This window comes from Pseudarthrobacter sp. NPDC092439 (assembly GCF_044754945.1).
Lineage (GTDB): Bacteria > Actinomycetota > Actinomycetes > Actinomycetales > Micrococcaceae > Arthrobacter.
The window spans coordinates 166,033-275,814 of sequence record NZ_JBIVQB010000002.1 but is presented as its reverse complement, the minus strand read 5'-3'; the positions used below and the strand labels follow the sequence as shown (position 1 = coordinate 275,814).

Genomic DNA, 109,782 nt, shown 5'->3' with positions numbered 1-109,782 from the left:
CATGTCCGGTTTGAGTTGTTCACCTCCGGCAAGCCGGACCGCCCGGAGGGGCATGCCGGCCGTCCCGTGCTGGTGGACGAGTCCAAGGAGACGTACAAGATCACGTTCAAGCTGGACGGCCTGCAGGGCGAGGTGGCCAGCCCCACCCACGCCCGCGAGTCGATCCTGAACGCCGCGCTCCGGGTCCGGCCGGACGTGCCGTTCGCGTGCGCCGGCGGGGTGTGCGGCACGTGCCGGGCAAAGGTGGTCACCGGCAGCGTCACCATGGACGAAAACTATGCGCTGGAGCAGGATGAGCTGGACAAGGGCTACGTGCTCACGTGCCAAAGCCACCCCACCAGCAAGGAAGTCACGGTCGACTTCGACGTCTAGCCTGTATCCGACCACCTGAGGAGCTCCATGATTTCGCTGTCCATCAACAACGGTGTTGCCGAGGTGGTGCTTGACGCGCCGCACAAGCTCAATTCGCTCGACGGGCAGGCACTGAAGGATTTAACCCAGGCGTACGACGACGCCGCTGCCGCCGCCTCCCGCGGTGAGGTGCGGGCGCTGCTCCTGCGCGGAGAGGGCCGCGCCTTCTGCGCGGGCCGGGACATCGCCGGAGTCACCCCGGAGAGCGACGACGCCGCCGCGTACCTGGGCGGGCTTGTGGAGCCACTGCTTAAGAAGATGGCAGCGTTCCCCGCTCCGACGTTCGCAGCCGCCCAGGGGGCGTGCCTGGGCGTGGGGCTGGGGCTGCTGCTGGCTACGGACGTGGTGTACGTGGCGGAGAACGCCAAGTTCGGCTCGCCGTTCGCCAAGCTGGGCGCCACGCTGGATTCGGGCGGGCACTGGTACTTCACGGAGCGGCTTGGCATGCACCGGACGCTGGACCTGATCTATACGGCGGACCTGATCTCCGGCGCAGAGGCGGTGGCGCAAGGGTTGTTCAGCCGGGCGATGCCGGCCGGCTCGCTGCTGGAGACGACGCGGGGGATCGTGGGCCGGGTGGCTGCCGGGCCGACGGGCGCTTTTGTTGCGTCCAAGGAGCTGGTGGCGCACATTCGGGACCAGCGGCTGGGACTGTGGGCCTCAATGCAGGAAGAGAACGCGGAGCAGGCCCGGCTGTGCACCACGGAAGACTATGCCGAGGGTTTCCGGGCGTTCCAGGAGAAGCGGGAGCCGCAGTTCAAGGATTAGCCTGACGATTCCGGGGACCTGTTTTCCGCCGTTGGCACCGGTTTCCATTGTGCCCAATCGCCGGGCCGGGTGGACGGGCGCCCCAACAGGTATCCCTGCCCTCCGGCCATGCCAATGGTGGTGACAGCGGCGAGTTCCCTCTCCGTTTCGATCCCTTCGGCCACGACGACGGCCCCAACGTGCGCAGCGAATTCGGTCATGGCGGCGCCTAGGGCGTACTGACCTTTGCTCTTGTCTATCCCGGCGATGATTTCGCGGTCGATTTTGATGATGTCCGGGGCCAGTTGCAGGATGTGGCGCATGGAGGCGAAGCCGGCCCCGGCATCGTCCACGGCCAGCAGGATCCCATCGCGGCGAAGAACGGCGAGTGCTTCCCTCAGAGTCCGGTAGTCGGCGACGGCTGTCCTCTCGGTCAGTTCCAGGACTATGGGGCGCGCCGCGGGCTGTGACCGGCGGATCACTTCAGCCAGACGGGGATTGAGGCAGGTTTCAGGGGAAAGGTTCACCGAGACGTAGATGTCAGCAGGCAGGCCTGTGGCGGCGGCAAGCGCAGCCTGCATGGAAGCCAGTTCGAGTTCTGCGCCGAGGCCAACGGAGGTGGCCTGGCTGAACCAGATATCGGGGGTTACATCCCCAGCATCCCGAAACCTGGCGAGGGCCTCTGCGCCGGTGACGCGGCCGCTGGACAGGTCGTAGATCGGCTGGAAGGCGATGCTGAAGGACAGCCCTTCCAGGACTGCCTCGACCGGCCCCGCATCTGTTTGGCGGAGATGGTCTGCGCAGTCTCGGACCCCAAAGGTCTGCTGGTGCCCTCGAAGCCGTTCATGACGCCGGAGCCGTCATAGCGGGCGCGTCCGGACGCCTCCACCCAGACGGTGCTTCCGTTACGGTGCCGGCAGGGCACGATCAGACCGGTGAAGGAGCCCTTGCGGGCCGGATCGGCAATTATTTTCTGTGCCGCGGCGAGGTCCGATTCGCCCACCACAAGTCCGCAATGCCGGCCGATGAGTTCGCCGGGTGCATAGCCCAATATCGTGGCGGAGGCAGGACTGGAAAAGGTGAACCGCCAGTCGGCGTCCACTTCCCAGAGCCATTCGCGGCTCGTGGACAGGACGGTACTCATAAGTTCGGCCGTTCGGGATGCCTTTCGGCTCTCATGCCGTTGCTCCCGTACCAAGAGGCAGGTGGCTGTCACGCTTACCGGCACCAGGACGACCGCTGCCGTGGCCAGGAACTCCACTGCTCCGGGAGCGGACAGCCAGTGCTCGCGGGACAACAACCCCAGGAGGATGGCGAGGGCGATTGCGCTTTGCAGCCCGACAACGGCAAGGAACAGGCGCCCGGCCGCGGATGACAGCATGTCCCGGCTGCCTCGTGCCCCGCCGGCCCGGCCCGGGCCGGCATGGTCAACGCCCGAGGCGGCTTCAGTGCTTTGGGAGGCTGGCGGGCGTGGATCGGCAGAAAGCCCCACTGTTGGCCCCCTTTTCCCCAGTGAATTTATGCTACCTGAACGCGTCAGAGCTGTCTTTCTTTCCGGCCAGTTCCCAACAATGGCGCGGCCGGTGGTTACCGTCTGCGGCACGCTGCCGATAGTTAAGCCGTGCCTTTGAGGGAGAGCAGGGCGGCAGGAGCCCGGCAGCAGCATGCTCCGCAGCGTCGCGGGCACCTCACGAACACGGGCCCCGAGGTTCCCAAACAGCCTGTGTCGGTTCTGTTGGCCCTGACGGGAGCAGGATCCCTGCTGGTTTTGCTCGCTGCCCAGGGCATAGTGGGTTCGCAGCCGTCTGCGGGACATGGGACAGCGGGCCAGGCAGCAAAGCCGGACGGGGTCCCAACCTACGAGGGCCCTGCCATGACTCCAGGACCCTCAGCCGCGGCTACAGACCCGTGGCGACTTCCGCTCCTGGTGACCAAGGAACGCCCTCTTCAGCCGCTCACCTACGTTCCGGATGACCTCGTATCCATCGCAGGCACGAGGCTCGTTGAGGCTGCGGCCCGGGACCTCGAAGCCATGTTGGAGGCCGCCGCGGGCGACGGCTCGCCCGTCCTCGTCGCCAGCGGGTACCGCTCCTACCAGGAACAAGAGGCCCTGCACGCAGGATTCGTGGCTACGTTAGGCGCCGGGCGGGCTGCGGACCTGTCCGCGCAACCGGGTCACAGCGAACACCAGACCGGCCTCGCCGTGGACATCGCCGATCCCTCCGGCGAATGCGCCTTGATGCCATGCTTCGCGCAGACTCCCGCCGGTGCCTGGGCTGCAGCGAACGCCTGGCGTTACGGGTTCATCGTCCGGTATCCGGCAGGCGCGCAGGCAGTCACCGGCTACACGTACGAACCATGGCACCTGCGGCATGTCGGCATCGCGACGGCGGCTGCCATGCACCGCGGCCCGGCGGATACGCTCGAGGCCTACGTCGCGGACCAGGAACATCCGACGGCGGGCTGAAGCGGCTGTCATTGGGGGTCTGCCGGCAGGGCGCCCGGCCTGGGCCTGCCGCTTACCCTGCCAAAGGGAGTTGGGCCCGCACTGGCCAGCTGCTGCCTTCAAGGACCACCTGTGCACACATCCCGCTGACCGGGTTGACCACGATGGGTGCCATCAGGTTCACAGTGGTTCCGTCTTCGGCCGGGTTAGCCACCAGCAGGATCCTTACACCGGTTTCTCCGGGCGCCAACTGTTCCAGCTGCGCTGGGGACATGTGGGGCTGGTAACCCGGAGCGTAGACCGCAGGGTCCACCAGGAAGAGTCGAAGTGCTGATTCGTCTGCCGACCGCAGCGAATAAAGCCCCTCGGCGCCGTCCACCGCATCGAGGCTGAAGTCAACAAAGGGCGCCAGCCCGGGCAAAGGCGAGGTGAACGTCACCGCGCTCATCGCAGGAAGTCCATAAGGGTAGGCTGCAGGACCTTGGCAGTCACGGCCAGGGCCGTCCGGTAGTTGACCTCCTGGAGGTTCATGTCCAGGATCGCCTGAGCGGTGTCCACGTCTTCGACGCCGGAACGCTGGGCCTCCAACAGGCCGGAAAGGTCCATGTTTATCTCTTCCGCACGCAGGAGCTGCGCATGGCGGGTGCCGATGTCAGCATATTGTCCAATAAACACCTCATGCCGGGCATCAATGGCGGCAAGGTGTCGGCTGACATTCACACCGGAGCGCAGATCGGCCACGATGCTGTCCACCAGGCTAAAAACTGAGTCAGTGCCGGTGCCGAAGACTGCCGCGCCGTCGGTGCAGACACGGACGGTGGTGCCGGGAGCTATCCGCCGTTCCACCGCAGCACCGGGCACGCCGGTAAAGACAGGGGGATTGTCAACGGTGAAGGCGCCCGCGGCATCCGATGTACCGGCGAACACGCTGCGCCCTAGGTACTGGGTGTTGGCCTGACTGAGCAGGTCGGCCCGCAGGCCTTCAAGCTCGACGGCGATCGCCTGGCGGGCCGCCGGCGGTACCGAGTCGTTGGCGCCCTGGATGGTCAGGTCCCGAACGCGGTTCAGGATGCCCGTCGCAGTGCTCATGGCGGTATCAAGAGTGGTCAGCCAGCCGTTGCCGTTGGCGATGTTACGGCCGTACTGGTCGGCCGCGGCCTGCTCCGCGCGCACCTTCAGGGAGGCAGCAGTGCCGGACGGATCGTCGGAGGGGCGGGTAATCTTTTGCTGCGAGGCGACCTTTTCCTGCAAGGCCGCCATCCGGGTCATGTTGGACTGCAGGGTGCGCTGCGCGGCGATGCTCAGGGTTTGGTTCGTTGAGCGCGTGATCATGGGTTACCTTCCCACCAGCCCGGTTCGATTGATGAGGACATCCAGCATTTCATCGATGGCTGTCATCACCCGCGCGGCGGCCTGGTACGCGTGCTGGTTACTCAGGAGACTGACGTTTTCCTCGTCCAGGCTCACTGCCGCCTGGGACAGCTGCATGTCTTTGGCGGTGTTTGCCGCTGCCTCCGCCAGCACGCCGCGCTGAAGTTCAGCGCGGGCGGCGGAGCCCAGCTGGATCACGAAGGTATTCCAGGCATCGTCCGGAGAATCGGCGCCTGCATTGATTTGCGAGATTGCGTCGGCGTTGCCGCCGTCGAACGGTCCAGCTCCCGCCCTGCCCGTGGCGAGGCCGGAGGCATCCGTAGGCACCACGCCCAAGCCGGCCGCTGGAGCCAGTCCGGGGGAAAACTTGAAAAAGTCCAGGCCGGTGCTGCCATTCACGCTGCTGCCACCGCGGTGCAGGGTGTTCACAGTGCTGGACAACTTTTCCGCGAAGGCGTTGTAAGAGGCCGCCGCTTCTGCGATCGCGCCCCCGGAGCCGCCGCTGGCCGGGGCCAGCAGCGAGAGAGATCCGGCCATTTCACCGCTTTCCAGTCCGACGGCGGAGCCCGGGCGGTGCGTCCATTCCAGCTGGACCCGGGCGGTGGAAGCCCCCTCCATCCGGTTGGATCCTGCAACCTGGACGGTGCGGTACCTATCTGCCGACACAAGGGTGTTGCCGCCTATGAAGACGTCCACGGTTCCATCCGCGTTGTCCCGGACCGTGCCACCGGCCATGGAGGCGATGTCTGCGGTGATGAGGCTTCGCTGGTCGATGAGTTCATTAACCGAGCCCCCGGCGGAGAGTGTGGTGCGGATGCGGATATTCAGGTCTGCCACCTGCGCTGCCGCAGCGTTGAGTTGGTCCGCCATACCGGATACGCCGGAGCGTGTGCGGCTCCAGAGTGCATCGATGTCCCCGTATCCACGGCCGAGCTGCGCTGCAAGGGCGCCGGCTTCCTGGAGCACGGCCTTGGTGGGAGCGGCTTCGCCGGCCTGGTTGGCCAGGTCCTGCCAAGCTCCCCAAAAACGCTGGAGCTGGGCGCTGAGGCCGTTCTCCCCGGGCTCATTCAGTACATCTTCGAGGGAGATGAGGACTTCGGCGCGGACCGCGGTATAGCCGGCGCTTGCGGCGCCCGACCGGGCGCGTGCGTCGAGGTAGGCATTACCGAGGCGGGCGATGCCATCAACCGATACTCCCTGTCCGGCGGAGGGTGCGCCCGCGAAAAGGCCCGTGCGGCCCGCCGGACCGGCGGCGGAAGTCTCCAACCGCTGCCGGGTGTATCCCTCAGTGCCCGCATTGGCCACGTTCTGGCTCGCGACGTTGAGTGCCTGCCGGGCGGCCGACAGGCCCGTGTACGCGGTGTTAAGGCCGCTGAATGTGCTCACGCTTTTCCTTTAGAGTTGCCGGTCCAGAGTGGACGTTCCAGAGGTGGGGGAAGGGGCGCCCAGGGAGTCGTAAGTCCCGGCGTCGGCGCGGAGGCCAGCAAGCGTTTCCTGCGTGGACTTCATGGCCGCGCGCAGGAACACCTCGTTGGCGTCACGGAGTTCCTTGATCCGTGCGGTCAGGGCGAGCAGTTCCTTCAAATGGCCTTCAAAGATCTCCGCCCAGGGGCCGGACGGGGCGTTCGACACAATGTCCCGCAGGGTGGGCTGTTCGCCGAGGTTCCACTCGGCCGCCAGTGCCGCCACGGCCACCTCGCGCGAGAGCGCCTCGGAGCGCAGGCGCTCCACCACCTGTTCCACCTCGCGGGTGGCGTGGTGAAGCCATTTGGTGTTGCCCGTGGTTAAGAGCAGCTGTTCTTCTTCCAGCTTGAAGGTAAGGAGTCCCAGGAGCTCCCGTTCGCGCCAGAGCAGTGCCGACAGTTCATTGGCCGCCACACGCATATTCAACTCCCTTGAATGCCAGTGCAGTGATGCCTGCCGCACTTCCTACGCCTTTCACCATCGTCCTGTATTCACCAGCCGTTAGGAACCCGGCCACCGGGAACACTCGAGCAAACCGGTTAAAGAAAGGAACCCGGCCACCGGGAACACTCGAGCAAACCGGTTAAAGAAAATGTGGCACGCCTACTAACGGAACGGTGCGTGCGGGCGATAGTCCACAGCGCCGCCCCATGGACGGAGCGGCTCAAGTTCACCCACATCACGGAGGAATTCACCATGGGTATGCAGATCAACACCAACATCGCGGCACTTAACTCGTACCGCAACCTGTCCAGCACGCAGAACGACCTGTCCAAGTCGCTGGAGAAGCTTTCCAGCGGCCTGCGTATCAACCGCGCCGCGGACGATGCCGCCGGCCTCTCCATCTCCGAGGGCCTGCGCTCGCAGATCAACGGCCTGGGCGTCGCTTCCCGCAACGCACAGGATGGCATCAGCGTCATCCAGACAGCTGAAGGCGCACTGACCGAGGTCCACAGCATCCTGCAGCGCATGCGTGACCTCGCTGTGCAGGGTGCTAACGACTCGAACAATGCCGACTCCCGCGCCGCAATCAAGAACGAAGCCGACCAGCTGGGCGCAGAGCTTTCCCGCATTACTGAGTCCACCAACTTCAACGGCATCAACCTGTTCCAGGCAAGCGCCACCACCGGACCTGCAAGCCTGAGCTTCCAGGTCGGTGCTGAAGGGGACGCGGCGTCCACCATCTCCGTGGACATGCTGGATCTGGCCACGGCTGTCAACGGCGTCACCGGTGGCACTGCTGGAACCCTTGGCACCGATGCGGCTAACTTCGATGTGACCGACGCAGCGACGGCACAGGCCACTGTTGAGCTCATCGATACTGCCATCAAGAACGTTTCGGTGGGCCGCTCGGAACTGGGTGCAAACCAGAACCGCATGGAGTCGGCCATCAACAGCCTCGCCGTGTCCAAGGAAAACCTGACCGCTGCCGAGTCCCGTATCCGCGACACGGACATGGCTGCCGAGATGGTGAACTACACCCGCTCGAACATCCTGTCCCAGGCCGGAACCGCCATGCTCGCGCAGGCAAACCAGTCCAACCAGGGCGTCCTGCAGCTGCTGGGCTAATACCGCTAGCCCGGTATAACCGGACGCCGCCAACGGTGGCCAGGGGCGAGCTGTGGATCCTCCTGGCCACTGCAGGCGGCGCCGGTTTCAGTACCAGCGCCGCTTTCAGTACCAGCGCCGCTACCTAGTACTTCAAGGGACTTCTTATGGGCATCGCACTACCCGGCCTCGCCACGGGCATGGACACCACCGGCCTGATCAGCTCGTTAATGCGGATCGAGGCGATTCCGCAGACGCTGCTCAAAAATAAGGTCTCCGCTTCACAGAGCATGGTGACGTCCCTGCAGACGCTAAATGCGAAGATTGCGTCCTTGGCCGAGTTGAGCAAGGCCACCGCGAAGACCGGAGCGCTGGACCTCTTCGTTGCAACATCCAGCAGCGAGGGCGTGACCGCCAAAGCCGGCGCCGGCGCCACCGCGGGCTCTGTGGACTTCACGGTAGACCGCCTGGCCCAGGCCCATGCGGGTGTCACAGCCAGCATGACTGTCTGGCCAAACGATCCGCCGGTGCTGACGTTCGTTGGGGCCGACGGCACCCGCACCGAGGTCGCCGCAGCATCCACCAGTCTCGACGACGTTGTCTCCGCCGTGAACGCCTCAGCGACGGCGGGTGTGACCGCCATGAAGGTCTCCACCGGCAACGGGGAATACCGGCTGCAGCTGACCTCCAAAACTTCCGGGGCGGCGGGGTCCTTTACCGCCTACCGCGGCAACACCGCCGACCTCGACGCCGGCACCGCCACCGATCTCTTCGCCGAGCCCGGCGCGGCCGTCATCAAGACGGGCCAGGACGCCCAGGTCACCCTGTGGGCCGGAACCGGCGCGGCGCAGGCCATCACGTCGTCGTCCAACACCTTCACGGGTTTGCTGCCGGGGGTGGACGTTACGCTCGCCTCCGTGCCAACCGCGCCTGTAACCGTCACCGTAGCCGGAGACAACGAGCAGATTACAAAGAAGGCCGAGGACCTGGTCAGCGCCCTCAACGGAATCTTCGCGTACATCAAGTCCAACAGCGCCGTCACCCCGGCGACCGGATCGGCCGGCACCAAGGCAGGGAACTTTACTGGCGACAGCACCGTCCGTGACGCCAACCAACGGCTGCTGGCTGCCGCCTCCCAGCCGGTTGGCGGAAGATCGCCCGCGGAGATCGGCATCGCGATCACCAAGGACGGAAACTTCACCTTCGACGCGGCAAAGTTCTCCGCGGCGCTCGCAGCGGATCCCGCGCTCGTGGAGTCCACGCTCCAAACCATCGCCGGTCGGGTGGAAACCGCTGCCACTGTCACTTCAGACAGATACACGGGGCTGATCACAGCCAGCATCAATGGGCGCCAGTCTGTCGTAAAGAACCTGCAGGACCAGATCCTGAAATGGGACGACCGGCTCGCTGCCCGCGAGGAGACGCTCAAGCGCATCTACTCGGGACTGGAAGTGCAGATCAGCCGCATGAACTCGCAGTCGGCCTGGCTCGCCTCACAGATTGCCACCCTTCCCCAAGGAGACCAAGGATCATGACAACGGCCGCAATGTTCAACCGGCAGCGTGAGCAGCTCCGCCGTGAGGCCATCCTCTCGGCAACGCCGGCGCAGCTTGTCACCATGCTCTATGACCGGCTGCTGCTGGACCTTGGCCGGGCGGAAACCGCGCAGGAAGGCGCCAACTGGGCCGTTGCATCCGAGAATCTGTTGCACGCGCAGGCCATCATCGCCGAACTCAGCGCGTCCCTGGACACCACTGCGTGGGACGGCGCCGACAACCTGCTGGGCATCTACAACTACGTATCCTCAGCCCTGGTCTCCGCCAACCTCCACCGGAACGCGGACCGCACCCGCGAGGCCATCCGCCTGTTGCAGCCGCTGCAGCAGGCCTGGCGCGAAGCCGCAGCTCAGCTGCCCGCCGGCACTCCAATGATGGCGTCCGGCGGGAGCCTGGGCATTGCCTGAAGCGCCAGCCCCAAAGACCGGGATGGGTGCCGGCTGGGATTCCTTGCTGGCAGACTTCGAAGCGGACGTGCAGGCCGCGCAAAATGCGGGTGCTGCCGGCGAGGCTGCGGAAGCCATGGAGCCGTGGACAGCGCCGCAGGACCTGGGCCCGCTACCTGCCCGCCTGGCAGAGCGGGCCGCCCGGATCCTCAGCGCCCAGCGGCACGCCCTCAGGGCGTTGGAACACGCTAAAGAAGACGCCGCAAAACACCTGGCCGCACTGGACGCCATACCCTCCGTCCGTGCGCCGCTGCAGTCGGTCTACCTGGACGTCGAAGGCTAGACCCAACCGACGGGTAACAAATCACTGGATGCGGCTTACGTGCCCGGACGCTGTGCCGATAGAACTAGGTGAGCAAGGATGCCTCACCTCCCGGGCCATGGATCGGCCGCCTGTAACTTCTGCACAAGTAGGGCTTCTGTGTTTAATTCGGTATCGGCCGTGGCGCTGGAAAGCGCGCTGGACGGGCTGGCGTTACGCCAGCGCACCATTGCGAACAACATCGCCAACGTCAACACACCGAACTTCAAGGCCAAGCGTGTTGCGTTCGAGGCAGCCTTGGCAGGTTCCGTCAAAGCCGGTGACGGTCACGTCCAGGCCAGCGTTGAGGGTTCCCTGGAACCCACCCGGCTGGACGGGAACAACGTCAACCTGGAGACAGAAACGCTCTCCAACATCGACACCGTCCTGCGCTACCAATTCGCCGCCCAAGCCGCCGAAGGAACCTTTTCCGCAGTGCGCTCAGCGATGAGGACCAACTGATGACCTTCGACGCCATCGGCATCGCCGGCACCGGCATGACCGTTCACCGCAAATGGCTCGACGCCGTCTCGGACAACCTCGCCAACATCAACAACGCTTCTTCCACCGACGGAGCAGCCTTCCAGGCCAGGTACGTCCTTGCCCAGGCCGGGCAGGGCAATGCCGGTGTCTATGTCACCGGCGCCGAATGGGGCGACGCCGAGGGCCGCATGGTGCACCAGCCGGACCACCCGCTCGCCGATAAGGACGGCTACGTTCGTTACCCGGACATCGACATGGCCGAACAGATGGGCTCGCTCATCATGGCCCAGCGCGGTTACCAGGCGAACGCGGCAGTAGTTGACCGGGCCAAAGAGACCTACCAGGCCGCACTCCAGATCGGAAAATCCTGATGCCCATCAGCCCTATTGGCGCCGTCGAGCCTGTCGCGCCCACCGGTTATCTCACGCCTGCCGCCCCGGTCGGTTCCGGAGGGGACGAAGGGTTCGCTTCCTCGCTGACGGGCGCCATCGACAACCTTCAGCAACTGCAGTCCACGTCCAAAGACCTCGCCATCAAGGCCGTGACCGGAGACCTTGACGACATCCACTCCGCCACCCTCGCTTCCACCCGTGCGCAGGTGACGCTGGAGCTTGTCGCCGCCGTGCGGAACAAGGGCGTTGACGCCTTCAACGAGATCATGAGGATGCAGGCCTGATGCCACCAAAGATTAACGGCCTGCTCCAGCGGGCAGGCGGCGTAGTCCAAGGCTTCAGCGTAGCCCAGCGGACCCTAGTGATTCTCGGCGTCGCCCTCCTTGCCCTTGGCGGATTTGCCCTGGCCGCGATGCTGACCAAGCCTTCATACACGCCGCTTTTTTCCGGCCTTCAGGCATCCGATGCCAGCACCATCGTCGAGCAGCTGAGGGCCGACGGCGTTCCGTACGAACTCAGCGCCGGCGGCAGCACCATCCTGGTCCCCGAGGAAAAAGTGTACGACCAGCGCCTCAAGGCCGCCTCCGCCGGCCTGCCCTCCGCGGCAGCCACCGGCTATGCGTTGCTTGACGACATGGGCGTCACGTCCTCCGAGTTCCAGCAGTCCGTCACCTACAAGCGCGCCCTCGAGGGCGAACTGGCCGCCACTGTGACTGCCCTGGACGGCGTGAAGAAGGCATCCGTGCGGCTCGCCATCCCGGAAGAGACTGTTTTCGTCTCCAAAAAGGCCGACCCCACCGCGTCCGTCTTCGTGGAAACCCGCAACGGAGTCACGCTGAGCACGGACCAGATCGAGGCGATCGTGCACCTCACCTCTGCCTCGATCGAGGGCATGAAGCCTGAGAGCGTGGCCGTGATCGATTCGAAGGGCACCGTCCTTTCGGCCGTGGGTGCCGGGGCCACAGGCTCAGCGGATAAGCAGGCGGCCAATTACGAGGAAAATGTCCGGAATTCGGTGCAGACCATGCTGGACCGCGTGGTGGGCCCCGGCAACGCCACTGTCGCCGTGGCCGCTGACATCAGCCGCGAATCCGCTGAACGGGTTGAAGAGGCCTTCACCTCGCCGCAGGAAGACCTGGCCCTGAACGAGTCCACCAGGACCGAAACCTACGAGGGCACCGGCGGCCCCGCGGCCGGGGTCCTGGGCCCGGACAACATTGCCGTCCCTGGCGGTAACGGTGACGGCGGGACATTCAACTCAGAAGAGAGCACCCGCAACAACGCCGTCAACAAGGTCACCGAATCACGGAAAATCCCCGCCGGTACCTTGAACCGCCAAACCGTCTCCGTGGCGGTCAATGACGCCGCGGCCGCCGGAATCGATGTCGGCCGCATCACCGACCTGGTCCGGGCGGCCGCCGGCATCAACGCGGACCGCGGCGACGAGGTCACGGTGCAGGTCGTTCCCTTCAATACCGCGGGGGCAGATGCCGCAGCGGAGGCATTGGCAGCAGCCGACGCAGCAGCCGACGCAGAAAGGATTGCCGGACTCATCCGCACCGCCATCATCGTGGCCGGCGTCCTCCTCTTCATGCTCCTGGCCGCCATCCTCTATGCCCGGCGCTCCCGGCACCAGCTCAGGGAACCGGTGGACCTGGGCGAACGCTACGACGCCCAGCCGGAACTCGTGACAGTCCCCGCCCCAATTGCCCTCGATCCGCCCACTGCGGCCATCGATATCCAGGCACTGCCGGTGCCCCCGGCCGAAACAGCCGACATTGAACTCAAACGCGCCCAGATCGACGCTCTGGCCGGCAGCGACCCGGAACGGACCGCGGAATACCTTCGCAGCCTTATCGATGACAGGCAACCGGTATGAGTACTGCCCAAAAAGAGCTGACCGGGATCCAAAAGGTCGCGGTCGTGCTGATGCAGATGAACCAGGACAAAGCCGTGCTGGTCATGCAGCAGTTCTCTGAGAGCGAGGCGCAGGAGATCGCCGCGGAGATCGTCAAGCTGCGGCGGGTCGATGCCGGCATCGCCGAAAGCGTCATCACCGAATTCCATGAACTGACCGTCAGCGGCCGCCGGCACGCCCACGGAGGCAAGGGATTCGCCGTCGGCCTCCTGGAAGCCTCCTTCGGTGCGGAGCGCGCCGCCGGCGTGATGGACCGATTGACGTCCTCAATGGCGGGCAAGTCGTTCGAGTTCCTGGACAACGCGGAGCCGGGCCAGGTCATTGCAATGCTCGATGGCGAGCTGCCGCAGACCATCGCGCTGGTCCTCGCCCACCTCCCGCCCCACGCCGCGTCCGCCGTCATGTCCGGGCTGGCGGACGGTGTCCGGACTGAAGTGGCGCATTGCATCGCCACCATGGGCACCGCCACTCCGGAAGCCGTGGCGGCGGTAGCTGAGACACTCAAGGCACGCGCCCGGGCCGTCGTCGCACCGGAACACGTCGACGCCGTGGGCGGCATCCAGCCGCTGGTGGAAATCATCAACCGCGCCGACGTCCTCACCGAAAGGTCTGTCCTGGACGGCCTGCAGGACCTTGATCCGGAGCTTGCCGAGGAGATCCGTTCCCGCATGCTGACCTTCGCCGACATCGTCAAACTGGAGCGCCGCGACATCCAGCGCATCCTGCGGGGCGTCAATGTCTCCGTGCTGGCGCTGGCCATGAAGGGCGCCAGCCCGGCCGTCCTCGAGGCCATCCACACGAACGTATCCGAACGCAACCTGGAAATCCTGGAATCCGAGATCAGTTCCATGGGCCCGGTCCGGGCATCCCAGGTCGAGGAAGCCCGCTCCGAGATCGTCCGGTCCATCCGCGAGCTCGAAGCCGAAGGTTCCATCACCGTGCGCAGGGGCGACGAAGATGCCTTTGTCTACTGAGGACGGATTCACCCAGATGGCCTTTCCGCAGCTGCGCCGGCCGGAGCCGGAAAGCCGCGACGACGGGTATGTCTACGGGCACGCCGCCGGCTACGCCGCCGGACTCCGTGCCGCCGAAACCGAGCGCCTGCGCCGGCTGGAGGAACTGGAAGCCGACTTCGCTGTCCGACGCGACCAGCAGCAGCGGGAGGCCCGGCAGCTGGCCGGGCTCCTGCAGTCCGCGGCCGCGGCGCTTGATGCACGTATCCTTCCCACGGTCTCGGCTGCGGAGGAAACCCTGGTGGCTGCCGCTGTCGAACTCGCCGAAGCCGTCCTGGGCTATGAGCTGGCCGACCGCTCCAAGGCGGCCCGGGCAGCGCTGGACCGTGCACTCTCCGGCAGCAAGGGGCTTGATCCGGTCAGCATCCGGATGAACCCGCAGGACCTCGCGGTCCTGGAGCGTGCGGCGGCCACCGGCGTGGACCTGGGCAACGAACCGGGCCGGACCGCCGTCGTACTCATCCCCGACCCCGCACTCAGCCCCGGCGATGCCATAGCGGAACTTCCCCACGGTTTCCTGGACGCCAAGATCGGCACCGCCCTGGCCCGGGCCAAGACTTCGCTGGCGGTGGGTGCGCCGTGACAGCCCTTGACTGGCGGCCCCGGGGCGCCAACTTTACTGCTGCGCTCGGCGCGGCCCGGCCCCAACGGGTTGGCATCGTTTCCTCGGTCCTCGGGCTCGGGCTCGAAGCAGCCGGCCTTGACGCCGCAATCGGTGACCTGGTGACCGTGGGTGACGGCGAAGGCGTCGACGCCGAAGTGGTCGCCGTATCGGCAGCTGGCCTGCGGTGCATGCCGCTCGGGAACATCTCCGGCATCAGCGCCGGGGATCCTGTCCGGACCAAGGGCGTGGCGCTGCTGGTACCCACCGGCCGGGGGCTGTTGGGCCGGGTGATCGACGGCCTCGGCCGGCCTATTGACGGCAAGGGCCCGCTGCGCGCCGACGCGCTTGTTCCGCTGGACCACCCCACGCCATCCGCGATGCACCGCGCCCGGATCAGCACCCCGCTGCAGACCGGCGTCCGGGTCCTCGACACGCTCACCACCCTGGGCCGGGGCCAGCGGCTTGGCCTCTTCGCCGGCTCCGGCGTTGGCAAGTCCTCGCTGCTGTCCATGATTGCCCGCGGCACGGACGCCGAGGTGTCGGTGATCGCCCTGGTGGGGGAGCGCGGCCGTGAGGTGCGCGAATTCCTCGAGGACGATCTCGGAGCCGAAGGCCTGGCCCGGTCCATCGTCGTGGTCTCCACCTCCGACGAACCCGCCCAGATGCGCCTGCGGGCAGCCTTCACAGCCACCCGCATCGCCGAGGCGTTCCGGGAAGGGGGCTCCGACGTCGTCCTGATGATGGACTCCCTGACCCGCGTGGCGATGGCCCAGCGTGAGATCGGCCTGTCCGTCGGCGAGCCGCCGGCCACCCGCGGGTACCCGCCGTCGACCTTTTCGGTGCTGGCAAAACTGCTGGAACGCGCCGGAACAGACCGGGAGGGCTCCATCACCGGCGTCTACACGGTGCTGGTGGACGGCGATGACCACAACGAACCGATCGCGGACGCGGCCCGCTCCATCCTGGACGGGCACGTGGTCCTGGACCGCCGCCTGGCAGTAGCAGGGCACTTCCCGTCCGTGGACGCGCTGGCTTCAATCTCGCGGCTGGCGGCCAAGGTCAACCCGCGTGACTATTCGGCCGCTGCGGCGAAACTGCGGAAGGTCATGGCGGCGCGGACCGCGGCGCAGGACCTGATCGACGTCGGCGCCTACGCCCGCGGCAGCAACCCGCTGGTTGACGCTGCCCTGGACCATGAGGAAGCCATCGCGGCGTTCCTCCAGCAACCCATGAACGAAAGCACCCCGGCAGACCAAGCCTGGGCGCAGCTGATCAACCTCACCACCACCCTCGGAGATTCCTGATGGCACGATCCTTCCCCCTTGCGGGCCTGATGCGGCTGCGCCGGCTCCAGGAAGATGCAGCCGCCGGCACGCTGGCGGCAGCGAACCAGGCTGCCGGGCTGCACGCGGACCGGCAGCGGGCCGCCCGCCACGAACTGGACTCGACCAGCAGCGAAGCCAGTGGCACGCCTGCCCTGCTGGCTGTTGCGGCGGCCCGGGCCTCGGCCCGCAGCATGCTCGCCACCCTGGACGCGCTCGCCGTCGAACACCAGGCTGCCGCCGCCGAAGCCCAGGAAAATTACCTGCAGGCGCGTCTGGAAGCGGCCGGCATTGAAAAGCTGGAGGCCCGGCACCAGGCTGCCGCCCGCGGCGAAGCGTTGCGCGCTGAACAAATAGGCCTGGATGAGCTCGCGCTCCGCGGGCGGAAGATCGGCGGGCAGCACTGATGCCAATGGTCGAAGCCCTGGGACGAATGCAGGAAATCCGTACGGCGCTGACGCGGATGTCGGAGCTGACTCCTCCGGTGCAGCAGCTTCCGGCCAGCGCCGGAACCGCCCCTGGCCGACCCGCCGACCCCGCTAAGTTCGGGCAGGCGCTCGAAGCCCTGACCGCGTCCATGCCGGGCATTGTGGCACCGGGCGCGCCCGGCCTGGGCCCAGCGCCGGCGGCCCCGGCACCCGGAGCGGGCAAAATCGGCGAGACGGCCGCCAAATACGCCGGCCTGCCCTACATCTGGGGAGGCAACGACCCCGCCGTCGGCCTGGACTGCTCATCCTTCGTGCAGAACGTTTACCGCGACCTTGGTTACGAACTGCCGCGTGTCACCTGGGACCAAATGAAGGAAGGCACCGCCGTTCCTTCCATGGCCCAGGCAAAGCCCGGCGACCTGCTCTTCAGCTTCAACGGCGGCCATGTTGCCCTTTACCTGGGGAACGGCAAAGCCATCGATGCCCCGCAGCCGGGGAAGACCATCCAGGTCCGCGACGCCTGGGAAAACGACGCCAATGTTACGGCCATCCGCCGCATCCTGCCGGCCGGCGACGCCGGAGCCCGGTCACCCCTCATGGCCGGTGCACTCCGATGATGACCATTGACCTGTCCCGACCGGGGACACCAGGACCGATGCCCCGCAAGGACAAACCAGCGGGCACGGGGGACGCCGGTTTCGGCGTCCAAATGCAGAAGGCTCTAGCAGCAGGGCCTTCTGAGCACCAGGGGAGCGGGGACCGCTCCCCGGACACCGTACGGAACCGCGGGATGGAGGGCGCCGGACTTGAGCCCGGCGCATCCGCACCCTCCGTGCAGGCGTCCGAATCAGGTGAGGCCGTGCCGGCCGAGGCTGCTGCCACAACAGCGCAGGCCGGCACGGTCTCCAGTGCAGGCCCGGCAGCGGTTACGCACCTCGCGGATCCACCAGCTGCCGGGCTTTGGGCGGCCACAGCCCCGGAACCGTCGGCGCCCGGGCCTCCGGCGGGCTGCGCCGGCGCGTCTCACGCTCAGGAAGTGCCGAACGCCGTGGAGGCATCGGGCACGACGGCGGCCAGGCAACCAGCGGCGAACGGCGCCGGCGCCGCCGCCGGCACAGCGGCAGCAGCACTGTCGTTCGGCGTTGGAAGGGCGTCCGATGTCCCGGCTGGGTCTGTCGTTCCAGTCGGCCCGACGGGTCCCGCTTTTCCCGCCGGCACGAGGCGGGCCGCCGAAGCGCCGGCCGAGGCCGCAACGGCCCTGGACACAGTTCCGCCGGGGCTTTCGAACCCTCCTGTTACGCCACAAACTGCCGCCTCACCGGGCGGTGGGGCGGGTGCAGCCGGTGCTGCCGTGCCTGGAACCACTCCCAGCGGCGCACCTGCTTCCGGGCCTGTCCTGGGAGGCGCCGTGGCGGCAAACCCAACGGCCCCCGGAGGCGAGCTGCAGGCTCGCCCGGCCCAACCCGCCGTCGTACCCGATTCCGGGGTACCTGCGCAGGTACCCGGACCTGTACCCGGTCCGGCGCTCCCGCCGGCGCCCGCTCCGGCCCCTACGGCGGGCGCATGGCCGGTGCAGGCGGCCCACCCGACGCTAACGGGACAACTGGCCGGCCCGGTGTTTTCTTTGGCCGCGGGGAAGCCCGGTCAGTACACCATGACGCTGAGCGTCACGCCGGAGAACCTGGGCCCGGTGACCGTCCGGGCGCATATTGGCGCGGAACTCGTTCGGGTGGAACTGTTCGCCCCGAACGACGCCGGCCGCGAAGCCCTCAGGTCCATCTTGCAGGACCTGAAGCGGGACCTCGCCGCGGCAGGCCTGGGCACCACCCTGGACCTCTCGGCCCGGAGCGGCCCGGACGACGGCGGGCAGAGCGGGCCACGCGACCGGCCCGGCGAACGGGCGGGCAACAGTACGGGGCGATTCCAAGCCGTTACTGCCGCCGCCCGCCCAGACCAGGACCCCCACCCCCACCTCCGGCATGCCGGAACAAGCGGCCTCGACGTACTGGCCTGAAGTAAGGAGAACCAAGCATGCCAATCGAAGCTGTCACGGGCGCCCGGGACGCGGGCCTCTACACAGGGGCCCCGGCAAGGGCCCCCAAGCAGGCCATGGACGGAGAGGTCTTCATGCAGCTGCTGGTCACGCAGCTGCAGAACCAGGACCCCGGTTCACCCATGGACACCAACGAAATGATCGCGCAGACCACCCAGCTGGCAATGATGGAAAAGCTGAACGAGCTCTCAAACAACGCCAAAGAGAACTTCTCCCTGCAGATGCGCTCCGCAGCGGCGGCCCTGATCGGGCAACAAGTCAGCTACACCGGTGCCGACGGCCGGCCCGCCACCGGCGTGGCAACCTCCGTCTCCTACGCAGGCAAGGTACCCACGGTCACCGTTGACGGCCAGGCCGTCGCCCTCGACGCTGTGACCGGCATCGCCGCCGGCGCTTCCTAACTTCACGAATCCCCTTTCGAAAGGCACACCATGCTCCGCTCCCTGTATTCCGGCATTTCCGGACTCCGCTCGCACCAGACCATGCTGGACGTCACCGGTAACAACATCGCCAACGTGAACACCACCGGCTTCAAGGCCTCGGCCACCCAGTTCCAGGACACCCTGTCCCAGATGACGCAGGGTGCAGGTTCCGGCAGCCCCACGGTGGGCGGAACCAATCCGGCGCAGGTGGGACTGGGCGTCCAGGTGGCGGGCATCTCCACCAACTTCTCACAGGGTTCTGCCCAGTCCACCGGCCGCTCCACGGACATGATGATTTCCGGTGACGGCTTCTTCGTGACCCGCAAGGGCGGCGAGCAGTTCTACACCCGCGCCGGTGCCTTGGACCTCGACGCGCAGGGCCGCTTCGTCACCCCGGACGGCGCCCTGCTGCAGGGCTGGAAAGCCGTCAACGGCAAGGTTCCCACCGGCGGCGCCCTCGGCAATTTGACCGCTGACCCGCGGGAGACGGCGCCTGCCACGGCAACCACAGCGGCGGGTATGGGCGGAAACCTGCCTTCCGAAAGCGCCGTCGGCACACAGCTGGTGCGGGACATTGACGTTTTTGACGGTACGGGCAGGGTCCGCACCATGGCGCTCACCTTCAGCCGCACGGCCGGCGGCTGGGCAGTAACGGGCGACGACGGAGCGGGCGCCACCGGGGCAACGAACCTTGCGTTTGCCAACGGCAAGCAGACCGGCGGGGGAACCATGACGGTCGGCGGCATCACGGTGGACCTGACGGCCGTCACCGGCTACGCGGGCCTGAACACCCTGGTCAGCACCGGCCAGAACGGGCGCGCCGCCGGCACGCTGCAGTCCTTCACCCTGTCGCCGGACGGCACCATCGTAGGCTCGTTCAGCAACGGCGCCCGGGAAGCGGTCGGAAAGGTGGCGCTGGCCACCTTCACCAACCCGGGCGGGCTGGAAAAGGCCGGTGACTCCGGTTACCGCTCCACACCGAACTCCGGCGGCGCCGTAATCGGCAGCGCCGGGGACCCCGGCGTGGGGACCCTCGCCGGCGGATACCTGGAGATGTCCAACGTGGACCTGTCGCAGGAATTCACCAACCTCATCGTGGCCCAGCGCGGCTTCCAGGCGAACTCGCGCATCATCACCACCTCCGACGAGGTGCTCCAGGAACTGACCAACCTGAAGCGGTAACGCTTGGGGTTCGTGTCCACGTAGAAGCGTTAAGGCGGCCGCGCAAGGCCCCGAAGTGGACAAGACCCCGATGCTAACGGTTGGTCCTTGGCTGCCGAGAGTTTAGTGGGACAGCCCGCCGGGCTCGGAATGCAGGAGTGGGCCCCGTGATAGTTGTAACCCGTCTGAACAGTGCACAGTTTGCCGTCAACCCGGACCTGATCGAACGCATGTATGCCAGTCCGGACACCACGCTGGTGATGGTGGACGGGGCCAAGTACATCGTCACGGAGCCGCTGGACGCCGTCATCGACCTGATCGCCGGCTGGCGTGCGCGGGTCCTGGCGGCAGCCCGTGACCTTCCGGTGCGCGCCCCGGAGCCAGGGGCGCGGCCACTGAGCATCGTCCCGCCGGCCCCCGCGGCTGAGCAGCCGCCCACACACTGAGAGTAGTTATGGATCCCGCAACAATAATCGGCCTGCTGCTGGCGTTCGGCTCGCTCTACGCCATGATCACGCTCGAAGGCTCCAGCGTGACCTCGATCCTGCTCCCTGCACCCATGATCATGGTCATCGGCGGTACCTTGGCGGTGGGCCTGGCGGGAACCACCATGCGTGAGGCGCTCCGGGCCTTCAACTCCCTGCCCAAGGCGTTCATGGGGCGCACCACCAAACCCCAGGACAGCATCGACCAGATTGTGGTCCTCGCGGAGAAAGCGCGCAGCGAGGGGTTGCTGGCACTCGAGGAGGAAGCCGGCAAGCAGGAGGACCCGTTCCTGCGCGGCGCCCTGCAGAACGTTGCGGACGGCACGGATGGCGAAGACCTGCGCATCATGCTCGAGGACGAAATCGCCACCAAGGCGAAGTCTGACCACGCCTGCTCCAAGTTCTTCATGGGCATGGGCGGCTACGCGCCAACCATCGGCATCATTGGGACCGTGGTATCCCTGACGCACGTCCTGGAGAACCTCTCCAACCCGGACGAACTGGGCCACATGATCGCAGCCGCCTTCGTGGCTACGCTTTGGGGCCTGCTGTCGGCCAACTTCATCTGGCTTCCGCTCGGCAGCCGTCTGGCCAAGGTCAACGAGCTGGAACTGGCCCGGATGCAGCTGCTGATGGAGGGGGTCCTGGCGATCCAGGCCGGCAGCCAGCCGCTTCTGCTGCAGGAACGGCTGCGGGCCATGGTTCCGGCCCACGCCCTGCCCAAGGAAGGAACCGGTAAGAAGTCCTTGGCAAAGGACGGCGCGCCGCCACTTGAGGATGCCGCCTGATGTCCCGCCGGCGTGGACGGCAGGCCTACGTCCCACCGGAAGAGCATCCTGACGAACGCTGGATGGCCTCCTATACGGACATGGTCACCGTCCTGATGTGCCTGTTCATCGTGCTGTTCGCCATGTCCTCGGTGGACGCCCAAAAATTCGAGAAGTTGAAGAATTCCCTGGCCAGCGGTTTCGGGGTGGTCAATGAGGGCAAGGTGGACACCGCAGAGGGCGTGGTGGTGACCCCCGAGAAAGTCAACGCCGAACTCGAGGGCATGACAGACCTCGAACTGGCCATGGCCGAAACGGACGAACTGCTGGCCATCAAGGCCCGTATCAGCAAGGACCTTGCCCGGGAGGGCCTGTTGGATGCGGTCAGGTTTGCCATCGATGAGCGCGGACTGAGCATCCGCCTGGTCGGTGCCGAGGCGTTCTTCCGCCCGGATTCCGCGGAACTGACGGACCAGACCGTTCAGGTGCTGGATACCATCCGTCCTGTTGTGTCGCCGACCGGGCGGGAGGTGGCGGTCGAAGGTCACACGGCCAGGGTGGACGCGCCGAATCCCCGCTACTGGGAACTGTCCTCCGAACGCGCCACCAACGTGGTGCGAAACCTGATCGGGCCGGGTGGTGTGAGGCCGGAACGCATCCGCGCCGTGGGGTTCGGCTCCGCGCGTCCGCTAACGCCCGGCAAAACGGCGGACGAACTGAGGCTCAACCGGCGCACCGACGTCGTGGTCCTCTCGGATGAAAGCGAAACGGTCCGTGCGCTGATTCCCGGAATCCTCAAATCGCGCGCCACCTGACCGCCTTACGCCAAGACTGCCGCGGCCGATAGTAGCAGCCGTGAGTCCAGAGGAAATGCAGCACATGAACCCGCGGGGAAGGGCGCCGCGGACGGTGGAAGTCTATGACTTCCGGCGTCCCACCACCCTTGCCCGCGAGCACAGCCGGATCCTGGAACTGGCCTTTGAGACTTTTGCCCGCCAGTGGGGCACCCAGCTGACCGCCAAGGTCCGGGTGAAGTCCCAGGTGACCTTCGGCAACGTCCTGATGCAGACCTACGACTCCTATGCTGCATCGCTGCCGTCCACCACGGCCATGGTCCTTTGCCGGCTCGAGGGCCTGGACTCCAAAGCCGTTATCCAATTCCCCACCGCCGCAGGCCTGGCCTGGGTGGGCCGAATGCTGGGCGGCAACGGGAGCCGGACGGCGCCGGAACGCAAATTCACGCAGATCGAGCATTCGCTGGTGCGGCGCCTCATGGAGGATGCCCTCGAGGACCTCCGCTACTCTCTGGGCACCCTGATGGAACCGGCCATCAGCCTCGAAAGCATCCAGCACAACTCCCAGTTCGCCCAGGCGGCCGCCACCACGGACCTGATGATTGTGGCCGCCTTCAGCATCCGGGTGGGCGAAGACGCAGCAGATGCAACCATTGCCATGCCCGCCGAGGTGCTGCTGTCAGGCCTCGGCGCGGCAAACCCCACCGTTTCGGCGGAAAACTCGAAGGAAATGCTGCTGGAGCAGCTGGGCTACGTGCCTGTGGATGTTTCGCTGAGCCTGACCCCGGCCAGCGTCCGCCCCAGCACAGTCCTGAACCTGGCAGTGGGGGACTTGGTGCCCTTGCCTCATCCCACCCACCGGCCGCTGGACATCACCGTGGAAGGACGGGCGCTGGCGCAGGCTGCGCCAGGAGCAAACGGTGCACGGCTGGCCGCAGTTATCGTCAATACCCAGGAGACCCGCCGATGAGCGCAAACCGCACCCTGCAAACCTCAGCCGCAGCCGCCCTGGTTGAGCTGCTGCCCACCCCTGTTCCGCTCACGGCCGTGCCTGTCACGGCCGCCCTTCCCCCCGGCGCCGCCGGCTCCGCCGTCAGCGCCAACTTCGTCGGCTCTGTATCCGCGGACATCGCCATTGCGCTGGTGGACGCCGACTCCGTCCTGCCCGCGGGAGGAGGGACAGGTCTGGTCACCGCCGCCAGCGTGCTCCGCCCGGCGCTGGAGAACGCCAGCTCCGCGCTGGGTACGGGGGTCCTGGGAGACTGCCGGAACGAGGACGCCACGGCACTGTTCACGGATCCCGGGACGGTGGTGTTCGAACTTCGGGACATGCAAAACACGGCCGGGTGGTTCGGCATCCGTGTCCGGGAAAATGGAGTGCTCGGCGGTTCCGCGGTCCCGGCGGCAGACCCGCACCAGCACGGCAGCATGGCCGGAAAGCTCGGCCGGATCAACAACGTGGAGATGGCGCTGACTGTCGAAATCGGGCGGACCCGGATGTCGGTCCGTGACGTCCTGAACCTGGAGCCGGGCGGCGTTGTTGAGCTGGACCGTTCCGCCGGCGCTCCTGCGGATGTCCTGCTCAACGGCCGGGTCATCGCACACGGCGAAGTAGTGGTGGTTGACCAGGACTACGCCGTGCGGATCACCCGTATCCTCGACATCGCCGACGGCGTCCACTGATGGACGAGCTGATTCTCTGGCTGAGGGTGATCCTCTCGCTGGGAGCCGTGCTGGCGCTGCTGTGGCTCATCCAGCGGCGCTTCGGCAGGAACGCCGGGGCCGCCGTCGGAAGTACCCGCCCCCTCCAGCTCATTGCCCGGCAGGGAATCGGCCAGAAGGCCTCGGTGGTCATCGTTGAGGCGGACGGGCAGCGGCTGCTGCTGGGCGTCACCGAACAGTCCGTGACGGTCATTGGCAGCACCGAGGCCCGCACGGCTAAACCCGAGGCCGGGCAGGCAGCCCCGGTTGTTTCTTTCGGCGCCGCGCTGGCGGCGGAGACGGGTGGAAGCACGACGGCGATCAGCCGGAAGCGCCGTGAACGTCGCCGCGCGCGCGAATCACGCACCGGGCTGGAGGGTTCCATCCTTTCGCTGAAAACCTGGCAGGACAGCGCCGCGGCGCTGAGAAACGGCGCAGATGCGCCGAAAAACGGCACGGACGCCGTCGACACACCTGGCACGGATGCCCTGACGAATGGTTCCAGGAACTAACTTGCCCGTTTCATCCCTGCGCCCCCGCACCGGGGTGCTGCACCTTCTTGCGGCCATTTTCGTGGCCGCGGCCCTGATTCTCTGGGCATCGGCGGCCGGCCATGCCGCGCCGCTGCCCCCGGTGGATCCCACCCCTCCGGCGGATCCAAACGCCCCGGAGGACACCAACGGCGGCTTCTCCGTGGAAATCAACGGACCCGATGGTGCACCGGCGGGCGCCATCGTCACGCTGCTCGGCATTACGCTTCTGGCGGTGGCGCCGTCGCTGCTGCTGATGATGTCCTCGTTCACCAAGATTTTCGTGGTCCTGGCCATGGCCCGCAACGCCCTGGGCCTGCCCTCCATCCCGCCCAACCAGGTGCTGGCCGGGCTCGCGCTTTTCCTGTCCCTGTTCATCATGGGACCGGTCCTGACCCTGATCAACGAGACTGCGCTCCAGCCTTACCTCAACGGTGAAATGACATTCGACACCGCCTATGAGACAGGCGTCAAACCGCTGCAGGCGTTCATGCTCGCCCATACCAGGGAAGAGGACATCGCGCTCATGACGCGGGCGGCGGAGATGGAAAACCCGGCCAGTCCGGAAGCGGTGCCGCTGCTGACACTGATCCCTTCCTTCATGGTCTCCGAGCTTCGGGCCGCATTCATCATCGGCTTCGTCATCTTTGTGCCGTTCCTGGTCATCGACCTCGTGGTCGCCTCCGCCCTGATGTCCATGGGCATGATGATGCTCCCGCCGGTAATGATCTCGCTGCCGTTCAAGATCCTGCTGTTCATCCTGGTGGACGGCTGGGGCCTGGTCATCAAAGCCCTGGTGGGCAGTTATGCGGGAACGGGATGAACACCAGCGCAGTCATGGACATCGGCCTGCAGGCCCTTTGGCTGGCCGCCAAGCTGTCCGCGCCGGTGCTGATCACGGCGCTCGCCGTGGGATTCGGCATCTCGCTGCTGCAGTCCATCACGCAGATCCAGGAAGTCACGCTGTCCTTCGTCCCCAAGGCAATCGCCGTTGCGGTGGTCCTGATGGTATCCGGGCACTGGATGATCGCCGAAGCCGTGACGTTCACCCAGATGCTGTTCGAGAAGATTCCCTCACTGCTGGGAAACGGTTAGCCGTGGAAATCCCGCTCAACCAGGCATGGCTGGAAGCCGTCATGCTCGCATCCGTGCGGATGGTGACCTTCCTGGCCATCGCCCCGCCGTTCTCCTACAACGCCTTTCCGTTGCGGATCAAGGCCATGCTGGGTATCGGACTGGCCCTGGCCGTCTCGCCGCAGGCGGCGCCCGGCTATGAACCGTTGGACACGGCCGGCTTCGTGGGTGCCCTGACCATGGAAATCCTTACCGGAGGCGTGCTGGGTTTCCTGGTCATGCTGGTGTTCTCAGCGCTGCAGTCCGCCGGGAACCTGATCGACCTGTTCGGTGGCTTCCAGCTCGCGCAGGCCTTCGACCCGCAGTCCATGGTCAACGGTGCCCAGTTCACCAGGCTGTTCCAGATGACAGCTTTGGCCCTGCTGTTCGTGAGCGACGGCTACCAGCTGATCCTGGGCGGGCTTGCCCGGAGCTTCACGGCGCTGCCGATCGCCGGCACGGTGGACCTCTCCCGCGCCGGTGAACTCATGGTCAGGGGCACCACGGGCATGTTCCTGGCGGCGGTGCAGATTGCCGGGCCGCTGCTGGTGGTGCTGTTCCTGGCCGATGTGGGGCTTGGCCTGCTGACCCGCGTGGCGCCGGCGTTGAATGCGTTCGCCCTGGGCCTCCCACTGAAGATCCTGCTGACACTGATCTTTTCGGCCGTGATTTTCGTGGCGCTGCCCGGGGTTGTGGCCGCGATCAGCGGCGACGCCGTCAACACGCTGACGGGGGTGAGGTAGATGTCCCAGGACTCCGGTGAACGCACCGAGCAAGCCACCGAGAAACGGATGAAGGAGGTCCGTTCCAAGGGCCAGTTATCCAAGTCCCAGGACCTCACGGCGTGGCTGGGCATCGGCGCCGCCGCGCTGATGATGCCATCAACCCTGGACAGGGCAGCACAGGCGGCCAATGACCAGCTCTTCAACATCCCCGCGGCGGTCCGCAACCCGGATCCGGACGAGGCCCTGCGAATGCTGGCGGATGGGCTCGCGTCCATGGGGGCCAGCCTGTTGCCGATGCTCGGCGTGGTTCTCCTGGCCGTGTTCCTCGGCGCCGCCGGCCAGGGCGGCATCAATTTCCGCAAGTTCCGCGGCAAATTCGAACAGTTCAACCTGGCGGCGGGCATGAAACAGAACTTCGGGACCCAGGCGCTCTGGCAGGGCGTCAAAGCCTTGCTGAAAACGGCCGTCGTGGGGCTGGTGCTGTACCTGGTGATCCAAGGGTTGGTGCCGGTGCTCATGACAGCCGGCGGCCTGTCGGTGGCTTCTCTGCTGGCCTCGGCCGGCGGCGGCATCGGTGCGCTCATCCAGTACGCCGTCGCAGCGGGCATTGTCCTGGCCCTCGCGGACGTCTGGGTGGTCATGCGCCGGAACCGCAAGCGCACCAGGATGACCAAGAAGGAAGTCAAGGACGAGCACAAGAATTCCGACGGCGACCCGCTGGTCAAGTCCCAGCGCCGCTCCCGGCAGCTCTCGATGAGCCGGAACCGGATGATCGCCGCGGTGGGCGAATCCGACGTCGTACTGGTCAACCCCACCCACATCGCCGTCGCGCTTCGCTATGAGGCCGGAAAGTCGGCCCCGCGCGTCACCGCCAAGGGGGCCGGCCACATCGCACTGCGGATCCGTGAAGAGGCGGAGGCCAGGGGCGTGCCCCTGGTCCGCGATGTGCCCCTGGCACGCGCGCTGCATGCGTCCTGCGAGATAGGCCAGGAGATCCCGGTGGAACTGTACAGCGCGGTCGCAGCTGTTCTGGCGTTCACCATGCAGCTCAAGGCGCGCGGCTCCGCGGCAGGCACCCACACCATCAATTCCCATCAGGTCCCGGCACCCCAAACCCCTGCAACCGGAAGGCACGCACGATGAACCGCAACCTTGGCCGTTTGGCGGTGCCGGTCGGCGTCGTAGGCATCATCCTGCTCCTGGTGGTGCCTGTCCCCGCCCAGCTCCTGGACTTCCTGATCGTGGCAAACATCCTGTTCGCCCTGGTGGTCCTGCTGAACACGATGTTCGTCAAGAAGCCCATGGACTTCTCCGTGTTCCCGTCCCTGCTGCTGGTGGCCACGCTGTTCCGGCTGGGACTCAATGTCGCCTCCACCAGGCTGGTCCTGGGTGAGGCGCACGCCGGGCAGGTGATCGATGCTTTCGGCCAGGTGACCGTGGGCGGGAACATGATCATCGGCATCGTCGTGTTCCTGATCCTGGTGGTCATCCAGTTCGTGGTGGTCACAAAGGGAGCCGAGCGCGTGGCGGAAGTAGGGGCCAGGTTCACCCTGGATGCCATGCCCGGCAAACAGATGGCCATTGACGCCGATCTGAACGCCGGCCTGATCACGGATGACCAGGCGCGGGAACGCCGCTCAGAGGTTTCGGCGGAGGCGGATTTCTACGGTGCCATGGACGGAGCCTCCAAGTTCGTCAAGGGCGATGCGATCGTGGGCATCATCATCATCGTCGTCAACCTGCTGGGCGGGGTGGCCATCGGCATGGTCCAGCGCGGCATGGACATCATGGACGCGCTGGATACCTACAGTCTGCTGACCATTGGCGACGGGCTGGTCAGCCAGATTCCCGCGTTGTTAATGGCCGTAGCCACAGGCATGATCGTTACCCGTTCCAATGCGGAATCGGACATGGGCTCCACGGCCTCCTCGCAGCTGGCGCAGTCCCGCAATGCCCTCATGATCGCGGGCCTGGCGGCGATCGTCATGGCACTGATTCCGGGCATGCCCAAGCTGCCGTTCATCCTGGTGGGCGCATTCCTGCTCTTCGCCTCCCAGCGGGTCAAGGCCGCGGCAGACAGCAAGGCAGCGGCTGACCTCGCATCAGCCCCAGACAATCAGGCCGCCTCGAAGCCGGACCCCACCGCGGAGATCATGGAGCAGATGCGCGTGCACGCCCTGGAAATCCAGCTGGCACCGGACCTGGTGGACATCGTTTCCGGAGCCTCGGACGACCTCCTCGCACGGGTCCGTTCGCTGCGGCACAAGATCGCCATGGAACTGGGGATCGTCATCCCGCCGGTAAGGACCCGCGACAGCGTGGAGCTTCCGGCGTCTACCTACGTGATCCGGATTGCCGGCGTCGAGGCCGGGCGGGGCCAGGCGCCGTCGGGCCGGGTGCTGGCGCTGGGGGAGGAGCTGGAGGCCCTCCCGGGCACCACTACGGCGGAGCCGGTCTTCGGGTTGTCCGGCAAGTGGGTCCCGTCGGAAATGCGGCATGCGGCGGAGATGGCCGGGGCCACGGTCATCGACCGGGTGTCGGTGCTGGTGACCCACCTGTCCGCGATCATCACCGAGAATGCGCCGCGCCTGCTCAGCCGCGAGGACGTGCGGGTGCTCAACGAGGGCGTCAAGGAGCAGAGCCCCTCCGCCGTGGAGGAGCTCGTTCCGGGGCTGCTGAGCCTGGCAGAGGTGCAGCGGGTCCTGCAGGGGCTGCTGGCCGAGCAGGTGCCCATCAACGACCTGCCCCGGATCTACGAGGCACTGACCCTGCGGGCCAAGATCTCCACCGACCCCGAAGGGCTGATCGAGGCTGCCCGGCAGGGCCTGGGCCCGGTGGTTGCCGCCAAGCACATCAGCAACGGCTCTCTTGCCGTGCTGACCATCGAACCGCTCCTGGAACAGAGTCTCCTGGAGGGAATGCGGCCCTCGGAGCACGGCACGCAGATCACGATGTCCCCGGGCCGGCTGGAGGGGCTGCTGGCGGCTGTGCGTGAGGCCCTGGCGCGGGCGGACGCGGCCGGGCAGGCACCGGTGCTGGTGTGCGCCCCGGCGCTGCGGCCGGCGGTCCACCGGCTGGTGTCCGCCCAGCCCGGTGGACTGGTGGTGCTTTCCTACCAGGAAGCCACTGCTGCGAAGACCGGAATCGAGACTGTCGGGGTGGTCCGGATGGCCGAACCGATCACCGCGTGAGGCCCGTTTTCGGCGGACCGGCGGCGGAGGGTTACGCACCTGTGCGGATCCTGCGCAAAAACAAGGGATAACCTGCGGTTATGCACGAATCAGCGGCAAAATCGGCTGATAGTTTTATTGCCGGTGCCGCGGGTCACACAGTTTGACACGCAGATTGGCCCGACAAATCTCTTGTCAAAATGGGGAAAAATGGATCGGAACGAACGCGACAGGCTGGTGCTCGAAAATCTTCCGCTGGTGGGGTATCTCGTCTCGGATCTTTGCGCCAAAGCCACACATATCTCGCGTGAGGATGCGGCGTCAGTGGGCACCATCGCCCTCATAACGGCGGCCGATTCCTACGATCCCGCCCGCGGCGTGCCTTTTGGCGCCTACGCGCGCCGCCGGATTGTTGGCTCCTTCGCGGATGACATGCGGTCCAGTGACTGGGCGCCCAGGTCTGCCAGACGCCGGATCCGCGAGACCCTGGCAGTCCAGGAAACCCTGACCGCCGAGCTCGGCAGGGCGCCGTCGTCCGCTGAGATCGCTGCCGCGCTCGGAGTGGACCAGGCCACCGCGGAGGCCGCGCTCGCCGATTCAGCCCGCACGGTGTCCACCATCGACGGAACCATCGCGGAGTTCCTGGTGGCCGACGACGGCGCCTCCCCGGAGACCGAAGTCCTCCTTGCGGAGCGGCAGGGTTTCCTGCGCACAGCGGTGCAGGCACTGCCGGAGAAGATGCGCTACATCGTGGAGCAGGTGTACTTCGGGGACCGCACGGTGAAGGAAGTGGCGGAGGAACTGGGCCTGACCCACTCTGCGGTGTCGCAGCAGCGCGCCGAGGCGATTCGGCTCCTGCAGGACGGCATGGCCACCCACTATGCCGACGAGCCCGCAGCCGACGGCGCGCGGCAGGCGCAGTCACGCCTGCCGGCCAGCCGGCGGGCTGCGTATCTGGAGTCCCTCCGCACCCAGGCGATCGGCGGGATTGCCTACGCCGGGCGCCGCATGCCCGCGCTCACGCCTTCCCTGTAAGCGCCGGGATGGAAGTCCAGCTCAGTGGCAGGTCCATGGAGGAACTGCGCGAACGCGTGCGCACCAGGTATGGGACGGAGGCGCGGATTGTCAGTGCCGAGGCGGTCACTGTTGGCGGCATCAAGGGGTACCTGGCCAGGCGCCACTACGAAGTAACGGTCCGGGTGCCCGCTCCAGGGCAGGAGCGCGGCGGACGGATGCGGCCGCGCGCCGGGATTGCTGCCTTGCTTGCGGAAGCGGACCAGGCTGAGTCCGGCGCGGGTCCTGGCGGCGCGGCAGGGAAGGCCTCGGCGCCGGCGGTTTCCACGGCATCTGGCGGGTTCGACGAGCTCGTCCGGGACCTCACGCGCTCCACCGGGAGCATCGCCCGGACTGACAACGGGGCCCGGACCGGCAACGAAGCCCGGGCCGCCGCCCCAACCGGTGTCCGGGGACGCAGGGCGCACCGGGTTCCGCGCCCTGCCAGGCACCCGGGAGACCTCACTGTTGTGGTGGGACTCCAAGCGGACGCGCTCAAGGTGTGCCGGGAGATGGCGCAGGATGCTGCGGTGGAATCCGGTAAGGGAACGGCCGGGCACGGTGGCCGGGGTGTGTACACGGGTGGCAGCCATGGGGCCAAGGGCTATCTGCCGCTCGGCAACAGGGCCGCTGCCGTGGCGGCCCGGGCCGCGGGCGTGGAGGGCGGCTACCCGGTATTTATTGCCTGGGGGATTGGTCACACGCACGGGGAAGACAAGGGGTTCACCGGCTTGGCGTCGCTGGCGCCAGACCAGGTGTGGCTGGCAGTGGACGCGCGTATGAAAGAGGCAGATACGGCCTCGTGGGTGGCCGCTGTCAAAGCGGCTGTGCACGTTAACGGCCTTGCAGTGGAGCACAGTGATGGCACGGCCACTCCGGAAACGGTGAACCTGCTGGAAGTACCGGTGGGCTGGGTGGACGGCAGGCCCTCGCCCGCTCCGAAGCTATGACCGTCACTCTTTTATGGAGGGCAAAGACCGCAATTATGCGTTGGGATAGAGTGGCGCTGTGCTGGTACTAACACGCAAAGTCGATGAAAAAATCCTCATAGGTGATGACATTGTCATTACCGTCCTTGAGTCCCGGGGAGACGTGGTGCGCATCGGGATCGAAGCGCCCCGCGGTATCAGCATCCAGCGTGAGGAAGTGGTGCGGGCGATCAGCGAGGCGAACCTCGCGGCGGCCCATATGGATGATGACGCCGAAGAGCGGCTTAAAGCGGTCTTGGGACACCGGAAGAACGACTGAAGCAAAAGCAGCAGGCGGAAGATGCCTGCCGCCCGAAAGGTGCAGCACTGTGTTTGGGGGAAACATGAATAGTGGAAGTGGCGAGGGCCTGGATGGGCAGATACCACTCGTGGATCCGGCGGTCCTGAAGGATCTTGCGGACAAACTGCAGAGCCCGGACATCGCGTCCCGCTTTGCCGCGGATTACGTGGATCTGTGGGAGGTGCGCCGGGCCCGGCTGGCGGCTGCGCTGGAACGCAATGACTTCCCTGGTGCCGTGGACGCCGTAATCAGCCTGAGGGTGGCGTCGGTCATGGTTGGTGCCGGGCGTCTGACCTGGCTGGCGCAGCAGGTCGAGGACGCCGTCAATAGCGCGGACTTCGCGGCCGGGCGGGAGCTCATGGCTGCGGTAGGTGCTTGCGGCATACAGACCGTAGAGGAATTGGCGCAGCCGTGCAACCCTGAATTGGCGTTGTGCAGCCGCCATTTGTAGGGTTCTCCTATGACAACCGGGAAAAAAATCACCAAAGCCGTCATTCCTGCCGCCGGATTGGGGACCCGCTTCCTGCCCGCGACCAAGGCGATGCCGAAGGAAATGCTGCCGGTGGTGGACCGTCCGGCCATCCAGTACGTGGTTGAGGAAGCTGTTGACGCCGGCCTCACCGACCTGTTGATGATCACCGGCCGCAACAAGCGCTCCCTGGAGGACCACTTTGACCGTGAGCCGGGCCTGGAGCGGACCCTCGAACGCAAGGGCGACACGGACCGCCTGGCCGCTGTTGAGCACGCCTCTGAGCTTGGCCCCATCCACTACGTCCGCCAGGGCGAGGCCAAGGGCCTGGGGCACGCGGTGCTGTGCGCAAGACAACACGTGGGCAACGAGCCGTTCGCGGTGCTGCTGGGCGATGACCTCATTGACGAGGCCGAGGACCTGCTGACCACGATGATGGAAGTGCAGCAGAAGACCGGGGGATCGGTAATCGCCCTGATCGAAGTTGACCCGTCCCAGATCAGCGCCTACGGCTGCGCGGACATCACCGCTGTGGACGGCGAGGACTATGTCCGCGTGAACAGCCTGGTGGAGAAACCGGCCGTCGGCGACGCGCCGTCCAACCTGGCCGTGATCGGCCGCTACGTGCTGCACCCGTCTGTGTTCGGCGTGCTGGAGAAGACAGAGCCGGGCCGAGGCGGGGAGATCCAGCTGACTGACGCCCTGCAGACCCTGGCCGCAGCTGAGGGCGAAGGCTCCGGGGTGTATGGCGTGGTGTTCAAGGGCCGCCGCTTCGACACGGGAGACAAGCTCAGCTACCTGAAGGCCGTGATCACGCTGGCTTCAGAGCGGGTGGAGTTCGGTGAAGAGCTGAAGACCTGGATGAAGGGGTTCATCAACGGCTAAGCCGCCGTTCGAGTTTCCGGGGCCCGTCGCCGCAAGGTGACGGGCCTGTGTATTTCTCTAGGAGCCTTAGACAGGGCAAGGGCCTTTACAGCGACAGTTGCCATGGCTGGAAACCCCAACATGACCTACCCGAAGGATGGGCGCGGGCGGTAGCCGAAAAGAGAAATAATATGCCCGCGGTTGCTTTCGCCAATGTCTCCCCATGAATTCACGTGGAGGCCGCCCAACGGGTGCGTTTGCTTAGTTGTTTGTTATCAGATCATGCGGAGGCTGGGACCTGCGACGGGCGAGGGTCACGCCACAGGTTCCAAGGCCGAGCGCACCGAAACCTGCCGCACCCCAGAGGAGGAGGCTGGCGTCAGCCCAGCCGTGGAGACGCTCCGGGGTGAGCCGCTTCCCAGGCGTCTTAACGTGTATCAACATCCTCAAAAACCAGGAACGTTTGCGTGTCCAGCACCCCTGGCATTGATTGCAGCTGATCAAAGATCACCCGCCGCAGGTCCACGTTGTCGACAGCCCGCACGAGCAGTATCACATCGAAGTCGCCGCCCACGAGCGCGATATGGTGAACCTCCGGAATGGATCGCAGTTGCTCGCGTAGTTCACGCCATGAGTGCTGGCTGACCTTCAATGTCACGTAGGCGGAAGACGTAAGTCCCGCCCGGATCGGGTCCACCAGAGCTGTGAACTTAGTGATGACGCCGTCGTCCGTCAACCGGGCGATCCTGGAGTAGGCGTGCGCACGGGAGATGTGCACGTTTTCAGCGACCTGGGTCACGGACATCCGGCCGTCTTTGGTCAGCTCCCCAATGATCTTCCGGTCTACATCGTCCAGCTGCGCCGGCTCTCCTGGGCTTTCTGCCATTCGTCCACTGCTCCCGTCTCAAAGCGGCCTGGAGTCACGATCCGTCTTTCAAACCGGCTCTTTGGTATCCATTTTTCCATGTTTTTGCAATTCAATGGATACGAAACATGTGCCGGGACGATACTGGGAGGGAATAGTGGCAAACGAAGGACGGACCAATGACGATCTCCGCAGATCAGGCTGACTCGGCCCAGGCGCACCGGCCGGGCGGCAACGCCGTTACCGAAGCAGTTCGAAAATTTGGCATCACGGTTGAGGACTACATGCTGCCGGCCCGGCATCAGATCCAGATGGTGGACCCGGATGGCCGGCTCCTCAAGGAGAGTGAACAGGGAACCCAGCCCGGGCATGAATACCCGCTGCCGGGCGACGACGAGCTGACGGCTGCTTACGAGCAACTTGTGATCGGGCGCCGCGTCAACGACCAGAACTCCGCGCTTGTCCGTCAGGGCCGCATGGCCGTCTACCCTTCCAGCCACGGCCAGGAGGCCTGCCAGGTAGCGGCGGCGCTTTGCCTCTCCGGCGGTGACTGGATGTTTCCCACCTACCGCGACGCCGTAGCCGTGATGGCCCGCGGTGTGGATCCCGTCCAGGCCATGACGATCTTCCGCGGTGACTGGCATGGTGGCTATAATCCCGCCGAGCACAAGGTGGGCATCCAGTGCACCCCGCTCACCACCCAGCTGCTGCATGCCGTCGGCGTCGCCCATGCGGCAATGCTCCGCGGCGAGGACACCGTGGTTCTGGCCATGTGCGGCGACGGCGCCACCAGCGAAGGTGACTTCCACGAGGCCCTGAACTTCGCTGCCGTGTTCCACCTGCCCGTGGTCTTCTTCGTCCAGAACAACAAATACGCGATCTCGGTTCCGTTGTCCCATCAGTCCGTGGCGCCGTCCCTGGCCCACAAGGCTGTTGGATATGGCATGGCCGGCGAACGCGTTGATGGCAACGACCTGGTGGCCCTGCTCGCGGTCCTCGACCGTGCAGTGAAGCTGGCCCGCGAAGGCTCAGGTCCCCTCCTGGTGGAGGCCAACACCTACCGCATGCAGGCCCACACCAACGCAGATGACGCCACCCGGTACCGGCAGGACAGCGAAGTGGCCGAGTGGGTTGCCAAAGACCCTCTGACCCGGATGAAGACGTACCTGACTGGCCGTGGCCTGCTCAACGAAGGAATCGAAGCCCGGATTAGCGAGAAAGCGGAAGCCGTCGCCACGCAGCTGCGCGACGGCCTGGGCCAAGACGTCCCTGTCGACCCGCAGGACCTGTTCCGCCACGTGTTCTCTTCCCCTACGCCGCAGCTGAAGGAACAGTCAGCCATGCTTGCCGACGAACTTGCCCGTGAAACATCAACCGAGGAGAGCGCCCAGTGAGCCCGACCGTCACCACCTCCTCCGAGGCAAACGGCAACGTCAGCGCCGCGACCGCCAGGGCGGCAGCTTCGGCAGCCGCAACGGCCGAGGCTGCCGGCCCCCAGCCGGCGACCATGGCCAAGGCGCTGAACACGGCGCTCGCCGATGCCATGCATGCCGATCCGTCCGTGCTGATGTTCGGCGAAGACGTCGGGATGCTGGGCGGCGTTTTCCGGATCACTGACGGATTAACCAAGACCTTCGGCGAGCAGCGCTGCTTCGACACCCCACTGGCTGAGTCCGGCATCGTGGGCATGGCCGTGGGCATGGCAATGAACGGAATGCGCCCCGTCATCGAAATGCAGTTCGACGCGTTCGCCTACCCGGCCTTCGAACAGATCGTCAGCCACGTGGCGAAGATGCACAACCGGACCAAGGGCGCCATCAAACTCCCAATGGTCATCCGGGTTCCCTACGCCGGTGGAATCGGGGGAGTCGAGCACCACTGTGACTCGTCGGAGTCGTACTACGCCCACACGGCCGGCCTCAAGGTGTTTACGCCAGCCACCGTTTCCGACGCTTACCGGATGCTCCGCGAAGCAATCGACTCGGACGACCCTGTGATGTTCATGGAGCCCAAGAAGCTGTACTGGTCCAAGGACCTTGTCGATTTCGAGGACCTGCGTGCGCAGCACACCGCCAATGCGGAGGCCGGAAAGACATCTGAGGGGACTGCTGCCGTCGCACGTTCCGGAACTGACGCGACCCTGATCGCGTATGGACCATCGGTGCCTACCGCCCTGGCTGCCGCTGACGCCGCCGCGGAGGAGGGCCGCTCGCTCGAAGTCATCGACGTCCGCACGATCGTGCCGTTCGACGACGAGACCGTGTGCGAGTCCGTACGGAAGACCGGCCGGGCCGTGGTGATCGCGGAGGCACATGGGTTCGCGTCCGTTTCGTCCGAGATCGTGGCGCGCGTCCATGAACGCTGCTTCCACTATCTGGCCGCGCCGATCCGCCGCGTCACCGGGTTCGATGTACCGTACCCGGCACCGAAGCTCGAGCACTATTACCTCCCCGGCGTGGACCGCATCCTCGACGCCGTTGACGACCTCCAGTGGGAAGACTGACCATGAGCGAAACGAAAGTATTCCTTCTCCCCGACCTGGGCGAAGGCCTGACCGAAGCGGAACTGGTGAACTGGCTGGTATCCGTCGGCGACGAGATCCGGGTGGACCAGCCCATCGCCGAGGTTGAGACCGCCAAATCCATGGTGGAGGTCCCGTCCCCCTACGCCGGCACCGTTGCGGAGCTGCACGGCAAGCCCGGCGAGACGCTGGACGTGGGGAAGCCGCTGATTTCCGTCGCGCCCACCGGCACCCCGGCCGCCGCGCGTGACGACACGGCGGCTGCGGCCTCCGAGCCGGCGGCGGAGGCCGCAGCGAACGCGTACCGCGAAGAGGAGAAGGCCGGGTCCGGCAACGTCCTCATTGGCTACGGCACCCCGGGCGGCCACGGAGCAACCCGCCGCACCCGGGCGCCAAAGCGCGCAGCGACTGCCGTCCCTTCGTCGGAGATTTCTGTTGCCGCGACCGACCCCGCCGAGGCACCGGAGCTCACGCTGCTCCGGACCCGCGTGCCCGGGAAGATCGGTGCTGTCATCTCACCGCTGGTCCGGCGCATGGCCCGGGAACACGGCGTGGACCTGGGCTCCGTGAACGGTTCCGGCGAAAGCGGACTGATCATGCGCCGCGACGTGGAGGCAGCCATCCATGCCCCGGCCGGGGAGCCTGCTGAAACTCTGCCTGCCGAATCCTCCACGGCCCCGGCGGCTGAGCCCGCCAGAACCACGCAGGCTTCGGAGGGTACCGACGCGCGGACCGGGCTGGGCATCTCGTCCCGCACGCCGGTCAAGGGCGTCCGCAAGGCCGTTGCCGTGACCATGGCGCGCAGCCGCTCCGAAATCCCCGAGGCGACCGTCTGGGTGGACGTGGATGCCACCGCGCTCCTCGAGTTGCGCGAAGGGCTCAAAGCGGGCGGCGCCCAGCCGCCCGGGTTGCTCGCCTTCATCGCACGATTTGTCACAGCCGGGCTAAAAAAATATCCGGAGCTGAACACCCGGATCGAAACCGCGTCCGACGGGTCCCAGGAGATCATCGGTTTTGACGGGATCAACCTGGGCATCGCCGCCCAGACCGACCGCGGCCTGGTGGTGCCCTCCGTCCGTGCCGCGGAGAAACTGACCGCGCGCGAACTGGACGCTGAGATCCGCCGGCTCACCGACGTCGCACGCGAGGGCAAGGCGACCCCCACCGAACTGGGCAGCGGCACGTTCACACTCAACAACTACGGCGTGTTCGGCGTGGACGGCTCCGCGGCGATCATCAACCACCCGGAGGTGGCAATCCTCGGCGTCGGCCGGATCATCGACAAACCCTGGGTGGTCAACGGTGAGCTGGCAGTCCGCAAGGTTACCGAGCTGACACTCACCTTCGACCATCGCGTCTGCGACGGCGGCACGGCGGCGGGCTTCCTGCGGTTCGTTGCGGACGCTATTGAGAACCCACAGGGGCTGCTGGCGGATCTCTGAGACCGCAGGGCCGTAGCCCATTACGGCGTGCCTTCACGTTCCCGGCCATCGGTCGTAAGCAAAGGAGATGAAAGTTTCGCTGCCTCTTGGGGAAGGTGACGGGGTCCTGGACTGTCCGCATCAGTTCGTCGGCGTTTGCCCTGAATGTTCGCGCGACGAGGCGCGTCCGGAACCCGAGCCGCGCGTGGGGACGTCCATGAAACCCTGAGGCTGACGCCGCATGCCCGATGACATATCTGCCTGACGGCACTGTAGAACAGGTATCTTTTGCTGGCACGTGGTTTGGGCTGGTCCGACGCATGAGTGCACTGTCAATGCCGGACCTCTGGCCGTGGTTCCTGGAAAGGGCAGCGGACGCTCAGGTTTTCCCCACTCCGCCAAAGCCCCGTGAAGGGTTTGCCTAGGTTATCCACATAAGCGCCTGTTTTTGCTTTTTTGGCGGCGCCGCCGTGCTCCCATGGAAGAAACCACCGTAAACGTCCGCCTCGCGGCGGCTTCCATGGGAGATCTTTTTGGGGAAACATCTGGCACGGGCAGCTGCACGGCGCAAGGCACAGCAGCGGCGCAGCTTCATCCGGTTAACCGTCAGTGCGGGAACAGCCGTCGTGGCCCTCTCGGCCCTCGCGCTGACAGCCAACGGAGCAGTGGCCACCCCCCAGGCTGTACCGTTCGCCGGCACTGCCGTGGACGGAGGCGCTACAGAGGTCACCGAGAGGATTCCAGCGGCGGCTGTTGCGGCGCCGTCGTCCGCCGCGCTGGCCTACACCCGTACCTCGGTGCGAACCGTGGCGAAGCCGAAGCCCAAAAAGCTGAGCGCCGCTTCGGCCGCCCCGGCCCGTCCTGCCGACGGAACCCTGGTGGCACCGTTGGCGGTCCTCAACCCCAGTTCTCCCTTTGGGCCGCGGACCAGCCCCATCACCGGCGCGCGTGGCGAGTTCCACTGGGGCGAGGACTTCGCCGCCGCCTGCGGCACCGGCGTCCACGCCGCAGATGCGGGAGTGGTCCGGGCCGCCGGCTGGGCGAAGGGCGGCGGCGGAAACCACGTGGAAGTGGACCACGGCAACGGCCTGGTCACCACCTACAACCACCTGGAAAGCATCGGCGTCCGGCCTGGCCAAACAGTAAAGCCCGGCGAGCTTATCGCCAAGGTGGGCACCACCGGCGCCTCCACCGGCTGCCACCTGCACTTCGAAACCATCCGCAACGGCACGCACGCGGATCCTGCGGCCTGGAAGCTGCTGCCCCTCCCGGCTGCGGCGGCCACTGCGCGGTAGCGGCCCGGCGCCGCGTCCCGGCAACTCCATGCCCCGGTGGGTAGAATCGACGCCAAGACGAACGCACACTGCTTTGCCGGAGGTACGGAGAAACAATGTCAGAATGGCTCGAAGTCGGCGCGGACAACTATGTGCTGGTCACTGAAGGATCGCAGCTGAACACCGGACTCGTCGTCGGATCCGAGCGGGCCATGGTCATCGATACCGGCTGCGGGCCGCGCCAGGGCAGGCAGATCCTGGACGCAGTGCGGGAAAAGACCCAGCTGCCCCTCGTCGTCGTCAACACCCACGCGCACTACGACCACTTCTTCGGCAACGCCGTGTTCGCAGAAGCCGGCGTCACCGAATTCTGGGCACACCAGAACTGCGCCGCCGAAATCGATGAGCACGGTGACCTGCAGCGCCGCTTCGTCGGTACTCTGGAACCCGAGATGGCCACCGGCGAAGGCGCCAACGTGGAACTCGTGGTCCCCAACGTCATCGTCAAGGACCAGCCCGTGCTGGTGGACTTGGGAGGGCTCACCGCCACCCTCTTCTACCTGGGCCGCGGCCACACAGACGGCGACCTCCTGGTCGGCACCCCCACCACCCTCTACGTGGGGGACCTGGTGGAGCAGGGCGCCCACCCCTCCTTCGAAGATTCTTTCCCCGAGGACTGGGCGGACGCGCTCCGGCACATCTCCGCCCTCCGCCACCGCTACGAGTTCCTCATCCCCGGCCACGGCCAGCCCTGCAGCGACCAATTCGTCAAGACCATGGCCAACACCATGAGCACCGCCGTCCGGCAGGCCAAGCAGTCCATCCGGGACACCCCGTCGGACGCCACCAAGGCCATCCCGGTGCTGCCGTACGGCCCCGAGCAGTCCCGCTGGTTCATCAAGCGGCTGCAGGAAACCCGCCGGGAGCACTAGGGCTAGTCGCACGGGCGCTATTTTGGCTCACGAATGGGTGGCCCGCACGCGTCTGACAACGGCATTCATGCCAAAAACCCCTAGACTTACAGTCGAAAGCAGTGTTGCAGAACCTTTGCCGAACGTCCGGGGGACAGACATGCCTGATCCGGCGGATCACAACGCACGCGCCCATGCAGACGATGCAGGGCACCAGCCGCTGCGCCGACGCCGCGACCTTCGTCGCGCCGAGGGCGCCTTGGCCGATGCCCGGACAGGAACCATGCCAGCCGTACCCCCACCCCCTTCCAAGGCGCCCGACGCCGGCAACCGCAACCTGCGGCGATCCTCCTGGGCGGAGGTTGCAGCCGCGGCGGACGCCGACCCCGGCGCTTCCGTCACGGACGCGCCTTCCACCAGCGCCGCGCACGACGCCGGTGCCCACTACTCCAGCGCCCCCACCACCGGTGCGGCAGAGACGGTGGGGGAGCCGCCGTCGTCGGCCGCCGCTCCCGAAGCCCCGTCCTTCCGCCGCAGCCGCCCCACCGTGGCGGACACCATCGCCGGAAGCCCCATGCCGGACTTCATCAGCTCGCCCGGCCTGTTCGTCAAGGAGCAGAAGCCCCGGCCCGTGGGCGGAGTCCGCGGCGCGCTCTATACCCTGACCGGCGGCGCCGTGAACCTCGGCCCGGGCGCCCGGCAGCGCGAGGAAGAGGAACTCGAGCAGCGCATCTCGCGCCAGCTGCAGGGCCACTACAACACCGCGATCCTCAGCCTCAAGGGCGGAATCGGCAAGACCTCCACCACCGTGGGCGTCGGCCTGACCCTGGCCCAGTACCGCGGCGACGCGCCCTGCGCCATCGACGCGAACCCTGACTCCGGGGACTTGGTGGAGCGCGCGCTCGGCGAGGGAATCTACCAGCAGTCCGCGCCCCGGACCATCAGCGACCTGCTGGAAAACATCGAGTCCGTGGACTCGCTCACCGCCCTGGCCCGGTACATGCACCACGCCGGCCGGCTGCACCTGATCGCCGGCGAGCAGGACCCCGAGGTGTCCGATTCGCTCACCGCCGAGGAATACCTGCGGATCCGCCAGCTGATCTCCTCCTACTACACGGTGGCGCTCACCGACTGCGGCACCGGCGTCACGCACAATGCGATGCGCGGGATCCTGCAGTCGGCCGACAACCTGGTCATCGCCGCCGGGTACGCCGTCAGCGGCGCCAAGCGCGCCCGCAGCACCCTGCACTGGCTGGCCAGCCACGGCTACGAGGACCTGGCCCGCAACGCCGTCGTGGTGATCACGGACAAGGACGCCGTCTCTTCCCGCGTGGACAAGGACGCCATCGAGGACCACCTTGCGGGGATATGCCGCCAACTGATCGCCGTTCCCCACGACCGCGGAGTGGCCGACGGCGACCTGGTCACCCTGGACGCGCTCCGCCCCGAAACGCGGCGGGCATACAAGGAGATCGCGGCGGCCATTGTGGACGGCTACCGGTAGGGGTTACAGCCCTCGAGCAGGCCCTGCCAATAGAGTGGACCGCGCTATGTTCAGGAGCTCTGTGCGGCTGCCCCTGAGGCGAAAAACGGCCGAAAGAAGTAGATTGATGTAGCCGTGCCCGACCCAGGTTGAGTCATCTGCCAGTGTTGCCCCGATCGACTTCGGATCCAGCGAGATGAACGTGAGCTCGCTCGATTCCCAGCCATCGGGCGCAGCGCCTAGCTTTCGCGCGCTGTGAATCTCGGCATTTGTCCATTTAGTCTGGCTGAGATTCACGTGGCCTAACAACGCCCACTCATAACGGGTTACATCGCAAATCAAACTGTGGAAGGTTATCCTTTGCCGGATGTCCGGTTCCTCGCCCAGATCAATTCCGAGTTCCTCTTCGACACCGCGAATCGCAGTCAGGTACGGGTCCGGAAGGTCGGTCTTAGGATTAATGTCTGCAAGCGCCATTCCCTCATTAACCGAGACATGGCGCAGGTTCTTCGCACTGCTCGCTTTGCCGCTTCGTTGGGTTAGTACCAAGTGGTCGTCTGCTGTCTCTAGCGTGAGATTGATGCCGAAAGAATTGGATAGGCCAGGGAGAACATCCCACAGATCTTCGGCCGTGAGATCCCGGCCAGCATCATCAAGGCTCTTGTAGCGCTTTTCCCAAGCGTCAGCGATGGTTTGAAATGACGCGTAGTCCGTCACGGCGTAGCCGAGGTCAAGGGTGGCTGCCTCATGGTTGCCTGCCCGGCTGACCCTGATTCTCCTCAGAGCGATCTTCTCCGCATTCCAGGCTTCGGGGGCTGCTTCCAGCGCCGCCCGCTTTTCCAGAATGGCTGCCTCGAGGTCCGCTGGTGACGCCGGGAGCAGGGGTTCGCGAAGGCTTCGAATAAGACTCGGCGCTGGCTGGTCTGGAAGCCTGCTCGCGGTCAGGTGACCTTCGGAAAATCCGCGTGGGGCAAATTGCCGTATGTAGATCTGGTGCTTGGCGGCACCAACTGCAAACGTTTCAGAAAGGCCTATGAGCTTGGCATCCTGAGCAGTTCTACGTCTGCGAAGCACCTTGCCACCCGTAACATTCCAAACCGGGTAAATAACCCGACCAGTGATATTAAGGAATTTCTCGGCGAGGATTCCTGCGACGGCACCACCGATAGTGGTTGATGCGTAGGACAGCGTTTCTGAAAACCAATGAGGCATAGCGTCAGCTTATGCGAATTGCGTTGGCACTTCGGTGGGTGGTCAAGGCGACACGGCGCAATTTGGCCTGCGTACGCGGTGGAACGCGATCCTCCTTCGTGATGCCATTATCCGAAACGCGAAACGACAGTTGCCATGCTGCCGCGCCGACGCGTGGTCGTCACATTCTATTCTGACCCACCTCTAAGCAGGCCGGGAGGTCCGGCGCGTCCTGATCACAGCAGTGGTGGGTGAGCAGGCCGCCGTCGTACTTCCCATTCCCGAATGTGGCGGATTCTTCCTGACCGGCGCTGACCAACTGCATCACTTCGCTGCACTGGGCGTGGGCGGCAGTCATTTTCAGCAGCTGTGGTTTCTCCACGGGGTGGCAGAGCCCTGTTGACAGGACGGCGCCGCCTCGGCGGCCGGTGGCGCAGTTGCGGCGGGTGCACGAAGCCGGTCCGCAGCCCACAGAGCGAACGGGCGCTCGCAACAACCGTCTGTCGTGGCTTCGGGCTGGTCCGCGCTCCCGCAGTTCCCATTTGTTAACAGTCACCTGTGCCAGCGTGTCGGGCCTGCTGTGTTTCAGGTCACGCCTTGGTTACCTTTGCGGCCTGGCACATTCTTGAGGAATTCAGTGGGCGGTTCTTCGGCGGGTCCTGAGGCTACGGGTTTACTTTGAGCCTAAGAACCCGGGTGCGGAGGGAGCGGAGCAATGAGTATCACCGAATACGTTGTGGCCCTTGGCGGAATGCTGGCCTCTATTGGGGTGGTCGGATGTGCTGCTGCGAGCGTGATCCGCTGGAAAGCCCGGCACTGACAGGTTTCAACTGGCCCTTAAAGTTCCGCCGGTCCAGACCGCATCGGACCCTTGCTTGGTCGGCGGGCCCTTGCCGATAATGAAAGACCTATTGACTTTCGATAGGTTTTGATCGAAACTCAATCCATGAACATGACTCGCTTGGCTGTGCCGGCATTGCGGATCGTGCTGGTGGTGGCGTTCCTGCTGCTGCTCGTGTTCCAGGCCATGTCCCTGCCCGGCCAGTTCGCCCACATGGCCCAGGAGAACCCGGACAAGGCGTCCCTGCAGTGGCCGCTGACTATCTTTGCGGTGCTGGAGGTGGCCTGCGTGCAGATGGTCATCATCAGTACCTGGAAGCTGCTCACCCTGGTCCGGCACGATCGCATCTTCACCGCGGCCGCCATGGTGTGGGTCAACGCGATCGTATGGGCCATCGCTGCCGCCTGGCTGATGCTCGCAGGGGTGAGTGCCGCCGTCGTACTCAATGCAGACGACCCGGGCCTTCCCATGCTGCTGATCCTTCTGCTGGTGGCCGGTGCCGCGCTGGGCCTGGTGGTAGTGGTGCTCCGCGCGCTGCTGCGCCAGGCCACGGAACTGCGCGCGGATATGGAAGCGGTGATCTGATGCCCATTGTGGTCCGGATCGACGTGCAGCTGGCGCGGCAAAAGATGAGCGTGGGGGAGTTCGCCGAGCGGGTAGGCCTGACGCCGGCCAACGTGGCAGTGCTGAAAAACGGGCGCGCCAAGGCGGTCCGGTTCAGCACGCTTGAGGCCATCTGCCGGGTGCTGGACTGCCAGCCCGGCGACCTGCTGGAGTTTGTGGAGGAGTAGGCCCGCCGTCAGTCGGACGCGTCAGGCGCAGCCGGTGCAGCAGCGGGCGGTGGCTTCAGCTCCTGAGGCTGCTGGCCGTCACCTCGAATTCCTCAACGGCAACGATCTCCCGCTTCTCCGCCGCGCTCACTTCGTTCCTGATCCTGTTTGCGGCCTCGCGGGCTGGCGGCGATAGTTTCCTCGCTGTCCCAGAGGGTGATGGAAAGATCCTTGCCGTCTTTACTGCTCAGGTAATAGATGCCTTGGCAGCCGGGGATTGCCAGGACCGTCTGGACGGTCTCGTCAGGGACCGAATCCGAGACAGTCTCAGGCCCTGTTTTGTATGTGCTGACTCGTGCGAACATTGCAGTTCCGCCCCTTTGAATGCCTGGGATGGGCGGCCCCACTGGCAGGGCCGGTTTCTGAACCCAGCCCATAAGGCGAACTTTACGCCCGTGCCAGGGCTGCGGCTACGGCTTCCTGCAACCCTCGCAGCAGGCCTCTTCAGCCGCTGCGGCTGGGCCATCAGGCACAGCCGGAACGGTGCAGCAGGTGTCGCCGCGCCAGGCGTTGATGCCCTCGCGGACGGCGATCGCGGCGATGGCCAGGGCGGCCACGGAGTCGGCCCACCACCAGCCCAGTGAGCTGTTCAGGAGCAGGCCAATCAGCAGCACGGCTGAAAGGTATGTGCACAGCAGGGTTTGCCTGGAATCCGCCACGGCCGTCAGCGAACCGAGTTCCTGGCCCGCCCGCCGCTGCAGCCAGGACAGCAGCGGCATGATTGCCAGGCTGAGTGCGGCGATGACCAGGCCAGGCGTGGAATGTTCCGCCCGGTCGCCGCCGATGAGGGCGCCCGCGGCATCAAACGCCACGAACGCCGCCAGGGCAAAGAACGAGACGGCAATGATCCGCAGTGTGAGGTGTTCGCGTCGTTCCGGATCCTTGGCGGCGAACTGCCAGGAAAGCGCGACGGCGGACGCCACCTCGATCAGCGAGTCCAGTCCAAACCCAAGCAGCGCGGCGGAATCCGCCTCGCTGCCCGCCCACAGTGCCACCGCCGCCTCGACCAGGTTGTACGAAATGGTGAGCGCCGCGAAAAGGCGGATTCGGCGCGTGAGGAGGGTCCGCCGTCGTACGTCCAGGGTGATGCTCATGCGCGGCACGCCCCGTCCGGAGCGCAACAGGCCGGATCCACGGCGAGCACGACGCCGATCAGGTCACGGATGGCGTGGCCCAACCGGCCGTCGGCCAGCTCGTAGCGCGTGCGCCGGCCGTCCGGAACCGCCACCACCAGCCCGCAGCCGCGCAGGCAGGTGAGGTGGTTGGACATGCTCTGCCGCGAGACCCCCAGGTCCTCGGCGAGGTCCGAGGGGTACGCGGCAGAATCGGCCAGTGCCAGCAGGATCCGCGCCCGGGTGGGATCCGAGACGGCATAGCCGAACCGGGCCAGTACCGGCGCGTGGGTCAAAGTCTCCATATTTTCAGAGTACAGCTTGCGATGTACTGATGGTGACCCTTAAACCCAAAAGTGCAGCCACCCGTATCTTCAGGTACAGCTGCACTTCGGAGGTTTTCAAGCACGGCCCTGCGGCCAAAATGGTGGGGCTTCCCTGGGCCCGAAGGTGGGCGCGGCGGGAGCCGGATCGTCTATGCGGCGAGCGGCGCGGCTGCCTGCGCGGTGGCGCGGCGTGGAGCCAGGACGCTGATGGAACACGGTGCCTGTCCGGGATCGATTTTGACCGGCAGGTGGTGGGTCTCGCAGGACGCCTGGAGCATTTCCAGAGCCGCCGCATCCACGCGGGCGTGGGAGACATCCAGTTCCAGATCGAGGCCGTTCCTGAGGGAGTTTGCCCTCTTGGCCACTACATAGAGTGCGTTGACGCTGTGGACGGTGACATGCCCCATTGCAATCACCTGTGCCTTGGCGTGGTCCAGATCCACCCGGACCACAATGTTGAGCTTCGAATTCATTCCGGAAATACCTTCCCTGCATTGGCTGCGACGCTGCAGCTTCTTGCTTTGGCCGGTTGCATCAGCCTCAATCAGAGTAGGGAGCAAATGTGACCTGCGCAACATCCGGGCGTTTATTACATTGGATGGCGATATCCGGGGGTATGGCCGCAAGGACCGTCGGACGCACAATGGGGGGACTACACGGGGACGGGGCGGCCGGATGCAGCAGGATCCAATCGACGTACTGATAGTAGGGGCCGGGCCTACGGGTCTGACCCTTGCCCTGCAGCTGGCCTGCCTCGGGGTGCGGATCCGGGTCGTCGACCGGAGCGCTGACCGGGTCCGCGAATCGCGCGCGCTCGCCCTCCAGCCGCGCTCGCTGGAGGTTCTGGCCGGCCTGGGCGTGACGGACCGGCTCGTGTCCGCCGGCAACCGCACGGTACAGGTCCGGCTGCACCTCCGCGGCCGGGTCCTGTCCCTGCCGCTGTTCGACCTTGGCCTCGAGGACACCGAATACCCGTACCTGCTGTTCCTCTCCCAGGCGGAAACCGAGCGGATCCTCGAGGAACGGCTGGCCGGGCTCGGCATCACCGTGGAGCGCAGGGTGGAGCTGACGGACCTGACCCAGGACGCAGATTCCGTCACGGCCGTGCTGCGCCGCGCCGGCTCCGATGCTGACGCCCGGGTGGAGACGGTGCGCGCCGCCTACGCCGTGGGGTGCGACGGCGCCCGCAGCTCAGTCCGCCGCCTCGCAGGCATTCCGTTCCGGGGCAGCACCTACCCGCAGACTTTTCTCCTCGCGGACGCCGAAGCCGACGGGCTGCAGCGCGGCGCCGCCCACGCCTTCGTCTCCACGAACGGGATCCTGCTTTTCTTTCCGCTGGGCACCCCGGCTACCTGGCGCCTTCTGGCCATCAAGCGGACCATCAAGCGGACCATCAAGCGGACGACGGCGGCCCGGCCGCCGGGCGCTCCGGACGCCGCTTTGGCGGAGGTCCAGGAAGTCGTCAATGAATACACCGACGGCAGTGTGCGGCTGCACGACGCCGCCTGGATCACCGAATTCCGGATCCACCTGCGGGCCGCGGCCCGCTACCGGTCCGGCAGGCTCTTCCTGGCCGGCGACGCCGCGCACATCCACAGCCCGGCCGGCGCGCAGGGGATGAACACCGGCATCCAGGACGCGGTGAACCTCGGGTGGAAGCTGGCGCAGGCCCTCGCCGGCAGAGGCGAGCCGGCCCTGCTGGACACCTACCAGGCCGAACGCCGGCCCGTGGGCAAGGCCGTGCTCCGCCTGAGCAACCGGCCCTTCCGGATCGCAACGTCCCTCAATCCGCTGGTCCGGTTGGCCAGGTCGCGGATTGCTCCGGTGCTGGCGCCGCTGGCCGCCAAAGCAACATGGGGGCGCGCCCGTCTCTTCCGCACCATTTCCGAACTCGGGATCGGCTACCGACGCAGCCCCCTCTCTGCCAACGGACCCGGCCCGCGGGTTCCCCGGCGGCGCGGCGGACTGCAGGCGGGGGACCGGCTGCCGGACACGCCCGTCCTCTGTAACGGTGAAGCCACCACCCTGCACCGGGTTCTCGCCGGCCCCGCCTGGCACCTGCTGCACTGGCACCTGCCCGGCGGGAGCACAGCCCATTACCTGGTGCGCCCGGACGGGTATATCGGCTACTGCTACACGGGAGATCACGCAGAGGGCGCCGCGGGACTGGAGGAGTACCTCCGCCGCTGGGTGGGCTGACGACGGCGGCCGCGTCCCGCCGTCGTACGTTCACCCCACCGTTTCCGGAAGCCGCCCGGTGAGCACCGTAACAGCGGCGGCGGACCAGCGCTCACGCTCAGGTTCGTACGAGATGACCATCGACTCGTCCGAGTCCTTTGCCTCATCCATGGACAACAACAGCGCATCCTCCACGTGCCTGGCGTACTCAAGCCGGTCGGCGAGGCTGCCCTGGAGGTCGGCATCGTCGATGAGCGCGTGGCCCTTGCCGTCCACGATGACCTTCAACGAGTACCCCTGTTCCTCGTGCAGGGAACCCCGCGTGGACGTGATTTCGGTGATTCTGTCTGCCCGGACCAGCCCGTTGCCCAGCGTGCGGATCCATACATCACCCATGGAAAGACCTCCTTGTGGCTGGGGGCGCGGAACAGTGCCCCTAAGGCGAAATCTACTCCTCCGCGGCGCGTTTGTGACCCCCGGATTTTCCCTATCTGCGCCGTGCTGGGCGGTGCGACCCGGGCTCGGTGCCGACAGGCAGTCCCTGTGCACCGAAACCCGGCTTCGCGGCGCCGGCAGCCGTTATCCTCGAGACATGACTGAATCCGCCATCGAGGCCAGGCCCGGCCCGGCGCAGAAAGCCCTCTGGTGGCTGCAGGACTACCTGTACGCCGCGGGCTGGCAGGTGCGGGGGATGCTCTCGCGCGTGCAGCCGGGCTCTTTCCACCAGGGCCACCGAAGCCCCGTGGTGATCATCCCCGGCGTGTACGAAAACTGGCAGTTCATGCTCCCGCTCATCCACGCCATCCACGACGCCGGCCATCCCGTCCATGTGGTCACGGTGCTGCAGCGGAACAAGCTCCAGGTGCCGGTGGCGGCCCGCATGGTGGCCCAGCACCTGGAGGAGGCCGGGCTGCGGGACGCCATGATCGTGGCCCACAGCAAGGGCGGGCTGATCGGCAAGTACGCCATGCTGAACCTGGATCCTGAGCAGCGGATCAGCCGCATGGTCACGGTGTGCACGCCCTTTTCGGGCTCACGCTATGCGCGGTACATGCTGCTGCCCAGCCTGCGGATTTTCTCGCCGCGCAGCGCACTGACGCGGGAACTGGCCCGGGAAGAATCGGTCAACAGCCGGATCACCTCGCTGTACGGGCCGTTCGATCCGCACATTCCCGAAGGCAGCGTCCTGCCGGGGGCCACCAACGTCGAACTGCCCGTGGCCGGACACTTCCGGATTCTGGGAGACCCTGGGACTGCCCGGATCATCGTGGAGCAGCTGAACCTGCCGGAATAGTCCGCCCGGCGTTTAGCTGCACGTTACCGTTCGCGTGAGCGGGGTGGAGCTGCGCCAGGTGTTGTTGGAGTTGGCCGGCGTATAGAGCCCGCGGACCGTGTACGTGAAATCCACCGTCTTTGCGCCCTGGACCACGGTGAGCTGGTGCTGCTTGATCTCTGTGATGCCCTGGATGGCAGTCAGCGTGTCGGTTCCGCTGGTAATGATGACGTCCAGGTTGTTCGCGTAGGGCACAGCTTCCTTCACGTTGACCGTCAGCGTGAAGCTTTTCTTGTTCACACAGGTGGGCGTCACGCTGACGGCGGTTGGCGAGCCGATCGTCGCCGTGCCCACGGATGCTGATGCCAGCGCCTGCCCCGTAAACGCCGCGTGGGCTGAGGGAGTGGCTGCGAATCCGAGGAGCATGCATGCTGCAACAGCCGCCCACCGGGCGGGATGTCCGGGACCGGCCGGACGTCCGGGACTGCCCGGGCGGCCGGCTGGTACCCCCGCCCTAGCCACCAGCCCCGCCGTATGCGTCCTCCGGATCGCGGCGCCAAATCGAGCGCAGAACTCCCAGTACCAGCACCGCCGGGGCGCCATACATCAGGGTATTCAGCACCAGCGGCTCCCGCAGCGCGTGGATGACATGGCCCGCCCATGGAATCGTGAACGCGTACTTGTGCACGGTCGCGCCCTGGAGCACGGCTGTCCAGGGATCCACGGAGGTGTTGGCATCACCCTTGGTGCGTACCGTCGTCGTACCTCCCGCAGTGGTGGAGACCCGCGTGACGCGGTGCGTCACCACCCTCTTGTCCTCCACAGGAATCCGGTAGGTGATGATGTCTCCCACGCCGATGTTGCGGACCGGTGTGGGTACAGTGACCACCACGTCGCCGGCGTTGATGAGGGGCGACATGGACCCTGTCAGCATGGTGGCTGTCTGGTAACCCAGTACGCGCGGACCCACAGTGAGGAAGAGGAATGCCCCGATCGCGAGGACAAGGATCCCCGTGGCCAGCAGGCCGCCGGTCTTCGGGCCGGCCGGGGCAGCGGTGGCCCGGTTGATAGTGGGTGGCCTGCGGTTGGCAACTTCAGTTGGAGTGCTCATCGGTGCGGCCACCCGGTTAGCTGACGGTGCCGGTGGGCTGGGTGGCGCTGAAGGTGAAGTTGACCGTGGCGCCGAGGCCCTGGAAGGCGTTGCCGGCGTCCACGGGGAGCGTGGTGGTGATCTTCAGGAAGGACACGCCCTTGGAGATCTTGGCCGGGAGCCCCCCGAGGTCCCTGTTGGCGCCGATGATGGCGGCGTTCGCAATGGTGGTGGCGACGCGTGACCCGCCGCAGGCGTCCGGGCCGTCGGAGACAGTGGTCCAGGCCTGGCTGCAGGATTCAACGGTGAGCTTGAGCCCGTTGGCGTCGGTGGTGAGGAGGTTGCCGGCAGCAGCTGGCGGGAGGGCGGTGGTGAGCGTGATGGCCGCGAGGTCCGATGTGCCGTCGTTCGTAAGAGTGACGAAGCGCTCCATGGAATCGCCGGGAAGCATTCCCGCCGCGGCCGTAATCGAGACAGGTTCCGTTGAGCCGAGGGTGAGGCTGACCGTGTCCGCCGTGACTTCCTGGCTTGCGCTGGTGCTGCCCGTAAACGCACCGAAGGTTCCCATCCCCGCGACCGCCGCAGCGGTGCCGACCAGCGCGACGGAAGCAAGGATCTTGCCTGACGTGGATTTCATGCTGATGCCCAAGAGGAGTACCTTTCGACGGGCGCACCCCCATAGGGTGGCCATTGAATAGTGGGTTCTGGGCGCGCTCATGGCGTCCCCGGAGCTACTATCCCGGGGCTCCCTCAAATTACATGGCTGGATTTCATCAAGATTCACTCAATATTGCGGAGGTTTCCGCAGGTCAGATGCCAGTTGCAGGCGAAACGGGGACGCTGCCCTTAGTGGATCAGCGCCTTGCCGGGTCCCGCCGTCGTGCGGCAAAAGCGAACAGCGACGTGGTGGCCACAGCGCCCAGGTACCCGGCGATGACGATCAGCGCGATTCCCGCCCAGAAGTAGTTGGTGCTGCTGGCCTGCGCTCCGCCGGGCGCGATCAGGGCCAGCGAATACACGGCAACTGCGGCGGAAACGAGTCCGATCAGCACCGGCAGGGTCAGCCAGATCCGGGCCGACCCCACGTGCCGGCCGAAGCCTTCCCACGCGTGCCACATGCCGCGGCGCAGGATCAGCCAGCCCGCCGGAATCATGAACGCGCCGACAATCAGGAACGCCGCCACCACGTCCGCCGGGCGATGCCACTGGTTGATGAGGGTGGACACGCCGGACGCGATCGCGAACGTGCCGCCGACGAACCCGGCCATGGGGCGCCAGCGCGGGGATGCCATCAGGAACACTGCCGCCGCCGCCGACGCAGCCAGCGTGGTGTGCCCGGACGGCAGCGAATTCAGCTCCAGCGTGATCACGCCCTTGTCAGGCCGGGCCGGCAGCAGCGCCTTGAGCACCTGGGTGGCCACGTTCGCGCCGACGCAGGCGCTGATGGCGATGGCCGCTTCCGCCCAGTGCCGGCGGATCACGGTGACAAACAGGACCACCACCGCAGCCATCACCAGCGAGATGGTGGGCAGCAGGTCAAGGAACTTGGTGCTCGCCTTGCCGGCCGGGCCGTGGATTTCCACGGCTTCCACCAGCGCCGACTCGTCAATGAACTGGCCCGTGGTGGTCTGAACGAAGAAATGGTACGTGGCCACCAGTCCGGCAATGCAGGCCAGGGTGGCCAGGGCGAACAGCGCCGCCGAACCCGGAGCTGGGCGTGCCGCCTCCCGGACCTGTGCCAGCCGTGAAAAAGTCATCGGGTCAAGGGTGCCACAAAAAACCGGGAGCCTGCTTCAGTCATGGGACGCCGGGGCTGCGTCGAGGCGGGGGAGTGCCGCCGCTGCCACCAGCACGGCCAGCGCACCCAGCCCGAACGGCAGCACCGTCAGCGTGGCCACCCCGCCCACTAGGAGCGGCCCGCCGGCGTCGCCCAGTTCACGGCCCAGCTCCGCGGAGCCCATGGTCCGGCCCATCCGTTCCGGCGGCGTGGTGTCCGCCAGGTGCGCGAAGGCCAGCGGGGTCGCCGCCCCGATGCCCGTACCTATCGCCGCAGCCGCAAGGAAAATGGTGGCCGGACCTGGGGCCGCCGCCACCAGGCCGACGCCCGCGGCAATGAGGAGGAGTCCCGCCGTCGTACCTTTATGGTCCGAAACCCGGTGGAGGTCCCGCATGCGCCCCATCCACGGCTGCGCCAGCACGGAGCCCAGCGCCACCACGCTCACCGCGGCAGTGCCAGCCACCGCGTCCATGCCGTGGCGCGTAGCCAGTGCCGGGAGGAAGCCGACGGCCGCGCCGAGGGCCGCCGTCGACGCCGCCAAGACCAGCGTGGGCACCAGGAACCGGCGTTCGCCCACCTGCCGTGCGAGGTCCATGACCGTGTACCGCCGGCGCGGAAGCGGCTCAAGGTGCGGAACTGCCAGCAGCACCCACACTGCGGTGACGGCCGCCAGCGCGGACAGCGCCCCGAACAGCAGCGCGAACCCGCCGGCGAAAATCAGCCCCGCACCCAGCAGCGGCCCAATGATGTAGCCCAGGCTCTTCCATGACCCGTAGCGCCCAAAGTAGGTGCCCGCCTGGCCACCGCGCGCCAGCCTCGCGACCATCGCGGACGACGACGGCGAGAAGGCCGACGCCGCCGCGCCCTGGCCCAGGCGGGCGAGGGCGAGCATGAAGGGATCCGCCGCCCACAGCCCGATCAGGGACAGTGCGGCGAAGCCCAGGAGGCCGCCCACGATCACCGGTTTGGGCCCGATCCGGTCACTCAACGCGCCGAAGACGGGCTTGAGGAACACCTCTGACACGTCGTAGAGCGCCAGCAGGATGCCCAGGTTCAGGAGCGTCAGGCCGATGTTGTCGCTCTGCGCGCCCAGGCCGGCCGCGATGCTGTGCGCGCCGAAGGCCGTGACAAACCCGGCGGCGTAGAGGGGTGCGGTGGCCAGCCGGGTCTGCGCGGGAAGAGCGTGTTCGGGAAGAGCCATGGGGCCGAGTTTAGTGAGCAGGCGGCGGAAATGCGCCACTTATGGCGGTCGTGGCCGGGCGGGACCGCGCCATTTCAGGGGCCAGCCTTCGGTGCAGGCCCAAGAGTTACGCAGTCCAGTCGCCGGGCCTCGATACAGTGAACGCATGCCCCGTCCCGAGCCACCACGTCAACCATCGCCTCTGCTGGTGCCCTCCTTCGACGAACTCCTGGCCGGCGCGCACGTGGTCAGCCTGCCCATGCGGGTGAAGTTCCGTGGCGTGACGGTCCGGGAGTCGCTCCTGTTGCAGGGCCCGGCGGGATGGGGAGAGTTCTGCCCATTCCCGGAGTACGGCGACGCCGAGGCCTCCCGCTGGCTCGCCGCCGCCATCGAGGCCGCCTGGCAGGGGTTCCCCGCAGCTGTCCGGACCAGCATCCCGGTCAACGCCACCGTTCCGGCCGTCCCCGCGGACCGTGTGCCGGAGTTGCTGGCCCGCTTCGGCCGCGTGGACGCTGTGAAGATCAAGGTCGCGGAGCAGGGTCAAAGACTCGCCGACGACGCCGCCCGCGTCGAAGCAGTCCGCTCCGCCCTCCCGCAGGCCGCCATCCGGGTGGACGCGAACGGCGGCTGGGACGTGCCGGGAGCTGTCAAGGCACTTGCCCGGCTCGCCGCCGTCGGCCTTGAGTACGCGGAGCAGCCCGTGCCCACCATCGAGGGCCTGGCCGAGGTGCGCGCCCGGCTGCGGGACGCCGGCACGCCCGTGCTGATCGCGGCCGACGAGAGCGTGCGCAAGGAAACCGACCCGCTCCGCGTGGCCCGGGCCGGCGCGGCGGACCTGATCGTGGTCAAGGTGGCGCCGCTTGGGGGAGTGCGGCGCGCCCTGGAGGTCGTGGCGCAGGCCGGGCTGCCCGCCGTCGTGAGCTCCGCACTGGACACCTCGGTGGGGATGCGGGCCGGGCTGGCGCTCGCCGCGTCCCTGCCGGAGTTGCCGTACGCGTGCGGGCTGGGGACGGTGTCGCTGTTCGAGTCGGACATCACCGTGGATCCCTTGACGGCCGACGACGGCGCCATCCGCCTCCGCGACGCCGTCCCCGACGCCGGGCTGCTGGAGCGGTACGCGGCTTCCGCGGAACGGCGCGACTGGTGGCTGGCCCGGCTCCGCCGCGTCCACGCCCGCCTCACCCTCTGAGACCCTTCCCGCCCCCTGACGCTCTCTCACTTAACGCGGTCTTTCCCGGAACGCTCTCTCACTTAACGCGGTCTTTCCCGGAACGCTCGCTCCATTCCGCAGCGTTCCCATAGGCCACTCCCGGTTCACCTGAACTTCACCTTGCCGACCCCTGCCCGTAGAAAACGGCTGGCAGGGTGGGCGGGACCCCACAAAGGATTTTGGAAGGCCCCCCCATGTCTGAAACGACTGCCCGCAAGTTCAACCTGCTGCCAATGCTCGGCCACACCAAGGGCAAGCGCAGCGCCGTCACCTGTGCCCTCAAGTGCGCCAACGCCTGCGCCGGCGACGTCTGCAACACCAGCTCCAACAGCTACTTCCGCGACATCGCTTCTGCGACGATGTCCCGCCGCGCCGCCCTGGGCTTTGGCGCCGCCGGTGCCCTCGCCGTCGTGCTCGGTGGAGCCGTCACCTCGCCGGAAGCCGCCAACGCTGCGGGCCTGTCCAAGGCTGCCAAGGAGGGCTTCGCCAAGTCCAAGCTGCAGTTCTCCGCCATCCCGTCCGTCGATGCCATGGTTGACGCCGTCACCGTTCCTGAAGGCTTCACCTGGAAGCCGGTCATCCGCTGGGGCGACCCGATGTTCAACGACGCCCCGGTGTTCGACATCAACAACCAGACGGTCGAGGCGCAGGAAAAGCAGTTCGGCTACAACAACGACTACACGGACATCCTGGAAATTCCGGGCAGCAAGGGCCGCCGGGCTGTCATGTTCTCCAACCACGAGTACACCAACGATGCTCTGATGTTCCCGCCCACGATGCCGGCAGAGCAGGTCCGCGCCATCGGCCAGGCCGCGCACGGGCTTTCTGTGGTGGAACTGGAGCGCCAGAACAAGAACCAGCCGTGGACCTACGTCAAGGGTGCCGGGCTGAACCGCCGCTACCTGAACAGCACCGTCTACGAACTGACCGGCCCCGCCGCCGGTTCCGCCCTTGTCAAGACCGTGGAGGACCCCGCAGGCCGATTCATCAAGGGCACGCTGGGCAACTGCGCCGGCGGCACCACGCCGTGGGGCACCATCCTGTCCGGCGAGGAGAACTTCCAGGGCTACTTCGTCTCCGAGGGCGCGTCCGCCGGTGACAAGCGCTACGGCCTGACCTCCAAGGCTACGGCCCGCCAGTGGGAGCTCGACGATCCGCGCTTCGACACCCGTAACCCCGGCTACGAGAACGAGTCCAACCGCTTCGGCTACATCGTGGAAGTTGACCCGTTCGACCCCACATCGACCCCGAAGAAGCACTCCTCGCTGGGCCGCTTCAAGCACGAGGGCGCCAACGTCATTATCGCCGAGTCCGGTCACGTGGTGGCCTACTCCGGCGACGACGAGCGCTTCGACTACCTGTACAAGTTCGTCTCCAAGGACAAGTACATCGAAGGCGACCGCAAGCACAACATGACGCTGCTCTCCGCCGGTAACCTCTACGTTGCCCGGTTCACGGGCAACTCACCGGCCGCTGAGATTGACGGAACCGGGAACGTTCCCGCTGACGGTGCCTTCGACGGCGTCGGCGAGTGGCTGCCGCTGGTGGTGGACGGCAAGTCCGCCGTTCCGGGCATGTCCGTGGAGGAAGTCCTGGTCTACACCCGCCTGGCCGCGGACAAGGTTGGCCCCACCAAGATGGACCGTGCCGAAGACGTGCAGCCCAGCCTGCACACCGGCAAGGTTTACGTGGCCTGCACCAACAACTCCGCCCGTGGCACCGGCACGAAGGAAGGTGCCACGGAGGTCAACCCGCGCAACCAGAACCGCGACGGCCACATCGTGGAAATCACCGAAACCGGCGACCAGACCTCCACTCGCTTCACGTGGAACCTGCTCATGGTGTGCGGCGACCCCGCCCAGGGCGACGTGACCTACTTCTCGGGCTTCCCGGTGGACCAGGTCTCGCCCATCTCCTGCCCGGACAACCTCGCCTTCGACTCCGTGGGCAACCTCTGGATCTCCACAGACGGCGCGCCTTCGGGCATCGGCCGTGCTGACGGGCTCTTCAAGGTGACCCTGGACGGCGCCGAGCGCGGCAAGGTGGAGCAGTTCCTCGCCGTTCCCCGCGACGCCGAGACCTGCGGCCCGATCATCCACGACGAAGAGCGCCACGTATTCGTCGCCGTGCAGCACCCGGGCGAGGACGGTTCGTTCGAGCAGCAGCTCTCCTTCTTCCCCGACTATGTTCCGGCAGGTACGACGCCGGCACCGGGCCAGGCGCGCGCGCCCCGCCCGTCGGTGATCCAGGTGTTCCGCACGGACGCCTAGCGCCCGTTCGCTCCCGCCTCCCCGGGACGCTCTCTCACTTACTGCACGTTTTTGGCCATCGCTCTCTCACTGTTCGTCCCATCCAGGGCGAGGGGTGAGAGAGCGTTTGGTTTAATGCCGCATCAAGTGAGAGAGCGTTTGGTTTAATGCCGCATCAAGTGAGAGAGCGTCCGGGGGTGGGAGACTGGGTGGGTGACTTCGCTGAACCCGTCTTCGCTCCCGGACCCCTCACTCCCTGAGCCTTCGACAGACCCTGCGCCCGCCCCATCATCCCCGCCTTCGCTGGGGGCGCTGGCGGCGGCGCGGACCGCCGTCGGGACCATGCTCGACGGCGGCGTGCGGCACGTGGTGGTCTGCCCCGGCTCGCGGTCGGCGCCCATGGCGTACGCGCTGGCGGAGGCGTCGGCGGCGGGGCGCGTGGAGCTGCTGGTCCGGATCGACGAGCGCAGCGCCGGATTCACTGCCCTTGGCCTGGCGCTCTCCACCGGCTCCCCGGCGGCCGTGCTCACCACGTCCGGGACGGCCGTCGGAAACCTCATGCCGGCGGTGATGGAGGCCAACCACGCCGCCGTCCCGCTGCTGCTCATCTCCGCCGACCGGCCCGAAGAGCTCCGCGGAACCGGCGCCAACCAGACCACCGTGCAGCCTGACCTCTTCGGTGAGCAGGTCCGGTTCGCCGTCGACGTTCCGGCCGGGACCGATCCGGGGCGTGCCGTGGAAACCGCCCTCTCCGCCGCCACCGGGGCGTTCCCGGACCTCCCGCCGGGGCCCGTGCAACTGAACCTCGCGTTCCGGGATCCGCTGGTCCCGGCGGCCGGCGAGAAGCTGCCTCCCCCCGCCGGACGGCAGCGTTTCCGGCTGGGCGCCGAACCGCTGGTGATGAACCTGCCCCCGGCGCCGGACCACCTCCCGGAGCGGCGCACCGTGGTCCTTGCCGGACACGACGCCGGACCCGTGGCGGAGGCATTCGCGCGCGCCCACAACCTGCCGCTCCTGGCGGAGCCGTCCTCCAACGCCCGCTTCGGCCCCAACGCCGTGGGCCCGTACCGGCTGCTGCTGGAGCACTTCGGACCGGACTCAGGGCAGCCCATCGAGCGCGTGATCCTGTTCGGCCGGCCCACGCTGTCCCGCCCGGTGGCCGCGCTCCTGGCCCGGGCAGATGTCCCGTCCGCGCTGTACCAGCCCGTTCCCGTCGCCTGGTACGAGCCCGGCCGGCGCACCGAACTGCCCCTGGAAAGCCTTGCCGACCTCGCCGATTTCGCAGGCCGGGGGAGCGCCGGCTGGCTTGATGCCTGGCTGCTGGCCGGGTCTGCCGCGCAACACGCCCTGGACGGTGTGCTGGCCGCGGATGCGCCCGCCACCGGCCCGTCCGTCGCCTCACTGGTGTGGAAGCACACGCGCGGGCAGCTGCTCCTGGGCTCCTCGAACGGGATCCGCGACGTGGACCTGGCCGGCCTGCCCTCGCCGGAACCTGCGGCCACCGTCTACGCCAACCGCGGCCTGGCCGGGATCGACGGCACCGTTTCGACCGCTACCGGCTTGGCGGTCGGCGGCGGCCAGGACACCACCGTCCTGCTGGGCGACGTCACCTTCCTTCACGACGCCGGCGGCCTGCTCCTGGGCGCCGCCGAAGACGAACCCGCGCTTCGGATCGTGGTCCTCAACGACGCCGGCGGGGCTATTTTTGGACTCCTGGAGCACGGTGCGGTGGAGGATTCCGGGAACTACGGAGACGCCGTCGAACGCCTCTTCAGCACCCCGCACTCCGTGGATCTGGCGGCACTCGCCGCAGCGTACGGCGTCGGACATTCAGCGGTAAGTACGACGGCGGGACTCGCCGAAGCGCTCGCCCAGCCGCTGCAGGGGCGCACCATCATCGAGGTGCGGACGGACCGGCGGGGGCTGCGGGCACTGCACGCCCGCATCAAGGAAGCCGTTGCCGCGGCGGTAGAGGGAGTGCTGGCCGGGTAGTCGCTGCACCGGTTCGGACTTCCGCGCCGGTTTCGGACTGCGGCTGCCCGGTCCCCGGATGCGGATGTCCGGAACCGCAGCCTGTGTCAGAAACCGCGGCGTCAAGGACTTGTCCACATAGAGGTTCAGTGGGCTTCACCAGCCGCGGGGAGCGGAGGAGCCTCGTTGAATGAACCAGATTTCCCTGATTTTGAGCAGCGACTACGCACGGGTTGGCCAGGACAGCCGGGCGTTGTCCCGCCGCGCTGCGTCCAAAGAGCTCTGCAGGATCAGGCAGGGGGTCTACGTAGCGGCCAAGGAATGGAACACGTTGAAGGAGTGGGAGCAGTATCCGTTGCTGATTCGGGCGGCCGCTGCGACGCTCCAATCACGGACGGTGTTCTGCCGCGAGTCCTCTGCTGCTGTTTGGGGCATTCCATTGCTCGGGACCCGGCAGATCGTGCACGCGTTGACAGCTGATGGCGGCGGAGGACGTTCGCGGGCGGGCGTGCGACGGCACCGCGGGGATCCCGAGGCGGCGGACGTTCAGCTAAGGTCCGGTCTGTGGGTGACCGGAAGACTGCGCACGGTGTTGGACCTGGCGGCGTTTGGAACGTTCGAACAGGGCGTGGCCGCGGTGGACCATGTGCTCAAGCCGGACCCCGTCCAGCGGCTCCTGCCCCTGACCTTGGTCGAACTCGAAGGATCCATAGGCCCGGAATACAGTGCAGCGGCTGCCCGGCGCATTCGAAAGGTGCTTGGCTTCGCGGACCCGGCCTCAGGCTCCCCCGGGGAGTCACTCAGCCGCGCCTATATGTACATGGAAGGCTTCAAGGAACCGCGCCTCCAGACCGAAATCCGTGACCGGCGGGGATTTGTGGCGCTGCTTGACTTCGAGTGGCCGGAGGAGGGGCTGGCCGGGGAATTCGACGGGCTGGTGAAGTATCAGAAGGCCGAGTACCTGAGCGGCCGCACGCCGTCGGACGTGGTGGTTGCGGAGAAACGGCGCGAGGACCGGATCCGTGCCGCCGGCCGCAGGGTCATCCGCTGGACGTGGACTGACCTGGCGGACCGGGCGGCTTTCGCGGCCATGCTGGAGCGGGCGGGGGTTCCCCGGACCCGGTTTCGGGCATGCGCTCCGGACATACGCTACGGAAACGGACAGCCGCCACGCGGGTCCACGTAGCGGCTGTCCGAATAGGTGCGGAACCTGGGCCAGGGGGCTAGCTGTCCAGTCCGATGTGCGTCGGGTCCAGCACGCGGCGCAGGAACTCCTTGGTGCGGGGCTGCGCGGGGGCACTGATGACCTGCTCGGCCACGCCTTCCTCCACCACGACGCCGCCGTCCATGAAGACCACGCGGTCCGCAACTTCGCGGGCGAAGCCCATCTCGTGCGTGACCACCAGCATGGTCATGCCGTCCTTGGCCAGGTTGCGCATGACGGACAGGACATCGCCCACCGTCTCCGGGTCCAGGGCGGATGTCGGCTCGTCGAACAGCATCAGTTCCGGGTCCATGCTCAGCGCGCGGGCGATGGCAACGCGCTGCTGCTGGCCGCCGGAGAGCTGGTCCGGGAAGCGGTCGGCCAAGTGGCCCAGGCCCACGCGCTCAAGGTTGCGCAGCGCCACCTTGTCCGCCTCTGCCTGGCTCCGCTTGAGGACCTTGGTCTGGGCGATGGTGCAGTTGCGCCGCGCATCCAGGTGCGGGAACAGGTTAAACTGCTGGAACACCATTCCCACCTTGCGGCGCATCCGGTCGATGTCCACTTCGGGGTCCGTGGCTTCAAAGCCGCCCACATGGATGCTGCCCTGGTTGGGCGTTTCCAGCAGGTTCACGCACCGCAGCAGGGTGGACTTGCCGGAACCGGACGGACCGATCAGGCACACCACTTCGCCGGGGGCGACGCTTAGGGTAATGCCCTTGAGGACCTCGTTGGAGCCGTAGGACTTGCGCAGGTTGCTGATGTCCACGCCTGCCGCGTTGATGGGGGAGGTGCTGCCGCTGGGGTTAGTGACGACGTCGTTCATTGTCTTCCCTGCCTATCGCTTGGTCCGCGCGGAGCGGCTTTCGAACTTCCGGGCCAGGAGGCTCAGGGGGATGGTGATGACCAGGTAGAAGGCACCCGCCACGAGAAGCGGCGTGAGGCCCGCACCGAGGGAGGAGATGCCGTCGCGGCCGAACTTGGTGAGCTCGTACTGGGACGCGGTCAAGCCCAGGACATAAATCAGCGAGGAGTCCTTGGTGAGCAGGATGACCTCATTGGTCAGCGGCGGCAGCACGATCTTGAAGGCCTGCGGGATCACGATGGTGACCATCGCCCGCCACTGCGGCATGCCCAGGGAGCGGGCTGCCTCGAGCTGGCCCTTGGGCACGGCCTGCAGGCCGGCGCGGAGGGTTTCTGCGATGTAAGCCGAGGCCACCATGCCCAGCGAGATCATGACCACCACGGTCACGTTCCATGAAACGCCGAAGGCCAGGGGCACGCCGTAACCGAAGGCGATGAACACCAGGAGGGCCGGGATGCCGCGGAAGAATTCGATGTACGCGGTGGCGATCCAGCGGTACAGGGGGAAGCTGGAGAGCTTCATGAGTGCCAGCAGGAGGCCGCCGGAAAGGCCCACGATGAAACCGAGGGCGGTGTAGATCAGGGTGTTGATCAGGCCTGTCGTGAAAATGCCCGGGAACATCGGGCCGATCTTGCCGAAGTTGAAGACGCTGTTGGCGACGGTCTTCCAGTCGGTGGCCAGGGCAAGCGCGGCAACTGCGACGATGAAGATGCCGGCCTGGACGTAAAGGCTTACTCTGGCTCGTTGACTTGCGGTCATTGCCATGGGGTGCTCACATTCGTTGTGCGTGGCTGAGGCCCCGGACGGACTGGGGGACAGTGCGTCCGGGGCCTCAGCTGCGTGTTCTCAGGGGCTATGCAGGAGCCGTGGCCGGGGTGGCCAGGGCCTGCTTACTTGGCGCTCTCGCCGAACCAGGTGGTCTCGAACTTCTCCAGCGAGCCGTCGTCGGACAGGCGCTTGAGCGTGCCGTTGACCTTCTCGGCCATCGCGGTGTTGCCCTTCTTGATGCCGATGCCGAGCTGTTCGCCGGTGCTGTAGTTCTCCACGCGCTCCCACTTGTCGTTGTCCTTGATGGCGTAGGCCAGGACCGACTGGTTGCCCAGGGCGGCGTCGATGGTGCCCGCCTGGATGGCCTGGATCAGCAGGCCGGTGTCCTCGAACTGCTGGGCGTCGATGCCCTTCTCGGCGGCGTACTTGGCGCCCGTGGTTGCCTGCTGGACGCCGACCTTCTTGCCCTTGGCGTCTTCGATGCCGGTGATGCCGGAGGCCTTGGACGCCAGCAGCGTCAGGTCGTCATCCATGTACGGGGTGGAGAAGTCCATGACGTTCTTGCGGGTGTCCGTGATGGACACGGAGGAGATGGACAGGTCGCACTGGGTCAGGGCGGTGCCGGTCTCGATGGCCTCGAAGGAGCTGTCCACGATGTTCAGCTCGGCGTCGAGGTCCTTGGCGATTTCCTTGGCGATGTCGATGTCGAAGCCGACCGTCTCGCCGTCCTTCTCGAACTCGAAGGGCTCGTAGGGGACATCGGAGCAGACCGTGAGCTTACCGGCGTTGATGAGCTGGACGCCGCCTTCGGACGCCGCCGGGGTGGAGCTGCCGCCACATGCCGTGAGCGTCAGGGCTCCGGCGGCGAAGATTGCTGCTGCCTTGGCGGTGATCTTGGCCGTGGCCAGGGACTTGAGCTGCATGTTTCTTTACCTTTTGTTGCAGGGGATATGCCTTACTAAATCGGTTCATAGTGTAGCGCCGATTATGAGATGTGCATCACAGGAAACTTTGTTTGACTATTGGATAACTAAATGGGGTAGAAATCAAGCGGAGGTGTGGAGGTGGTGTCTCTGATCCCGGACAGGTCAGCTGCGGATGCCGAGTGACTCCAGCATCGGCCGGAACTTGGCCCACGTCTCTGCCAGCTCGGCCTCCGGCTGCGAACCATCCACGATGCCGCACCCGGCATACAGCCGAACGGTGTCCGCGGACTCGATCACGGCTCCGCGCAGCGCGATGCCCCACTCACCGTTCCCGGCAGCATCCAGCCATCCCACCGGCCCGGCATAGGGCCCGCGGTCCAGGTGCTCCAGCTTGCGGATCAGTGCGCCCGCAACCTGGGTGGGTGTCCCGCACACGGCAGCCGTGGGGTGCAGTGCGTTGATCAGCGCCAGGCAGGTGGGCACGTGCCCCTCAACCTCGGCCAGCTCCGCCTTCACGTCCGACGCCAGGTGCCACACGTTGGGCAGCTCCAGGATGAACGGTTCGTCGTGCGCGTTCATGGCCTCGGAGAATGGCGCCAGCTGCGAGGTCAGCGACTGGATGGCAATCTCGTGCTCGTGCCGCTGCTTTTCCGAGCCCGCCAGGACCCGGGTGGCGTACTCCATCGGCGCGCCGTCCTCGCCGTGGGCATCGCGACGGTCCAGGGTCCCGGCCAGCACGCGTGCCTGGGCGGTGCGGCCCTCAACCTGGATCAGCATCTCCGGGGTGGCGCCCACCAGGCCATCCACGCCGTAGGTCCAGCACTCGCGGTAGCGGGCGGCCAGTTCACGCAGGACATTTGCGGCATGTACGCCGGCGGGAATAGTTGCCACCACGTCCCGCGCCAGCACGAGCTTCTCCAGGGCTCCGGTGCGGATTTCCGCCACGCCGGCAGCCACCGCGGACATCCACGCCTCCTCCGTCAGCGAGCCCGTGTGCAGGGTGGCCCCGGCGGCCAGGGTGACGGGCCGTACGACGGCGCCCCCCGACTTCCCGGGGACGGCACCTTCGGCAGCGTCCCCGCGGGAGTCCGCTGCCGCCGTCGTGTCTTCCGGACCGGGCGCCGCGCCGGGTACGGGACCGGTGCCCAGCCAGCGCTCCAGCGCGGCGAGGGCCCCTGCTTCGGTGAGCGGGCCGTCGTCGAACGACAGCTGGGTGAGCCAGGCCTGGTTGTCCCTCACGCCCACGACGATCTCGGGCACGATCAGCCGGGACCCGTGCGATGAGGTCTTGGAGAACGCGAAGGAACCGAAGGCCACCGGGCCGGTGCCGGGAAGCTCCACGGCGTCGGTGACGTCCGCCTCCAGGACCAGGTGCCGCCACCAGATGTCGGCCTCAAGGAAACGGTCCGGGCCCGTGGCCGTAAACCGCGCAATCTCGCCGAAACCCGCAAGTCCTGCTTCACGGCGGGTCCAGCAAAGGACGTCGTCGCGCACCAAAAACGACGGCAGCCCCCCGGGGAATGCTTTTCCATCCAGGGGGACTGTCAGTGACTTTATGAGGCCGGTACGCGTGCTCGTCATGATGGAACAACACTACTCCGGCCTGCCGCGGGCCTCCGCGGAAGCCAGAGGGCGCCGCGAGGCGTTTCCGGTGGTCCGCGCCCCGCCGAACATTTGAGACAATGACATGGTGAACCGAGCATCCTTGGATAAGCGTCCGGACGAAGTAGCCACGATGTTTGACGACGTCGCACCGAAATACGATGTCGTCAACGATGTCCTCTCCATGGGGCAGACCCGCCGCTGGCGGAAAATCGTGGTGGAGGCGATGGAGGTTTCCAAGGGCCAGCGGGTCCTGGACCTGGCTGCCGGTACCGGCACCTCCAGCGAGCCATATGCCGATGCGGGCATAGACGTCGTGGCCTGCGACTTCTCCCTGGGCATGCTCAGGGTGGGCAAGCGCCGTCGGCCCGACATCAACTTCGTCGCCGGGGACGCGACAAACCTGCCGTTCGCGGACAACACCTTTGACGCCACCACCATTTCCTTTGGCCTTCGCAACGTGAACCAGCCCAAGAAGGCGCTGGAGGAAATGCTGCGCGTGACCAAGCCCGGCGGCAGGCTGGTCATTGCCGAGTTCTCCCAGCCCGTGGTTCCGCTGTGGCGCACGATGTACACGGAATACCTGATGCGCGCGCTGCCGGCTATTGCCGTGAAGGTCGCCTCCAACCCGGACGCGTACGTCTATCTGGCCGAATCCATTCGTGCCTGGCCGGACCAGGACCACCTGGCCGCCTGGCTGCAGGAAGCCGGCTGGGAAAACGTCACCTACCGGAACCTGACGGGCGGGATCGTGGCAGTGCACCGCGCGTTCAAAGCCCCGGAGACCACGCCGGACGGGGCTGCCGCCGCCATCGCCGCGCACAAGGGCCCGGTGGCCAAGCTGCGCCGCAACATCGCCCGCTGACCTGTGAAGGTACTGATTGTCGGGGCGGGCCCGGCCGGATCCACCGCCGCGTACTACCTGGCCAAGGCCGGGATTCAGGTCACGGTGCTGGAGAAGACCAGCTTCCCGCGCGAGAAGGTCTGCGGGGACGGGCTCACTCCGCGCGCTGTCCGCGAAATCCAGAAGCTCGGCCTGCCGCACCCGGACGGTGAAGGCTGGCGCCGCAACAGGGGCCTGCGCCTGATCGCCGGCGGCCGGACGATTGAACTTCCCTGGCCCGAGGTGTCCGACTTCCCGCAGTACGGCCTGATCCGCACCCGCCTGGGCTTCGATGAGGACCTGGCGCGCCACGCCCAGGCCGCCGGCGCTGTGATCCTGGAGCGGCACAGCGTCACCGAGGCCGTGCGGGGGGACGACGGCCGCGTCACCGGTGTCCGCGCAGCGCTGCTGGACGGGTCCGGACGCAAGACAGGGGAGACGCTCGAGTTCAGCGCCGACGTCGTCCTTGCCGCAGACGGAAACTCAACCCGTACCGCTGTATCCCTCGGAATGCATAAACGGGACGACCGCCCCCTCGGGGTGGCCGTCCGCACCTACTTCACATCCCCGCGCACCGACGATGACTGGATGGAGGGCTGGCTGGAACTCCCCGGCCGCGACGGCAAGCTCCTGCCGGGTTACGGCTGGGTGTTCGGCGTGGGCGACGGCACGTCCAATGTGGGCCTGGGCATCCTGAACTCCTCCAAGGAATTCGGCAAGCTCGACTACAAACAGGTCCTGCGCGAATGGACCGCAGCGATGCCCGCCGAATGGGGCTTCACGCCGGAGAACCAAGTGGGCGAAATCCGCGGCGCCGCGCTGCCCATGGGATTCAACCGCACCCCGCACTACTCGCCCGGCCTGCTCCTGCTGGGAGACGCCGGAGGCATGGTCTCGCCCTTCAACGGGGAGGGCATTTCCTACGCGATGGAGTCCGCACGGTTCGCTGCCGAGTTCATCATTGATGCGTCCTCCCGCACACATGCGGCAGGCGGAATGTACGACGCCGACGCGCACCTGTCCCGGTACGCGGACTACGTGCGGGACCAGTGGGGGCGCCACTTTACGCTGGGCAGGGTGTTTGCCGCGCTGATCGCCAAGCCCGCGGTCATGAAGCTCGCGCTGCAGACGGGCATGCCGATCCCCGTCCTGATGCGCTTCGTGGTCCGGCTGCTGGCCAACCTGACGGACCCGTCCGCCCGGGGAGTCCAGGACCGGATGATCAGGATCCTCGAATCGCTGGTCCCCGCCACATCCAATGCTCCGGCTGCCTCGAATCAGCGGTATCCGCAACAAAAAGTTAGGGTTAACCCGTGACCAACTCCGCAGACCACAGCTGGACGCACGCCGGGCACGGCCTGCCGGACACCGAACCCAGCCTCGACACCACTGCCATCGCCACGGGACTGCAGCTGCCCGCCGGGTTTGCGGCGATCGCGGAGGACCCCGAACTAGGCCCGGCCATCACCAACAACCTGGCCCGCGTAGAGAAGAAGCTGCGCGAGGCCATCGCCAACTCGGACCCCCTGGCTGACGCAACGTCGCGGCACCTGGTGGAGGCCGGCGGCAAGCGGATCCGACCCCTGCTGACCCTGCTCTGCGCGCATCTGGGAGACGCGAGCCTTCCTGCCGTGGTGCAGGCCGCCGTCGTCATGGAGCTGACGCACCTGGCCACCCTGTACCACGACGATGTGATGGACTCCGCCCCGTTCCGCCGCGGCGCCCCCACCGCCCACGAGGTGTGGGGCAACTCCGTGGCGGTCCTCACCGGCGACCTGATCTTTGCCCGCGCTTCGATCCTGGTGTCCGAGCTCGGCTCGCGGGCACTTGGCATCCAGGCGAGGACGTTCGAACGGCTCTGCCTGGGCCAGCTGCACGAGACGGTGGGGCCGCGCCCGGATGAGGACCCGGTGGAGCACTACCTTTCAGTCATTGCGGACAAGACCGGCTCGCTGGTGGCGGCGTCCGGCCAGTTGGGCGCTATCTTCGCCGAGGCCGACCCCGCCTATGAGCCCGTCCTGGTGGAATACGGCGAGAAGGTTGGCGTGGCGTTCCAGCTCGCGGACGATGTCATCGATGTGACAGGCGTGAAGGTCAAGTCCGGCAAATCGCCGGGAACGGACCTGCGCGAAGGCGTGCCCACGCTGCCGGTGCTGCTCCTGCGGAAGGCTGCCGACGACGGTGACCAGTCCGCCGTCGAGCTTCTGAAGCTGATCGATGGTGACCTGAGTTCGGATGAAGCCCTGGCCGCGGCGGTGGCCGGGCTGCGCGTTCACCCTGTAACTGCTGACTCGTGGGTTGAGGCGCGGCGGTGGGCCAACGAGGCGATTGCCGCCTTGGCCCCGCTGCCCGAGGGTGTGGTCAAGGACTCGCTCTCCAACTTCGCGCTGGCAGTGGTGGACCGCGCCAGCTAGCTCAGTGGCTGCCGGTTCCTTGGCTGTGGAGCCCGGTTCCTCCTGGACGCTGTCCGGGCGGGCCGGGCTCTTTGGCTTAAAAACGATAGCCCCGGTTCGCTGCAACGATACGAGTCATACGTTGCGTTGAACCGGGGCTATCTCTCCGTTCGCATCAGACCCGCCGGAGGCGTTTAGCGGATCCATGAACAGCTTATGACAACCTTGTCACATAATGCAAGCCCTTATTTACGATCGCTGTCACAGGGTTTCGCCGGGCCGGTTTCCCCCGGTTTAATCCCCAAAACGGAACTGCGTAACTCTCGGCTGAAATCCTCAGAGACACCCGCGGAACGGCGCGGCCTAGCCAACTTTCAACCCCCAGGAGTCACGCAGAACGGGCGGGGACTCTGGGCCCGTGGCCCCACGCTGTCCACATAGCAGTGCCGGCTGGTGTGGGCCTGCGGAGCCTCCAAGCGATTCTGGGCAGGTGGAAATTTCTGATTTTCTCCAGAGGCAAGGCGGAGTCGCCAGGACCGGTCAGCTCGAGCGTGCCGGATTCGGCCGGGCGGCCATCCGTTATTCGGTCAACCACGGCATGGTGACAAAGGTCCGGCGCGGTGTCTTCGCGCTGCCGGTGACTCATCCTTTACGGGAAGCTGGTCCACTCACCAGACATGATGGTGGCTGAAGTCCTGGCAGTTCTTGAGCTCAGGCGGAATGGCGAATCTCGGCCGGCAGACCCATTTGCGTGACTTTTGGGCTCCGCCAAAGTCACTTCCGTAGAAATCCAGGGTGTGAGCCACAGCGTGCCCCTAAAAGCCACGCAAACCCGGCGGCGGGTCCGCTGGAGGCAGCGACCCCGGAAGCCCTACGCTTCTTCGTCCTCGAATGCCCACTCGAACATGTCGAAGACGAACTCGGAGAAGGTGCCTTCTTCGGACTTCCACTGGCCGCGGGCGTTGTTGCGGCGGTAGACGATGGGGTCCGGAACGCTGAGGTCGCCGATGCGGAAGCCCCAGGTAAAAGCCTCCTCCTCGTCCTCAAGGAACATCAGGAAGCCTTCGTCGTCCACCTCGAGCTCTTCCGGGTCCCAGAAGTAGTGGTACGCCTCCATGAGGTCCTCGCAGCCGCCCAGGGCCAGGTAGAACTCGCGGAGGACCAGCGGGATCTGGAACTGGTGATCGGCCAGGGCCGCCTCCAGCTCCTCCGGCGTGAGCCCGTCCTCAGGCTGCCATTCGTCCTCGAGATACTTTGGAACAAGCGCGCGGAATTTCTCGAGGAACATGTCAGTCATGCTCATATCCTAGCTAACTGCGGGTGTGCCACTCGCCGCTCCGGGCCTCGCTGCGCTGCCATCCGCGGACCGCCAGCGGGATGTACCAGGACCGCCGCCAGGCCACTACCCGGAAGGCGAAAACAACGGCCGCCACGGCGCAGGCGGTCGCTGCATTGAATGTTCCGGTCACCCATAAGACGGCGGTAAGGGCCGCGCCGCTGAATGCCGGCAGGGCATAGAGGTCGCGGGCGTCGAAAAGCTGCGGCACCTCATTGGCGGTGATGTCGCGCAGCAGCCCGCCGCCGACCGCCGTGGTCAGGCCCAGCAGCACCGCGGCGAACGGGTTCATGCCCAGCGTCAGGGCCTTCAGGGTGCCGGTGATGCAGAACAGGGCAAGCCCGCCGGCATCAAACAGCACCAGGAGGGAGGTGTACCGCTGCACGCTGGAGAACAGGAAATACACCAGCACCGTGGCCAGGACGGGAGGGACCAGGTAGGCGGGGTTGGTGAAGGCCGCCGGGACGGAGTTGAGGATGATGTCCCGGATGACGCCGCCGCCCAGGGACACCAGCGAAGCCAGCAGCAGGGAACCCACAAAATCGAACTGTTTCCGCGCGGCCAGCAGCGAGCCGGACACCGCGAAAAAGAACACGCCCGCAAGATCCAGCCACACCAGGGCGATGTCAAAAGGGAATGTCATGGAACGTCCCTGCGGTTAAAAGAAGGCGGACAGCGGCTGCTCCAACGTTACGCTAGCCCGTATGAACAGCCCCGTCATGATCGCCTGTGCCCATGGGACGTCCAGCGCAGAGGGCGCCGCGGAGGTCACCGCCCTGCGCGCCGCAATCACCGGCCTCCGCCCCGGCCTGGACGTCCGGGAAGCCTACGTGGACGTCCAGGAACCCGACCTGGTGGATGTCGTGGCAGGCCTGCCCGACGGGGTGACCGCCGTCGTCGTGCCTTTGCTGCTCAGCGTGGGCTACCACGTGAAGGTGGACATCGCCCGCGCCGTGAAGAGCCGGCCCGGCATGGCTGCCGCCGCGCCGCTGGGGCCGGATCCCCGCCTGGCCGCTCTGCTTGACCAGCGGCTGCGGGAAGCCGGCGCTACTGACAACGACGCGATCATCCTCGCGGCCGCAGGCTCCTCCAATCCCAACGCCGCCGTCAGTGTCGAGGAGCTGCTGGAGCAGTTGCGGCGGCTGCGGTCCAACCGGATGGTCGCCGCTTACGGTGCCTCCGCCAAGCCTTCCGTGCCCGACGCCGTCGCCATGCTTCGCGAGGAACTCGCCGGGGGTGCCGGGGCGGGGGAGTCCGCCGGAGGGGTCGACGTCGGCGGCCGGGTGGTCATAGCGTCCTACCTTCTGGCGCCGGGCTTCTTCCACGACCAGCTCGCGAAGGCCGGCGCGGACCTGGTCACCGAGCCACTGCTGCCGTCCCCCGCACTAGCCGAAATTGCGCTCGAAAGGTACGACGCCGCCGTCGCCGAAGCCAGCGCCTCCGGCGTTTCGTGACGAAATATTTCCCTAGGTGACTTAGCGTTTCCGGGCCTTTGTGACGCCTTTCCGGCGGGACCTACAGTCGATGCATGACTGATACAGCTCTAGCCGGAGCGTCGGCGGATTCCGCTGCCACCAAGCGCCCCGCCCGCCCTGCCCGTCCCGCTGCAAAGCCGCACGGGCAGTGGAAAGTTGACGGCAAAACGCCCCTGAACGCCAACGAAACCTGGAAACAGGAAGACGACGGCCTCAACGTTCGCGAGCGTATCGAGACCATCTACGCCAAGGAAGGCTTCGACGCCATCCCCGGCCAGGACCTGCACGGCCGCTTCCGCTGGTGGGGCCTCTACACCCAGCGCAAGCCCGGGATCGATGGCGGCAAGACCGCAACCCTTGAGCCGCATGAGCTGGAAGACAAGTACTTCATGCTCCGCGTGAGGATCGACGGCGGCGCGCTCACCACCGAGCAGCTGCGCGTCATCGGCCGGATCTCCGTGGACTTCGCCCGCGATTCCGCCGACCTCACCGACCGCCAGAACATCCAGCTGCACTGGATCCGCGTCGAGGACATCCCCGAGATCTGGAACCGGCTGGAGGCTGTTGGCCTGTCCACCACCGAGGCCTGCGGCGACGTTCCCCGCGTCATCCTGGGCTCGCCCGTGGCCGGCATCGCCAAGGACGAGATCATCGACCCCACTCCGCTCATCGAGGAGCTGGGGGAGCGGTTCATCGGCAACCCGCTGCTGTCCAACCTGCCGCGCAAGTACAAGTCCGCCATCACGGGCCACCCCAGCCAGGACGTGGTCCATGAGATCAACGACTTCGCGCTGGTGGGCGTCCGCCACCCGGAACTGGGCGTCGGCTACGACCTCTGGGCCGGCGGCGCGCTGTCCACCAACCCGATGCTCGGCAAGCGCCTGGGCGCCTTCGTGAAGCCGGAGCAGGCCGCCGACGTGTGGCTGGGCGTCACCAGCATCTTCCGTGATTACGGCTACCGGCGCATGCGCACCAAGGCCCGCCTGAAGTTCCTGATGGCCGACTGGGGTCCGGAGAAGTTCCGCCAGATCCTGGAGGACGAATACCTCGGCTACAAGCTGGCCGACGGTCCGGCCGCGCCCAAGCCCACCACCCCGGGCGACCACGTGGGCGTGCACGAGCAGAAGGACGGCAAGTTCTTCATCGGCGCCACCCCGGTGGCCGGCCGCCTGTCCGGCGCTGCGCTGGTCAAGCTCGCGGACACCCTCGAGGCCCGCGGTTCCTTCCGGCTGCGCACCACCCCGCACCAGAAGCTCGTTGTCCTGGATGTTGACAAGGACCAGGTGGAGCCCCTAGTGGCGGAGCTGGACGCCCTGGGCCTGTCCGCCCGCCCGTCCGTTTTCCGCCGCGGCACCATCGCCTGCACCGGCATCGAGTACTGCAAGCTGGCCATCGTGGAGACCAAGCACACCGCCGCCACCGCGGTTGCCGAGCTGGAGCGCCGCCTGGCGGACCTCGCCGGGTCCGGTGAACTGCCGCAGGCGCTGTCCCTGCACATCAACGGCTGCCCCAACTCCTGCGCCCGCATCCAGACGGCGGACATCGGCCTCAAGGGCATGATGCTTCCCACGCCCGACGGCGATCCCTCCCCGGGTTTCCAGGTCCACCTGGGCGGCGGGCTGGCCAACAACAACCGCGAGGAAGCCGGCCTGGGCCGGACCGTCCGCGGCCTGAAGGTGTACGTCGACGACCTGCCGGACTACGTGGAGCGCGTTGTCCGCACGTTCGTGGCCCAGCGCTCCGAAGGTCAGACCTTCGCCGAGTGGGCCCACGCAGCAGACGAGGAGGCACTCCAGTGAGTAAGCATGCACTGGGGGCTGACCCCGTTGTTGATACCGCTGAAGCCGCCGCGCAGGTTGAGGCCACCGCGGCAGCAGCCCCCAAGCGCCCCGCGGAGGAACTGAAGGCCATCGCCGAAGCCGGCGCCGCCGAGCTCGGCTGGGACGCCCCCGCTGCAGACGTGATCGCCTGGGTGGCGCGCAACTTCGAACTCCCGGCGGTCGCCGTCGCCTGCTCCATGGCCGACGCCGTCCTGCCGGCTCTCGTCGCTGACCAGATGCCCGGCGTCGACGTCCTGTTCCTGGAGACCGGCTACCACTTCCCGGAAACCTACGCCACGCGCGACGAGGTGGCCGCGAACCTCCGCGTCAATGTGGTGGACGTGCTCCCGGAGAACACCGTGGAGCAGCAGGACCGGCTCTTGGGCAAGGACCTGTTCGCCCGCGATGCCGCCCAGTGCTGCGCCCTCCGCAAGGTGGCCCCGCTGCAGCGCACCCTGGCCAAGTACGAACTGTGGTTCACCGGTGTCCGCCGCGACGAGGCCCCCACCCGCACCAACACGCCGCTGGTGACCTGGGATGAGAAGAACGGCCTGGTCAAGGTCAACCCGATGGCCGACTGGACGTTCGACCAGCTGGTCCAGTACTCCGACGACAACCTCCTGCCCGTCAACCCGCTCCTGTCCCAGGGCTACCCGTCCATCGGATGCCAGCCCTGCACCCGCAAGGTGGCTCCCGGCGAGGATCCCCGCGCCGGCCGCTGGGCAGGAACCAACAAGACAGAATGCGGACTTCACGTATGAGCACTTCACTGACCGAGGAGACCACCCAGGTGACTGACGCCGCCGTTTCCACGCGCCTCTCCAGCCTGGACACCCTCGAATCCGAGGCCATCCACATCATCCGCGAGGTTGTTGCCGAGTTCGAGAAGCCCGCGCTGCTGTTCTCCGGCGGCAAGGACTCCGTGGTGATGCTGCACCTGGCCACCAAGGCGTTCTGGCCGGGCAAGGTCCCGTTCCCCGTGCTGCACGTGGACACCGGGCACAACTTCCCCGAGGTCATCGACTTCCGCGACCGCACCGTGGAGCGCCTGGGCCTGAAGCTCGTGGTGGGCTCCGTGCAGGAGTTCATCGACCGTGGCCAACTGGCGGAGCGCGCCGACGGCACCCGCAACCCGCTGCAGACCGTCCCGCTGTTGGACGCCATCCAGCAGAACAAGTTCGACGCCGTGTTCGGCGGCGGCCGCCGCGACGAGGACAAGGCCCGCGCCAAGGAGCGCATCCTGAGCCTCCGTGACGAGTTCGGCCAGTGGGACCCGCGCAACCAGCGCCCCGAGCTGTGGAACCTGTACAACGGCCGCCACACCGTAGGCCAGCACGTCCGTGCCTTCCCCATCAGCAACTGGACCGAGCTGGACATCTGGCGCTACATCGAGCGCGAAAACATCGAGCTTCCCGGCCTGTACTACGCCCACGAGCGCGAGGTCTTCGCCCGCGACGGCATGTGGCGCGCGGTGGGCGAGGTGTCCCAGCCGCTGCCGCACGAGGAAGTCATCACCAAGACCGTCCGCTACCGCACGGTGGGCGACATGTCCTGCACCGGCGCCGTGGAGTCCGACGCGTACACCGTGTCCGACATCGTGGTTGAAGTCGCTGCCTCCACCCTGACCGAACGTGGCGCCACCCGCGCAGATGACCGCATCTCCGAGGCAGCCATGGAAGACCGCAAGAAGGACGGGTACTTCTAATGAGCACCGACACTTTGGCTTCGGAGCTGGAGACAGCCCTGCCCACCACACTTTTCCGGTTCGCCACCGCGGGATCGGTCGACGACGGCAAGTCCACCCTGGTGGGGCGCCTCCTGCACGATTCCAAGGCCATCCTGGCTGACACGCTCGATGCCGTCGCCCGGACTTCCGCGGACCGCGGCTTCGGCGGGGACAAGGGCGGGATTGACCTGGCGCTGCTGACCGACGGCCTGCGCGCCGAGCGCGAACAGGGCATCACCATCGACGTGGCCTACCGCTACTTCGCCACCGACCGCCGCAGCTTCATCCTGGCCGACTGCCCCGGGCACGTGCAGTACACCAAGAACACGGTGACCGGCGCGTCCACCGCGGATGCCGTCGTCGTCCTCATCGACGCCCGGAAGGGCGTCCTGGAGCAGACCCGCCGGCACCTGTCCGTGCTGCAGCTGCTGCGCGTGGCACACGTGATCGTGGCCGTGAACAAGATCGACCTGGTGGACTTCAGCGAGTCCGTGTTCCGCGACATCGAAGCGGACGTGCAGCAGGTTGGCCGCGAACTCGGCCTCGGCTCCGACGGAATCAGCGACCTGCTGGTCATCCCCGTCTCCGCCCTCGACGGCGACAACGTGGTGGACCGGTCCGAGCGCACCCCCTGGTACACCGGCCCGGCGCTGCTCGAAGTGCTCGAAACCCTGCCCGCCGCGGACGAACTCGAAAGCCACCTGGAGAGCTTCCGCTTCCCGGTGCAGCTGGTCATCCGGCCGCAGGGCGCCCTGGCTCCCGACGCGGTTGCCGCCGGCCTGGACGTCGAGGCCTACCGCGACTACCGCGCCTACGCGGGCCAGATCACCGAGGGCTCGGTCAAGGTGGGGGACAAGGTCTCCGTGCTGACCCCCGGCCAGGACCCGCGCACCACCACCGTGGTGGGCATCGACTTCGCCGGCTCCTCGCTGGAGGAAGCCGCCGCCCCGCAGTCCGTCGCCCTCCGCCTGGCGGAGGAGTTCGACGTCGCCCGCGGTGACACCATTGCTGCCGCAGGCACCGTCCGCGAAGCGTCCGCAGACCTGTACGCGGCGCTGTGCTGGCTGTCCCCGAAGCCGCTCCGCGAGGGCCAGAAAGTGCTGGTCAAGCACGGCACCCGCACGGTCCAGGCACTGGTCCGCAACGTCTCCGGAAAGCTGGACCTGGCCTCCTTCCAGCTGGAGCCGGCGTCCAGCCTGGAACTGAACGACATCGGCAACGCGCAGCTCCGGCTCGCCGCACCGCTGCCGCTGGAGAACTACCTGCACCACCGCCGCACGGGAGCCTTCCTGGTGATCGACCCGCTGGACGGCAACACGCTGGCTGCCGGCCTGGTCAAGGACCACCCCGGCGACCACGAGGACGAGCGCTACAGCATCTAAAGACGCATAACCGGCCACTGCCCGCATAACCGGTGTTGCCCGGCAACTGTTATGCGGTGCCGGGCCGGTTATGCGGATTGCCCCTCGAGGACCGACTTCAGCTTCCGCAGGTCCTTCCGGGTTTCCCGGCGGATCATCGGCGCCATGAACAATCCCGCCAGCCGAGAGAAACCCGAGGGGCTCCCGCTGTTGCCGAGGGTCATGCGGGTGCCGCCGCCGTCGTCCGTCCACGTGTAGGTGGTCTGCATGGGGAAGGGGCCCTGCGAGGTGCGCATGACCAACCGCTCTCCGGGGACGTACTCCACGAACTCGTACGTGTAGTTGAGCTCGCGGCCCAGGAATTTGGCCGTGAACGCGACCCTGGACCCGATGCCGATGGGGCCGTCCGTGAGCCGTTGCGCGCGGTGGATGTTGGTGTACCACTGCGGTGCGTTGTCCGGGTTGGCTGCGTACTCCGCCACCTCGGTGCGGGGACGGTTGATGACCGTCTCGGTCTGGACATTGACCATAGGTGCCTCCTGGTTGCGGGGTTAGTCTGGAACCCACGTTAGTCCGGGGCGGCGGGAGGACCATGGAGACCATCAACGGCAAGCTGCTGAACTGGGCGTCCATCCTGGATGAGAAGACCCGCGAGCAAGCTGTGATGACCGCCGGCCTGTCCTTCATCTACCCGCATCTGGCGCTGATGCCGGACGCGCACCTGGGCAAGGGTGCCACCGTGGGGTCCGTGATTCCGACGCTCGGCGCGATCATTCCGGCGGCGGTGGGCGTGGACATCGGTTGCGGCATGATCGCGGTGCGGACGCAGTACTCGCTGCCCGACCTGCCCGCGGACCGGCGGCCGCTCAGGGAAGACATCGAGCGGGCTGTCCCCCTCTCCGCCGGGCACAATAACAGGAAGGTGCTTCCGACGGCGGAGCCCCGGGTTGCTGAGCTGAAGTCCCGCGCCGCCGCGGCCGGGTTCGATCCGGCCCGGTACGTCGAAAAATGGGACCTGCAGCTGGGGTCCCTCGGCTCGGGCAACCACTTCATCGAGGTGTGCGCGGACGAAACCGACCGGGTGTGGCTGTTCCTGCACTCGGGCTCGAGGGGCATCGGGAACAAGATCGCCCAGCACCACATCCGCGTGGCCCGGCAGGTGGCGGCAAGGCTGAAGGTGCACCTCCCGGATCCGGACCTGGCCCACCTGGAGGAGGGCACGCCTGAATTTGACCGGTACATCGCCGAGCTCCGCTGGGCCCAACACTTCGCACTGCTCAACCGCGAGGAAATGATGGACCGGGTCACCGCCCGGTTTGCGCGTTTCGTGGGCGGGCCCGTGGAGGAACTGGAGCGGATCAACTGCCACCACAACTTCACCCAGCAGGAGACGCATTACGGGAAGTCCGTCTGGGTCTCACGCAAGGGCGCGATCAAGGCCGAGCGCGGAGATCCGGGACTTATCCCCGGATCGATGGGCACGGCGTCGTACGTGGTGGAGGGCCTGGGGAACCCGGCGTCCCTGAACTCCTCGCCGCACGGGGCGGGCCGGGAGTACTCCCGCAACGCGGCGCGGAAAGCCTTCACCCTTGAGGAGCTCAAGCGGGCCATGCGGGGCATCGAGTTCCGGGCGTCCGCGGCGTTCATCGACGAGATCCCCGCCGCGTACAAACCCATCGACGTGGTGATGCAGGACGCCGCGGACCTGGTCACGGTGCGGCACACGCTCCGGCAGCTGGTCAACGTCAAGGGGGACTAATGTGACGCCAGATTAACCCGCGTGACCCCGGGTTTCCGCGTCATTGTATGGGGTTTGGGCCACTCCCTATGGTGAAACAATGACTAGTTCCAAGCCCGGGATGAGGCGCATCGTGGCAGGCGAAAGCGCAGTGCCACGGCGCAGGCGTGCCATCGAGGCTGCCCTGGCCATCGGGCTTGTCCTGCTGATCGTGGCAGGAGCCGTAGTGGCGTCCAACCTTTCCAGGAACAGCGGGGCGGAAGCCGCCGCTTCGGGTCCGGCCGCAGAGCTCCGGCTGGGTTACTTCGGCAATGTGACGCACGCGGCGGCGCTGGTCGGCGTGAAGAACGGCTACCTCGCCGGGGCCCTGGGCAGCACCAGGCTCAGCACCGAGACCTTCAACGCCGGCCCGGCAGCCATCGAGGCCCTCAACGCCGGCGCCATTGATGCCGCCTACCTGGGCCCCAACCCTGCCATCAACTCCTTTGCCAAGAGCCAGGGTGAGTCCGTGCGCGTCATCGCCGGGGCAGCGGCGGGCGGTGCGCAGCTGGTGGTCAAACCCGGTATCAGCTCCGCGTCGGACCTGCGCGGCAAGACCCTGGCCACGCCCCAGCTGGGCGGCACCCAGGACGTCGCCCTCCGCGCCTGGCTGGCCAAACAGGGATTCAAGACCAACGTGGACGGCAGTGGCGACGTCGTCATCAACCCGACGGACAACGCCCAGACCCTCAAGCTTTTCCAGGACGGAAAGCTCGACGGCGCATGGTTGCCTGAGCCTTGGTCCTCCCGCCTGGTGCTCCAGGCCGGAGCCAAGGTCCTGGTGGATGAAAAGGACCTGTGGGACGGAACCGGAACAGGCAAGCCGGGCCAGTTCCCCACCACGGTGCTGATTGTGAACCAGCGGTTCGCCGCCGCCCACCCGGACACCATCCAGGCGCTGCTGGCCGGACACGCGGAGTCGGTGGCGTGGCTGAACAAGGCGCCGGAGGCCGAAAAAGCGCAGGTTATCAATGCGGCGCTGCAGGAGGCTGCCGGGGCGGCCCTGGCCGGTGACGTGCTGGACCGCGCCCTCGCCAACATCACTTTCACCCTTGACCCGCTGGCCGGAAGTTTCCAGCACCTGCTGCGGGACGGCGTCGAGGCCGGAACTACCAAGGAAGCCGACATCAACGGCCTGTTTGACCTCCGCGCACTCAACCAGGTCTCCGGCGCCGAACGGATATCCGCCGCCGGCCTCGGCCAGGACTGACCCGCTCTTCCACCAACTTAAGGACCCACCATGCCAGTCGTACTGGAACACCTGGGCAAGCGCTTTGGCGACGGCGCCCCGGTACTGGATGACGTCAACGCCACCATTGCCCCGGGTGAGTTCGTTGCCCTCCTTGGTGCATCGGGCTGCGGCAAGTCCACCCTGCTGAACATCATCGCGGGGCTGGAGCCGCCGTCGTCGGGCGCTTTGGAGGTGCCCAGCGATGGGGCGGCGTTCATGTTCCAGGACGCGGCGCTGTTTCCGTGGCTGACGGCACGGGAGAACATCCAGCTGGCGCTGAAGATGCGCGGGGTGGGCAAGGCGGAGCGCCAGGCCAAGGCGCAGGAGCTGCTGGAGCTGGTGCACCTGGATGCCGCCGGCGACAAGCGCCCCCACGAGCTTTCCGGCGGCATGCGGCAGCGCGTGTCCCTTGCCCGCGCGCTGGCGCAGGACCGGCAGCTGCTGCTCATGGACGAGCCGTTCGCCGCACTGGATGCCATCACCCGGGACCTGCTGCACGACGAACTCGAGCGCATCTGGAAGGAAACCGGCCGGACCATCGTCTTCGTCACCCACAACGTCCGCGAAGCCGTGCGGCTGGGACAGCGCGTGCTGCTGTTGTCCTCCCGCCCGGGCCGCGTGGTCCAGGAATGGGACGTCACTGAGGAACACCGTACCGACGCCGGGCTCGCCGGCCAGCTGACCGGGGTCATTACGGCCCGGCTGCGTGAGGAGATTCGCCGCCATGCCAAGTAACCCCACCCCGATTGAGGACAGGCAGCGCGCCGACGCCCCGCACATCCACGCCGCGTTGACCCGCACGTCCACCGGTAAGGAGGACCTGAGGCAGCTCGAGTCCGGCTTGGATTCGCTGCAGTCGGACGCCGCGGGCAGGCACCGGATCGACTGGTCCCGTGCTCTCCTGCCGGTCGCCGCGCTGGCGGTGCTGGTCCTCATCTGGCAGTTCTATGTGTCCCTTGGCTTTAAGCGCCGGGATCAGGTGCCCGGACCGCTGGACGTGCTGGGGCAGCTGGGAACGCTCTGGGGCGACGCCAAGCTGCAGGAAGCGGTGTGGACCTCGCTGGAGCGCGGGCTGGTCGGCTTCCTGATTTCCGTGGCCATCGCGACGCCGGTGGGGCTGCTGCTGAGCCAGGTCGCGCCGCTCCGCCGGGCGTTCGGGCCGCTGATTTCCGGCCTGCAGGTGCTGCCGTCCGTGGCGTGGGTCCCGGCGGCGATCATCTGGTTCGGCCTGACCGACGCCACCGTGTACTTCGTGGTGTTCATGGGTGCGATCCCGTCCATCATCAACGGGCTGATTTCCGGCGTGGACCAGATCCCGCCCCAGTACCGCCGCGTTGGCACCGTCCTTGGTGCGTCCCGGCTGCAGATGGCGCTGCAGATCATCCTGCCGGCCGCACTTCCCGGCTACCTGGGCGGGCTCAAGCAAGGCTGGGCCTTCTCCTGGCGCTCGCTGATGGCCGCCGAAATCATCGCGGTGGGCGGGACCATCGGTTTCGGACTGGGCTCCCTGCTGGACCAGGGCCGCGACCTCTCAGACATGACCATAGTGATGGCTGCGATTCTGCTGATCCTCGGCGTCGGGATCCTGATCGAACTGCTGGTGTTCGGCCCGATCGAGAAGCGTCTCCTGCGCCGCCGCGGCCTCCTGGCCGGCAGTACGCGCTGAGCCGGGCGAGGGAACCGCACTTCTCTGGCGTCCCCGGGCCGGCCGGGTATAGCTTGAACCGTACCGGCAACTCTTGCGAGTCCGGGCTGGCGCTGAGCGTGAGGCGGACACATGGAACATGCGGTCGGAACGGATGAAGGCGTGTTGGCGGGGATAGGATCAACCCCCCTCATTGAACTGCGGAAAGTTGTGCCGCCCGGCTCTGCCCGGGTGCTTGCCAAGCTGGAGTTTGCGAACCCTACCGGGAGCATGAAGGACCGCATGGCGGCCGCCGCGATCAGCGCGGCCGAAGCGCGGGGTGAAATCAGCCCCGGAGACACCGTCGTCGAATACACGGCCGGGACCACCGGCATCTCACTGGCGCTGGTCTGCGCGGCCAAGGGTTACAAGCTCCATGTGGTTTTCTCCGACGCGTTCAGCGATGAAAAGCGGCGGACCATGGAAGCGCTCGGGGCCACTGTGGAGGATGTTCCCAGCGACCATGGAAAAATTACGGAACAACTGATCAAGGCCATGATCGCCCGCGCGGGTGAGTTAAGCCGGCAGCCAGGCCACTGGGCCTGCGACCAGCTCAACAACCATGACGCCATCACGGGCTACCTGGCCCTGGGCGAAGAGATCTGGCAGCAGTCCTACGGCCGTGTTGACGCTTTTGTACAGTTCGTGGGCACCGCCCACTCGATCCACGGGACGGCGCGCGGCCTGCGGGCACACGTCCCGGCGGTCCGCATCATCGCGGCGGAACCCGCCGAGTCGGCCGTGCTGTCCGGCGGTCCGACCGGGTCCCACCGGATCGAGGGTACCGGCATCGGCTTTATCCCGCCCCTGTGGGAGCCGGCTGAAGTCGACGGGATTGAACGTGTCCCCTCCGAGGAAGCCATGGCAATGAGCCGGCGGCTTGCCCGCGAGGAAGGTGTCTTCGCCGGCACCTCATCCGGCGGGAACGTCGTGGCGGCCCTGCGCATCGCAAAAGAGCTGGGGCCGAACGCCACCGTGGTCACCGTCATGGTCGATTCGGGCTTCCGCTACCTCAGCACCGGCCTGTACGGGCACTGATTGTGTGACGCAGGATTACCTTCCGTGAACTGGTGTTGCTCCGCCTTTGTGGGCGTTTGTGACGCGGCCCTACCGTAGATCTATGGCAATTCAGGACATTTACCCCACGGCGCTGCGGCTGCTGGGCCGCCCTGTGCTGGTGGTGGGCGGGGGACCGGTGGCAGCACGCCGCGCCAAGGGCCTGCTCGACGCCGGCGCCGTGGTCACCGTGGTGGCTCCCGTTGCCTCACCCGCGCTCCGGGACATGGCCGACGCCGGCCTGCTCACCTGGACCGCGCGCCCGTACGTTTCGACCGACGTCGACGGCGTCTGGTTCGTGCAGACGGCAACCGGCGATTCCGCCGTGGACGCCCTGGTATCGGCCGACGCCGAGGCGCAGCGCGTCTGGTGCGTCAACGCCTCAGACCACGAAGCCTCTGCTGCCTGGACTCCCGCCGTCGCCGAAGTGGATGACATCAAGATCGCCGTCAACGCCGGGGGAGACCCGCGCCGGGCCATGGCCGTACGTGATGCCGTGGCGACCGCCCTGGAATCCGGAGACCTGCCGCTACGCCGCCGCCGCGCCCACCAGGGGAGCGTGGCGCTCGTGGGTGGCGGCCCCGGCGACACCGGCCTCATCACCGTCCGCGGCCGCCGTCTCCTAGGCCAGGCCGACGTCGTGGTTGCCGACCGGCTCGGCCCCCGCGAACTCCTCAACGAACTCGCCCCCGACGTTCGCGTCATCGAGGTCGGCAAGACGCCCGGCCACCACCCGGTGCCGCAGGCCGAAATCAACCGGATCCTCGTGGACGAGGCCCTGCAGGGGCACCGCGTGGTCCGGCTCAAGGGCGGCGATCCCTACGTCCTGGGTCGCGGCGGCGAGGAGGCTGAGTACTGCCGCCAGCACGGCGTCGAGGTTGAGGTGGTCTCCGGCGTCACGTCCGCGATCTCCGTTCCCGCCGCCGCCGGCATCCCGGTGACCCACCGCGGCCTGGCCAAGGGCTTCAGCGTGGTCACCGGCCATGAGGAACTTTCCGAGGTCCCGGCCCGCGCCGACCACACCATCGTCCTGCTGATGGGTGTCGGCCAGCTGCGCGAATCAGCGTCCGCGCTGGGCGAAGCGGGCCTGCCTGCCGGCACCCCGGTTGGTATTGTGGAGAACGGCTATTTGCCCAACCAGCGCGTGACGATTGGCACGCTTGGTTCGATCGCCGACCAGGCCCAGGCCGCCGGCGTCGCAAATCCCGCAGTCATTGTCATCGGGGACGTGGTGCGCGTGAGCCCGTTCGCGCCGCCGCACTTCAAAACCGCTGACTACGGCACCACCACGCCGAACAAGCCCCGCAAGACCGCCCTTACCCCCTGAAACCCATCGATGCTCCGCAACTGCCGTTATGGAGGCCCAAACCGGCAGGTACTCAGCAATCGATGCAGAAGAAAAGGAACACAGCCGTGTCATCAAGCACCACCGTAGGTTCTGCCGAACGTCCGCTGCGCGTCGCCGTCGTGGGCTCCGGCCCGGCCGGCGTCTACGCCGCGGACATCCTCACCAAGAGCGAAGCCGTCAAGAGCGGCGAGCTGACCGTGAGCATCGATCTCTTTGACCGCTACCCGGCACCCTACGGCCTGATCCGCTACGGCGTTGCCCCGGACCACCCCCGCATCAAGGGCATCGTCAACGCCCTGCACAAGGTGCTGGACCGCGGCGACATCCGCTTCTTCGGCAACGTGGACTACGGCACGGACCTCACCATCGAGGACCTCCGCACGCACTACGACGCCGTCATCTTCGCCACCGGCGCCATCAAGGACGCGGACCTGAACATCCCTGGCATCGAGCTGGAAGGCTCCTTCGGCGGCGCCGACTTCGTCTCCTGGTACGACGGCCATCCGGACGTGCCCCGCGAGTGGCCGCTGGACGCCAAGGAAATCGCCGTGATCGGCAACGGCAACGTGGCCCTGGACGTTGCACGCGTCCTGTCCAAGCACGCAGACGACCTCCTCGTCTCCGAGATCCCGGACAACGTCTACGCCGGCCTGAAGTCCTCGCCCGTCACCGACGTGCACGTCTTCGGCCGCCGCGGCCCGGCCCAGGTCAAGTTCACCCCGCTGGAGCTGCGCGAGCTGTCCCACTCCAAGGACGTGGACATCATCCTCTACCCGGAGGACTTCGAGTTCGACGAGGAATCGGACCGCCAGATCCAGAGCAACAACCAGACCAAGACCATGGTGGGCACGCTCACCAACTGGATCGCCGAGCAGCCCGAAGACGTCTCCGAGCTCAAGGCCTCCCGCCGCCTGCACCTGCACTTCCTGCACAGCCCGGTGGAGATCTACGACGCCCCCGAAACACCGGGCAAGGTGGCCGGCATCAAGTTCGAGCGCACCGAACTGGACGGCACCGGCAACGCCCGCGGCACCGGCGAGTTCATCGACTACCCGGTCCAGGCCGTGTATCGCGCCATCGGCTACTTCGGCTCCGCCCTCCCGGAGATCGAGTTTGACCACAGGAAGGGCGTCATCCCGAACGACGGCGGCCGCGTCCTGGACGCGTCCGGCACCCACGTGCCCGGCATCTACGCCACCGGCTGGATCAAGCGCGGCCCGGTCGGTCTGATCGGCCACACCAAGGGAGACGCCCTGGAGACCGTGACCTACCTGCTCGAGGACCGCGGGAACCTTCCGGTTGCCAGCGTTCCCGCGGAAGACGCCGTCGTGGACCTCCTGGACGCCCGCGGCGTGAAGTTCACCAGCTGGGAAGGCTGGCTTGCCCTGGACGCCCACGAACTCGCCCTCGGGGCAGCCGCCACGGAGGCCGGCGGCTCGCACGGCGTCGAGGTCAAGCGTGAGCGCATCAAGGTGGTACCGCGCGAGGACATGGTCAGCATCTCCCGCGACGGCGTTGCCGCCCAGGTCTAGCAGCGGACCGCTTTACCGCCCTGCACCGCCTGCAGCCATGAGCTCCAGGCGGTGCAGGGTTTCGCGGTTCCGGACCGAAATCGCCGGATCGCGGAACGTCTTGGGCACCCGCTTTCCCGGCCCGCGGATCGCGTCCTCCATGATGGTCACCAGGCACTGGCCGCCCCGGTCCTCGATCGTCAGCACCACCTTGGCCTCGCCCATGGGCCAGCCGCGCGCCACCAGTTCCAGCCTCTTTCCCGGCTCGACAGCGGTGACCCGGCTGCTGTCGTTGATCACCAGCGGCCAGGCGCCGACGGAATGGTGGAGCCTGGAGCCTTCCTGCGGCCAGTGATCGTCCACGGCCCGGATCCGCGAAGCACCCACCACCCAGCCGGAGTACAGCCAGCCGTCGGCGATCACTTTCCAGACGTTGGCGGCGGGGGCATTGAACAGCCGGGACACGGTGGACATGGCGTTCCTCTCTGTTGCGGCAGCGCCGCCAGGTTGGGGCAGGACAGAACGTACGACGGCGGCGGGAGGCACCCGCTGCGCCGTCCGGTAGGAGGGCTCCCGCAGCAGCCGGGTCCAGGCATAGGTTGCCGCTCCCGGCGGGCGGTGGGCCAGTGGGTCGAAGCGCAGCGGAGTGTCCGAAGGCCCGTCCGGGACGTGCAGCCTGAGCTCGCCGCACCGGTTCCACTGGCCACCGGGCCGCGCCCAGTACAGGCCCAGGACCCACTCCCCGGAGGCCGGCGACCCCGCCGGAAGGCTGAAGGTCCGGAGCCCGAGCAGGACCGGACCGCGCCGGCCCGGTAGGGCATGAGGGTGGTCAGGGCGGCGGCCTCGACGTCCAGCCGCGGCTGCAGGAGGAAACGGCCCGGAACGTTCCAGCCTGTTGAGGCGAACAAGATGTCCGCCGGTCCGGCACCAGGGGAAGTGACCCTCAACGCCAGGCCCAGGATGTCCGGCAATGACTGCGGCAGCCCCACAGACCGGGAAAACCGTGCAGCCACCGTGTCCATGCCGGGCGCATCGAGCCAGTCCAGTCCGCTGGCTCCTTCCGCGGTTCCATTCCGGACCAGCTCACCAGTAAGGCCCAGGCCTTTCGGATGGATGGGGCGGTCCGGCCGCAAAAGCTTTAATCCGCCGAACCCGGCCGCGACGACCTTGCCCAAAGCCCTGGTGACGGGCGCTGAAGGGACCCGGGTGCCGCCGTCGTGCGCTGCGTGTGAGCTGCGCTGCTGTGTCATGGTTCCTCCGTACCCCAACCTACATGCGTCCAAAACGGGCGCGGATGAGCGCAAAGATGCCGTACGCGATGAAACCCGCACCGATGGCCACCAGCAGAGACGGGCCGAACGGGTGCTCGCGGAGGGCCTTGAGGCTGCCGTCCAGCCCGGTGGATTCCTCGGGGCGGTGCTTGGCCGCGGCGATCACGAACAACAGCCCGGCAAGGTTGAGTGCGACGCCCTTTGCCGCGTGGCCGGTCACGCCGAGGGTGTCGATGAGGCGGCCACGGCGGGTACCGTCGAACGCCAGCAGCTCTTCCTTGAAGCCGCGCCGCAGGCCCTTGATGACGAAGTAGACCCCCACGCCCATGATGGTCAGGCCGAGGGCGGCCAGCACCCAGGGGCCCAGGGGATGGGCCATCAGGGTGGCGCTGAAATCGCGCGTGCTGTCCCCGGAGTCCCCGGGCATGCCCACGGCAAAGCCCGCGAAGCTGAGTCCCACGCTGCCGTAGGCGACCGACAGGAACCCGGAAGAGATGAGCTTCCCGGCCCGTTCCTTGTGCGGAAGGTGCCGGGCGCGGAGTGTGGCCTCGCTGGCCTGCCAGAGCGCGAGCCCTGCGCACGCAGCCACGCACGCCCACATCACGGCCGGTCCCCACGCATTGGCCGCCAGTTGTTCAATGGCGCCGGTGGCTTCCGCCTGGCCGGGCTGGCCAAGCGCGATGGCGATGGCGATGGCTCCGACGATGAGGTGCAGGATAGCCATCACGCCAAAACCGGCGCGGGCCAGGAAGTCCAGGGCTTTGGCGTTGGAGGCGTCCTCGAGGACGTCCGCGGCCTGGCTGATGGTGGAGTCCGGTTCCCGCATGGCGTCAGCCGTTCATGGGCCCTTCAGCGCGCAGTTTTTCCGCGCCAGGTCCTTCGACGTGGATGGTGCAGCGGACCACCAGCCGGCCCGGTGCGTTCTCCAGTTCCACCAGGGAGTCGTTGCCGCTGAGCACCGTGAACGCCTCGGAGCCAGGCACCGCCTCCACCCCCTTGGCCGCGGCTGTTTCCCGCGCGTTCTCCAGCGCCTCGCGCTGGAGTGCGTCCACGTAGGAGCTGTCGGATTCGCGTGCCGGGTCCCCGAAGGCCCAGCCGAACAAGGTGCCTGTCATTCCCATGGCGACGATACTACGTGGTTGCACCGGCAAAATGCGGACTTTCGTAACATTAGTAAGTGTGCTTACGATGGCTTCATCGTGGCCCCTGCCGGGGGCACGGACATGCACCGGAATCCGGATCAACGTTAGGAACGCATCATGGCAGGAAACCTCATTGCCCGGTCAGTCCACGACCTGACGGCTGCGGCATGGTTCGGCGGATCCCTCATGGGTGCCATCGGACTCAACGGGGCGGCAGCCCAGGCCAAGGACCCGGCCGAACGGACCCGGCTCTCCAGTGCCGGATGGATGAAGTGGGCGCCGGTCCAGACGGCAGCCTTCGCCTCCCATCTGGTGGCGGACCTGGCGATCGCGTGGGAGAACAAAGGGCGCATCGCCGCGCAGGACGGCGTAGCACGGGACACGGCCATTAAGACGGCGGTCACGGTCGCCGGCGCAGCGGTGACGCTTTACTCGGGCCTCCTGGGCAAGAAGGTGGAGAAGCTTGCCGGCGAGGGTTCCGAGGGTGCCACCGAACCCCGCCCGGGCGCGTCCGACGAACTCCGGTCCGCGCAGCAGCAGCTGAAGATGCTGCAGTGGGTCATTCCCGTCTTTGCGGGGGCAGTGGTTGTGCTCGGCGCCAAGCACGGCGAGATGCAGCGGCCCAAGAACGTCTTCGCCGGCCTCCGCGGCTAGGCACCCGGCTGCCACGGGCGGCCGCAAGCAACGCGAACGACGACGGTCCGGCACCAGGGTGCCGGACCGTCGTCGTGCGTCCCCTCCCGGAAGGGGGGGGCTAAACCGGTTGTGTGTTGGCCGGCGGGAGGTCCGGGTTCATGTCCGTGAGATGGGGATCCTCGGCAGTCCACACCTGGATGATCGCCCAGACGACGGCGGCAAGCGGTACGGACAGAACCGCACCGACGATTCCGGCCAGGATGGTCCCGGCAGTCAGCGCCATCAGGATGACCAGGGCGTGCAGCTGGAGCGATTTACCCATGACGATGGGCTGCAGGAGGTCGCCCTCGAGCTGGTTCACCGCGACGACGACAGCCACCACGATCAGGGCCACCACCGGCCCGTTCGCCACCAGCGCCACGAGGGCGGCGAGGATGCCCGCAACGGTGGCGCCCACCAGCGGAATGAAGGCGGTAATGAAAACGATGACCGCCAGCGGCAAGGCCAGCGGCACCTGCAGGATCAGCAGCGCGGTGCCAATGGCCACGGTGTCCACGAGCGCCACGATGGCGGTGCCCCGGACGTAGCCGCCCAGGACCTCCAGGGTCCGGCGGCCGACCCGGCGCAGCTTCGCCTCACGGCGTCCGCTGAAGGGGCGGAGCAGGAAGTTCCAGATCTTGGCGCCGTCCTTGAGGAAGAAGAACAGGATGACCACCATGAGGCCGGTGCCGGCAATGAATTCAGTGACCAGCGATAGCCCCGTGATGGCCCTGGAGCGGGCCTGGCTGCTGGTGATGAAGTCGATGATCCCCTGGCGTGCCTCCTGGAGCTGGCCCTGGTCCAGGGGGACCGGGCCGTTGAGGAGGAAATTCTCCAACTCGTCCAGGCCGGTTGAGGCCTGCTGGGCCAATTCGGCCCACTGGTTCCGCACGGAGAGGTAGATGATGGCACCGACGCCGGCCAGCAGGGCCAGCAGGGCCACGAACGCAATGCCGGTGGCCAGCCCGCCCGGGATGCCGCGCCGGCGGAGCATGTTAACAAACGGGCCGATGGCGGCAGCCAGGATCAGCGCGATCAGGACGGGGATGACCAGCAGTTTGATCTGCATTAGCGCATAGACGGAGACGGATACCAACAGCAGGATCAGCAGCACCTGCGCAGCGCGGGTGCCAACCCTGCCCAGCCCGTCGGCCCAGAGTGCGGCCGCTCCGGACTTCGGTGCCGGGTGGACGGCCGCCGCCGGCGGGGTCTCGGTGCAGGCCCTGCGGGCGGCAAGGCGTGAAAAGGGCGCCATGGGAACTCCTCGTGGTTGGTGGCGCCTGCGGGCCGGCTGGACGGCAGGCGTGACTACCTCGTCTGACAGTAAGCCTACTGAGCGTTCCCGGAGCGGCAGAATCCGACACGGCGCCCGCCCGCCCGGCCCGCCCGCAGGTGGGGTTATTCTGCCAGCCACTCCGCGCAGGAGTTCAGGTTCCGGCTGACCGTGGCCACTGCGGCTTCCTCGTCGCGGCGCTCGATGGCCGCAAGCAGCGCCCCGTGCCCCTCGTGCGGCAGCCCGTCGAAACCGGGCCGGCGGTGCTGGGCGAGCAGGTCCTCGTGGAAGGCTGCCCCGAAACTGGCGTACAGCTCGTGCAGCAGCGGATTGGCCGACGCCAGGGCCACACGTTCGTGGAACCGCCAGTCGGCCTCCGCCCAGGCCGCATAGTTGCCCCCCTGCCAGGCCTGGTCCCGGGCGGCGAGGAGACTGCGCAGGGCCGTGACGTCGTCGTCCGTGGCATGGCGTGCTGCCAGGCGCGCGGCCTGGGTATCAAGCCCCAGGCGCACCTCGAGGACGTGCTGCCCGGCATGGTCCTGGTAAAGCCGCCGGGCCGCCCCGGAAATCTCGCTGGTGGCCCGGACGTAGGTGCCGTCCCCGCGCCGGACCTCCAGCATGCCGGTGTGCGCCAAAGCTTTGACGGCCTCCCGGAGCGTGCCGCGGGAGATGCCCAAGCCCGCCATGAGCTCGGGTTCGGAGGGAATGCGCCGGTCCAGGGGCCATTCGCCGGACTGGACCATGGCGCGGAGTTTGGCGGTTACTTCCTCAGCCAGGGGCTGGCGGTGCGAGGGGCTGAGTTCCATGGCTGCTACTTCCTGGCTCCGGTCATCGCACGGCCGGTGACCTGGTGCGAGACGACGATCTGCACCAGGGACAGCGCCAGCAGCAGGGCGAGCGGCAATGTCCAGCTTCCGGTGGAGCTGTGCAGCAGTCCCATCCCGAACGGTCCGGCGGTGGCCAGCAGGTAACCGGTGGACTGCGCCAGCGTGGAGAGCGCGGTGGTTTCGGCGGTACTGGCGCCACTTCGGCTGATCATCACCATCACCAGCGGGAAGATCCCCAGGCCGAAGCCGAGCAGGATGGCCGGGACCATGGCAAGGCCCGCAGGCAGGAACAGCAGCAGCGCGACTCCAACTGTCATGGTCCCGCTGGCAAGGTAGAACGCGGGGCGGAGCATGCGCGGCCGCGACCCGATGGCGATCAGCACCATGCCCGCCGGGACGGACACCAGCTGCATCAGTCCGAACAGCAATCCGCTGTCCGCTGCGCTTCTCCCCATGGTGGTGAGCATGTACGGGAACCAGCTCATCAGTGCGTAAGCCAGCAGTGACTGGAGCGTAAAAATCGCGGTCAGCAGGATGCCCTTCCGGGTGCGCAGGAGCGGCCACGGCGAGATGGGCGCGGCGGTGGTGCGCGTGCTGTTGCGGTGCGCGTGCAGGGCTACGGGAAGGAAGCCGAGGAACGCTGCGACGGCGGTGATTCCGATGGCGCCCACGGCGGCCGACGGCGAGCCCAGCGCCTGCGCCAGCGGAACCACCGCGACGGAGGCCACCGTGGCTCCGGTGGTCATCGTCACCGTGTAGAGGGCGGTCATCAGGGACGTGCGGTGCGCAAAATGTTCGCGGATGAAGGACGGCATGGCCACATTGCAGACGGCCAGCCCGGACATGCCCGCCACGCTGCCTGCCACCAGCATGCCGGTGGCGGGGATCCCGCGCAGCAACAGCCCGCCGGCCAGCATGGCCAGTGAGACCAGGATGGCGTTCTCCACGCCCAGCCTGCCTGTCAGCCATGACGTCCCCGCCCCCGCGAGCGAAAAGCACAGCGTGGGGATGGATGGGATGACCGCAGCCACCAGCGTCCCGTAGCCGAGGACCGCCTGCAGGTCGTGCAGGAGCGCGGACGCCCCGGTAATCCCGGCACGCAGGTTCAGTCCGATGAGTACCAGCGCAATGACCCCGAAGGCGACGGCCGAACGCGCCTTGCGCGCCTCTGCCGGAGCGTTGGGGGCGGCGGGCGCGGGGGCGGCCGGAAGCACGGAATGCGAAGGCGGTGTGGGCATCGTTCAAGGATAAACGTTAGACGTTTGACGTCTAGGGTTTTGTGGGGAATCTCTCCCGGTGGGGCGGCGGGCGAAATAGACTGCGGAAAACACACCACGCGGGAGGACAGCAGATGAACGTCCAGGGCATGGAAGTGGAGCTGAAGTACGACGCCGGCCCCGAGGCCCGGGTGCCCCGCCTCGCGGATCTGCCCGGGGCTGGGCGCGTTGCGCCCCCACGGGTGGACAGACTCACCGCGGTGTATTTCGACACTCCGGGACGTACGTTGGCCGGCCGTGGGATCAGCCTGCGGCGGCGCACGGGCGGGGCGGACGAGGGCTGGCACCTGAAGCTTGCGCCCGAAAAACCGGAAGGGGTTGGCGGAGGTGCGGAACCGGGAGCACCGGAGATCCGGCGTCGCCGGGAACTGCACGCGCCCCTGGGCAGGCCCGACGTCGTGCCTGACCCGTTGCTGGCACACCTGCACGTGTACCTGCGGGGGGCTGACCTCGCCCCCACGGTTCGGCTGGAAACGGAACGGACCACGCACGCCCTTTACGGCCCGGACGGCACACACTTGGCGGACCTGGCCGACGACAGGGTCTCCGCCAGCCTCCTGCCCGCCGGAGCCGGAGCGTACCGGTGGCGTGAGTGGGAATTCGAACTGGTGCATGGCGGACCGGAGCTGTTGGGCCCGGCGGCCGAACTGCTGGCAGCCGCCGGCGCCACCCCCGCCCGGCACGCGTCAAAACTTGCCAGGGCGCTCGAAGTGCTTGCGGAAACCGGCCCGGGCCGCGCCGAAAGCATTAACGGACAAAGCGCCCCGGAACTCGCGGCGGGGAAGGAAGCGCCGGCCGCGGCCGTCGTCGGCCTTTACTTTGCAACTCACCTGGACGAGCTGCTGGCCAATGACCCTGCCGTCCGGCTGGAGGAACCCGAAGCCGTGCACAACATGAGGTCGGCGGTGCGGCGGCTCCGCTCGGCGCTGGCCGCGTACCGGAAGTTGTACGCGAGGGCGCCCCTGCGCCGGCTCGCGGGTGAACTCAAGTGGCTGGGCGGCATGCTGGGCGGCCCGCGCGATGCAGAGGTCCTCCGGGAACGGCTTGACGGGCACGCCGCGGAACTGCCGCCGGGGAAGGACTCGGCCGCGGCCCGGGAGCGGCTGGGCCGCCACGGCGCAGAGCAGTACGACGCCGGATACCGCCGCCTGCTGCTCGCGCTGGAATCAGGGCGCTACTTCCGCCTGCTTGCCGCGCTCGAGGATTTCCGGGATGCTCCGCCGCTGCGGATGGGGGCCGCCTCGAAGGGGATCCGGAGCGGCCGAAAGGTGTCCGCCCGGGCTGTGGCGAAGGCCGCGAAACGCCTGCGCCGAGCGCAGAAGAAGGCCTCCGGAACCCTGGGAGAGGGCGACTACGAGCAGGCGCTGCACCGGGTGCGCAAGGATGCGAAGCGGCTGCGGCACGTGGCGGAGTCGGCGGAACCAGTGCGGCGCAGGGCCCGAAAGGTGGCCAAGGCCGCGCACCGGCAGCAGAAGGTCCTGGGCGATTTCCATGACGCCGTCATCGCCCGTGACCTCGTGGCACGGATGGGCAGCGACGGTCCCTATGCCGCCCTGCACGCGAGGGAGATCGAACTGATGGCCGCGGCGGAGAAGAAATACCGGAAGGCCCGGAAAAAATCGCGCCGCCTCCTGCAGCGCGGGGTCACATAACACCGCCTCAGGGCCGTTTGTTGAGCGGGATGTGACCGCGCGTTGGTGCGGTCGCGGCGGAGTTGCCGGGGCGGGAGGCGAGCCGGGCAACGGCCAGGGCCAGCCAAAGCTGGACGCGGTCCGCGGTGACGGAGGGGTCGTATCCGGTGAGCTCGGTGATCTGTGCCAGGCGGTAGCGGACGGTGTTCCGGTGCAGCGTCAGCTCCTCCGCCACGGCGGCCACCGAGCCGTTGTTGTTCAGGTAGCTTTCCAGCGTGGCCATCAGCTCGGAACCGTGGGTGGCATCAAAGTTCCGCAGCGGCGTGAGCGATTCCCGCGCCATGTCCGCCAGCGGCACGTCCTCGCTGGCCAACAGCAGGGAGGTCAGGCTCAGCCGTTCCGGTTCGTTGACCGGGAGGCCGTGGCTGGCGGCGTCCCGGGCTTCGTAGTAGCTCCAGCGCAGGCCGTTGGGCTTCGTGTAGGCGCCGCCGATCCCGATCGTCGCGTGGATCCCCGCCTCGGCGAGGTGGTCGCTGAGCCGGCGCGCCAGCGAGGGTGCCGACCCGCCGTCGTCATTGATCACCAGTACCAGGTCCTTGTTGACGACGGCGGCCACCGCCTCCCCGAGTTCGCGCGGCACCGAGGTGCTCGCCAAAGCCTTGTGGTGGGCCGCGGACACGGCCAGAAGCACCACATTCTTGCGGGTGCTGTTGATGCCAACGCCGGCGAGGCGGCGCTGGGCTTCGCTGGTTTCCAGGGCGCCGTTGATGACGTCGTCCAGCACCTGCCCGCACAGGGCGCGCTGGGCCTGCCGCTGCTGGACCATGTTGTTCAGCTCCACGCTGATCAGGTTCTGGGCGTAGCCGATGATTCCGGTGTCCTCGAACGGCTGCCGGACCCACAGGGTGCACGCGTCACGGCGGCCGGTGGGCACGGGATAGGAGGACCAGGTCCCGGTGGACGGCGTTTCGCCGGTGCTGTTGTAGAGCTCGGCGGTGAACTGGGTCAGCGCGATGCCCGTGCGCAGCATGCTGCCCAGCTGCTTCAGCAGTTCACCAAGCCCGCCCCCGGTCAGGAGCGCGCGGGCCAGCACCTGGTGCCCGGCGATCAGGCGCTCCAGCTTGGCGTAGTGGTCCGCGGACTGGGCGTCCGCCACCAGCTTGCCGATGGCGATGAACGGGGTCTCGTACGGAACCTCGACCACCGGCAGGCCCCACCGGTTGGCCTCGGCCAGCAGCGCCGGGGGCACTGATTCGTGCGAGAGCCCCACGCCGAACCCGATGCCTACGGCGCCGGCGCGCTGCACCTGGCGGACGAAGCGGCGCTGGTCGGGGGCGGAGCGGAGCCGCAGGCCCGTTGTGAGCACCAGTTCGCCGCCGTTCAGGAACCGCTGCGGGTCCTCCAGTTCGGTCACCGCCACCCAGTTGATGTCCTGGTGCCAGGTGGTTTCGGCCAGCCCCGCCTTGGACAGTTTCAGGGAACCGACACCCAGCAGGGCGGCAAGGGAAATAGCCATGGACCAAGGATAGTCGGGTGCTGGTCAACCGCACTAAAGATGGCGGGCAACGGTGTGCAGGTGGCTATTCCCTGCCACGGGGTGCTGGCATAGGCTCAAGGCAGATCCAGCCATCAGCTCCCGCCCACCCGCGCGGCTGCCGGTAGCCACAAAGAAAGAGGTTGTACACCGTGGTCCAAACCTTGCAGAACTTCATCAACGGCGAATTCGTGACGCCGGCAGGCACTGAGCTGCTGGACATCGTGAACCCCACCAACGGTGAAGTGGTGGCCCACTCGCCGGTTTCGGTGGAGGCAGACGTCGATGCAGCGATGGCTGCCGCCAAGGACGCCTTCAAGTCCTGGAAGCACGTCACGCCGGGACAGCGTCAGCTCATGCTGCTCAAGCTCGCGGACGCCATCGAGGCCAACAGTGACGAACTCGTGGAAGCCCAGCACCGCAACACCGGCCAGGTCCGTTCGCTGATCGCGTCCGAGGAAGTGGCCGCCGGCGCGGACCAGCTCCGGTTCTTCGCCGGCGCCGCACGCATCCTGGAAGGCAAGTCCGCCGGGGAGTACTTCCAGGGACACACGTCCTATGTCCGCCGCGAACCCATCGGCGTGGTGGCCCAGGTGGCGCCGTGGAACTACCCGTTCCTGATGGCCATCTGGAAGATCGGCCCCGCACTTGCGGCCGGCAACACGGTGGTCCTCAAGCCCTCCGACACCACTCCCGAGTCAACCCTGGTCCTGGCCCGCCTCGCCGGGGAGATCTTCCCTGCCGGCGTGCTGAACGTTGTCCTGGGAACGGGCCGGACCGGCTCACTGATGGTGGAGCACAAGGTGCCCGGCCTGGTGTCCATCACCGGTTCGGTCCGCGCCGGCATCGCCGTGGCCTCAGGCGCCGCGAAGGGCCTCAAGCGGGCCCACCTGGAGCTGGGGGGCAAGGCGCCGGCCATCGTTTTCAAGGACGCGGACATCAAGAAAAGCGCCGCCGCCATCGCCGAGTTCGCGTTCTTCAACGCCGGCCAGGACTGCACGGCCATCACCAGGGTGCTGGTGGAGGAATCAGTGCATGACGACGTCGTGGCAGCCATGGTGGAGCACACCAGGACCCTGCGCACTGGCTCGCAGGATGACTCGGAAAACTACTTCGGTCCGCTGAACAACGTCAACCACTTCAATGCCGTCCGCTCCGTGGTGGCCAACCTGCCGGAGAATTGCCGGATCGAAATCGGCGGCCACCAGGCGGGGGAGAAGGGCTACTTCTTCGAGCCCACCATCATCACCGGTGCCCGCCAGACGGACGACGTGGTCCAGCACGAAACCTTCGGGCCGGTGATCACAGTCCAGAAGTTCAGCACCGAGGAAGAAGCCGTGGAGCTGGCCAACGACGTTGACTACGCACTGGCCTCCAGCGTCTGGACCACCAACCACGGAACGGCCATGCGCCTGAGCCGTGACCTGGACTTCGGCGCCGTGTGGATCAACACCCACATCCTGCTCACCGCCGAAATGCCCCACGGCGGATTCAAGCAGTCCGGCTACGGCAAAGACCTCTCCATGTACGGCGTGGAGGACTACACGCGCATCAAGCACGTCATGTCCGCCCTCGATTCTTAAGAAAGTAACCCGATGACCACCACCGCATCAGACATCACCTTCCGCCTGGAGCAGAAGCGCCGCGTGCACGCCGACTTCCCGGGTCCCAAGTCCGTGGCACTGGCAGAACGGCGCAAAGCCGTAGTCGCCGCCGGCGTCGCGTCCGGCGTTCCCGTCTACGTGGCGGATGCCGACGGCGGCATCATCCATGACGTGGACGGCAACTCCTTCATCGACCTCGGCTCGGGCATCGCGGTCACCAGCGTGGGCGCGTCGGATCCCGCTGTCGTGGGCGCCGTCAAGGAAGCCGTGGAGCACTTCACCCACACCTGCTTCATGGTGACCCCCTACGAAGGCTACGTCGCCGTGGCCGAGCAGCTGAACCGCCTCACCCCCGGCGACCACGAGAAGCGCACTGTCCTCTTCAATTCAGGTGCCGAAGCTGTGGAGAACGCCGTCAAGGTGGCCCGCCTGGCCACCGGGCGGGACGCCGTCGTCGCTTTCGACCACGCCTACCACGGCCGCACCAACCTGACCATGGCCCTCACCGCGAAGGCCATGCCGTACAAGACCAACTTCGGCCCGTTCGCTCCCGAGGTCTACCGGATGCCCATGAGCTACCCGTACCGCGAGGAAAACCCCGCGATCACGGGTGCCGAGGCCGCGCAGCGGGCCATCACCATGATCGAGAAGCAAATTGGCGGTGAGTCCGTGGCCGCAATCATCATCGAACCCATCCAGGGTGAGGGCGGCTTCATCGTCCCGGCCGAAGGCTTCCTCCCGGCGCTGGCTGCGTGGGCCAAGGAGAAGGGCATCGTTTTCATCGCCGACGAGGTCCAGTCCGGGTTCTGCCGCACCGGCGAATGGTTTGCCGTGAACCACGAAGGTGTTGTCCCGGACATCATGACCCTGGCCAAGGGCATCGCCGGCGGCATGCCGCTCTCAGCCATAACCGGCCGCGCAGAGCTGCTGGATGCAGTCCACCCCGGAGGCCTGGGCGGCACCTACGGCGGCAACCCGGTGGCGTGCGCCGCGGCGCTGGCGTCAATCGGCACCATGGAGGAGTACGACCTTGCCGGGCGCGCCCGCCACATCGAAGCCCTGGCCACCGGCCGCCTCCGCGAACTGCAGGCGGAACTGGCCGGGGCCGGAACCGGCGTCATCGGCGATGTCCGCGGCCGCGGTGCCATGCTGGCCATCGAGCTGGTGCAGGCGGGCTCGAAGGAACCCAACCCGGAGCTGACCAAGGCCGTGGCCGCAGCCTGCCTCAAGGAGGGTGTCATCATCCTCACCTGCGGCACCTACGGCAACGTGATCCGCCTGCTCCCGCCGCTGGTCATCACCGACGAACTGCTCAACGACGGGCTGGACGTCCTGGCAGCTGCCATCAAGGCCCACGCGTAACAGCCGCTGCCCTGCGCGCCGCCGAGTTCTTCCGGGCGGCGCGCAGCATGTCCAGCGTGAGCAGGAGCAACGCCAGCCACACCACGCCGAAGCCGATCCAGCGCTCCGGCGGCATGGCTTCGCGGAAGACCAGCAGGGCCACCACGAACTGCAGCAGCGGCGCCATGTACTGCAGCAGCCCGATGGTGGTCATGGGCAGCCGGCGGGCAGCCGCGCCGAAGAACAGCAGCGGGACCGCCGTGATCACGCCGGAGGCCACTAACAGCCAGAAGTGCCCGGTGCCCTGCGTGGTCAGGGTGGCCGTTCCGTTCATGGCGAGGACTGCCATGGTGGCCGCCGCGAACGGCGCCAGCACCATGGTTTCCACGCTGAGGCTGGTCACCGCGTCCACCCTGGGACCCACGCGCTTCTTCACGAAGCCGTACAGGCCGAAGGTCACCGCCAGCGTCAGGGCAATCCATGGGAGCTTTCCGTAGGAGTAGGTGAGCACGCCCACCGCCACGAAACCGGTCCCGACGGCGGCCCACTGCAGCGGGCGCAGCCTTTCCTTGAGCACGAACACGCCCAGCAGCACGGATACCAGCGGGTTGATGAAGTAGCCCAGCGCCGCTTCGACGGCCTGGCCGGTGGTGACGCCGTAGGTGTAGGTGAGCCAGTTGGCGGCGATCAATGCAGCAGCCAGGGCCAGGGAACCGAACAACTTCCGGTCGCGGAAGGCCGCGGCAAGCGCCGGCCACGCCCGGGTGGCGGTAATCAGCAGGGCGCAGAACACCAGCGACCACACCACCCGGTTGGCCACGATTTCGACGGCGCCTGCCGGCATCAGTGCGAAGAAGTACAGCGGCAGCAGCCCCCACAGCCCGTAAGCGCCGACGCCGAAGAGAATTCCCGCCGTCGTCTCCTTGTCCACGGCCTTGGGGCCTGGCGGCGTGGCGCCGGGCGCCTGGGGGGCCGCAGAGCGTGGGGCCGCCGCAGTGGCAGCGGCGCTGGCTGGAGTTACTCCATCGGGTGTAGGCACGCAACCCATAACATCACCACCAGGGCCGGTATTCCAGCACGCCATGCGGGCGAAACCCCCACTGATCAGTAGGCTTGCTTTCATGACACACGCAGCCCCGCTCCCGCCCGCGCCATGAGGCTCCGGCGCAGCAACGCCAACGGGCGCGGATACCGCCGGGTGGCAGCCGGGACGGGGTTCAGCTACCGCGACCTGGACGGCTCCACCCTGCCGCCAGGACCCGTCCGCGACAGGCTCGAAAGCATCGGCATTCCGCCGGCCTGGACGGACGTGTGGATTTCCCCGTTCGACAACGGGCACATCCAGGCCACGGGGCTGGACGCGGTGGGGCGCCGCCAGTACATCTACCACCCGGAATGGCGGGAGCGGAAGGACCGGGCCAAGTTCGACCGGTCCCTCCAGCTCGCGGAGTCGTTGCCTGCCGCGCGCCGGAAGGTGACCATGGACCTGCGCAGCGAAGGTTTCTCCCGGGAGCGCGTCCTGGCCGGGGCGTTCCGGATGCTGGACAGCGGCTCCCTGCGGGTGGGTTCCGAGCGGTACACCAACGAGAACGGCAGCCGCGGCCTGGCCACCCTGCTGTGCGCGCACGCCCGGGTGCGCAAGGACCGTGTCATGCTGCGGTTCCCGGCGAAGAGCGGCAAGTTTTGGGAGTCGGAGATTGACGACGCCGACCTTGCCGCCCTGGTGCGGTCGCTCAAGCGCCGGGGGCCCAACGCCCGGCTCCTCGCGTACAAGGAGGGCCGGCAGTGGCGGCCGGTCACCAGTGCGGAGATCAACGCCTACGTCAAGGAGCGGACCGGCTCCGACTTCACCGCCAAGGACTTCCGGACCCTGCGCGGGACGGTAGCGGCCGCGGTGAGCCTGGCGCGGACCGGCGTCCGCCGAACGGTCGCGCAGCGCAAGCGCGCGGTCAGCCAGGCGATGCAGGAGGCCGCGGCGGTGCTGGGGAACACGCCGTCGATCGCGCGGAAAAGCTATGTGGACCCCAGGGTGGTGGACCACTACAACGACGGCGAAACCATTGACCCCCGCCGCGCCGACTCCGGCGAGGCCGAACTGCGGGCCCTGCTGTACCGGGAAGGCAGCGTGGTCCCGCTGCGGGCCTCATAAGCGTCTCAATCTAGAATGGAAGCCGGTGCGCCAAGGTCCGGCGCATCCTCATCGTTAGAAGGGCTCCCGGTGTCCAACCACAGCGAAACCGCCTCCACCCGTCCCCTCCGCGTCGCCATCGTGGGCGCCGGACCGGCCGGGGTCTATGCTGCGGACATCCTCACCAAATCCGCAGGCGTGAAGGACGGCGATTTCGAGGTCAGCATCGACCTGTTCGAGGCCTATCCCGCACCGTACGGGCTGATCCGCTACGGCGTGGCCCCGGACCATCCGCGTATCAAGGGAATCGTCAACGCGCTGCACAAGGTGCTGGACCGGGGCGATATCCGTTTCCTTGGCAACGTGACCTACGGCCGCGACCTGACGCTGCACGACTTCCGCGCCTTCTATGACGCCGTGATCTTCTCCACCGGCGCCATCAAGGACGCGGACCTGAACATTCCGGGCATCGAGCTGGCCGGGAGCTTCGGCGGAGCCGACTTTGTTTCCTGGTATGACGGACACCCGGACGTTCCCCGCGAGTGGCCGCTGGAGGCGCGCGAAATTGCGGTCATCGGGAACGGCAACGTGGCGCTGGACGTGGCCCGCATGCTGGTCAAGCACCCGGAGGAACTGCTCAGCACCGAGATCCCGGACAACGTCTACCAGGGGCTGAAGTCCTCGCCGGTCACGGACGTGCACGTGTTCGGCCGCCGCGGCCCTGCCCAGGTGAAGTTCACGCCCCTGGAGCTGCGCGAACTGAGCCACATGAACGACGTGGACATCGTGCTGTACCCGGAGGATTTCGAGTTCGACGAAGCCTCCGACGAGGCCATCCGGAGCAATAACCAGACCAAGACCATGGTGAACACGCTCACCAACTGGCTGGTGGAGGAGCACGCCGAGTCGGAGAACCCGTCCTCGCGCCGCCTGCACCTGCACTTCCTGCACAGTCCGGTGGAAATCCTGCCCGACGGCGGCACGGGCAAGGTGGGCGGCATCAAGTTCGAGCGCATGCAGCTGGACGGCACCGGTAACGCGAAGGGCACGGGAGAGTACGTCGAGTACCCGGTCCAGGCCGTTTACCGGGCCATCGGATACCACGGCTCCGCGCTCGACGAGCTGGAGTACGACGCCAGGCGCGGGGTCATCCCCAACGAGGGCGGCCGTGTCCTGGACGCCGAGGGCAACCCCGTTCCGGGGATCTACACCACCGGATGGATCAAGCGCGGTCCGGTGGGCCTGATCGGCCATACCAAGGGCGATGCGCTGGAGACCATCGGCTTCCTGCTGGAGGACCGGCTGACGCTGCCGCCGGCCAGCAATCCGGACCCGCAGGCCATCATCGACCTGCTTGAGGAACGCGGCATCAAGTACACGACGTGGGAGGGCTGGAACAGGCTCGACGCCCACGAAGCAGCACTGGGTGCGGCCTGGACTGCGGACCGCGCGGCCGACGGTGCCGAACCCGTGGTCCGCGAACGCATCAAGGTGGTCCCGCGGGAGGAAATGATCCGCATCTCCCGCCCCTAAGCCAACCCTCTACCCATAGACCGCAATTCAAGTTAACATAGTTAACATGAATATGGACGGGACGCACACCCGGCCCTACGATTCCCCCAAGCGGGCGGCAGCCGCTGCGGAAACCGGCCGCCGGATCCTCCAGGCCACCGAGGACCTGTTCCTCGAAGGCCCGCTCGCGGACGTCACCTTGAATGCCGTGGCCGCCCGGGCCGGAGTCACCGTCCAGACCGTCATCCGCCGCTTCGGCGACCGGATGGGACTCATCCACGCCACCGCGGACGCCGCCGCGGCGAGGGTGGCCGGCCAGCGCAACGCAGCGCGGCCCGGCGACGTCCGGGCCGCCGTCGGGAACCTGCTGGAGCACTATGAAACCACGGGCGCGCTGGCGCTGAAGATGCTGGCGGAGGAGGGCACATCCCCGGTCATGGCCGAGATTACGGCCGCCGGCCGCCAATTCCACTGGCAGTGGTGCGAGCGGGTCTTCGAGCCCTACCTGTCAGAGAGCCTGTTTGCGGACAAGGCGGCGCGCCACCGCCGCCTTGCCCAGTTCGTCGCCCTCTGCGACGTCTACACCTGGAAGCTGCTCCGCCTCGACGCTGGGCTCAGCCGCGACCAGGTGGCCACCTCACTGCTCGAAATGCTGGGGCCCTTCATCCGGAGGCACTGATGTCCACCGTTCTTGCCTACACGTCACCCGCCATCGGGCATCTCTTCCCGATGGTTCCGCTGCTGCTGGAACTGAAAGCGCGCGGTCACGATGTCCATGTCCGCACCCTGCCGGCGCACGTGCCGGAACTGCGCCGCGGGGGCCTGGACGCAGCGCCCATAGATGCCCGGCTCCTGGACGTGGTGCACCGCGACTATACCGCGACGTCCATCAAGGCCAACCTCGCCCTGAGCACCGACACCTTCATCGCCCGCGCCCGCCTGGACGGACCAGACCTTCGCAACGCGATCGCCGGGACCCGCCCCGACCTGCTGCTGGTGGACATCAACGCCTGGGGTGCACGTACCGTGGCCGAGGGCAGTGGAATTCCGTGGGCCGCCTTCAGTCCCTACACCCCGCCGCTGCGGTCCGGCGGAACCCCGCCGTTCGGTCCCGGACTCGATCCCATGCCTGGCCCTTTGGGCCGGATCCGGGATGCCCTGGTGCGGCCGCTGGTGACCGGCGCCGTCGAAAAAATCATGTTACCGGGCATCAACCGCATGCGCGCTGACCTCTCCGGTGGCGTGCTTCGGCCGGTCCGAGGCGTCGATGACTTCTTCCGAACCGCCCCGCTGCTGCTGGTGACCACTGCTGAACCGTTCGAGTATCCGCACCCGGATTGGGGTCCGGACGTGCGGATGATCGGGGCGCTGGGTTGGGAACCGCCGGCAGAGCCTCCCGCCTGGCTGGATGCCCTGCCGAATCCCGCCGTCCTGGTGACCACTTCTTCCGAGTACCAAGCCGACGAGGACCTGGTGCGGATGTCCCTGGCGGCTCTGGCGCACGAGCCGTTCACCGTCGTCGCCACGCTTCCGGCTGGTGTGGCGGAAGCGCGTTGGCCGCGCGAAGTGCCGCCCAACGCCCGGCTTGAGCGCTTCCTGTCCCACGGGCCGGTGCTGGATCATGCCGCCGTCGCCGTCACCCACGGCGGGATGGGCGCCACCCAGAAGGCGCTGGCCAAGGGGGTGCCAGTGGTTGTGGTTCCGTACGGCCGGGACCAGCACGAGGTGGCGGCGAGGGTAGTAGCGGCCGACGCCGGAGTGCGGCTCAAGCGCAAAAACCTCACCCCGGAGAAGCTGCGCACCGCAGTCCGGGCGGCTCTCACGAAGACTGAGGGTGCCCGGCGGGTGGCTGCGGGCTTCGAAGCAGCCGGAGGTGCCCGCGCCGGTGCCGACGCACTTGAGGAGCTGCTCAGTCCCGCCCGAAGTGCGTAACTTTTGGATCCCTTACGCAGTCGCAACCGCGCCATTCCGCGGACAACCGGAGCTTCCGGCGCCAAAAACGACGCAATCGCGTCCGGTCTTGCTTCGGTGTGGCGCGGGTTACAATTGCCGGGCCGGCGCAGCGTCGCCGTGCCTGCACCCCGGGAGTTCGATGACGAACCTGATCACGCGCCAGCAGCACAGCGCCCTGGCCGGCCATGAGCAACTCACTCGCGGGCAGGCGTTCCCGGGCGCCGAAGAACTGCCCGGGATCAGGACGCTGATCCGGGAATCGTGGCAGCGGTCGGCCGGGTTCAGGGCGGATCCGGACAGCCCTGGAGCCCCGCTCGCCCTGGACCTGGCCGAACTCGAGCAATACCGCCGGCAGCATCCGCTGGCCAGCATCATGCCCGTCATTCACAGGCTCCTGGTCCAGCCCAGCCATGACAGCGGGCTGCTGGTGGCGGTGGGGGACGAAGTGGGCCGCCTGCTCTGGGTGGAAGGCGACCCGGCCATGCAGCGCCGTGCCGAAGGCATGATGTTCGTCCCCGGCGCCGACTGGTCCGAGGCCACCGTCGGAACCAGCGCTCCCGGAACCGCCCTGGCACTGGGCCGCGGTATCCAGATTTCCGGCGCCGAGCACTACCAGCGTTCCGTGCACGCGTGGAGCTGCACCGCCGTCCCGTTTCACGACCCGGACTCGGGCGCCGTCCTGGGCGTTGTGGATATCACGGGAACGGACAGCGCTGTGGCGCCCCATACGTTGTCGCTGGTGGAGGCCACGGTGGCGGCCGCCCAGGCGCAGCTGCGCGTAGAGCGGCTTGAGCTGGCCGCTGAACTGGCCCGCAAACCCGTACGACGGCGGCAGGCGGCTTCCGCTGCCCGTCCCGGTGCCGATGCCAAAGAAGGAAGCCTCTACCGCAACAGCCTGCAGCTGCTGGGCCGGGACCAGGCGCTGCTGAGCATTGAAGGCAAAACCGTGGTGCTGTCGGCGCGGCACAGCGAGATCCTGGCCCTGCTCAGTGCCCGCCCGGACGGGCTGAGCGCCGGGGAACTCAGCCTCCTGCTATACCCGGGGGACGGCTCCACCATGACGCTGCGGGCCGAAATGGTCCGGCTCCGCAAAGTCCTGCAGCAACTCAGTCCCGCGGCCGTTCCCGGATCAAGGCCCTACCGGCTGGCCGTGGACCTGGTGCCGGACAGCGGCCAGGTCCTCAACTGCCTGCAGCGCGGGGCGCACCGGATCGCGCTCGAGATCTACCGCGGGGCGGTGCTGCCCAGGTCTGAAGCGCCCGGAATCGTGGAGCTGCGGGAGAAGGTGTCCGGGCTGCTCCGCGAAGCCGTCCTCACCGACGGCAGCGCCGAGTCGCTCCTCAAGTACGCGGAGCTGCCGGAGGCAAGGAACGACGCCGGTGTCCGGCTGGCCGCCCTGAAGCTCCTGCCGCCGCGCTCACCCCGCCGGGCCGCCGTCGTCGCGGACCTCGAGCGGCTGGAAGCCGAGCTGCGCGCCTAACGGGCCAGCCGCCGTCGCCCGGTGTGACCTGGATCCCACCGTTGCAACCTTGCTGCAACCTTTGTTCTCCTACGCTGACGCCAACGGCAGCGGCAGTGTCCGGCCGCCCCCACTGCACAGCAAAGGAGCTCGCAATGACTGTTTACGCCCAGCCCGGTACCGAAGGTTCGAAGGTCACGTTCAAGGACCGCTACGAAAACTGGATCGGCGGCGAATGGGTGGCTCCCGTGAAGAGCCAGTACTTCGAAAACATCACCCCCGTCACGGGCAAGGCCTTCTGCGAGGTGGCCCGCGGAACTGCCGAGGACATCGAACTCGCCCTTGACGCCGCGCACAAGGTTGCACCGTCCTGGGGCAGGACCTCCGTGGCTGAGCGCGCCGCGATCCTGAACAGGATCGCCGACCGCATCGAGGAAAACCTGGAGATGCTGGCCGTCGCGGAATCATGGGACAACGGCAAGCCGATCCGGGAAACCCTCAACGCCGACATCCCGCTGGCGGCGGACCACTTCCGCTATTTCGCGTCCGCCGTCCGCGCCCAGGAAGGCCGGCTCTCGCAGCTCGACGACGACACCACCGCCTACCACTTCCACGAACCGCTCGGCGTGGTGGGCCAGATCATCCCGTGGAACTTCCCCATCCTGATGGCCGTGTGGAAGCTGGCACCCGCGCTCGCCGCCGGCAACGCGGTGGTACTCAAGCCCGCCGAGCAGACGCCGTCGTCCATCCTGGTGCTGATGGAACTCATCGGCGACCTCCTGCCGGCCGGCGTGGTCAACGTGGTCAACGGGTTCGGCGTCGAGGCGGGCAAACCGCTGGCCTCCAGCTCCCGCATCCGCAAGATCGCCTTCACCGGTGAGACCACCACCGGCCGGCTGATCAGCCAGTATGCCTCCAACAACCTGATCCCCGTCACCCTCGAACTGGGCGGCAAGAGCCCCAACATCTTCTTCAACGACGTTGCGCAGGAGAACGACGCCTTCTACGACAAGGCCCAGGAAGGCTTCGCGCTGTTCGCCTTCAACCAGGGCGAGGTATGCACCTGCCCGTCCCGTGCACTGGTCCAGGAGGACATCTACGACTCCTTCATGGCCGACGCCGTGGCCCGGGTGGAGAAGATGGTGCAGGGCAATCCGCTGGACACGGACACGCAGGTGGGTGCCCAGGCCTCCAACGACCAGCTGGAGAAGATCCTCTCCTACATCGACATCGGAAAGCAGGAAGGGGCCAAGGTCCTGACCGGCGGCGCCCGCGCCGAACTGCCCGGCGACCTGGCCGGCGGCTACTACGTCCAGCCCACGGTGTTCGAAGGCCACAACAGGATGCGGATCTTCCAGGAGGAGATCTTCGGCCCGGTGGTGGCCGTGACGAAGTTCAGTGACTACGCCGACGCCATGGGCCTCGCCAACGACACGCTGTACGGCCTCGGCGCCGGCGTCTGGTCCCGCAACGGCAACGTGGCATACCGCGCGGGCCGCGAAATCCAGGCCGGCCGCGTGTGGGTCAACAATTACCACGCCTACCCGGCGGGGGCCGCGTTCGGCGGGTACAAGTCCTCGGGCATCGGACGCGAGAACCACGCCATGATGCTGGACCACTATCAGCAGACCAAGAACCTGCTGGTCAGCTACAACGAAAACAAGCTGGGCTTCTTCTAGGCCGTGGCAAACACGGTGTTGGACGCCGCCGTGACGCTCCCCGGGGAGGATTTCTCCCGGGTGGCGCTCACGGCGGCCGCCGCGGACCTGCTCCGGAAACTGTGGCTGCAGCACGGACCGCTCATGTTCCACCAGTCAGGCGGCTGCTGCGACGGCTCCGCCCCGATGTGCTACCCGGCCGGTGAGTTCCTCACCGGGGATTCGGATGTCCTGCTGGGCAGGTTCGACCTCGCCGAGGGTGGAACGCACGACGCCGGCGCGCGCCAGGGCGCCGAAGCGGCCCGGCCGCTGGAGTTCTGGATGTCGCGGGAACAGTTCGCCTACTGGAGCCACACCCACCTGACCGTCGACGTGGTCCCCGGCCGGGGGAGCGGGTTTTCCGTGGAGGCGCCGGAAGGTAAACGGTTCCTCATCCGCTCCACGCTCATGGACTGGCCGGTCTGACGGACAGGCCGACGGGCATGATGGCTGGCCCTCAAACTGCCGGCGCAGAGACGCCTTGGAAGGCAACCACCCGCTGCTGCTGCTCACCCAGGCCCTCGATGCCTATCGTCATCGTGTCCCCGTTTGTGAGGTACGGGAACCGGCCCGAGACGGCAACTCCCTGCGGGGTGCCGGTATTGACCACGTCTCCGGGATCGAGCGCCATATATTGGGACAGGTCCCGGAGAATCTCGCTGACGCTGAACACCATGTCGGCCGTCGTCGAGTCTTGTCGGTCCTCGCCGTTGACCTTTGAGTAAAGGCGGAGCGCCTGTGGATCGGCGACCTCGTCCGCCGGAATGAGCGCTGGCCCCAGCGGGTTGAAGGTGGGCGCGCACTTTCCCTTGGACCACTGACCGCCCGAATGCGCAATCTGGTAATCCCGTTCGGAGACGTCATTGCTGACCGTGAACCCGGCGATACATTCCCGCGCCTCCTCAGCGCTGGCCAGGTAGGATACGCGCTTGCCGATGACGACTGCGAGCTCAACCTCCCAGTCCACCTTCTGCGCTCCTGGCGGTATGACCACATCGTCATTGGGGCCTACTACCGTATTGGGGTGCTTGAAGAAGATGATCGGCGCTTTCGGGGGTTGGTCGCCGGTTTCGGCGGCGTGCGCCGCATAATTCTGGCCCACGCAAACGACGGCGCCGATGCCGGCCACCGGCGGGCCGACCCGCATCGATTCGGCCCCGGCAAGTTCCGGCAGTCCGCCGGCGCCCAGCGCCTCGCGGATGCGGCTGATGCCACCGGCACCGAGGAATGCGCCGGTGACGTCGGCAGTAATGCTGCGAAGGTCGTAGGTGATGCCGTCCTGGCGCACCACGGGTATTTCCTGGCCGGGCTCGCCCAGTCGCATTAGTTCCATCTGAACTCTCCTTAATTCGTTGTGTGCTTCAGGGCGCTTAGGGGGCGGGCCGAAGCAGCAGGCTGTGCATTCCGCCGTCGACGGACAGGGACGTGCCGGACGTCGAGCCGTTGGCCGGGTCGGCCAGGAACAGCACGGACGCAGCGACCTCGGCGGCTGATACAAGGCGACCGTGCGGCTGCCGTGCCTCAAGCGCGCTCCGCTCCGCTGCCGGGTCCTCGGCCGCGTCCAGCAGCCTTGCCACCCAAGGGGTGTCGGCGGTGCCCGGGTTTACGCAGTTCACGCGGATGCCTTCCCGGAGGTGGTCAGCCGCCATGGCCCGGGTGAGCGCAGTGACTGCTCCCTTGCTCGCCGAGTAAAGGGCCCTCTGGGGCAGCCCGTGAGTTGCGGCAACCGACCCTGTGTTGACGATGGCGGCGCGGTCGGACCGGCGCAGGTAGGGCAGCGCGGCGCGGGACACCCGGGCGATGCCCACTACGTTGATATTCAGCACGCGGAGCCACTCGTCGTCGTCATTGTCGTCCACGCTTCCCGCAGCACCGACGCCGGCGTTGTTGACAAGGACGTCGATCCCGCCCAGGTGCGCGGCTGCGGCTGCCACGGCATCGTCAACTGAGGCCCGGTCGCCGACATCGCAGGTGAACCCTGCAACGCCGTCGGGCAGGCCCTCGGGGCGCAGGTCCAGCACCGCTGCGCGTGCGCCGCGTGCGGTCAGTGCTGCGGTGACGGCAGCGCCAATTCCAGAGGCGCCGCCGGTTATCAGGGCACGTACGCCCGTAAAAGAGTCCATCGTTAGCATCCTTGTAAATTCCGGGAGAGATCAGCAAAGTTTGGCCGGGGACGGCGTGCGCAGACCCGGGCTGTCTTGATCGAAGGCCTCCGCGAAGCGGTGATAAGCGCCAACCAGATGCCGGTACATGGCTTCCTCAGCCGCGTCCGGGTCACAGGCTGCGATCGCGTCCACAATCGCGCGGTGCTCCTCAACGGTGGTGGTTCCCTGATAGTCAGCGGGATGCAGACGGAACAGGTGGAGGTGGCAGTGGGTTGCCCGGTAGGCGTGCAGCGCGAACTCGTTGCTGCTTGCCGAGAGGATGCGGTCATGGAACGCGGTGTCGTGCGTAATCAACCGGTGCCGCACACTGTCGTCCTGCGCGGTACCGGTTTCAAATTCGTCAAGCCAGGCTTGGAGAGTACGCGCCGGATTGATGAGCCGGTTCACCGCGGCGGCGCGTGCTGCCCATGGTTCGACGAGGAGGCGGAACTCGAAGAGCTCCCGAAGTTCCACGGTGTCCAGCAGTGCCGTGGTGCGGTATCCCTTTCCGGGCGTCTTGACGATCAGCCGGTCACCCTCGAGCTGGCTGAGCGCCTCCCTGATGGGTGTCTGCGAGACGCCCATCTCCCTGGCCAGGGCGTCTATATTGACCTTCCCGTCCGGGGGCAGTTGAAGGTCCAGGATCTTCGCACGGAGGATCGCGTAAACGTCGACACCGGAACGCCCGCGGGTGTCGAACTCGCGGGCGGCGCGCTCACTCATCACGCACCCGCCCTGCCGCTGAGTTCGTTACGGCGCGAATGTGCCAGGAGGTACTCCAGCAGGTGGCCGATCCCGAATGACCAGGGCTCAAGGTCCTCCGTGGGCGCCACCATGTTGGTCAGTGTACCCAATCGGGGACTACTGATTTCGACGACATCATCAAACTTGTGCGTGAAGCCCATCCCGGCAGCATCCCGATCCTCGTTCGGCGCGAACAGCGTGCCCGTGAACAACGCAAAGCCGTCCGGATACTGGTGATGGCGCCCATAGGCTGCACCGACGAGTTCCTCGAAGGGACGGCTCAGGCGCTTCACGCTGTTGGTTCCATTCAACGTGTAGCCGTCCCTGCCGCGCACCGTGAGCTGGATGGTCTCCTGCCGGGCGTCGTCGAGCGTGTAGGAATCGTTGAAGAGCCTGACGAAGGGCCCAATGGCAGCTGAGCCATTGTTGTCTTTCGCCATGCCGAGCAGCAACGCGCTGCGGCCCTCGACGTCGCGGAGATTCACGTCATTGCCCAGGGTGCACCCGCGGATCCGGCCCTGGTTGTCCACCACGAGCACCAGTTCCGGTTCCGGATTGTTCCATGACGAAAAGGACGGAATGCCAATGCGCGCCCCGGCGCCCACCGCGGAAAGCACCGGTGCCTTGGTGAATACCTCGGGGTCGGGGCCGATGCCGACTTCCAGGTACTGGGACCAGAACCCCTCGCGGACAAGGACCTCCTTGACGCGCGCAGCTTCGGGAGATCCCGGTCGCAGGCCGGCAAGGTTGCCGCCAAGGGCGTCAAGCACCTGCGCGCGCATCTGGTCGGCGAGGGTGAAGTCGCCCCCGCAGCGTTCCTCGATCACCCGCTCAACCATGCTGTCGACGAAGGTAACGCCGCAAGCCTTCACGGCCTGGAGGTCGATGGGGGCCAACAGATGGGGTACTTCGTTGTTTCCCGTGCTACCCGACATTCCTCGAATGACGTCAGCAAGGCTCCAGCGACGGGCATCGGAACTGCGTGCCATTTCCAACAGCACCGCCGGCTGTTCACCGTTAAGCAGTTCCGAAACAGTCCCGGTATACCCAAACAGGTCCACAAGGCTATCGCCGTCCACCATGACCGGCCGCGGCCCCGCCGTCGCCGGATCCCAGAGGCGTCCAATCAAAAGCGCAGCGGTGGCATCCTCGGGCAGCAGCTTGCTGCTGGAAAGATTCACTGTCCAACCTCCCTGTGGCCGGTTCGAATTACCTCAAAGCGTCCATCCACCCGGCGCACGATACTCCATGGGTTCGACTCCTGGAGGGCCGGTGGCAGCGCGGCATCGGGCACATCCTGGTAGGCGACCGGCCGGGTGAACCGACTGATGGCGGCCGTTCCCACGGAGGTGGTCCGTGACGTGGTGGCCGGGTAGGGTCCGCCGTGCTGCTGGGCGTAGGACACGGTCACCCCGGTCGGCCAGCCGTTCCACAACACCCTGCCGGCAATACCGGTGACGACATCGAGGAGGCCGGAGGCATCGTCAGCGGCATCGGCATGGATGGTCGCGGTCAGCTGGCCTTCCAGGAGGGCCGCCAGTTCAGGGAGCTCGGCAGCATGACGGTAGCGAATCACGACTGTGGCCGGCCCGAACATTTCCCGGTGCAGCACCTCCGGGTTGCGGGTGACGGCGCCGGCATCGACGAGGAGGACAGTGGGGGCAGGCACCTCGTCGTCGGAGCCGGGCACCAGAGTCCTGACACCGGCGAGCGCGGATACCTCATCCCTGGCCCGGACGAAGGACTCGCGCAGGCCGGGTGTGAGCAGTTCGGCCAGTGGCGCCTTGGCCAGTGCGGGTTCGAGCGCGGCGCGCAGGTTCTCTTCGGCGAGGGTATCGGGCACGAACAGCAGGCCGGGCTTGGTGCAGAACTGCCCCA

At 67.0% G+C, this 109,782-nt stretch carries 113 protein-coding genes (2 of these 113 cut by a window edge); 76 read left to right on the top strand and 37 right to left on the bottom strand.

The annotated features are described in order from the left end of the window. A protein-coding gene (gene paaE / locus ACIQCM_RS06120) for a 1,2-phenylacetyl-CoA epoxidase subunit PaaE (protein WP_400604769.1) crosses the window boundary here: on the top strand, positions 1-372 show its final stretch. It extends 867 nt beyond the left edge of the window; only the last 372 of its 1,239 coding nucleotides appear in the window; its start codon lies off the left edge, out of view; the stop codon is at positions 370-372. 27 nt (positions 373-399) lie between these two features. Continuing rightward, positions 400-1,179: an enoyl-CoA hydratase/isomerase family protein gene (locus tag ACIQCM_RS06115; protein ID WP_400604767.1), complete on the top strand. Its 780-nt coding sequence runs from the start codon at positions 400-402 to the stop codon at positions 1,177-1,179. Here ACIQCM_RS06115 and ACIQCM_RS06110 read toward each other — a convergent pair. Next, positions 1,176-1,868: an EAL domain-containing protein gene (locus ACIQCM_RS06110; RefSeq protein ID WP_400605438.1), complete on the bottom strand. Its 693-nt coding sequence runs from the start codon at positions 1,866-1,868 to the stop codon at positions 1,176-1,178. The genes ACIQCM_RS06115 and ACIQCM_RS06110 overlap by 4 nt on opposite strands. Continuing rightward, positions 1,805-2,539 carry a PAS domain-containing protein gene (locus ACIQCM_RS06105; protein ID WP_400604765.1) on the bottom strand — a complete coding sequence of 245 codons (735 nt, stop codon included), beginning with the start codon at positions 2,537-2,539 and terminating at the stop codon, positions 1,805-1,807. The genes ACIQCM_RS06110 and ACIQCM_RS06105 overlap by 64 nt, the downstream gene beginning before the upstream one ends. Positions 2,540-3,031: 492 nt before the next feature. Here ACIQCM_RS06105 and ACIQCM_RS06100 point away from each other — a divergent pair, with 492 nt between their 5' ends. Beyond that, complete coding sequence (locus tag ACIQCM_RS06100) at positions 3,032-3,625, top strand: D-alanyl-D-alanine carboxypeptidase family protein (protein ID WP_400604763.1); 594 nt, start codon at positions 3,032-3,034, stop codon at positions 3,623-3,625. A 52-nt stretch (positions 3,626-3,677) separates the two neighbouring features. On the opposite strand, the gene ACIQCM_RS06095 is transcribed toward ACIQCM_RS06100, so the two are convergent. The 4 genes from ACIQCM_RS06095 to ACIQCM_RS06080 are packed head-to-tail and all read right to left on the bottom strand — an operon-like array spanning position 3,678 to position 6,859. After that, on the bottom strand, positions 3,678-4,052 hold the full coding sequence (locus ACIQCM_RS06095) for a flagellar assembly protein FliW (protein ID WP_400604761.1): 375 nt from the start codon (positions 4,050-4,052) through the stop codon (positions 3,678-3,680). Then, a complete protein-coding gene (flgL, locus tag ACIQCM_RS06090; protein WP_400604759.1) occupies positions 4,049-4,936 on the bottom strand; it encodes a flagellar hook-associated protein FlgL in 888 nt (295 codons plus the stop codon). The genes ACIQCM_RS06095 and flgL overlap by 4 nt, the downstream gene beginning before the upstream one ends. A gap of 3 nt (positions 4,937-4,939) precedes the next feature. Further along, positions 4,940-6,361, bottom strand: a complete 1,422-nt coding sequence (gene flgK / locus ACIQCM_RS06085; RefSeq protein WP_400604758.1) for a flagellar hook-associated protein FlgK — start codon at positions 6,359-6,361, stop codon at positions 4,940-4,942. A gap of 9 nt (positions 6,362-6,370) precedes the next feature. Then, positions 6,371-6,859, bottom strand: a complete 489-nt coding sequence (locus ACIQCM_RS06080) for a flagellar protein FlgN (protein WP_400604756.1) — start codon at positions 6,857-6,859, stop codon at positions 6,371-6,373. Between the two features lie 276 nt (positions 6,860-7,135). Between ACIQCM_RS06080 and ACIQCM_RS06075 the strand changes: the two genes are divergently transcribed. The 32 genes from ACIQCM_RS06075 (at position 7,136) to galU (ending at position 33,047) form a co-directional block, all read left to right on the top strand. Beyond that, positions 7,136-8,008 carry a flagellin gene (locus tag ACIQCM_RS06075; protein WP_400605435.1) on the top strand — a complete coding sequence of 291 codons (873 nt, stop codon included), beginning with the start codon at positions 7,136-7,138 and terminating at the stop codon, positions 8,006-8,008. Positions 8,009-8,154: 146 nt separating this feature from the next. After that, the gene (fliD, locus tag ACIQCM_RS06070; RefSeq protein WP_400604755.1) at positions 8,155-9,522 is read left to right on the top strand and encodes a flagellar filament capping protein FliD; all 1,368 of its coding nucleotides are present in this window, start codon (positions 8,155-8,157) and stop codon (positions 9,520-9,522) included. After that, on the top strand, positions 9,519-9,950 hold the full coding sequence (fliS, locus tag ACIQCM_RS06065; protein ID WP_400604753.1) for a flagellar export chaperone FliS: 432 nt from the start codon (positions 9,519-9,521) through the stop codon (positions 9,948-9,950). Before fliD ends, fliS begins: the two co-directional genes overlap by 4 nt. Continuing rightward, the gene (locus ACIQCM_RS06060; RefSeq protein ID WP_400604751.1) at positions 9,943-10,272 is read left to right on the top strand and encodes a hypothetical protein; all 330 of its coding nucleotides are present in this window, start codon (positions 9,943-9,945) and stop codon (positions 10,270-10,272) included. Before fliS ends, ACIQCM_RS06060 begins: the two co-directional genes overlap by 8 nt. 138 nt (positions 10,273-10,410) lie before the next feature. After that, positions 10,411-10,752: a flagellar basal body rod protein FlgB gene (gene flgB, locus ACIQCM_RS06055; RefSeq protein WP_400604750.1), complete on the top strand. Its 342-nt coding sequence runs from the start codon at positions 10,411-10,413 to the stop codon at positions 10,750-10,752. After that, positions 10,752-11,144 (top strand): flagellar basal body rod protein FlgC, encoded by a 393-nt coding sequence (locus ACIQCM_RS06050; RefSeq protein ID WP_400604748.1) that lies wholly within the window; start codon positions 10,752-10,754, stop codon positions 11,142-11,144. The genes flgB and ACIQCM_RS06050 overlap by 1 nt, the downstream gene beginning before the upstream one ends. Further along, a complete protein-coding gene (gene fliE / locus ACIQCM_RS06045) occupies positions 11,144-11,449 on the top strand; it encodes a flagellar hook-basal body complex protein FliE (protein WP_400604747.1) in 306 nt (101 codons plus the stop codon). The genes ACIQCM_RS06050 and fliE overlap by 1 nt, the downstream gene beginning before the upstream one ends. Then, positions 11,449-13,044, top strand: coding sequence for a flagellar basal-body MS-ring/collar protein FliF (gene fliF, locus ACIQCM_RS06040; protein ID WP_400604746.1), 1,596 nt, complete (start codon positions 11,449-11,451; stop codon positions 13,042-13,044). Before fliE ends, fliF begins: the two co-directional genes overlap by 1 nt. Then, positions 13,041-14,057 (top strand): flagellar motor switch protein FliG, encoded by a 1,017-nt coding sequence (gene fliG, locus ACIQCM_RS06035; protein ID WP_400604744.1) that lies wholly within the window; start codon positions 13,041-13,043, stop codon positions 14,055-14,057. Before fliF ends, fliG begins: the two co-directional genes overlap by 4 nt. Further along, a complete protein-coding gene (locus tag ACIQCM_RS06030; RefSeq protein WP_400604742.1) occupies positions 14,041-14,679 on the top strand; it encodes a FliH/SctL family protein in 639 nt (212 codons plus the stop codon). The genes fliG and ACIQCM_RS06030 overlap by 17 nt, the downstream gene beginning before the upstream one ends. Beyond that, positions 14,676-16,004 carry a FliI/YscN family ATPase gene (locus ACIQCM_RS06025; RefSeq protein WP_400604740.1) on the top strand — a complete coding sequence of 443 codons (1,329 nt, stop codon included), beginning with the start codon at positions 14,676-14,678 and terminating at the stop codon, positions 16,002-16,004. The genes ACIQCM_RS06030 and ACIQCM_RS06025 overlap by 4 nt, the downstream gene beginning before the upstream one ends. Beyond that, positions 16,004-16,429 (top strand): flagellar FliJ family protein, encoded by a 426-nt coding sequence (locus ACIQCM_RS06020; protein WP_400604738.1) that lies wholly within the window; start codon positions 16,004-16,006, stop codon positions 16,427-16,429. The genes ACIQCM_RS06025 and ACIQCM_RS06020 overlap by 1 nt, the downstream gene beginning before the upstream one ends. Beyond that, a complete protein-coding gene (locus tag ACIQCM_RS06015) occupies positions 16,429-17,067 on the top strand; it encodes a C40 family peptidase (protein WP_400604737.1) in 639 nt (212 codons plus the stop codon). The genes ACIQCM_RS06020 and ACIQCM_RS06015 overlap by 1 nt, the downstream gene beginning before the upstream one ends. Continuing rightward, positions 17,064-18,464, top strand: a complete 1,401-nt coding sequence (locus ACIQCM_RS06010; protein WP_400604735.1) for a flagellar hook-length control protein FliK — start codon at positions 17,064-17,066, stop codon at positions 18,462-18,464. Before ACIQCM_RS06015 ends, ACIQCM_RS06010 begins: the two co-directional genes overlap by 4 nt. Positions 18,465-18,481: 17 nt before the next feature. After that, a complete protein-coding gene (locus ACIQCM_RS06005) occupies positions 18,482-18,904 on the top strand; it encodes a flagellar hook assembly protein FlgD (protein WP_400604733.1) in 423 nt (140 codons plus the stop codon). A gap of 30 nt (positions 18,905-18,934) precedes the next feature. Beyond that, positions 18,935-20,107, top strand: a complete 1,173-nt coding sequence (locus ACIQCM_RS06000) for a flagellar hook protein FlgE (protein WP_400604731.1) — start codon at positions 18,935-18,937, stop codon at positions 20,105-20,107. Positions 20,108-20,253: 146 nt separating this feature from the next. Next, positions 20,254-20,532, top strand: coding sequence for a flagellar FlbD family protein (locus ACIQCM_RS05995; protein ID WP_400604729.1), 279 nt, complete (start codon positions 20,254-20,256; stop codon positions 20,530-20,532). Between the two features lie 8 nt (positions 20,533-20,540). Further along, on the top strand, positions 20,541-21,359 hold the full coding sequence (locus ACIQCM_RS05990; RefSeq protein WP_400604728.1) for a motility protein A: 819 nt from the start codon (positions 20,541-20,543) through the stop codon (positions 21,357-21,359). After that, the gene (locus tag ACIQCM_RS05985) at positions 21,359-22,153 is read left to right on the top strand and encodes a flagellar motor protein MotB (RefSeq protein WP_400604726.1); all 795 of its coding nucleotides are present in this window, start codon (positions 21,359-21,361) and stop codon (positions 22,151-22,153) included. Before ACIQCM_RS05990 ends, ACIQCM_RS05985 begins: the two co-directional genes overlap by 1 nt. 40 nt (positions 22,154-22,193) lie before the next feature. Next, positions 22,194-23,102, top strand: a complete 909-nt coding sequence (locus ACIQCM_RS05980) for a flagellar motor switch protein FliM (RefSeq protein ID WP_400604724.1) — start codon at positions 22,194-22,196, stop codon at positions 23,100-23,102. Further along, on the top strand, positions 23,099-23,815 hold the full coding sequence (gene fliN / locus ACIQCM_RS05975; protein WP_400604722.1) for a flagellar motor switch protein FliN: 717 nt from the start codon (positions 23,099-23,101) through the stop codon (positions 23,813-23,815). The genes ACIQCM_RS05980 and fliN overlap by 4 nt, the downstream gene beginning before the upstream one ends. Continuing rightward, the gene (locus ACIQCM_RS05970; protein WP_400604720.1) at positions 23,815-24,345 is read left to right on the top strand and encodes a FliO/MopB family protein; all 531 of its coding nucleotides are present in this window, start codon (positions 23,815-23,817) and stop codon (positions 24,343-24,345) included. Before fliN ends, ACIQCM_RS05970 begins: the two co-directional genes overlap by 1 nt. Continuing rightward, positions 24,329-25,186: a flagellar type III secretion system pore protein FliP gene (fliP, locus tag ACIQCM_RS05965; protein WP_400604718.1), complete on the top strand. Its 858-nt coding sequence runs from the start codon at positions 24,329-24,331 to the stop codon at positions 25,184-25,186. The genes ACIQCM_RS05970 and fliP overlap by 17 nt, the downstream gene beginning before the upstream one ends. After that, the gene (gene fliQ / locus ACIQCM_RS05960) at positions 25,183-25,458 is read left to right on the top strand and encodes a flagellar biosynthesis protein FliQ (protein ID WP_400604716.1); all 276 of its coding nucleotides are present in this window, start codon (positions 25,183-25,185) and stop codon (positions 25,456-25,458) included. The genes fliP and fliQ overlap by 4 nt, the downstream gene beginning before the upstream one ends. A gap of 2 nt (positions 25,459-25,460) precedes the next feature. Then, positions 25,461-26,219 (top strand): flagellar biosynthetic protein FliR, encoded by a 759-nt coding sequence (locus tag ACIQCM_RS05955; RefSeq protein WP_400604714.1) that lies wholly within the window; start codon positions 25,461-25,463, stop codon positions 26,217-26,219. Next, positions 26,220-27,344: a flagellar biosynthesis protein FlhB gene (locus tag ACIQCM_RS05950; protein ID WP_400604713.1), complete on the top strand. Its 1,125-nt coding sequence runs from the start codon at positions 26,220-26,222 to the stop codon at positions 27,342-27,344. It begins immediately after the preceding gene. Further along, positions 27,341-29,392, top strand: coding sequence for a flagellar biosynthesis protein FlhA (locus ACIQCM_RS05945; protein WP_400604712.1), 2,052 nt, complete (start codon positions 27,341-27,343; stop codon positions 29,390-29,392). The genes ACIQCM_RS05950 and ACIQCM_RS05945 overlap by 4 nt, the downstream gene beginning before the upstream one ends. Before the next feature lie 189 nt (positions 29,393-29,581). Further along, a complete protein-coding gene (locus tag ACIQCM_RS05940) occupies positions 29,582-30,406 on the top strand; it encodes a sigma-70 family RNA polymerase sigma factor (protein WP_400604710.1) in 825 nt (274 codons plus the stop codon). An 8-nt stretch (positions 30,407-30,414) separates the two neighbouring features. Continuing rightward, the gene (locus ACIQCM_RS05935) at positions 30,415-31,374 is read left to right on the top strand and encodes a hypothetical protein (protein WP_400604708.1); all 960 of its coding nucleotides are present in this window, start codon (positions 30,415-30,417) and stop codon (positions 31,372-31,374) included. Between the two features lie 58 nt (positions 31,375-31,432). Continuing rightward, the gene (gene csrA / locus ACIQCM_RS05930; protein ID WP_400604706.1) at positions 31,433-31,672 is read left to right on the top strand and encodes a carbon storage regulator CsrA; all 240 of its coding nucleotides are present in this window, start codon (positions 31,433-31,435) and stop codon (positions 31,670-31,672) included. Positions 31,673-31,736: 64 nt separating this feature from the next. Continuing rightward, on the top strand, positions 31,737-32,144 hold the full coding sequence (locus ACIQCM_RS05925) for an Hpt domain-containing protein (protein WP_400604704.1): 408 nt from the start codon (positions 31,737-31,739) through the stop codon (positions 32,142-32,144). A 9-nt stretch (positions 32,145-32,153) separates the two neighbouring features. Then, positions 32,154-33,047, top strand: a complete 894-nt coding sequence (galU, locus tag ACIQCM_RS05920) for a UTP--glucose-1-phosphate uridylyltransferase GalU (protein ID WP_400604702.1) — start codon at positions 32,154-32,156, stop codon at positions 33,045-33,047. A gap of 406 nt (positions 33,048-33,453) precedes the next feature. Here galU and ACIQCM_RS05915 read toward each other — a convergent pair whose 3' ends face one another. After that, positions 33,454-33,912, bottom strand: coding sequence for an Lrp/AsnC family transcriptional regulator (locus ACIQCM_RS05915; RefSeq protein ID WP_400604700.1), 459 nt, complete (start codon positions 33,910-33,912; stop codon positions 33,454-33,456). Between the two features lie 158 nt (positions 33,913-34,070). On the opposite strand from ACIQCM_RS05915, the gene ACIQCM_RS05910 reads away from it, so the two are divergent. The 6 genes from ACIQCM_RS05910 to ACIQCM_RS05885 all read left to right on the top strand — a co-directional run bounded on the left by ACIQCM_RS05910 (position 34,071) and on the right by ACIQCM_RS05885 (position 41,522). Next, positions 34,071-35,285 (top strand): thiamine pyrophosphate-dependent dehydrogenase E1 component subunit alpha, encoded by a 1,215-nt coding sequence (locus tag ACIQCM_RS05910; protein WP_400604698.1) that lies wholly within the window; start codon positions 34,071-34,073, stop codon positions 35,283-35,285. Beyond that, positions 35,282-36,394: an alpha-ketoacid dehydrogenase subunit beta gene (locus ACIQCM_RS05905; protein ID WP_400604696.1), complete on the top strand. Its 1,113-nt coding sequence runs from the start codon at positions 35,282-35,284 to the stop codon at positions 36,392-36,394. The genes ACIQCM_RS05910 and ACIQCM_RS05905 overlap by 4 nt, the downstream gene beginning before the upstream one ends. 2 nt (positions 36,395-36,396) lie before the next feature. Then, a complete protein-coding gene (locus ACIQCM_RS05900; protein WP_400604695.1) occupies positions 36,397-37,854 on the top strand; it encodes a dihydrolipoamide acetyltransferase family protein in 1,458 nt (485 codons plus the stop codon). 512 nt (positions 37,855-38,366) lie between these two features. Next, positions 38,367-39,128, top strand: coding sequence for a M23 family metallopeptidase (locus ACIQCM_RS05895; RefSeq protein ID WP_400604693.1), 762 nt, complete (start codon positions 38,367-38,369; stop codon positions 39,126-39,128). A 95-nt stretch (positions 39,129-39,223) separates the two neighbouring features. After that, complete coding sequence (locus ACIQCM_RS05890) at positions 39,224-40,039, top strand: MBL fold metallo-hydrolase (protein ID WP_400604691.1); 816 nt, start codon at positions 39,224-39,226, stop codon at positions 40,037-40,039. Positions 40,040-40,301: 262 nt separating this feature from the next. Then, a complete protein-coding gene (locus ACIQCM_RS05885; protein ID WP_400604690.1) occupies positions 40,302-41,522 on the top strand; it encodes a MinD/ParA family protein in 1,221 nt (406 codons plus the stop codon). 3 nt (positions 41,523-41,525) lie between these two features. Here the strand turns inward: ACIQCM_RS05885 and ACIQCM_RS05880 are convergent, their stop codons facing one another. After that, complete coding sequence (locus ACIQCM_RS05880) at positions 41,526-42,713, bottom strand: hypothetical protein (protein WP_400604688.1); 1,188 nt, start codon at positions 42,711-42,713, stop codon at positions 41,526-41,528. A gap of 925 nt (positions 42,714-43,638) precedes the next feature. On the opposite strand from ACIQCM_RS05880, the gene ACIQCM_RS05875 reads away from it, so the two are divergent. Together ACIQCM_RS05875 and ACIQCM_RS05870 are read left to right on the top strand one after the other, a co-directional pair. Further along, complete coding sequence (locus tag ACIQCM_RS05875; RefSeq protein ID WP_400604686.1) at positions 43,639-44,118, top strand: DUF2975 domain-containing protein; 480 nt, start codon at positions 43,639-43,641, stop codon at positions 44,116-44,118. Further along, a complete protein-coding gene (locus tag ACIQCM_RS05870) occupies positions 44,118-44,324 on the top strand; it encodes a helix-turn-helix domain-containing protein (protein WP_400604685.1) in 207 nt (68 codons plus the stop codon). Before ACIQCM_RS05875 ends, ACIQCM_RS05870 begins: the two co-directional genes overlap by 1 nt. Positions 44,325-44,773: 449 nt before the next feature. Here the strand turns inward: ACIQCM_RS05870 and ACIQCM_RS05865 are convergent, their stop codons facing one another. The 3 genes from ACIQCM_RS05865 to ACIQCM_RS05855 all read right to left on the bottom strand — a co-directional run bounded on the left by ACIQCM_RS05865 (position 44,774) and on the right by ACIQCM_RS05855 (position 46,274). After that, on the bottom strand, positions 44,774-45,457 hold the full coding sequence (locus ACIQCM_RS05865; RefSeq protein WP_400604683.1) for a cation transporter: 684 nt from the start codon (positions 45,455-45,457) through the stop codon (positions 44,774-44,776). Next, positions 45,454-45,780, bottom strand: a complete 327-nt coding sequence (locus ACIQCM_RS05860; protein ID WP_400604681.1) for an ArsR/SmtB family transcription factor — start codon at positions 45,778-45,780, stop codon at positions 45,454-45,456. The genes ACIQCM_RS05865 and ACIQCM_RS05860 overlap by 4 nt, the downstream gene beginning before the upstream one ends. A gap of 170 nt (positions 45,781-45,950) precedes the next feature. Next, positions 45,951-46,274: a hypothetical protein gene (locus ACIQCM_RS05855; protein WP_400604679.1), complete on the bottom strand. Its 324-nt coding sequence runs from the start codon at positions 46,272-46,274 to the stop codon at positions 45,951-45,953. Between the two features lie 202 nt (positions 46,275-46,476). On the opposite strand from ACIQCM_RS05855, the gene ACIQCM_RS05850 reads away from it, so the two are divergent. After that, the gene (locus ACIQCM_RS05850) at positions 46,477-48,000 is read left to right on the top strand and encodes an FAD-dependent monooxygenase (RefSeq protein ID WP_400604677.1); all 1,524 of its coding nucleotides are present in this window, start codon (positions 46,477-46,479) and stop codon (positions 47,998-48,000) included. 30 nt (positions 48,001-48,030) lie between these two features. On the opposite strand, the gene ACIQCM_RS05845 is transcribed toward ACIQCM_RS05850, so the two are convergent. Further along, on the bottom strand, positions 48,031-48,375 hold the full coding sequence (locus ACIQCM_RS05845; protein ID WP_400604676.1) for a hypothetical protein: 345 nt from the start codon (positions 48,373-48,375) through the stop codon (positions 48,031-48,033). A gap of 196 nt (positions 48,376-48,571) precedes the next feature. Here ACIQCM_RS05845 and ACIQCM_RS05840 point away from each other — a divergent pair, with 196 nt between their 5' ends. Beyond that, positions 48,572-49,273, top strand: coding sequence for an esterase/lipase family protein (locus ACIQCM_RS05840; RefSeq protein WP_400604674.1), 702 nt, complete (start codon positions 48,572-48,574; stop codon positions 49,271-49,273). Between the two features lie 12 nt (positions 49,274-49,285). On the opposite strand, the gene ACIQCM_RS05835 is transcribed toward ACIQCM_RS05840, so the two are convergent. From ACIQCM_RS05835 to ACIQCM_RS05815, 5 genes are all read right to left on the bottom strand, one after another. Continuing rightward, the gene (locus ACIQCM_RS05835; protein ID WP_400604673.1) at positions 49,286-49,678 is read right to left on the bottom strand and encodes a hypothetical protein; all 393 of its coding nucleotides are present in this window, start codon (positions 49,676-49,678) and stop codon (positions 49,286-49,288) included. 88 nt (positions 49,679-49,766) lie between these two features. After that, complete coding sequence (locus tag ACIQCM_RS05830) at positions 49,767-50,363, bottom strand: signal peptidase I (RefSeq protein ID WP_400604671.1); 597 nt, start codon at positions 50,361-50,363, stop codon at positions 49,767-49,769. Between the two features lie 16 nt (positions 50,364-50,379). Further along, positions 50,380-50,979 carry a TasA family protein gene (locus tag ACIQCM_RS05825; RefSeq protein WP_400604669.1) on the bottom strand — a complete coding sequence of 200 codons (600 nt, stop codon included), beginning with the start codon at positions 50,977-50,979 and terminating at the stop codon, positions 50,380-50,382. A 217-nt stretch (positions 50,980-51,196) separates the two neighbouring features. Next, positions 51,197-52,099, bottom strand: a complete 903-nt coding sequence (locus ACIQCM_RS05820; protein ID WP_400604667.1) for a phosphatase PAP2 family protein — start codon at positions 52,097-52,099, stop codon at positions 51,197-51,199. A 36-nt stretch (positions 52,100-52,135) separates the two neighbouring features. Beyond that, on the bottom strand, positions 52,136-53,320 hold the full coding sequence (locus ACIQCM_RS05815; RefSeq protein ID WP_400604665.1) for an MFS transporter: 1,185 nt from the start codon (positions 53,318-53,320) through the stop codon (positions 52,136-52,138). Between the two features lie 145 nt (positions 53,321-53,465). Between ACIQCM_RS05815 and ACIQCM_RS05810 the strand changes: the two genes are divergently transcribed. The 4 genes from ACIQCM_RS05810 (at position 53,466) to ACIQCM_RS05795 (ending at position 59,915) form a co-directional block, all read left to right on the top strand. Further along, the gene (locus tag ACIQCM_RS05810; protein ID WP_400604663.1) at positions 53,466-54,488 is read left to right on the top strand and encodes an o-succinylbenzoate synthase; all 1,023 of its coding nucleotides are present in this window, start codon (positions 53,466-53,468) and stop codon (positions 54,486-54,488) included. Positions 54,489-54,703: 215 nt separating this feature from the next. Next, positions 54,704-56,779 (top strand): PhoX family protein, encoded by a 2,076-nt coding sequence (locus tag ACIQCM_RS05805; RefSeq protein WP_400604661.1) that lies wholly within the window; start codon positions 54,704-54,706, stop codon positions 56,777-56,779. A gap of 282 nt (positions 56,780-57,061) precedes the next feature. Beyond that, positions 57,062-58,750: a 2-succinyl-5-enolpyruvyl-6-hydroxy-3-cyclohexene-1-carboxylic-acid synthase gene (gene menD, locus ACIQCM_RS05800; protein WP_400605433.1), complete on the top strand. Its 1,689-nt coding sequence runs from the start codon at positions 57,062-57,064 to the stop codon at positions 58,748-58,750. 169 nt (positions 58,751-58,919) lie between these two features. Further along, the gene (locus ACIQCM_RS05795) at positions 58,920-59,915 is read left to right on the top strand and encodes a hypothetical protein (RefSeq protein WP_400604660.1); all 996 of its coding nucleotides are present in this window, start codon (positions 58,920-58,922) and stop codon (positions 59,913-59,915) included. Positions 59,916-59,952: 37 nt separating this feature from the next. Here ACIQCM_RS05795 and ACIQCM_RS05790 read toward each other — a convergent pair whose 3' ends face one another. The 4 genes from ACIQCM_RS05790 to ACIQCM_RS05775 form a co-directional block, all read right to left on the bottom strand. After that, complete coding sequence (locus tag ACIQCM_RS05790) at positions 59,953-60,756, bottom strand: amino acid ABC transporter ATP-binding protein (RefSeq protein WP_400534605.1); 804 nt, start codon at positions 60,754-60,756, stop codon at positions 59,953-59,955. 12 nt (positions 60,757-60,768) lie between these two features. Further along, positions 60,769-61,560, bottom strand: coding sequence for an amino acid ABC transporter permease (locus ACIQCM_RS05785; protein WP_400604658.1), 792 nt, complete (start codon positions 61,558-61,560; stop codon positions 60,769-60,771). A gap of 125 nt (positions 61,561-61,685) precedes the next feature. Further along, a complete protein-coding gene (locus tag ACIQCM_RS05780; protein WP_400604656.1) occupies positions 61,686-62,486 on the bottom strand; it encodes an ABC transporter substrate-binding protein in 801 nt (266 codons plus the stop codon). Positions 62,487-62,651: 165 nt separating this feature from the next. Further along, positions 62,652-64,070 carry an isochorismate synthase MenF gene (locus ACIQCM_RS05775; protein ID WP_400604655.1) on the bottom strand — a complete coding sequence of 473 codons (1,419 nt, stop codon included), beginning with the start codon at positions 64,068-64,070 and terminating at the stop codon, positions 62,652-62,654. Positions 64,071-64,179: 109 nt separating this feature from the next. Here ACIQCM_RS05775 and ACIQCM_RS05770 point away from each other — a divergent pair, with 109 nt between their 5' ends. The 4 genes from ACIQCM_RS05770 to ACIQCM_RS05755 all read left to right on the top strand — a co-directional run bounded on the left by ACIQCM_RS05770 (position 64,180) and on the right by ACIQCM_RS05755 (position 68,058). Next, on the top strand, positions 64,180-64,956 hold the full coding sequence (locus ACIQCM_RS05770; RefSeq protein WP_400604653.1) for a demethylmenaquinone methyltransferase: 777 nt from the start codon (positions 64,180-64,182) through the stop codon (positions 64,954-64,956). A gap of 3 nt (positions 64,957-64,959) precedes the next feature. Next, positions 64,960-66,291 (top strand): geranylgeranyl reductase family protein, encoded by a 1,332-nt coding sequence (locus ACIQCM_RS05765; protein ID WP_400604651.1) that lies wholly within the window; start codon positions 64,960-64,962, stop codon positions 66,289-66,291. Next, positions 66,288-67,388 (top strand): polyprenyl synthetase family protein, encoded by a 1,101-nt coding sequence (locus ACIQCM_RS05760; RefSeq protein WP_400604649.1) that lies wholly within the window; start codon positions 66,288-66,290, stop codon positions 67,386-67,388. The genes ACIQCM_RS05765 and ACIQCM_RS05760 overlap by 4 nt, the downstream gene beginning before the upstream one ends. Positions 67,389-67,785: 397 nt before the next feature. Beyond that, entirely contained in the window at positions 67,786-68,058 is a 273-nt protein-coding gene (locus ACIQCM_RS05755) for a type IV toxin-antitoxin system AbiEi family antitoxin domain-containing protein (protein WP_400604647.1), read from the top strand. Positions 68,059-68,238: 180 nt separating this feature from the next. Here the strand turns inward: ACIQCM_RS05755 and ACIQCM_RS05750 are convergent, their stop codons facing one another. Both ACIQCM_RS05750 and ACIQCM_RS05745 read right to left on the bottom strand, forming a co-directional pair. Beyond that, positions 68,239-68,664 (bottom strand): hypothetical protein, encoded by a 426-nt coding sequence (locus tag ACIQCM_RS05750; protein ID WP_400604645.1) that lies wholly within the window; start codon positions 68,662-68,664, stop codon positions 68,239-68,241. A gap of 13 nt (positions 68,665-68,677) precedes the next feature. Further along, a complete protein-coding gene (locus ACIQCM_RS05745) occupies positions 68,678-69,346 on the bottom strand; it encodes a trimeric intracellular cation channel family protein (RefSeq protein ID WP_400604643.1) in 669 nt (222 codons plus the stop codon). Between the two features lie 61 nt (positions 69,347-69,407). Between ACIQCM_RS05745 and ACIQCM_RS05740 the strand changes: the two genes are divergently transcribed. The 5 genes from ACIQCM_RS05740 (at position 69,408) to ACIQCM_RS05720 (ending at position 75,106) form a co-directional block, all read left to right on the top strand. Beyond that, positions 69,408-70,157, top strand: a complete 750-nt coding sequence (locus tag ACIQCM_RS05740; protein ID WP_400604641.1) for a sirohydrochlorin chelatase — start codon at positions 69,408-69,410, stop codon at positions 70,155-70,157. A gap of 74 nt (positions 70,158-70,231) precedes the next feature. Continuing rightward, positions 70,232-71,977: a nitrite/sulfite reductase gene (locus ACIQCM_RS05735; RefSeq protein ID WP_400604639.1), complete on the top strand. Its 1,746-nt coding sequence runs from the start codon at positions 70,232-70,234 to the stop codon at positions 71,975-71,977. Then, positions 71,974-72,759, top strand: a complete 786-nt coding sequence (locus ACIQCM_RS05730; protein WP_400604637.1) for a phosphoadenylyl-sulfate reductase — start codon at positions 71,974-71,976, stop codon at positions 72,757-72,759. Before ACIQCM_RS05735 ends, ACIQCM_RS05730 begins: the two co-directional genes overlap by 4 nt. Next, on the top strand, positions 72,756-73,703 hold the full coding sequence (gene cysD / locus ACIQCM_RS05725) for a sulfate adenylyltransferase subunit CysD (RefSeq protein WP_400604635.1): 948 nt from the start codon (positions 72,756-72,758) through the stop codon (positions 73,701-73,703). Before ACIQCM_RS05730 ends, cysD begins: the two co-directional genes overlap by 4 nt. Then, positions 73,703-75,106: a sulfate adenylyltransferase subunit 1 gene (locus tag ACIQCM_RS05720; protein ID WP_400604633.1), complete on the top strand. Its 1,404-nt coding sequence runs from the start codon at positions 73,703-73,705 to the stop codon at positions 75,104-75,106. Before cysD ends, ACIQCM_RS05720 begins: the two co-directional genes overlap by 1 nt. Before the next feature lie 68 nt (positions 75,107-75,174). Here ACIQCM_RS05720 and ACIQCM_RS05715 read toward each other — a convergent pair whose 3' ends face one another. After that, positions 75,175-75,615 carry an SRPBCC family protein gene (locus ACIQCM_RS05715; RefSeq protein WP_400604631.1) on the bottom strand — a complete coding sequence of 147 codons (441 nt, stop codon included), beginning with the start codon at positions 75,613-75,615 and terminating at the stop codon, positions 75,175-75,177. A gap of 62 nt (positions 75,616-75,677) precedes the next feature. Between ACIQCM_RS05715 and ACIQCM_RS05710 the strand changes: the two genes are divergently transcribed. The 7 genes from ACIQCM_RS05710 to ACIQCM_RS05680 all read left to right on the top strand — a co-directional run bounded on the left by ACIQCM_RS05710 (position 75,678) and on the right by ACIQCM_RS05680 (position 83,713). Then, entirely contained in the window at positions 75,678-76,844 is a 1,167-nt protein-coding gene (locus ACIQCM_RS05710; protein ID WP_400604629.1) for an RtcB family protein, read from the top strand. 100 nt (positions 76,845-76,944) lie between these two features. Then, the gene (locus tag ACIQCM_RS05705) at positions 76,945-78,072 is read left to right on the top strand and encodes an ABC transporter substrate-binding protein (RefSeq protein ID WP_400605431.1); all 1,128 of its coding nucleotides are present in this window, start codon (positions 76,945-76,947) and stop codon (positions 78,070-78,072) included. Between the two features lie 30 nt (positions 78,073-78,102). Further along, positions 78,103-78,828, top strand: coding sequence for an ABC transporter ATP-binding protein (locus ACIQCM_RS05700; protein ID WP_400604627.1), 726 nt, complete (start codon positions 78,103-78,105; stop codon positions 78,826-78,828). Beyond that, positions 78,818-79,759, top strand: a complete 942-nt coding sequence (locus ACIQCM_RS05695; protein ID WP_400604625.1) for an ABC transporter permease — start codon at positions 78,818-78,820, stop codon at positions 79,757-79,759. Before ACIQCM_RS05700 ends, ACIQCM_RS05695 begins: the two co-directional genes overlap by 11 nt. Before the next feature lie 111 nt (positions 79,760-79,870). Continuing rightward, positions 79,871-80,815 (top strand): PLP-dependent cysteine synthase family protein, encoded by a 945-nt coding sequence (locus ACIQCM_RS05690; RefSeq protein ID WP_400604623.1) that lies wholly within the window; start codon positions 79,871-79,873, stop codon positions 80,813-80,815. A gap of 82 nt (positions 80,816-80,897) precedes the next feature. Continuing rightward, the gene (gene cobA, locus ACIQCM_RS05685) at positions 80,898-82,160 is read left to right on the top strand and encodes a uroporphyrinogen-III C-methyltransferase (RefSeq protein WP_400604621.1); all 1,263 of its coding nucleotides are present in this window, start codon (positions 80,898-80,900) and stop codon (positions 82,158-82,160) included. A gap of 86 nt (positions 82,161-82,246) precedes the next feature. Then, a complete protein-coding gene (locus ACIQCM_RS05680; RefSeq protein ID WP_400604619.1) occupies positions 82,247-83,713 on the top strand; it encodes an FAD-dependent oxidoreductase in 1,467 nt (488 codons plus the stop codon). Between the two features lie 12 nt (positions 83,714-83,725). On the opposite strand, the gene ACIQCM_RS05675 is transcribed toward ACIQCM_RS05680, so the two are convergent. The 3 genes from ACIQCM_RS05675 to ACIQCM_RS05665 all read right to left on the bottom strand — a co-directional run bounded on the left by ACIQCM_RS05675 (position 83,726) and on the right by ACIQCM_RS05665 (position 86,084). After that, a complete protein-coding gene (locus tag ACIQCM_RS05675; protein ID WP_400604617.1) occupies positions 83,726-84,166 on the bottom strand; it encodes an SRPBCC domain-containing protein in 441 nt (146 codons plus the stop codon). 795 nt (positions 84,167-84,961) lie between these two features. Continuing rightward, on the bottom strand, positions 84,962-85,789 hold the full coding sequence (locus ACIQCM_RS05670; RefSeq protein WP_400604616.1) for a DUF1206 domain-containing protein: 828 nt from the start codon (positions 85,787-85,789) through the stop codon (positions 84,962-84,964). Between the two features lie 4 nt (positions 85,790-85,793). Next, positions 85,794-86,084 carry a hypothetical protein gene (locus tag ACIQCM_RS05665; RefSeq protein ID WP_400604614.1) on the bottom strand — a complete coding sequence of 97 codons (291 nt, stop codon included), beginning with the start codon at positions 86,082-86,084 and terminating at the stop codon, positions 85,794-85,796. Between the two features lie 138 nt (positions 86,085-86,222). Here ACIQCM_RS05665 and ACIQCM_RS05660 point away from each other — a divergent pair, with 138 nt between their 5' ends. Continuing rightward, positions 86,223-86,759, top strand: coding sequence for a hypothetical protein (locus ACIQCM_RS05660; protein WP_400604612.1), 537 nt, complete (start codon positions 86,223-86,225; stop codon positions 86,757-86,759). A 100-nt stretch (positions 86,760-86,859) separates the two neighbouring features. Here ACIQCM_RS05660 and ACIQCM_RS05655 read toward each other — a convergent pair whose 3' ends face one another. The 3 genes from ACIQCM_RS05655 to ACIQCM_RS05645 all read right to left on the bottom strand — a co-directional run bounded on the left by ACIQCM_RS05655 (position 86,860) and on the right by ACIQCM_RS05645 (position 90,118). Further along, entirely contained in the window at positions 86,860-88,035 is a 1,176-nt protein-coding gene (locus ACIQCM_RS05655) for an AI-2E family transporter (RefSeq protein ID WP_400604610.1), read from the bottom strand. A gap of 143 nt (positions 88,036-88,178) precedes the next feature. Further along, on the bottom strand, positions 88,179-88,859 hold the full coding sequence (locus tag ACIQCM_RS05650; protein WP_400604608.1) for a FadR/GntR family transcriptional regulator: 681 nt from the start codon (positions 88,857-88,859) through the stop codon (positions 88,179-88,181). Between the two features lie 5 nt (positions 88,860-88,864). Next, entirely contained in the window at positions 88,865-90,118 is a 1,254-nt protein-coding gene (locus ACIQCM_RS05645) for an MFS transporter (RefSeq protein ID WP_400604606.1), read from the bottom strand. 113 nt (positions 90,119-90,231) lie between these two features. Between ACIQCM_RS05645 and ACIQCM_RS05640 the strand changes: the two genes are divergently transcribed. Then, positions 90,232-91,809, top strand: a complete 1,578-nt coding sequence (locus ACIQCM_RS05640) for a CHAD domain-containing protein (protein WP_400604605.1) — start codon at positions 90,232-90,234, stop codon at positions 91,807-91,809. A 7-nt stretch (positions 91,810-91,816) separates the two neighbouring features. Here the strand turns inward: ACIQCM_RS05640 and ACIQCM_RS05635 are convergent, their stop codons facing one another. Next, positions 91,817-93,304, bottom strand: a complete 1,488-nt coding sequence (locus tag ACIQCM_RS05635; protein ID WP_400604603.1) for a PucR family transcriptional regulator — start codon at positions 93,302-93,304, stop codon at positions 91,817-91,819. A gap of 170 nt (positions 93,305-93,474) precedes the next feature. On the opposite strand from ACIQCM_RS05635, the gene ACIQCM_RS05630 reads away from it, so the two are divergent. Beyond that, the gene (locus tag ACIQCM_RS05630) at positions 93,475-94,905 is read left to right on the top strand and encodes an aminobutyraldehyde dehydrogenase (RefSeq protein ID WP_400604602.1); all 1,431 of its coding nucleotides are present in this window, start codon (positions 93,475-93,477) and stop codon (positions 94,903-94,905) included. Between the two features lie 12 nt (positions 94,906-94,917). Then, on the top strand, positions 94,918-96,288 hold the full coding sequence (gene gabT / locus ACIQCM_RS05625; RefSeq protein WP_400604601.1) for a 4-aminobutyrate--2-oxoglutarate transaminase: 1,371 nt from the start codon (positions 94,918-94,920) through the stop codon (positions 96,286-96,288). Here gabT and rarD read toward each other — a convergent pair. After that, on the bottom strand, positions 96,272-97,315 hold the full coding sequence (gene rarD / locus ACIQCM_RS05620; protein ID WP_400604599.1) for an EamA family transporter RarD: 1,044 nt from the start codon (positions 97,313-97,315) through the stop codon (positions 96,272-96,274). The genes gabT and rarD overlap by 17 nt on opposite strands. Positions 97,316-97,420: 105 nt before the next feature. On the opposite strand from rarD, the gene ACIQCM_RS05615 reads away from it, so the two are divergent. The 7 genes from ACIQCM_RS05615 to ACIQCM_RS05585 all read left to right on the top strand — a co-directional run bounded on the left by ACIQCM_RS05615 (position 97,421) and on the right by ACIQCM_RS05585 (position 105,442). After that, positions 97,421-98,416, top strand: a complete 996-nt coding sequence (locus tag ACIQCM_RS05615) for a DNA topoisomerase IB (RefSeq protein ID WP_400604597.1) — start codon at positions 97,421-97,423, stop codon at positions 98,414-98,416. Positions 98,417-98,485: 69 nt separating this feature from the next. Then, a complete protein-coding gene (locus tag ACIQCM_RS05610) occupies positions 98,486-99,928 on the top strand; it encodes an FAD-dependent oxidoreductase (protein ID WP_400604595.1) in 1,443 nt (480 codons plus the stop codon). Between the two features lie 46 nt (positions 99,929-99,974). Beyond that, positions 99,975-100,586, top strand: coding sequence for a TetR/AcrR family transcriptional regulator (locus ACIQCM_RS05605; protein WP_400604594.1), 612 nt, complete (start codon positions 99,975-99,977; stop codon positions 100,584-100,586). Next, a complete protein-coding gene (locus ACIQCM_RS05600) occupies positions 100,586-101,839 on the top strand; it encodes a glycosyltransferase (protein WP_400604592.1) in 1,254 nt (417 codons plus the stop codon). The genes ACIQCM_RS05605 and ACIQCM_RS05600 overlap by 1 nt, the downstream gene beginning before the upstream one ends. Positions 101,840-101,999: 160 nt before the next feature. Beyond that, positions 102,000-103,340 carry a GAF domain-containing protein gene (locus ACIQCM_RS05595; RefSeq protein WP_400604590.1) on the top strand — a complete coding sequence of 447 codons (1,341 nt, stop codon included), beginning with the start codon at positions 102,000-102,002 and terminating at the stop codon, positions 103,338-103,340. 134 nt (positions 103,341-103,474) lie between these two features. Then, on the top strand, positions 103,475-104,998 hold the full coding sequence (locus ACIQCM_RS05590; protein ID WP_400604589.1) for an aldehyde dehydrogenase family protein: 1,524 nt from the start codon (positions 103,475-103,477) through the stop codon (positions 104,996-104,998). A 3-nt stretch (positions 104,999-105,001) separates the two neighbouring features. Beyond that, entirely contained in the window at positions 105,002-105,442 is a 441-nt protein-coding gene (locus ACIQCM_RS05585; RefSeq protein ID WP_400604587.1) for a DUF779 domain-containing protein, read from the top strand. A 31-nt stretch (positions 105,443-105,473) separates the two neighbouring features. Here ACIQCM_RS05585 and ACIQCM_RS05580 read toward each other — a convergent pair whose 3' ends face one another. The 5 genes in view from ACIQCM_RS05580 to ACIQCM_RS05560 are tightly spaced (at most 37 nt apart) and all read right to left on the bottom strand, a layout consistent with a single transcriptional unit that may run on beyond the window. Beyond that, positions 105,474-106,349 (bottom strand): fumarylacetoacetate hydrolase family protein, encoded by an 876-nt coding sequence (locus ACIQCM_RS05580; RefSeq protein WP_400604585.1) that lies wholly within the window; start codon positions 106,347-106,349, stop codon positions 105,474-105,476. Positions 106,350-106,386: 37 nt separating this feature from the next. Further along, the gene (locus ACIQCM_RS05575) at positions 106,387-107,139 is read right to left on the bottom strand and encodes an SDR family NAD(P)-dependent oxidoreductase (RefSeq protein ID WP_400604583.1); all 753 of its coding nucleotides are present in this window, start codon (positions 107,137-107,139) and stop codon (positions 106,387-106,389) included. Positions 107,140-107,169: 30 nt separating this feature from the next. Further along, on the bottom strand, positions 107,170-107,883 hold the full coding sequence (locus tag ACIQCM_RS05570; protein ID WP_400604581.1) for a GntR family transcriptional regulator: 714 nt from the start codon (positions 107,881-107,883) through the stop codon (positions 107,170-107,172). Further along, a complete protein-coding gene (locus ACIQCM_RS05565) occupies positions 107,883-109,085 on the bottom strand; it encodes a fumarylacetoacetate hydrolase family protein (RefSeq protein WP_400604579.1) in 1,203 nt (400 codons plus the stop codon). The genes ACIQCM_RS05570 and ACIQCM_RS05565 overlap by 1 nt, the downstream gene beginning before the upstream one ends. Beyond that, positions 109,082-109,782, bottom strand: the 3' portion of a protein-coding gene (locus ACIQCM_RS05560) for an aldehyde dehydrogenase (NADP(+)) (protein WP_400604577.1). The gene runs 799 nt beyond the window's last position; the window shows 701 of its 1,500 coding nt (coding positions 800-1,500); the start codon falls outside the window, past its right edge; the stop codon is at positions 109,082-109,084. Before ACIQCM_RS05560 ends, ACIQCM_RS05565 begins: the two co-directional genes overlap by 4 nt.

Excerpts from the sequence above, each read along its gene's own strand:
- fliQ (WP_400604716.1), top strand. The coding sequence starts at position 25,183 with ATGAACACCAGCGCAGTCATGGACATCGGCCTGCAGGCCCTTTGGCTG.
- ACIQCM_RS05890 (WP_400604691.1), top strand. The coding sequence starts at position 39,224 with ATGTCAGAATGGCTCGAAGTCGGCGCGGACAACTATGTGCTGGTCACT.
- ACIQCM_RS05690 (WP_400604623.1), top strand. The coding sequence starts at position 79,871 with ATGGAACATGCGGTCGGAACGGATGAAGGCGTGTTGGCGGGGATAGGA.
- ACIQCM_RS05915 (WP_400604700.1), bottom strand. The coding sequence starts at position 33,912 with ATGGCAGAAAGCCCAGGAGAGCCGGCGCAGCTGGACGATGTAGACCGG.
- ACIQCM_RS05780 (WP_400604656.1), bottom strand. The coding sequence starts at position 62,486 with ATGCAGCTCAAGTCCCTGGCCACGGCCAAGATCACCGCCAAGGCAGCA.
- ACIQCM_RS05735 (WP_400604639.1), top strand. The coding sequence starts at position 70,232 with ATGACTGATACAGCTCTAGCCGGAGCGTCGGCGGATTCCGCTGCCACC.
- ACIQCM_RS05970 (WP_400604720.1), top strand. The coding sequence starts at position 23,815 with ATGGACGAGCTGATTCTCTGGCTGAGGGTGATCCTCTCGCTGGGAGCC.
- ACIQCM_RS06115 (WP_400604767.1), top strand. The coding sequence starts at position 400 with ATGATTTCGCTGTCCATCAACAACGGTGTTGCCGAGGTGGTGCTTGAC.
- ACIQCM_RS05990 (WP_400604728.1), top strand. The coding sequence starts at position 20,541 with ATGGATCCCGCAACAATAATCGGCCTGCTGCTGGCGTTCGGCTCGCTC.
- ACIQCM_RS06100 (WP_400604763.1), top strand. The coding sequence starts at position 3,032 with ATGACTCCAGGACCCTCAGCCGCGGCTACAGACCCGTGGCGACTTCCG.
- ACIQCM_RS05645 (WP_400604606.1), bottom strand. The coding sequence starts at position 90,118 with ATGCCCACACCGCCTTCGCATTCCGTGCTTCCGGCCGCCCCCGCGCCC.
- ACIQCM_RS05590 (WP_400604589.1), top strand. The coding sequence starts at position 103,475 with ATGACTGTTTACGCCCAGCCCGGTACCGAAGGTTCGAAGGTCACGTTC.
- ACIQCM_RS05935 (WP_400604708.1), top strand. The coding sequence starts at position 30,415 with ATGGAAGTCCAGCTCAGTGGCAGGTCCATGGAGGAACTGCGCGAACGC.
- flgL (WP_400604759.1), bottom strand. The coding sequence starts at position 4,936 with ATGATCACGCGCTCAACGAACCAAACCCTGAGCATCGCCGCGCAGCGC.
- ACIQCM_RS06050 (WP_400604748.1), top strand. The coding sequence starts at position 10,752 with ATGACCTTCGACGCCATCGGCATCGCCGGCACCGGCATGACCGTTCAC.
- ACIQCM_RS05820 (WP_400604667.1), bottom strand. The coding sequence starts at position 52,099 with ATGACTTTTTCACGGCTGGCACAGGTCCGGGAGGCGGCACGCCCAGCT.
- ACIQCM_RS05885 (WP_400604690.1), top strand. The coding sequence starts at position 40,302 with ATGCCAGCCGTACCCCCACCCCCTTCCAAGGCGCCCGACGCCGGCAAC.
- cysD (WP_400604635.1), top strand. The coding sequence starts at position 72,756 with ATGAGCACTTCACTGACCGAGGAGACCACCCAGGTGACTGACGCCGCC.
- fliG (WP_400604744.1), top strand. The coding sequence starts at position 13,041 with ATGAGTACTGCCCAAAAAGAGCTGACCGGGATCCAAAAGGTCGCGGTC.
- ACIQCM_RS06095 (WP_400604761.1), bottom strand. The coding sequence starts at position 4,052 with ATGAGCGCGGTGACGTTCACCTCGCCTTTGCCCGGGCTGGCGCCCTTT.
- ACIQCM_RS05740 (WP_400604641.1), top strand. The coding sequence starts at position 69,408 with ATGAACAGCCCCGTCATGATCGCCTGTGCCCATGGGACGTCCAGCGCA.
- fliP (WP_400604718.1), top strand. The coding sequence starts at position 24,329 with ATGGTTCCAGGAACTAACTTGCCCGTTTCATCCCTGCGCCCCCGCACC.
- ACIQCM_RS05655 (WP_400604610.1), bottom strand. The coding sequence starts at position 88,035 with ATGGCGCCCTTTTCACGCCTTGCCGCCCGCAGGGCCTGCACCGAGACC.
- fliN (WP_400604722.1), top strand. The coding sequence starts at position 23,099 with ATGAGCGCAAACCGCACCCTGCAAACCTCAGCCGCAGCCGCCCTGGTT.
- ACIQCM_RS05570 (WP_400604581.1), bottom strand. The coding sequence starts at position 107,883 with ATGAGTGAGCGCGCCGCCCGCGAGTTCGACACCCGCGGGCGTTCCGGT.
- ACIQCM_RS06010 (WP_400604735.1), top strand. The coding sequence starts at position 17,064 with ATGATGACCATTGACCTGTCCCGACCGGGGACACCAGGACCGATGCCC.
- galU (WP_400604702.1), top strand. The coding sequence starts at position 32,154 with ATGACAACCGGGAAAAAAATCACCAAAGCCGTCATTCCTGCCGCCGGA.
- ACIQCM_RS05825 (WP_400604669.1), bottom strand. The coding sequence starts at position 50,979 with ATGAAATCCACGTCAGGCAAGATCCTTGCTTCCGTCGCGCTGGTCGGC.
- fliS (WP_400604753.1), top strand. The coding sequence starts at position 9,519 with ATGACAACGGCCGCAATGTTCAACCGGCAGCGTGAGCAGCTCCGCCGT.
- ACIQCM_RS05940 (WP_400604710.1), top strand. The coding sequence starts at position 29,582 with ATGGATCGGAACGAACGCGACAGGCTGGTGCTCGAAAATCTTCCGCTG.
- ACIQCM_RS05795 (WP_400604660.1), top strand. The coding sequence starts at position 58,920 with ATGAACCAGATTTCCCTGATTTTGAGCAGCGACTACGCACGGGTTGGC.
- ACIQCM_RS05715 (WP_400604631.1), bottom strand. The coding sequence starts at position 75,615 with ATGGTCAATGTCCAGACCGAGACGGTCATCAACCGTCCCCGCACCGAG.
- ACIQCM_RS05600 (WP_400604592.1), top strand. The coding sequence starts at position 100,586 with ATGTCCACCGTTCTTGCCTACACGTCACCCGCCATCGGGCATCTCTTC.
- ACIQCM_RS05710 (WP_400604629.1), top strand. The coding sequence starts at position 75,678 with ATGGAGACCATCAACGGCAAGCTGCTGAACTGGGCGTCCATCCTGGAT.
- ACIQCM_RS05985 (WP_400604726.1), top strand. The coding sequence starts at position 21,359 with ATGTCCCGCCGGCGTGGACGGCAGGCCTACGTCCCACCGGAAGAGCAT.
- ACIQCM_RS06105 (WP_400604765.1), bottom strand. The coding sequence starts at position 2,539 with ATGCTGTCATCCGCGGCCGGGCGCCTGTTCCTTGCCGTTGTCGGGCTG.
- ACIQCM_RS05900 (WP_400604695.1), top strand. The coding sequence starts at position 36,397 with ATGAGCGAAACGAAAGTATTCCTTCTCCCCGACCTGGGCGAAGGCCTG.
- ACIQCM_RS05745 (WP_400604643.1), bottom strand. The coding sequence starts at position 69,346 with ATGACATTCCCTTTTGACATCGCCCTGGTGTGGCTGGATCTTGCGGGC.
- fliF (WP_400604746.1), top strand. The coding sequence starts at position 11,449 with ATGCCACCAAAGATTAACGGCCTGCTCCAGCGGGCAGGCGGCGTAGTC.
- ACIQCM_RS05665 (WP_400604614.1), bottom strand. The coding sequence starts at position 86,084 with ATGGGAATGACAGGCACCTTGTTCGGCTGGGCCTTCGGGGACCCGGCA.
- ACIQCM_RS05700 (WP_400604627.1), top strand. The coding sequence starts at position 78,103 with ATGCCAGTCGTACTGGAACACCTGGGCAAGCGCTTTGGCGACGGCGCC.
- ACIQCM_RS05860 (WP_400604681.1), bottom strand. The coding sequence starts at position 45,780 with ATGGAGACTTTGACCCACGCGCCGGTACTGGCCCGGTTCGGCTATGCC.
- ACIQCM_RS05910 (WP_400604698.1), top strand. The coding sequence starts at position 34,071 with ATGACGATCTCCGCAGATCAGGCTGACTCGGCCCAGGCGCACCGGCCG.
- ACIQCM_RS05850 (WP_400604677.1), top strand. The coding sequence starts at position 46,477 with ATGCAGCAGGATCCAATCGACGTACTGATAGTAGGGGCCGGGCCTACG.
- ACIQCM_RS05865 (WP_400604683.1), bottom strand. The coding sequence starts at position 45,457 with ATGAGCATCACCCTGGACGTACGACGGCGGACCCTCCTCACGCGCCGA.
- ACIQCM_RS05875 (WP_400604686.1), top strand. The coding sequence starts at position 43,639 with ATGAACATGACTCGCTTGGCTGTGCCGGCATTGCGGATCGTGCTGGTG.
- ACIQCM_RS05870 (WP_400604685.1), top strand. The coding sequence starts at position 44,118 with ATGCCCATTGTGGTCCGGATCGACGTGCAGCTGGCGCGGCAAAAGATG.
- ACIQCM_RS05670 (WP_400604616.1), bottom strand. The coding sequence starts at position 85,789 with ATGCGGGAACCGGACTCCACCATCAGCCAGGCCGCGGACGTCCTCGAG.
- ACIQCM_RS05660 (WP_400604612.1), top strand. The coding sequence starts at position 86,223 with ATGGCAGGAAACCTCATTGCCCGGTCAGTCCACGACCTGACGGCTGCG.
- ACIQCM_RS05950 (WP_400604713.1), top strand. The coding sequence starts at position 26,220 with ATGTCCCAGGACTCCGGTGAACGCACCGAGCAAGCCACCGAGAAACGG.
- ACIQCM_RS05705 (WP_400605431.1), top strand. The coding sequence starts at position 76,945 with ATGAGGCGCATCGTGGCAGGCGAAAGCGCAGTGCCACGGCGCAGGCGT.
- ACIQCM_RS05840 (WP_400604674.1), top strand. The coding sequence starts at position 48,572 with ATGACTGAATCCGCCATCGAGGCCAGGCCCGGCCCGGCGCAGAAAGCC.
- ACIQCM_RS05580 (WP_400604585.1), bottom strand. The coding sequence starts at position 106,349 with ATGGAACTAATGCGACTGGGCGAGCCCGGCCAGGAAATACCCGTGGTG.
- ACIQCM_RS05605 (WP_400604594.1), top strand. The coding sequence starts at position 99,975 with ATGAATATGGACGGGACGCACACCCGGCCCTACGATTCCCCCAAGCGG.
- ACIQCM_RS05815 (WP_400604665.1), bottom strand. The coding sequence starts at position 53,320 with ATGGCTCTTCCCGAACACGCTCTTCCCGCGCAGACCCGGCTGGCCACC.
- ACIQCM_RS05575 (WP_400604583.1), bottom strand. The coding sequence starts at position 107,139 with ATGGACTCTTTTACGGGCGTACGTGCCCTGATAACCGGCGGCGCCTCT.
- ACIQCM_RS05925 (WP_400604704.1), top strand. The coding sequence starts at position 31,737 with ATGAATAGTGGAAGTGGCGAGGGCCTGGATGGGCAGATACCACTCGTG.
- ACIQCM_RS05785 (WP_400604658.1), bottom strand. The coding sequence starts at position 61,560 with ATGGCAATGACCGCAAGTCAACGAGCCAGAGTAAGCCTTTACGTCCAG.
- ACIQCM_RS05635 (WP_400604603.1), bottom strand. The coding sequence starts at position 93,304 with ATGGCTATTTCCCTTGCCGCCCTGCTGGGTGTCGGTTCCCTGAAACTG.
- ACIQCM_RS06015 (WP_400604737.1), top strand. The coding sequence starts at position 16,429 with ATGCCAATGGTCGAAGCCCTGGGACGAATGCAGGAAATCCGTACGGCG.
- ACIQCM_RS05720 (WP_400604633.1), top strand. The coding sequence starts at position 73,703 with ATGAGCACCGACACTTTGGCTTCGGAGCTGGAGACAGCCCTGCCCACC.
- ACIQCM_RS05640 (WP_400604605.1), top strand. The coding sequence starts at position 90,232 with ATGAACGTCCAGGGCATGGAAGTGGAGCTGAAGTACGACGCCGGCCCC.
- ACIQCM_RS05775 (WP_400604655.1), bottom strand. The coding sequence starts at position 64,070 with ATGACGAGCACGCGTACCGGCCTCATAAAGTCACTGACAGTCCCCCTG.
- ACIQCM_RS05945 (WP_400604712.1), top strand. The coding sequence starts at position 27,341 with ATGAACCGCAACCTTGGCCGTTTGGCGGTGCCGGTCGGCGTCGTAGGC.
- cobA (WP_400604621.1), top strand. The coding sequence starts at position 80,898 with ATGGCAATTCAGGACATTTACCCCACGGCGCTGCGGCTGCTGGGCCGC.
- ACIQCM_RS06030 (WP_400604742.1), top strand. The coding sequence starts at position 14,041 with ATGCCTTTGTCTACTGAGGACGGATTCACCCAGATGGCCTTTCCGCAG.
- fliE (WP_400604747.1), top strand. The coding sequence starts at position 11,144 with ATGCCCATCAGCCCTATTGGCGCCGTCGAGCCTGTCGCGCCCACCGGT.
- ACIQCM_RS05695 (WP_400604625.1), top strand. The coding sequence starts at position 78,818 with ATGCCAAGTAACCCCACCCCGATTGAGGACAGGCAGCGCGCCGACGCC.
- ACIQCM_RS05845 (WP_400604676.1), bottom strand. The coding sequence starts at position 48,375 with ATGGGTGATGTATGGATCCGCACGCTGGGCAACGGGCTGGTCCGGGCA.
- fliD (WP_400604755.1), top strand. The coding sequence starts at position 8,155 with ATGGGCATCGCACTACCCGGCCTCGCCACGGGCATGGACACCACCGGC.
- ACIQCM_RS06020 (WP_400604738.1), top strand. The coding sequence starts at position 16,004 with ATGGCACGATCCTTCCCCCTTGCGGGCCTGATGCGGCTGCGCCGGCTC.
- gabT (WP_400604601.1), top strand. The coding sequence starts at position 94,918 with ATGACCACCACCGCATCAGACATCACCTTCCGCCTGGAGCAGAAGCGC.
- ACIQCM_RS05675 (WP_400604617.1), bottom strand. The coding sequence starts at position 84,166 with ATGTCCACCGTGTCCCGGCTGTTCAATGCCCCCGCCGCCAACGTCTGG.
- ACIQCM_RS06005 (WP_400604733.1), top strand. The coding sequence starts at position 18,482 with ATGCCAATCGAAGCTGTCACGGGCGCCCGGGACGCGGGCCTCTACACA.
- ACIQCM_RS05595 (WP_400604590.1), top strand. The coding sequence starts at position 102,000 with ATGACGAACCTGATCACGCGCCAGCAGCACAGCGCCCTGGCCGGCCAT.
- ACIQCM_RS05855 (WP_400604679.1), bottom strand. The coding sequence starts at position 46,274 with ATGAATTCGAAGCTCAACATTGTGGTCCGGGTGGATCTGGACCACGCC.
- ACIQCM_RS05805 (WP_400604661.1), top strand. The coding sequence starts at position 54,704 with ATGTCTGAAACGACTGCCCGCAAGTTCAACCTGCTGCCAATGCTCGGC.
- ACIQCM_RS06080 (WP_400604756.1), bottom strand. The coding sequence starts at position 6,859 with ATGCGTGTGGCGGCCAATGAACTGTCGGCACTGCTCTGGCGCGAACGG.
- ACIQCM_RS06000 (WP_400604731.1), top strand. The coding sequence starts at position 18,935 with ATGCTCCGCTCCCTGTATTCCGGCATTTCCGGACTCCGCTCGCACCAG.
- ACIQCM_RS05830 (WP_400604671.1), bottom strand. The coding sequence starts at position 50,363 with ATGAGCACTCCAACTGAAGTTGCCAACCGCAGGCCACCCACTATCAAC.
- ACIQCM_RS05835 (WP_400604673.1), bottom strand. The coding sequence starts at position 49,678 with ATGCTCCTCGGATTCGCAGCCACTCCCTCAGCCCACGCGGCGTTTACG.
- ACIQCM_RS05790 (WP_400534605.1), bottom strand. The coding sequence starts at position 60,756 with ATGAACGACGTCGTCACTAACCCCAGCGGCAGCACCTCCCCCATCAAC.
- ACIQCM_RS05650 (WP_400604608.1), bottom strand. The coding sequence starts at position 88,859 with ATGGAACTCAGCCCCTCGCACCGCCAGCCCCTGGCTGAGGAAGTAACC.
- ACIQCM_RS06075 (WP_400605435.1), top strand. The coding sequence starts at position 7,136 with ATGGGTATGCAGATCAACACCAACATCGCGGCACTTAACTCGTACCGC.
- rarD (WP_400604599.1), bottom strand. The coding sequence starts at position 97,315 with ATGGGTTGCGTGCCTACACCCGATGGAGTAACTCCAGCCAGCGCCGCT.
- ACIQCM_RS05880 (WP_400604688.1), bottom strand. The coding sequence starts at position 42,713 with ATGCCTCATTGGTTTTCAGAAACGCTGTCCTACGCATCAACCACTATC.
- ACIQCM_RS05750 (WP_400604645.1), bottom strand. The coding sequence starts at position 68,664 with ATGACTGACATGTTCCTCGAGAAATTCCGCGCGCTTGTTCCAAAGTAT.
- ACIQCM_RS05810 (WP_400604663.1), top strand. The coding sequence starts at position 53,466 with ATGCCCCGTCCCGAGCCACCACGTCAACCATCGCCTCTGCTGGTGCCC.
- ACIQCM_RS05615 (WP_400604597.1), top strand. The coding sequence starts at position 97,421 with ATGAGGCTCCGGCGCAGCAACGCCAACGGGCGCGGATACCGCCGGGTG.